Here is a 115,343-nt window from a genome sequence, read left to right on the forward strand (position 1 = left end):
CTCGCGGGTGGGCTGCCACTCGGGAGCCGACTGCCAGACCTCTTTGTGTGCCGATCCGTCGAACGCTTCCTCGGCCTCGGAGAGGTCGAGATTGAACAGCGCCAGATCCTGCGCGAAACGCAGTTTGTGGGCGGCGTTGACGCAGACCGCGTTGTTGATCATGTTGGTTGGCGCGGACCGCTGAATCGAGGTGAACACGTGCAGACCCATGCCGCTCTCGGCGTGCATCCAGGCACCGAGGTTGCGCTCGATGAACTTGAGCCACGCGGAGTTCCAGCCGTCGTAGGCCCGTGCGCGCTTGGCGTTCTGCAGGCACAGATCCACCTGATGCACGACCGCGGAGTTGTTGCGGTAGATCGACTGTTCCCACTCCTCGTTGGGGTCGAGGAACTGATGCCAGTTGCTCGACTGTGCCGAGGTCCATTCCTTCGGGTATCCGCCGGGGCCGTCGCCGAAGCCGTAGATCCAGCCCTGGGTGAGGTGCCGTTCGGGATCCGGCTGGACGTCGACGGTGACGTCCTCGTAGATCGTGGCGCGCTTCTTGGAGGGCTGATAGTAGTTGTACTTACGGCTGCGGCTGCTCGGGAATTCCCGTGCGCCGGCCTCGGCGTCGGTGAATTCGATGGACGGGAAACTGCGTTCCCGGGGTTGCGCTGGTGCGGACATACCTTTCGTTCCTGTCGTTCAGGCTGACTCGACCGCGGTGGTCGTGATCAGGAGTCGAATGCCGGGCTGGTGAACTTGTCGTAGAAGATCTGGTCGTGGGGAACCGAATGCTGTTCCGCCAGTGCGAGAGCTGCATCGACCATGGGTGGGGGACCGCAGAAATACACCTCCGTTCGGGCCAGGTCCGCTTCGTTGTCGTTGACGATGTCGGTGACGTTCCCGCCGATCACGGTGACGCCCTCGGGTGCGTCGTCGGTGCTCTCCGACAGACATGCGGTGAACGAGAAGTCCTCGATCTTCTCACCGAGAGAGGCGATTTCGTCGAGTAGGAAGAGATCGGCGGCGGTTCGGGCTCCGTAATAGAACCGAACCGGACGGTTCAGGCCGGTCTCGCTGATGTGTCTCAGGAGAGACAGTAGCGGTGCCATCCCCGCGCCGCCGCCGATTGCCACGATCGGCAGGACGTGTCCGTTGCGCAGGGTGCACGACCCGTACGGACCGTTGAGCTTGATCTCCTGACCCACCGACAGGCCGTCGGTGAGCATGCCGGCGAACAGTCCACCGGGATACTTCTTGATCAGGAACTCGAGCCGATCCGGAGTGGCCGGGGTGGTGGCGATCGAGAACGACCGCTTGTCCTCGGTGCCCGGGATGTACAGGTCGAAATACTGTCCCGACTTGAACTCCACGGATTCCGGTTCGACGACATCGAGTTTCAGGGACACGATGTCGGGGGTCATCGGTTCGATGGCAGCGACTTTCGTGGTGACATCCTGGATGGGTGCACCGCCGAGGAGCTCGTCTTCGTCGAAGTTGAGGAGCTCGATCTCGCAGTCGCTGTAAGCGTATGTGCGACAGAGGAGTACGTAACCCTCGGCCTCTTCGGCATCATTGCAGGCGAAGGTGGAGTAGTCGTCCATCTGAACGTCGCCTTCGAGCATGTACGACTTGCAGGCCGAACAACGGCCTTCCCGGCAGCCGTGCATGAGGTGGATTCCCTGCCGGAATGCGGCGTCGAGGATGGTTTCGTCCTCGCCGACCTCCATCTCGATGTCGACGGGTTCGAAGCTGATCTTGTGCGTGTCGGCCATGAAGTCTCCTGGGGCGCAAGGCGGTGTGCGGGTGTGGCCGGAACGGCCAGGGCGTATCGAGGGCACGCGTGCGGTGGTGGGCCTCGATACGCCCTGGCCAGGGGCTCCCGGCGTTTCCGGATCAGAGCGTCACGGATCAGACCGTGACGGCCCCGTTCTTGTTGGCCATGTAGGCGGCGATGTGAGCTTCACGCTCGTCATCGCTCATCTCGTTGAGCGCCACGTTGGGGCTGCCGAACGGGATGCCGCGCACATCGTCGAGCGTCCACATCTTCTTGGGGTCGAGATCCAGATGCGGTTGCGGGATCAGGGTCTTGCCGTCATCGCGGACGTAGCCGAGATCGGTGATGATGTCGGCGAGATCCTTGCCGTGATGCAGCGTCTCCCATTCGCGGAAACCGGTGAGGCGACCCATGTTCGGTGTCGGACGACCCTCGTACTCGGGACGGAACGCCACCTTGTCGGTCCAGGCGCAGGTCTCCGAGCAGTAGGTGCGCCACTGGCCGTCGACCTTGTCGGTGACCATGTCCTCGCGGATGAGGCACGGCACCATGCAGGTCCAGCAGCGGTGCGGGTACTGGTAGTCGACGTCCTCGAAGGCGATCGGCTTGTTCTTGCCGGGGTAGGCCAGACGGTTGTAGTTCTCCCACCACTTGCCGAACTTGTTGTACCAGCCGGGGTACTTCTCCTCGAACCACTCGAAGTCGGTGTCGGTCATGGCGTCGATCCGCCAGTAGTTGACCGGCCAGCCGGTGGCGAAGAAGCGGGCGACCTCGTGCACGTAGTGCTTGTCGACGATGCGGTTCCAGGCCTCCTCGACCAGATCGTGCGGGATGGTCAACCCGTACTTCTCCAGCGGCAGGAGGTAACTGCGGTAGTAGTCGTCGTAGATCCACCGACGCCACATCTCGGCGTAGGACTCCCGGTCCTTGCGGCGGTCCTTGGTGCCGTACTCGATGAAGGTACCGATCGCGGCGTCGACGACGCAGTGGTTGTTCCACCATGCGTAGCGCAGATCCCGTTCGAGCAGCGGACGATTGCGCTCGTCGGCCAAGGCCATCAGCAAGATGGAATAGCCGTTGGAGATGTGGCGGGACTCGTCGGACTGCACCGAGTGGAAGACCGTCGGCAGCAGGTAGTCGCCGTTGGCCGCGGCCTCGTCGGGCATCGCCACGAACAGGGTGTTGGTGAAGGCCGTCTCGGCGACCACCGTCAGGTAGATGTTCGCTGCGGTGATGGCGTCACCGGTGATGAATCCCTCGCCGAACTGACGGCCGATCGTGCCGGCGTAGTTGTTGGCGAAGGCCTTCTCGGTGATGTCGAAGCCGGCCGGGTCGATGTAGTTGTTCATGTACAGCTTCTTGAGGTTCATCTGGATCGTCGAATGACGAACCTCGTCGATCATCTGTACCGCGAGACCGTTGTGGATCTCCGGGTTGGGGACGGCGTCGATGGCCATCGGCATCGCGCGGGCCGCCGAGATCTCCGGGAACGGGATGATCGACAAGAACAGCTTCTGCCATTCGAGCCAGCGTTCCTGGACCTGACGGAACATGTTGCCGCGGATCGCGCCATCCATGGCGCCGTAGACGCGGTTGTCCTTCTCCTCTTCCATCGGGAAGTACGACCGCATGATCTGCTTGAGCGGATCCTTTTTTGGTGCCTTCTCGAACGTGTAGTCGGTTCCGAACCGGGTTGCCGGGGTGGCGAAGGTGGGCTCCCACGACAGCTCGGTGATCTTCGCATGGGCCTTGGTCAAGCTCTGCCTGCTCAATGTGCGCCTCCTGTAGAAGAGCCGACGCGGTGTCGGCCTGCGGGCTGAAGCGCTACCGATACAACCGCGTGACGCGTCTCACACCCGTCTCACTGTGAGACTGGCCACATATCCGTTGGCGTGGATCGGCGGTTGTGGTGGGCCGAAACCGGCTGACCAGCGCAGATGTGTGTCGACTTCGCCTTTGTGTGTCCTGCAGGGCACACAAACCCGAAGTCGACACACATCTGCGGAAGATCTGACGTCGGGCGGAACTGCGGCAAGGCGTGCCGCGTCCAACTCGGCATGATGACCTTTCCCACCGATACCCACGGCCTCATCCATCGAGCGTCGGTGATCGCGGTCGGACTGACCGACGAGGATCTCGCCCGAGCGGTGCGCACCAAGCAGATCGTGCGGATCGTCCGCGGGGTCTACGCCGAGGCGGTGCGCCGGGAGCCCGAGGAACTCCACCGACTGACCGCGATCGCAACGGTGCTCACCGGGACCTCCGACGCGCCGTTGAGTCACCAGAGCGCGGCCGCGGTCCACGGCCTCGCCATGCTCGAACCCAACTTCCGTCGCGTCCACCGCACCGCGCCGACGGGCTTTCGGACCACGACGCTGCACTGTCACGTCGGCGAGGTATCCGAGGCGCACACCGTCGTGATCGACGGCGTGTCGGTGACCTCGCTCGAACGGACCGCCGTCGATGTCGCTTGCGGCGCCGACGGTTTCGCGAGGGCACTGGCCGTCTTCGACGCCGCGCTCCGGCGGGGTGCCGATCGTGAGGTGATGGCCATGATGCTGGGCGGTTCTCGTCGCGGGGTCGGGCGGGCCCGGCACGCACTGCGCTTCGCCGACGGAAAAGCCGAGAGCCCGGGGGAGTCGTGGAGTCGCGCCCAACTGATCGAGGCCGGGCTGCGTCCGGCTCGGCTGCAGCACGAGTTCTACGACAAGCACGGCATCTTCGTCGCCCGGACCGATTTCGACTGGGACGGTCTGCTTGTCGGGGAGTTCGACGGCAAGGTCAAGTACCAGAAGCTACTGCGGCCCGGAGAGGACGTCACCGAGGTCGTCCTGCGCGAGAAGGCCCGCGAAGACGCACTCCGTTCGATGGGCATCATGGTGATCCGCTGGGTCTGGGACGCGCCGCGGCACGGTGGTCGCGAAGGTGCGTCACTGGCGGGTCAACCTCGCGCTGATGGCGGCCTGACCTGTCGCGAATGTGTGTCGACTTCGCCTTTGTGTGTCCAGCAGGACACACAAAGGCGAAGTCGACACAGATTTGTGCGGGGTTACTGCGCCTCTGGTCCGTAGGACAGGTGCACGACCCCGTTGTCGAAGACGTCGTGGCCGACGACGCGCAGTCGGGTGTCCCCGAGGTCGTCGAACAGACGCGCGCCGGTTCCCAGGACCACCGGGTAGACGAGCAGATGGAGCTCGTCGACCAATCCGTCGGCCAGCAGTGCCCGCACCAGTTGTCCGCTGCCACTGATGTAGATGCTGCCATCGGTACGCTCTTTGAGATCGGCGACGTTCTGGGCGGAGTACGGGCCGAGTGCCGACGAATTGCGCCACGTCTCTTTCGCCTCGGCATCGGTCAGCGTCGAGGACACGACGTACTTGGGTGTGTCGTTGAAGAACGGCGCGCCGGGATCGTCATCGGCCGTTCGGGTCGACCAGGCCGGGGCGAACATGTCGAAGGTGTTGTGGCCCAGCAGGATCGCTGTCGACGACGACATGATCTCACCCAGGGTGGCACCCATGGCGTCGGTGAACCCGTAGGGCGCGGTGAATGCCGGGTCCTCGAATCGGCCGTCGAGGCTGACGAACTCGTGAACGTGAATCTTTCCCATCGGTGAACTCCTTGTCGGTGCGGCCGACGGGCGATCCGTCGGTGTGCTCGTATCCGTATCGACCGGCAGCACAGCAAAAACTCATCGGCCGGGCGACGCCCCGTTGAGCGCTCGGTACACCGCGGCCTCGAAATCCAGCGCTGCGGTCATTGCCGTCGGGTCCGCGAACGGGAAGAGCTGGGTCCCCCAGGCGCCGGTGATTCCGCTCGATGGATCGATCCAGAAGTACACGTTGGCCAGTCCGGCCCATCCGTAGGAGCCGCTGCGGCGCCCGGTGGGGGCGTCGGCCTCGTTGGTCATCGCGAGAAGGTTCCAGCCCTTCGCGACGCCGGGAAAGAACTCCGCGTTACCGGTGCGCCGCGGATCGACGCCGGGCAGTGCGGTGACCTGCAGATCGCCGAGTTGATCGGCGGTGGCCGCGGCGACCGTCTCCGGTCGCAGGAGTTGCTCGCCGTCCTCGGTGCGCCCACCGCGCAGCCACAGCCGCAGGAACCGAAGGACGTCGGGGATCGTGGAGTAGAGGCCCTGCCCGCCCATGTCGACCGGTGGTGCATCCGGCGCCGTCGGGGCGCGCAGCGCTTTGAGGGAGCCGTCGGGCAGACGTGCGTGCAGTGCGGCGGCGCTGGCCAGTGCGGCACCGTCGCGCGCAAAGGCGGTGTCGGACATGCCCAGTGGTGTCAACAACCGCTGCGTCATCGTGTCACCGAGGCGATCGCCGGTGATGCCCTCGATGACCAGTCCGACCCAGTCGAGATTGGTTCCGTACTCCCAGCGGGTGCCGGGGTCGAACATCAGCGTCGTCCCCAAGGAGTCGACGGTGCCGGCGGCCACGTCGGGCAGATCCTGGGCCCGGGCCACCCGGGTGAACTCCGCGTCGAAGAACGTGTAGGCGAAACCCGCTGTGTGGGTGAGGAGTTGACGTGTGGTCGGGATACTCGCCGGTTCCCGTAGGCGTGGCGTGTCGTCGTCGAATCCGTCGAGCACGGCGAGTTCGGCCAGTCGTGGTTCGTACTCGGCGGCCGGGGCGTCGAGGTCCAGGGTGCCGTCGTCGACGAGTTGCAGCGCGACGGTTGCGGTGAGCGACTTGGTGACCGAGTAGAGGGCGAGTACCGAGTCGGTGGCGATCGGTCCGACCGAACCGAGGTGGACCGTCTGCTCGGCGGTGCTCACCCCGGTGACGACGCCGGGCAGGGCCGAGGTGTCGGTGGAACGCAACCAATCGTCGGCAGCACGGGCGATGCGGTCGGTCGCGGCGTGTGGTGCAGAGTGTGGTGTGGATGTCGCCATGGCGACTACCCTGCCAGGTCGCCGACGAAGCGCTCCAACCGCTCGAGTGCGTCGGTGAGATCGGCGGTCGAGGCCGCATACGACAGCCGGATGTGGTCGTCGGCGGTGGCGACGCCGAAATCCTTGCCCGGGGTGAGCGCGACATGCGCCTCGCGCAGGGCACGATCACAGAACTCCGCCGACCCCAGGGCCGTCGGCGAGACGTCGATGTAGACGTAGAACGCACCGTCCGGCGGGACCGGGACGGGCAGGCCGATGCGCTCGAGACCGTCGAGGACGAGGCGACGACGATTGACGAACTCCCGCCGACGATCCTCCGCGACACCGAGCGACTCCGGGGTGAAACAGCTCAAGGCCGCGTGCTGCGCCGGGGTCGGCGGGCTGACGTAGTAGTTCTGCGCGAGCCGCTCGACGACGTCGACGAGGCCGTCGGGCAGGATCGCCCACCCCAGCCGCCATCCGGTCATGCCGAAGTACTTGGAGAAACTGTTGATGACGACGGTCGACGCCGTTGCGGTCGGGTCGGTGAGCACACTGCGCGGCGGGTGGCCGTCGGCGTCGGGATCGGCGAGGCCCAGGTAGATCTCGTCGACGATGCTCCATCCGCCGCGATCGCCGACCTCGCGACACAGCCGACGCAGGTCGTCGTGGGGGATCGAGGTACCCGTCGGATTCGACGGCGAGGCCACGATCACCCCGCGCGTCATCTCTTGCCACGATCGTGTGACGAGATCCGGTGTCAGTTGGTAATAGGTTTCCGGTGTCGTGGGAATCAACGACACCCGCGCTCCGAAGCTCTCGGCGAACTGCCGATTGCACGGATAGGACGGGTCGCCGATGAGCACGCCGTCGCCGTCGTCGATCAGCGCAGCGCAGGTCAGCAGCAGCGCGGCCGAGGCGCCGGTGGTGACGGCGACCCGACGCGGATCGACCTCGGCGCGAAAGTGCGTCGCGTAGAACCCGGCGATCGCCTCGCGCAGTTCGACGGTGCCGAGGGCCTCGGTGTAGGCCATCAGCCGGCCGTCGGCGGCGTCGCGGGCTGCGGCGAGGAACTGCGGGGGCGGGCCGAAATCCGGTTCGCCGATGTTGAGTCGGATGACCCGGTGCCCGGCTGCCTCCACGGCCGCGGCCTTCTTGGCGAACTCCATCGCGTAGAAGGGTGCCACCCGGTGCGCGCGCCGCGAGATGTGCATGGACACATTCTGCTCACGGCGCGCGCCGGAGGGGTCGGTGGGTGGGCCGTTCAGGTCAACGGTGGGTCAGGACACGGGTCGGTCAGGGAACGTAATTGAACGTGTCGGGATCGGGTCCGCGCCGCTTGTCCTTGTTGAGGCCGTCGACGGCAGCCATGTCCTCGGCGGACAGATCGAAGTCGAAGAGTGCGAAGTTCTCCTCGACGCGTGAGCGCGTCACCGACTTGGGGAAGACGATGTCGCCGCGCTGAATGTGCCAGCGCAACACCACCTGTGCCACCGTGCGGCCCTTCTCCTCGGCGATCTTCTTCAGCACCGGATCATCGAGGACGTCGCCCTGCGCAATCGGCGACCATGCCTCGGTGGCGATGTTGTGTTCGGAATCGAAGGCGCGCAACGGGTTCTGGGTGAGGTAGGGGTGCACCTCGATCTGGTTGGCCGCGGGCACGACCTCGGTCTCGGCGAACAGGCGCTCGAGGTGATGCTTCTGGAAATTGGAGACACCGATCGCGCGGGCCTTGCCGTCGGCGTAGATCTTCTCCATGGCCTTCCAGGTCTCGACGAAATCGCCGACCTCGGGCAGCGGCCAATGGATCAGATACAGGTCGACGTGCTCGACACCGAGCCGTTCCAGGGACTTGTCGGTGGCCTCGAGGGCGTCGTCGAAGGCGTGAAAGCTGTTGTTGAGCTTGGTGGTGATGAAGACCTCGTCGCGCGGTATGCCCGACTTGCGTACTGCCTCACCGACTTCGGCTTCGTTCCCGTACATCTGCGCGGTGTCGATGTGACGATAGCCCACCTCGAGGGCCGAGAGGGTGGCCTCGACGGTGTCCTCGGGCTTGATCTGGAAGACACCGAAACCGAGCTGAGGAATCTCGACGCCATTGTTGAGGGTGATGGAAGGGACTGTCATGAAACACCTTTCACTGTGATGGTGGAGTGTGGACCCGCCGGGTGCGTACGAGGGGAATGCCTCACGGGAGGAGGACGAACTTGCCCCGGGGGTGGCGCCCGGACAGGTCGGCCAACGCGTGACCGGCCCTGTCCAGAGGGTACGTCGCGGCGACCTCGGTCACCAGGGACCCATCGGCGGCCGCGGCGATCAGCGGCTCGATGGCCTCGGCCCGGTGGCGCTTGCTGTCGCTGCTCGATCCGTCGATCAGCACGATGCCGTCCTCGGCGCGACCGAAGGCGGCGATGCTCACGATGCGTGAGCGATCGGCTACCAGTTCCAGCGAGACATCGATCGCCTCATCGGTGCCGACCGTGTCGATGGCGACGGTGACCGTCCCCGGCGCCGCCTCGCGGATGCGCTCGATCAGCCCGTCGCCATAGGTGACCGGGAACGCCCCGAGCCCACGCAGATACTCGTGATTGGTCGGCGCCGCGGTGGCGATGACCGTCGCCCCGGCCTTCACCGCGAGCTGGACGGCGACGACACCCACCGCACCCGCGCCGCCGTGCACCATGACGACATCGCCGTCGGCGACGTGTGCGGTGGCGATGGCATCGGCGGCCGTCACGCCCACCAGCAACAGCCCGGCGGCGCGCTGCACGTCGAGGCTCTCGGGCCGGCGATGGAGCCGGTCGGTGGCGACCACGATGTGGTCGGCGTACGCGCCGGGCACCGGATAGCCGATGACCGGATCGCCGACGGCGAGATCGTCGGTGCCGGGTCCGACGGCCCGAACGGTGCCCGCGAACTCGTTGCCGACCGGTCGCGGCAGGGCGGACTCGTCAGTGCCCATGAAACCCCGGATGATCTTGGCGTCGATCGGGTTCACCCCGATCGCCTCGACCGCCACCACGACCTGCCCCGGATCGGGGACCGGCAACTCGGCCTTGACGACCGCGAGGGCGTCGACCGGGTCGCCGTACCGCACGACAACGACCTGACGGGCGGTCACCGCGGCGGAGTCGATGTCGAGGGTGTTGTCGTTGGGGTCCGGGGTGTTGGTGTTCGGGATATCGGCGTTCGGGGAATCGGCCATGGTCGGTTCAAGGACTCCCGGGCCGCGCGATATTCCGACGGTGACATTCACCTCAGGGACATTGACCTCAGCGTCGGAACCAGGCGCGTTCGTCCCCGTCGAGGGCGCGGGCCAGACGCTGACGTGTCGTCTCCGCGAGCGGCTGCGGCAGATCATCGGGGACAAACCAGGCCACCGCGAGGTTCTCGTCGTCGCCGACGCGTGGTTCGCCGTCGACGTGCCGCGCGAGAAAGCACACGTCGAGATACTGCGTCTGATCCCCGTTCGGATAGGTGATCATCGGTGTCACGTCGATACTCGTCAGACGGTCGACGACCGCGGTGATCCCGGTTTCCTCGGCGATCTCCCGAACGATCGCGTGCGCGGGTTCTTCGCCGGGCTCGAGGACCCCCGAGACCACCGCCCACTCCTCGGTGTCGGCGCGGTGGGTCAGCAACACGCGACCGGAGTCGTCGACGACGACCCCACTGACCCCCGACAGCCACAGCGGGGAGTGCCCCACGTGCCCACGAAGATCACGGATGAAATCGGGAATCGGCATGCTGATGATCTTGCCTTCCGCATCCGCACACCGCCGGACGCGCGGGTGTGCCGCGCCAGCGCCGGTGACCGTGTTCACATTCGCGCTGGTCGAAGGCGCCAGATCGGCGAATCGTACTTGCGTTCGAGTTCTTGTCGGTGGCCGATGCTTCACTGAGCCCATCCCGACGCAGAGGAGGCCACGGTGTTCGACCCACACACCCCCGATTTCGATGCTCCCGACCCCAACACACCCGACCCCAACACACCCGATCTCGTCACGCCCGAAACAGGCGAACCCGATCCGGGCCTGGCCTGGACGGCGATGCGTGATTGGCTCGCCGACTCGGTGGCGGGCATCCCCGCCGGCGGTGTCCTCGACCTCGGTCCCGCCGAGTACGACGACTCCGACGATGCCGCCGACGTGCCGTGCGCACAGATCCTGGTGCTGCGTGACCAAACCTTCATGGTCAGGCTCTCGACGACAGTGATGACCATCCCGGCGGTTGCCGGATACGCGGTACCGCGCGCGATGCTCGACCGCTGGAACTACGAGGATCGGTTCCGTGATTGCACGCACGGATATCTGCTCACCCGCTCACGCGGCTGCGTCGCGGACGTGTGCGTCGCCTGGTTCCGGGATCGCCGTGCGATCAGTGGTCCCGCGGTCCTTGGTTGCCACTACACCACCGGCGATCCCGACCCCCGGGCCCGGGCCGCAGGGCGCGGCTCGGATGGGGGAGACCCCTGATCTTTCCCCCAGAAATCCCGCTGACCAGTGAATTCGGCCGACGAACGGCGCATGGTGGAGTCATGAACACCACAACAGACACCACCACCCACGACGGCAGCGCACGCCGTAACGGCCCGAACTTCTGGAAGGTCCTGGGCATCATCGCGATCGTCCTCATCGCACTGGCGATGCTCGGGCCGATCCTCAAGGGACTGTTCTGGATCGGTTTGATCGGCCTGGCCGTCTACGGCGCGATCATGCTGTTCCGGGCCTCCCGCAGCAAGGGCGGACCCACGTCGTCCGGCTTCTGATCCCGCAGACCGGGAGCCGCGGCGGACCGGCCGCGGCAGACTCGGAGATACAGCGTCGACCTGCGACGATGACCCCACTGCGGTTACTCTCCCCTCATGCCGAGGGTGATCGCCACCATCAGTCTGAAGGGAGGGGTGGGCAAGACGACGGTGACCGCCGGGGTCGCCGAATTCCTGTCCGCCGTGTTCGGCAAACGGGTGCTCCTGATCGATCTGGACGCCCAGACCAGCCTGACGACGGTCATGATCGGGTCCGAGCGCTGGCTCGAACTCAACGATCGGGGCCGAACCCTTGCCACCTTGTTCTCCGACGCCCTCGACGGCACCTCGTATTTCGACCGTGAGGCCGTACTGCAGCGCGAGGTGTCCTCGGTGGCGGAGGTCACCGGGGTGGACCTGCTGCCGGCGTCGCTGGATCTGATCGAGCTCGCCGAGGAGTTGAGTGCGCGGCGGGTACTGGCCGACGACCACGCCGCCGCCGTGGAGATCCTGCGCCGCGCCATCGCACCCGTCGCCGACGACTACGACTTCATCCTCATCGACTGCCCACCCACCATGGGTCCCTTCACCCTCAACGGGCTCGCCTGCGCCGACGGCTTCCTCATCCCGACCATCCCGGATGTGTTGTCCACCTACGCCATTCCGCACGTGCAGCGGCACATCGCCGACTTTGCCGGCGAGATCGGACGCGACATCCGCGAGCTCGGAGTCGTCATCAGCAAGTACCGGCCGTCGTCGGCGCTGCACCAGGACACGGTCAAGCGGCTGCGTCGTGACACCACCATCCAGAACGTGCTGCCCGCCTACATCCACGAAGGCAACGTCGTCGGCGCGGCCGCCGCGTTCGAGCCGTGGCCGACACTGCGCGCCAAATACGGCCATCACGGGCACTACGAGCAGTTCGAGGCACTCACGCGTGCGGTCAAGACCGAGGCGTTGGCCAAACTCCCCTGACCGCAAGCCCTCGCCGGTTCGGCGGACGCATCGATCAGCTCAGCTGGGCCAGCTGGTCGATGAGTTCACGCCGGTTGCCCTGCGCCTCCGAATGGCGTAGCGGCTTGACCCGTTCGACGAGGATCTCATCGGTCGCCTCGGGCAGCAGGCTCAGCACCTCGTCGAGGAATTCCTCGAGCGGCATTGCCCACTCCGCCTGCGCCTGCCCGGGCATGAGGTCGGTCCGTACGGCCGGTGGAACCAGCTCCAGCACGTCGATCCCCTTGGGCGCCAACTGCACTCGCAACGAGTCGGTGAATGAGTGAATCGCCGCCTTGGAGGCGCTGTAGGTCGCGGTGGCGACCATCGGGGTGAAGGCGAGTCCGGAGGACACGGTGATGATGGTGGCGTCGGGACGGTCGGAGAGGAACTCGGTGAACGCGGCGATCAGTCGCAACGGTCCCAGGATGTTGGTTGTCACCACGGCCTCCGCGGTGTCGAGGAAACCGCTTGTGGTCAGGTCTTCCGGGCGCATGATCCCGGCCATCGCGATCAGCACGTTGGTCTCGGGAAAACGTTGCTGCACCTCGGTGCTCACCCGGGTGATGTCGTCGGCGTCGGCGGTGTCGATGCGGACGGTGTGGATGCCGGGGTGGGCCGCGGCGATCTCGTCCAGCAGCGCCGTACGGCGCCCGCCGATGATCACGGTGTTGCCGAGTTCGTGCAGACGCAACGCCAACCCCAGGCCGATGCCGGAGGTCGCGCCGGGGATGAAGACGGTGTTGTCGGTGAGTTTCATGGATGCCACTTCACCATCGGTGTGCCCTGCCCGCCAGGACCTACCCATCCACGGATCGGTGATCCCTGGATAGTGCCGGCCGGCCGGAGTAGGTGTGGACAGATGAGCACCAGCCTCGGAACCACCATCGACCGAGCCGGACTCGCCCAGTTCCTGCGTTCCCGGCGCGATGCGCTGCAACCGGCCGACGTCGGGCTGCCCGCCGGAGTCCGCCGACGCACCCGCGGACTGCGTCGCGAGGAGCTGGCGCAACTGGCCGGGATGTCGACCGACTACTACAGCCGGCTCGAACAGCAGCGCGGCCCGCATCCGTCGGCGCAGATGATCGCCGCGATCGCCCAGGCGCTACACCTGCGGCTCGACGAACGCGACCACCTGTTCCGGCTGGCCGGTCTGAATCCGCCGGATCGGGTGGCGCACGACGATCACGTCGGACCCGGCATGATGCGGATCGTCGACCGGCTCACCGACACCCCGGCGATGGTCGTCAACAGTGCGGGAGAAACGTTGTGGCAGAACGCGTTGTGCGTGGCGCTCATCGGTGACGACAGTGTTCACACCGGGTATCGCCGCAGTATCACCTACCGGTGGTTCACCGATGAGGCAACCCGCGCACGGTTTCCCGAGGCCGATCACGACCATCACGCCCGAGCGCACACCGCGCGCCTGCGGACAGCGGTGACGATGCAGGGCCCGCACTCGCGTGCGGCGCGAGTGGCCGACGAATTACGTTCGCAGAGTCCGCAGTTCGCCGAATTGTGGGACGAGCACGACGTCGGCACCCGACTCGCCGACGACGTCAAGCGCCTCCTGCATCCCGACCTGGGCCTGATCGAGGTGAATTGTCAGACGCTGCTCGACCCGGACCGCGCTCACGCACTGCTGGTGTACACCGCGATACCCGGAAGCGAGAGCCACGAGAAACTCTCGATGCTCTCGGCGGTCATGGTCTGAGGTCATCGGGGTACGACCCCGTGCTCATCGAGATCAGGTGAGGTCGTCGTCGGACAGAGCTGAGGCGAGGGCCACCACGCCCTCGGTCAGATGTGAGCGCATCTGCGGGTCAAGGCGTTCCATGGCCGCACCGAGGATCTGGGCCCTCGCCGAGCGTGCTTGGTTGATGTGTTCGGTGCCCGCGACGGTCGCGACGAGCTGTCGTGCGCGCCCGTCGTCGGGGTCGGGCGCGCGCTCGACGAAGCCCTGCTGTTCCAGGGAGGCGACGATGCGCGACATCGTCGGCATCGTCACCGACTCCCGATCGGCGAGTTCGGACAGGCGCAGCGGACCGTGATTGATGATCGTCCACAGCGCCGAGGCCACACCCGCGCTGAGCACGCCCTGGCCGCCGGTACGCAGTGATCGGGTGATCCGGACCAGGTGGTGATAGAGAACCGCGACGTCGGAGGTGTCGGGCGTGGCGGTGGCCTCGACAGCGGTCGTGGTGTCCGGTGCGGTCGTCGACATCGGAACGCTCCTTTCGGGAGGTACGCCGCCGAATATAGTTTCCTGGTGCTAAGTAAGCGAGCAGTAAAGCCGGGATGCTCCGATGTGTACTTCGGGCGTGCTCGGTTTCACAGCGGGGAATTCTCGCCGTCGACGTGTGCTTACGGTGGAGTAGGGCGGGATGGCGACGAACCGCACCCGACCGCCCAAGACGAATGAGAACCCAACACGAAAACGAGGTGCACTGTGGCACGAGTGATCATCATCGGGGGACACGGGAAGATCGCGCTGCGACTGGCGCGGCTGCTCACCGCACGAGGCGACGCGGTCAGCTCGGTGATCCGCAACCAGGCGCAGAGTGACGACATCATCGCGACCGGCGCCACGCCCGTCGTCGCCGATGTGGAGCACCTCGACACCGAGTCCATCGCCGAGGTGCTCACCGGGCACGACGTCGTCGTGTGGTCGGCAGGTGCCGGTGGCGGCAACCCCGAGCGCACCTTCGCGGTCGACCGCGATGCCGCGATCCGCTCCATCGACGCCGCAGCGGCGGCCGGTGTGCCGCGCTACGTCATGGTCTCCTACTACGGTGCCGGACCCGATCACGGTGTCCCCGAGGATAATTCGTTCTACGCCTATGCCGAGGCCAAGGCTGCGGCCGACGCCCATCTCACGAGCACCGATCTGGCCTGGACGATTCTCGGGCCGAGCCGACTCACCGACGACCCGGGCTCCGGCCGCATCGAGGTCGAGGGATCGGACACCTCCGCCGGGTCCGGAACGTCGGGGAGCACGACATCCAAGAGCGAGGTCAGTCGCGACAACGTCGCCGCGGTCGCCGCGGCGGTGATCGCCGATCCGGCCACCGCGAAGCGGGTCATCGAGTTCAACGACGGCGACGTGCCGATCGAGACGGCGCTGGCCTAGTGCCGGCTCGCGAGATGCACTGACATGAGCGGTGTCGGGCGGGCGCTCGCGGAGATCGTCGGTGAGCGCAACGTGCTCACCGACGACGACGCCATGGCCGGATACCTCGTCGACTGGATGGGCCGCTATAGCGGCATCGCCGATGCGGTGGTCCGGCCGCGCACCGTCGACGAGGTGGCTGCTGTGATGAAAGTGGCTGCAGCTCAGCAGATTCAGGTCTGTATGCAAGGCGGCAACACCGGCCTCGTCGGCGGGTCGGTGCCGCCGGCGACCGCAGATGGGCGCCGACGCATCGTGCTCAGTACGGCGCGGATGACCGATCTCGACGAGGTCGACCCGATCGGACGATGCGTGGGCGCGCAGGCCGGAGCGACGATCGCCGCCATCGATGCGCATGCCGCGGTCCACGGACTGATGTTCCCGGTCGACCTCGCTTCCCGGGACAGCGCCACCGCGGGCGGTGTCGTCGCCACCAACGCCGGTGGCATCCGCATGATCCGGCACGGCAACACCCGAGCGGCGTTACTCGGCATCGAGGCCGTCCGCGCCGACGGCGCCGTCCTGCGACGCTGGTCGCCGCTCGTGAAAGACAATGTGGGATATGACATCCCGGGCTTGCTCGCCGGGAGTGAAGGCACTCTGGCCATCATCACCAGAGTGTTGTTCCGGTTGGTCGGCCCACCGGTCGCGACCGTTGTCGTCGTGGCCGCACTCGAGCGGGTGGCCGACGCGCTCACCCTGATCGGGCGGGCCCGCGAGGCAGGTCTGGCGATCGAGGCCGCCGAGTTCATGACCCGCGAGGGTGTCGACCTCGTTACCGAACACGGCAGCCGACGTCCGGTCTCCACCCCCGCTCCCTACCATCTGCTGCTCGAGGTCTCCGGAGCCGGCGACACCGAGGCCGCCGTCATCGACCTCCTCGACGACGCCGACGGCATCGTCGACGCCGTGCTCGAGCCCGGTCCCGCGCGGGCCCTGTGGGAGATCCGGGAGAGCCACACCGAGGCCATCGCCCGGGCCACCACGACCCCGGTCGTCAAACTCGACGTGTCGTTCCCGATCCGCTCCCTCCCGCATGCCATCGCCGAATTACAGGACCTGCCCGGTCATCTCGACGTCGCCTGCCGCCCCATCCTCTTCGGGCACATCGGTGACGGCAACATCCACGTGAACCTCCTCGATGTCCCGGCCGAGGCAGCCGACACCGTCACCGACGCGGTCTTCGGGATCGTCGCCCGGCTCGACGGCAGCATCAGCGCCGAACACGGGATCGGCCGGGCGAAGACGGCGTGGACCCGACTCGGTCGTTCGCCGACCGATCTGGCCACGATGCGCGCCATCAAGGACGCCCTCGATCCGCAGGGGTTGCTCAATCCCGGGGTGCTCTTCGGCTGAGTCAAGCCGCGCCGCACGGCCACGCCACAGTACGATCACGGTGATCGTGACCCTGGTCGTGCGCAGAACGCGTCCCTACAAGTGGAGCACTTGTGAGTTCCACCCTGACCGACATCACACCCGACGTTCCCGCAGAGGACGACGCCGCACGGCGGCGCCGGCTGCGCACGGTCGTCGCCGCCAGCCTGCTCGGCACCACCATCGAGTGGTACGACTTCTTCCTCTACGCGACCGCCGCGAGCCTGGTGTTCTCCAAGGTCTTCTTTCCCGATCAGAGCAGCTTCGTCGGAACGTTGTTGCCGTTCGCGACCTTTGCCGTCGGCTTCGTCGTGCGCCCGATCGGTGGTGTCGTGTTCGGACACATCGGCGACCGCATCGGCCGCAAACGCACCCTCGCGGTGACGATGGTGCTGATGGGCGCGGCGACGGCACTTATGGGTGTCCTGCCGACCGCCGCTCAGATCGGGTTCCTCGCCCCGGTACTGCTGCTGTGCCTGCGCATCCTGCAGGGGTTCGCCCTCGGCGGCGAATGGGCCGGCGCGGTTCTGCTCGCCGTCGAACACAGCCCGGCGCGGCGTCGTGGTCTGTTCGGGTCGATCCCGCAGATCGGCCTGGCGCTCGGGCTCGCGTTGGGCACCTGTGTCTTCGCGATACTCCAGGTGGCCTTCGACGATCACGACTTCCTGGTCTACGGATGGCGGATCGCGTTCCTGTTGAGCATCGTGCTGGTGGTCATCGGATTCGTGGTGCGGTTGAAGGTCTCGGAGACCCCGGCCTTCCGTGAGGTCGCCAAGCTCGAGCAGAAGTCGAGTGCCCCGCTGCGCGACGTCGTCCTCCCACCCAACACCCGCAACAACGTCCTCGGTCTGCTCGCCCGCTGGGGTGAGGGATCGGCGTTCAACACCTGGGGCGTGTTCGCGATCGCCTACGCGGTCGCGGTCTATCCGGTCTTCGCACTGTTCGGCACCGAGAACCTGGTGTGGTTCACCGTCGGCCTGGTGATCGTCTTCGGTGTGGTCCACGCACTGTTCTACGGCGCCCAGGGCACCTTGTTCGCCTCGCTGTACCGACGCCGGTGCGCTACACCGGACTCTCGGTCGTCTACCAGTTCTCCGGCATCTATGCCTCGGGTCTGACACCGCTGATCCTGACCGCACTCATCGGTGCCGGTGGCGGATCGCCGTGGTGGGCGGCGGGTTACCTGGTGGCCACCGGACTGATCAGCGTGGCCGCGACGGCGGCGATCCGGCAGCGCGACCTGCACCTCTGAGAGTCGGGCGGCTCACAGCGCCGCACGCACGTCGGCGGACTCGACCGGATGCGAGAACATCGGGTAGTCGAAGGAGATCGCGTTGTCGTGTTCGGCGACCGAGGTCGCCGCGGTGCAGTCGGTGAGCGTGATCACCCGGTATCCGTTCTCGTACGCCGAGCGCATCGTCGATTCCACACAACAGTTGGTGAGGAATCCGGCGAGGATCACCGTCTCGATTCCCTTGCTGCGCAAGATGAAATCGATGTTGGTCGAGGCGAAGGTGTCGAGTCCGCGCTTGCCCTCGATGAGAATGTCACCGTCGGCGGGCGCCAACTCGTCGACGATCTGCGCACCCCACGTGCCCTTCACGAAGGCATTGCCGTCGACGACGCCCTTGAGGATCCCGTACGGGTGTCGGGTGAGCTCGCCGTAGCCGGGAGCAAAGGTGATCGGGGCGTGCATGATCGTCACCCCGGCCTCGCGCGCAGTCTGCACCAGCGAGGTGGTGTTGGTGAGCATGCCGGTCTTGTCCATCACCTCGGCGACCGCGTCGTGCAGCACACCGCCGTCGGAGGTGAACTCGTTCTGGAACTCGATGAGGACGAGAGCGGTGGTGGCGGGATCGAGGGTGAGCGTGTCGGCCATGGGGATTCCTCACTCGCGGCGGTAGGGGTGCAGGCGGACCTCACCGAGTGAGCTACGCCACAATTGATTCAAGTCCTCGGCGGCGTCCTCGGCAACCCGAGCGACACGACCCCGACGATGAGACGATGCAGTCGTGACCGATTCGGTAGGGCAACGACTGGCCGAGCTGGCGCGCCGCACCGGTGTGGCAACCAGCTATGTGGGATGGGACTCCGCCGAACACGAGGTGAGTGCGGCGACCCTTCGTGCGGTGCTGGGGGCGATGGGTATCGCCGCCGACACCGACGCGGAGATCGACGCCGCCCTCGCCGACGCCGAGATCGCCGACTGGCGCGCGTTGGTCCCGCCGGTCACCGTGGTCACCGAGGGCGACGCCGCGGTGTTCTGGGTCCATGTGCCCCACGGCAATCCCGTGGACGTGGAGGTCACCACCGAAGCCGGAGACCGGGTGCGCCCGGTACAACTCGACGTGTGGTGGGAACCGCGGCCCGTCGACGGCGTGCTCACCGGACGTGCGAGTTTCGCAGTCCCGGAAGGACTCTCGCCGGGATATCACACGATCTCGGTCACCGACGAGATCAGCGGGAGCACGGCGACGGCGCCGTTGATCGTGACGCCGCGGCGGCTGAGTACCGCCGACGCCCTGCGCGGTGAGCAGCGGTGGGGGACGGCGCTGCAGCTGTATTCGGTGCGCTCCGCGCGGTCGTGGGGAGTCGGCGACTTCGCCGACCTCGCCGAGATCGCGGCCGAGACGGCCAGCACCTACGGCGCCGACTTCGTCCAGGTGAACCCGCTGCACGCCGCGCAGCCGGTGCCGCCGATCGAGAACTCGCCGTATCTGCCGGCGACCCGCCGATTCGTCAATCCCCTCTACATCGCGATCACCGACATCGCGGAATACGTCGACCTGCCCAAGGCCGACCGCAAACGTGTCGACAAACTCGCCAAGGGCTTCGTCGCCGACGACGTCTCGACGAAGAAGATCAAGCGCAACAAGGCCTTCCGGGCGAAGCTGACCGCTCTGGAGCTGGTCCACGCGGTCCCGATGCGGGCGGCGCGGGCCGCGGCGTACCGGCAGTTCCGCCGTCGGGAGGGGGCCGGCCTGCGTGATTTCGCGACGTGGTCCGCGCTGGTCGAGGAGTACGGGCGGGACAGCCCGGCGTGGGCCGACAAACTCGGAGATCCGGCCTTTGTGGAGACCGAGCGCCGCCGGCTGGCCGGACGCATCGAGTTCCACACGTGGCTGCAATGGATCTGCGACGAACAACTCGCCCGCGCCCAGCACGCCGCGCTGGCGGCGGGAATGCGCATCGGCATCATCGCCGACCTCGCCGTCGGAGTGGGGCGCGACAGCGCCGACGTGTGGTCGCTCGGGGAGGTCCTCGCCACCGGTGCGACCGTCGGCGCACCGCCGGACGGCTTCAATCAGCAAGGCCAGAACTGGAATCAGCCACCGTGGCATCCGCGGCGACTCGCCGAGTCGGGATACGCGGACTATCGCGACATGCTGCGCACCGTGCTGCGCCACGCAGGTGGTCTGCGCGTCGACCACATCCTCGGTCTGTTCCGGCTGTGGTGGATTCCCGAGGGACGATCCGCGGCCGAAGGCACCTACGTGCGCTACGACCACGACGCGCTGATCGGGATCCTCGCGCTGGAGGCACAACGTGCCGGTGCGGTGGTCATCGGTGAAGATCTCGGCGTGTTCGAGAAGACGGTGCAGGACACGCTGGCCGCGCGCGGCATTCTCGGCTGCTCGATCCTGTGGTTCGAGCACGGCGAGTACGCGCCGATCCCGCCCGAGGAGTACCGGGAGCTGTGTCTGACCTCGGTCACCACCCACGATCTGCCACCGACGGTCGGCTACCTCGCCGGTGACCACATCACGTTGCGGGCCGAACTCGGATTGCTCACCGAGAGCGAGGACGACGATCGTGCCCGCGAGGAACGCGACCGCGATGCGATCCTCGCGCTGGCGATCGAGCGTGGCCTGTGGTCACCGGACATCCCGCTGACCGATCCGCGGACGATCAACGCTCTCTACCAACTGATCGCGGCGAGTCCGTCGCTGCTGCTGGGGGTGGCGCTGGTGGACGCTGTCGGCGAGCGGCGCATCCAGAACCAGCCCGGCACCGACGGCGATCAGTACCCGAACTGGTGTATCCCCCTCGCCGACGACGAGCTGCGTCCGGTGCTCGTCGAGGACCTGCCGTCGAACGCCCGGTTCGCCTCGCTGGTGGCCGCGCTCGAGGACGCGGGCGTCGGGGGAGGGTCTCGCGAGGACGATTCCCTCTGGTGAAGATTTCCTCGGGTGACGACTTCCTTCGATGATGGTGGTTCCGGAGGTGAGACCTAGGACGTCGCCGAGTCCCGCCCGGCCGATCGGCCCCGGCGCAACGCGACGGCGATGAGGACCATCGCGACCGCACACAGCACCCCGACCCCGATGTCGAAGGCGATCCCGGCGGTCACCAGACCCCAGTGGGCCGCGGCGATGCCCTGCCCGATGATCGGGACCGACAGCGCGATGTAGGCGACGACGAAATAGGTGGACGTCACCTCCGCGCGCCGGTCCGGTGGGCTCGCCGCGACGACCGCCGCCATGCCCTTGCTGAACGAGATGCCTTGCCCGGCACCGGCGATCACCGCACCGACGATCATCAGGGTCAGCGAGGCCGCGGCCAGTGACCAGGCAAGGACGGCCACCCCGACGACGAGCGTCGCGCACCCGGCGATCAGCGCCGTGCCGGTGGGTGCATGGCGCCCGAGGATCTGGATGGTCGCCGACGACGCGAGCAGGACCGCGACGAGCGCCCCGGCCGCGGCATGGTTGTCGATGCCGATCACCTTGGCGAGAAACGACGGCGCCACCGCGGTGAAGGTGCCCAGGACAGCGAACCCGGCGAAGGCCGCGATCGCCGGCCCGGTGAACACCTCGCGCACCTCCGGTGGCACCGACAGCCGTTGCACGCCCAGCCGGGCCCCCGGCCGCAGCCGTGCGGGTTCGGCGACGAACCAGATCGCCACCCCGACCACGGCGAGTGCCGCCAGGTCGACCAGGAAGACGGTGTGCAGGGGCGCGGGGACGTACTGCGCGAGAATGCCCGCCACCAGTGGGCCGAGTCCCAGCCCGCCCATGTTCGCGGCGGTGGCGATCGCCGGAGCGCGTGACTGCCAGGATCGCGGGGCCAATTCGATCACCGCGGCCGTGGCGGTGCCGGTGTAGATACCCGCCGATAGCCCCGAGATGACGCGCCCGGCCAGGAGCTCGGCCAGCCCGCCCGCGGTGACGAAGACGACGGCACTGATCGCGGAGATGACGACGCCTGCCAGCAACAGCGGCCGTCGGCCGATGACGTCGGACCAGCGGCCGAACACGATGAGCGCCGCAATGACCCCGGCGGCGTAGACGGCGAAGATCACCGTCGTGGTCGTGACGCCGAAGCCCAATTCGGCGCCATAGATCGCATAGAGCGGCGTCGGCAGGGTGGTGCCCATCATCACCACGGCGAACGCGGCGACGGCGGCCGCGAACGCCGACCCCGCACCGAGTGTGCGGCGCGTCGAGGGACGCGGATCTCCTCCGCCGGGACCGGGAGTCGGTGTGTGGGAAGCCATGACGCCCCACAGCGTATCCCCGATGACGGGCGCCCACCGGCGTGATGCGCGGTGGCGGTCTGCCCGGAGTATCCACTCGGCGAACCGTGGGTGCACTACCGTCGTGGCATGGCGCCTGTCGATCCCAGAATCCTCGTCACCACGTCCCGGATGCCCTTCGCCGTCGACGAGATCCACAAGCTGGGGGAGACGGGCCGGTTCGTCGTCGCGACCGACACCTTCCGATCGGCGCCCGGCAACCATTCGCGAGGTGCGAGCAAGCACATGGTGGTGCCCGCCCCCACCCAGGAAACCCAGGCCTACGTCGATGCCATCGCGGGGATTCTCGACTCCGAGCGGATCAACTGGCTGCTACCGATGTTCGAGGACGTCTTCTACCTCGCCAGGCATCGAGATCAGCTCGCCGACGGCCGTGACGTCGAGTTGTTCTTCCCCGACTTCGACACCCTGCGCATGGTGCACGACAAGGTCGGCTTCACCGAGCTGTGCGCGCGGCTGGGCCTACCCGTCGCCGAGACGATCACCGCAACGAGCCCGGAGGAACTGCGTGCGGCGACCGGCCGCTGGGATCACTGGTTCGCTCGGGCGGCCTTCGGGCGCGGCGGTCTCGACATCGCCACCAACACCGGCCCGCTCGCCGGCGAGACCGACCTCGACGACATCACGCCCACCCCCGACGACCCCTGGCTGGTCCAGGAATTCCTGGCCGGCGTCGACCGCTGCAGCTGGAGTGTGGTCCACCACGGCGAGGTAGTCCTGCACTCCTGTTATGAACACCCGCTCGCGATCGACAACCGCGGGGGCGTGGTCTTCCGGTCGGTGGATTCGCCGCAGTCGCTGGAGACCGCGCAACGCATTGCGCGTGAACTGAATTGGGACGGGCAACTGAGTTTCGACTACCTGATGACCGACGACGGGGTGCACCACATGGTCGAGTGCAACCCGCGCCCGACCGCCGGGTGCACGCTGGCCACCGCCGAGGAGTTCGACACCGCGCTGTTCGATCCCGGTGAGCTCGTCGTCGTGCCCGAGGGCCGCAAGAAGATGATCCGGGCCGCAGTCATCCGTGACGCCCTCATGCACCCGACTCGTGCCCGTGCGGACTTGCGCGCCTCACGCGGCGCGAAGGGTGTGTACGAGCAGCGCAAAGATCATCTGCCACTGCTGTATTCGGCATTGTCGCTGCAGCATGTGCTGGCGTATCGCAAACAGCTCGGCATCAATCGGGTCAAGGGCGAGACCCTGGTGGCCACCCAGTTCTTCGACGTGCTCTACGACGGGTCGCCGATCCCCTGAGCCCTCCCATGGTGACGTGGGTTACTGTGAAACCTGGTAACAGGTAATGGTCGCGGTGGCCTCCACGGACGCGTGACCTCTCGAAGGGGGACACATGCGAGAGCATCACGAGGTGATCATCGTGGGCGCCGGATTCGGTGGGCTCGGGGCGGCCATCGAATTCCGACGTCTCGGCATCGACGACCTCGCAATCCTCGAACGCGAGGACGACCTCGGTGGCACCTGGCATGTGAACCACTACCCGGGCCTGGCCGTCGACATCGCCTCGGTGACCTACTCGTACTCGTTCGCGCCGAACCCCTACTGGTCGCGATTGTTCGCGCCGGGACCCGAACTCAAACGCTACGCGACGCACGTCGCCGACACCTACGATCTCACACGGCACATGGAATTCGGCGTCAGCGTGGAGTCTGCCGAATGGGATGAGCAGCAACAGTTCTGGGTGGTGCACACCGATGACGGCACGGCACGCACGTGCCGCTATCTGGTGACCGCCACCGGCTTCCTCTCCCAACCCCACATCCCTGACTTCCCGGGGATCGACTCCTTCGAGGGCACGGTCCTGCACACCGCCGACTGGGACGACTCCGCCGACCTCACCGACAAGCGCATCGCGGTGATCGGAACCGGTGCGACCGCGGTGCAATTGATCCCCGAGGCGGCTCGGGTCGCACGCCACCTGACCGTCTTCCAGCGCACTCCCATCTGGGTGGTGCCCAAGCTCGACATGGCGATCCCGAAGCCGGTGCAGCAGTTGTTCGCCCGGGTGCCCCAGGTGCAACGCGCGGCGCGCCTGGTGAACACGGCCGCGCTGGAACTGCTCATGGTGGTCGGTGTGCTGCACTTCCGCCAGGCCAGACTGGGCAACAAGGGTGCCGCGCTGCTGGCACGGGCGCACTTGCGGGCGCAGGTCCCCGACGCGGAGTTGCGTCGGGCGCTGACCCCCGACTACGACTTCGGATGCAAACGACCGACGTTCTCCAACAGCTACTTCCGGTCCTTCGTTCGCGACAATGTCACCCTGGAGACGAATGGGATCGGCCACCTGGAACCCGACGCCATCGTCGCGGGCGACGGTCGGCGCACCGTGATCGACACCCTCGTCCTCGCCACCGGATTCGATCTGTGGGACAGCAACTTTCCCGCCTTCCCGGTCCTCGGGCGCGACGGCGTGGAGCTCGGGCTCTGGTGGCGGACCCGCCGGTTCCAGGCGTACCAGGGGCTGACCATGCCGAAATTCCCGAATCTGTTGTCGCTCAACAGTCCCTACTCCTACAGCGGGTTGTCGTACTTCACCACCATCGAAGGCCAGATGATCCACATCGGGCGGCTCTTCGGTGAGCTGAAACGACGCGGGGCGACGACCTTCGAGGTCGCCGAGCAGGCGAATGCGCAGTTCCTCGACGAGGTCACCGCCAAGCTCGATTCGTCGGTCTTCTACCGCGGCGACTGCGCGAGTTCGCGGAGCTACTACTTCAACCACCAGGGCGAGGCAGCACTGCTGCGCCCCACGTCGACGCTGACCACCCTGCGGGAGATGGGCAGATTCCCGCTCGACGCCTACGAGTACCGGATGGCGCCTACTGTGTGAGCATGCGTGCATGGGCCGTCACCACACCTGCGCCGATCGACCCGGAGTCCGATCGCGACAGTTCGGATCGCCCCGGGCCGCTGCAGCCGGTCGACAAGCCGATCCCCGAACTCGGTGCCGGTGAGCTGCTCGTGCGGATGCGTGCGTGCGGGGTGTGTCGCACCGACCTGCACGTCTGCGAGGGTGATCTGCCGGTCCACCGGGTCGGGGTGACCCCGGGCCACGAGGTGGTCGGCGAGGTCGTCGGACTCGGCGCAGGCGCACAGGGATACGCGGTCGGCGACCGCGTGGGCGTCGCCTGGCTTCACCACACCGACGGAACCTGCGGCTACTGTGTGCGCGGGGCCGAGAACCTCTGCCCGAATTCGACCTACACCGGCTGGGATGTCGACGGTGGCTACGCCGAATTCACCACCGTACCCGCCGATTTCGCCTATCACCTACCCGGCGGCGTCGATGATGTGACCCTTGCCCCGCTGCTGTGCGCCGGCATCATCGGCTATCGCGCGCTGATGCGGGCGTCCCTGCCACCCGGAGGTCGGTTGGGGCTCTACGGATTCGGTGGCAGCGCGCATCTCGCCGCGCAGATCGCCATCGCGCAGGGTGCGCGGGTGCATGTGATGACGCGGGGGGATCAGGCGCGCGAGCTGGCACTGTCGTTGGGTGCGGTCTCCGCGGTCGATGCCTACGACGCCCCGCCCGAACCGCTCGACGCCGCGATCACCTTCGCCCCGGTGGGTGAGCTCGTGCCGGTGGCGATGCGGGCCCTCGACCGCGGCGGGGTGCTCTCCATCGCCGGCATCCACCTCAGCGACATCCCTTCTCTCAACTACGAGCGAGAGCTGTTCTACGAGAAGGAGATCCGCTCGGTGACGGCCAACACCCGGGGCGACGGTGGCGAATTCCTGCGGCTGGTCGAGGAATACGGGATCACCGCCACCACCCACACCTACCCGCTGTCGCGGGCCGACGCGGCCCTCGCCGACCTGAAGGCCGGACGGTTCGACGGCGCGGCGGTACTGGTCCCCGACAACTGACCCATCGGCCGCGGCCTCACACCGGGTTCAGGAGCTCCGGAGAATTGTTGGCCACCCGGTTCACCAGCGGTGACACCTCACGAATCGCGATCGCGGCCGCGACGTCGGCACTCGGTGGTGCGAAGAGCGTATCCGGCGCACGGTGGTCGGGATCGAGCCACGCGTCCCAGTTGTCGTAGGGCATGATCAGCGGCATCCGGTCGTGCACCTCGCGCAGATCGCCGACGGCGTCGGTCGTCAGGATCGAACAGCTCAACAGCGGCGGCGCCGCGTCATCGGTACGGTCGTGCCACACCGACCAGAGGCCGGCCATGAACAACCGGGTCCCGTCGACCGGTGACATGAAGAACGGCACCTTGGTTGGCTTGCCCTTGGAGTCGGGCGGGCCCTTCTTCCACTCGTACCAACCGTCCATCGGGACCAGGCAACGTCGCGACTTCACCGACGCCCGGAACGAACTCTTCTCCCCGGCCGTTTCGGCGCGGGCATTGAACAGCAGCGGTCCCTTGCCGACCTCCTTGGCCCACGCCGGGACGAGCCCCCAGCGCATGGCGCGCACACGCAGTCGCGGGTCGTCGTCGGGATCGTCATGGTCGTGGCGTTTGACGACGGTCATCACCGTCGTGGTCGGCGCGACGTTGTAGTTGGGCCCCGGTGAACCCGGTGTGCCCGCCGCGGCGTCCAGCGGGACCGGCACCTCGTTCACCGCGTCGATCTCGGCAGCGAGTTTCGCCGGGTCTGTGGTCACCGCATATCGTCCGCACATGACGTCATGTCTACCGCAGTGCGCCGGGGCCCGGGCGACAGTGACCGTCAGCCCGCGGCGGCGCAGATGTCGGCGGTCACCGCCGAGGTGATCGCGATCAGATCCGCGGGGGCCACCTCCACCTCGAGCCCCCGGCGTCCGGCGCTGCACCACACGTGCGGCCACCGCAGAACCGACTCGTCGACGACGGTCGGCAGCGTGATGCGCTGGCCGATGGGGGAGACCCCGCCGAGAACGTAGCCGGTGCTCCGGGTGACCGCCTTGGCGTCGGCCATCACCGCGCGCCCGGCGTCCAGCGCGGCGGCCGCTGCCTTCAGCGACAACGAGCGCGGCACCGGCACGACGGCCACCGCGAGACCCGAACGGGTACCGGACAACTCGATGACCAACGTCTTGAGGATCTGCTCGGCAGCCACCCCGAAGGCCGCGCCGAGCACGTCGACGGCCTCGGCGCCGTAGGCGGTGGTTCGCGGGTCGTGGCGGTAGCGGTGCACGCGATGGGGTATCGACTGCGCGGTGAGCGCGGCGACGGCAGGGGTGGCGGCCACACCGATGTCCTCTCGCTGCATGAGTACGGTGGCGTCCACGATGTCGTGGACGCCACCGTCACGGCAAATCGCACCGAGCCGACGTCGCTCGCCGGGGGACGCTCAGGACGTGGCGGCGCTCGCGCTCAGGACTTCGTGGCGCTCGCGCTCAGGATTTGGCGGCGCTCGCGCTCAGGATTTGGCGGCGCTCGCGCCCTGGGCTTTCTCGAGCTGTTCGAGGAGTGCGAAGGACAGGAAGGTCATCGGTCCGTCGTCGGCGAAGTCCGAAGCCACGTTGCCCGCGATCCCGCCCTCGAGGGACAGTTTGCTCAGCAGGTCGAGCTTGAGTTGTCCGCTGCCCTCGGAGAAGTCGAGATCGGCGAGGTCGACCCACACCACGTTGGGTCGGGTGGTGGACTCGTACACGTACCGCTTGTTGGTCAGGTCGAGCACGACCTGCCAGATCGTCTGCGACGCATCCGGCTTGCCGGGGTCGGGGATCCGGAACGGCTGGGCGGCATTGCGTATCACGCTGAACATGCTCGCGATCGATTCGAGCTGGGAACTCGGCTGCGGCAGTCGCTTCGCGTAGTAGGCCGCGCGGGCGAAGCGGTGCTCGGCCTCGGTGTCACCGGGCAGCGGCTGATCGCCACCGAGCCCCTCCCAGCGCGTGAGCAGCGTCAGCTGTTGGTCGTAGGTCGGGGAATTGGTCATCACGTGGTAATCGGCGCTGTGATAGACCTGCGCGCGACCGTCGATGTACTCGATGATCGCCGAGTCGCCCGTGGCGTCGTCCAGCGCGAGGTGGATGGTGGGCGGATTGCCGCCGGTCGGATCGGGCATCTGGATGACCTGCACCGACGTCTCGTCGATCCACGCGACCGCCTCGGCGACGGTGGCGAAATTGTCGAGGAAGTACTGCAGCCAGATCGCCTGACTCAACGCCGGGCGGGACTCGTCGAGTTGTCCGTAGGTCGACTCGGCCAGCCACAGGACGTGTCCGCCGAGGCCCGCCTCGTTGAGTCCGTCGACGGAGATGATGTCGAATGCGGTGGCGATGACGCTGCCGTATTTCGAGGTCCAGGTGAGTTCTCCCTTGACCCCGTCGTCGCGCTGCACTCCCCGGGGTTGCTTCCACAGGTTCGTCATGAGGTCTTTGTGGAAATCCATGTTACGACCGACGACAACCGAGCCGTTGGCATCCGGCCAGATCACGCGAGTGCACATTGTTGGGTCCGCTTTCTCGAGGGCGTGCGCCTGGCGCACGCGTGGTGGTCCTGCTGCAGGGATGAATTATTTTCGGGCGAACGTGAAAAGTGCGCGACCCCGGACTCCGATTATCCCGGTACCGATAGGTCGCCGCGTCGTGTCCGGCTCGATTCTTTGGGTTATGCCGAGAACTGTCGCAGATTCGTCGGCATCATGTCCCAAATCGGGCCATGTCGCACCTCGAATGTGGTGCCCGCGGCGCTCGTGGGCCGACTCCAATCACCCCGGTGACGCCGAATCATGCTGACTGATAGCCGATCTTGTCGTCGTGACCCTAGCGGAGGTCGAGACATCGGATTCGGGACAGATGGGCAACAAATCTGTGTCACAATTCGTGCACCGCCGACACCGATGATCGGCGCGGGCCGAGGTGGCATTCACCAAGATTTCTCCACAATGCGGCGATACCGATGATAGAGTGCTCGCCCCGAGCCCGGCAGAGCCGCATCTCGCGAGGTCGCGAGCGCGGTACCGGGTGCCGCGTTGGTCCGAACGGATGAATCGATGGGCTGCTCGCGAGACGATTGTCGCTCGGATGCGAAGTGGAAGTTTGTTGGCGAATCGACGAACGCTGAGATTAGATGACGTCGTTGGTTTCACGGCCGCGTGCAGAGAATTCGTGCGAAGTGTCGAGATGGTGGATTCTTCGGTCAGCGAACAAAAGCGGGCCGCCACGGACAACAACGTGCGTGTGGGCACGGGAGAAAGGTAGCCGTGACAGAGGCGAGAGCCGACTTCGGACCGGACGACAACGATGCCGACGGAGCACCGACCGAACAGATCCCCGTCGCCGGGACCGGCACACGGACAGACCCGTCCGAGGCCGGTGAAGCGCTGCTGATCGCCGAGGACATCGGGGTCCGGGCATCATGGGGCCACATCTACGGACCCACCACCCTGACCGTTCGGCGGGGCGGTGTCACCGTGCTGGTCGGTTCGGGCGGTCGAGGCCGCACGGCGCTGATGCTGACGCTGGCCGGCCGGATGAAGCCGTCCTCCGGTCATCTCACGGCCTTCGGACGCACCAACAAGGCCCAGCACCTGTTCTCCCGGGCGGCGATCGCCGACATCGACGAGATCGACGACATCGAGCAGACGATCCGGGTCCACGACGTCCTCACCGAAACCATCCGGTGGCATGCGCCCTGGTACAAGTGGGTGCCGCAAGCCGACGCCGACGATCTCGAGAGGATCTGTCGGCCGGTCTTCGGCCCGTACGCGCTACCGACGATGGACGCCTACGTCGAGGAACTGCCCGAGTTGACCGCGGCGCTGTTCCGCATCGCCGTGGCCAACGTCGCCAGGCCGGAGTTGCTGGTGGTGGGCGGAGTCGACCGACTCAATCGGGTCAACAGTTCCCACATGCTGCTGCAGCGGCTGATCGACCTGGGCCGGCACCAGACCGTCGTCACCGCCGACGTCAACGGCGGCTTCTCGGACCTGGGATTCCGCGATGTCATCGAGGTGCACAACCTCATCGACCACGAATTCGTCAAGCTCGACCAAGAAGATCGGATCTAGAGGATGCTCGCCGCTTTCTCGCCTGGCAGCGATTTCAAGCGTTACTACCGGGGGCGGATGCCTCGGCTCGCCCTCATCGTCATCATCCTGATGCCGCTGATGTACGGGGCGCTGTACCTGTGGGCGTTCTGGAATCCGTTCGACGCGGTCAACAGAATCCCGGTCGCCCTGGTCAATTCCGACCAGGGCGCCACCGTGCAGGGTCAACCGCTCAGGGCCGGTGACCAGGTGGTGCAGGGGCTGGTCGACTCCAAACAGCTCGACCTGCACGAGGTTTCGGCGCAGGAAGCGGCCGACGGGGTGGCCGGCGGCAAGTACTATTTCTCGATCACCTTGCCCGAGGACTTCAGCGAGGCCGTCTCGTCGCCCGCGAGCGGCAATGCGCGTTCGGCGCAGCTCGTCTTCACCTACAACGACGCCACCAACTATCTGGCGACGGTGATGGGGCAGGACGCCGCCGAGCAGGTGGTGAACCAGGTGGGCGCCCAGGTCGGCGCCCAGACCTTCGACATCGTTTTGCAGGACGTCACCAAACTCATGCCCAAGCTCGCGCAGGTGCAATCGGGGGTGAACCAGCTCAACACCGGGATGAAACAGGCGAACACCGGGGCGCACGAACTCTCGACCAATCTCGTCACCGCCAAGGACGGCGCGGGACAGCTGGCCGCCGGCCTCGGTGAGCTGAACAGTGCCGTCGACTCGGCGACCACGCCGATCCTCAACGCGCTCAACGGAAGTTCCGGGCTCAGTCCGGCCGAGCTGAGTGCCACCGCGACCCGGCTCGCGGCCAACACCGGTGCGGTGACCACCCAGCTGAACGCGGCCGCACAGACCCAGTCGCAGGCCTACAACGCGCTCGGCGCGGTCATCGGTCAACTCCGCACCAGCCTCGACCCCAATGTCCGTGCACTGGCCGGTTCATTGGCGCCGGTGCAGGACTTCCTCGGGAATCAGGGCCTCGGGCCCACGGCGAGCAATCAGCTCACCCAGGTCCGTGGCGACGCCAACCTTCTCTCGGCGCAACTGTCCGATCCCAACAGCCCGCTGCGCGCCGTGATGGGTCTGCTGCAGAGTGGAACACTCACCAGCGACATCCAGGCGGCGAGGTCGGCGGCGGGTGAGCTGAGCTCGGGTGCCGACCAGTTGAGCAGCGGCCTGGTGCAACTGTCCGACGGTGCCAACCAACTCGCTTCCGGCACAACACAACTCACCGCAGGTACCCAACAGTTGGCGACCGGCGTCGACGAGGGAATCAAGGCCGTACCCCAGTGGTCGCAGGCGCAGAAGGATGCACTCGCGAAGACGCTCGGTCAGCCGGTCGCGTTGAAGGAGATCACCCTCAACGAGGCGTCGACCTTCGGAACGGGATTCACGCCGTTCTTCTTCGGCCTGGCGTTGTTCGTCGGCAGCATCATCGCCTGGATGCTGTTCAAACCCCTGCAGGCCCGCCCGATCGCCCAGGGGCTCAACTCGTTTCGGGTGGTGCTCGCGTCGTATGCCCCGACGTTCTTCGTCGGATTCCTGCAGGCCGCCATCCTCTACCTGGTGGTGGTGTTCGCGGTGGGATTGCGTCCGTCGCACCCGTGGGCGACCTTCGGGTTCATGCTGCTGATGGTCGCGATGTTCCTCGCGATGATCCAGATGTTCAACGCGTTGTTCGGGCTCGCGGTCGGCAGAGTGGTGACGCTGGCCTTCCTCATGGTCATGCTCACCTCGGCGGGCGGCATCTATCCGGTGCCAACCACGACCAAACCCTTCCAGTACATCCACTGGGTCGATCCCATGACCTACACGGTGACGGGCCTGAGACAACTCACCGTCGCCGAGAACGTGGACTACAGATTCTGGGGGTCCCTGGCGGTCATACTCGTGCTGACCGCGGTCTTCCTGGCGGTCTCGACCCTGGCCGCGCGCCGCAACAGGCAGTACACCATGGACCGGCTGTATCCGCCGGTGGAGGTGTAGTCCTTACGAGGCGACGACCCCGACCCCATCATTCGTGCACTCATCACCGCCCATCTCGTCAGTCGGAAGGACATCAGTCATGACCACGCGAAAGCACACCAATGCCCGCGCCACCACCAATCTCAACGATTCGTTGACGGTGAACCCGGTGTTCGTGCGTCCCGGTGAGGCCACCGAGTATCCGAAGTTCGCCATCCCCGAGAGCATGAGTCTGCCCGAGACGGCCTATCAGATCGTTCACGACGAGGCGATGCTCGACGGGAACGCTCGGTTGAATCTGGCGACGTTCGTCTCGACGTGGATGGATGACGAGGCCCGCAGGCTCTATGCGGAAACCTACGACAAGAACATGATCGACAAGGACGAGTACCCGCAGACCGCGGCGATCGAGGATCGGTGTTGGAAGATCATCGCCGATCTCTGGCACGTGCCGGATGTCGACAAGTCGATCGGGACCTCGACGATCGGGTCGTCGGAGGCGGCGATGCTCGGCGGGCTCGCGCTCAAGCGTCACTGGCAGGCCCGGCGCAAGGCGGAGGGGAAGTCGATCGAGAAGCCGAATCTGGTGTTGTCGACGGCGGTGCAGGTGTGCTGGGAGAAGTTCCTCAACTATTTCGAGGTCGAGCCGCGCTGGGTGCCGGTCTCGCAGGAGCACTTCGTGTTCGACGGGCACGAGTTGGAGAAGTACGTCGACGAGAACACCATCGGGGTCGTCGCGATCCTGGGCGTGACCTACAACGGCTTGTACGAACCGGTGCAACAGATCTCGGCGAAGCTCGACGAGATCGAGAAGAACACCGGGCTCGACGTCAAGATCCACGTCGACGGTGCGTCGGGTGCGATGGTGGCGCCGTTCTGTCAGCCGGACCTGGAATGGGATTTCCGGGTCTCGCGGGTGGTGTCGATCAACACCTCGGGACACAAGTACGGGCTGGTGTATCCGGGTCTGGGATGGATCGTGTGGCGTGACACCGAGGCCTTGCCGGAGAGCATGGTCTTCCACTGCAGCTACCTCGGTGGTGACATGCCGACGCTGGCCCTGAACTTCTCACGTCCGGGCGCGCAGGTGTTGTTGCAGTATTACAACTTCCTGCGGCTGGGGCGCGAAGGTTATCGGTTGATCCAGCAGGGATCGATCGACGTGGCCACGTATCTGTCGTCGGCGATCGCCGAGTTGGGGCCGTTCGAGCTGGTCAGCAAGGGTGACACGATTCCGGTCTTCGCGTGGAAACTGAAGGACGGTTACACCGACAAATGGTCGCTGTACGACCTGTCGGATCGGTTGCGGCTCAAGGGATGGCTGGTGCCGGCGTATCCGATGGCCGACGGGTTGGCCGACTGGACCTTGCAGCGGATCGTGGTGCGGGCGGGGTTGAGTCACGATCTGGCGACGGCGTTGGTGACCGATCTGGAGAGTGAGGTCGCGTTCCTGGATCAGCTGGAGTCGCCGATGCCACGCGAGGGAACCGGCTCCCACTTCCATCACTGATGAGCTCCACGTCCGAGAGTGGTTCGGCCGCAGCGACTCCGAGTGCCATGCAGGCGATACTGGTCCCGACCCTGACCAAACAGTGTTGGGGTTTCATGATCGGCTCGGCGCTGTTCGCGCTCGGATCCGCGCCGTGGCTGGGCATCTGGATGGGCGCCGCCAACGCCAACATCTGTTATTTCATCGGCGCGTGGTTCTTCACCGCCGCCGGACTCATCCAGGTGATCAACAGCGGCCCGGTCAGCGTGGCGGTCGACTACGCGCCCGGTCGGATGGTCCGGGCCGAATGGCTCGCCGCCGCCTCGCAATCCCTGGGCACCGTGCTGTTCAACGTCAGCACCACCTCGGCGGTCACCGCCCACACCCTGGCCGCCCAGAAACATCTGGTCTGGTCGCCGGATGCGGGCGGTTCGGTGGCATTCCTCCTGTCGGCGGCGTTCGTCCTCGTGGCGTATTCGCACGGCAACCCGATCTGGAATCCGGGTGACGTCGATTGGTGGGCGGGACAGGTGAACCTGTTGGGCTGCATCGCCTTCGGGGTATCGGCGGTCGGCGCCTACATCACGCCCAACGGTGCCACCGTCGACGACGTGCTCGCCAACACCGGCACCTTCGTGGGAGCGGTCTGCTTCTTCGTCGCCTCGCTGATCGTGCTGCCGGCGTGGCGAGCACGAGGGCCCCGACAGCGAGTTCGGTGATCACGTGAGCCACCAGATCCGCCGGCGGGGTCTACCGACGGATCTGGTTCAGGTGTGGCGTCGACGCATCGGGGCCGACAACCCGGTGGGCAACAATCCGATCAGCTATGTCCGCAGCTCCGGGCGCGAGGGACTGGTCAACCGGACCTCGGGGATACACGTCGCCGCCGATGTCGCCGAGGACTTCGACGAGATCGTCTTCTGGCGTCCGCTGACCGACCTGCACGCCTTCGTGATCTTGCGGACCCCGTGCACCGTGTCGCGGTCGGCGGAGCTCATCGGCGACCACCCCTCGCCCTACCTCGTGGTCACCACGACCGTGCCCGACGGCGGTCGCTTTCTCCAGGGGGACCGGTCCGTCACCGACGATTCGCGCGACAGCGTGCTGATCTTCGACAACGATCAGCCCTACTCGCGCACCTCGCAGCGGATCTCCGACGTCGCCGGGATCGCGGTCCCGGTGCGTCTGCTCGGTAACGAATCGGGTCCGACACGTCGGACGATGTCTCCGGTGCAGTCCGACACGCCGCTGGCGCGGGCGGCGGCCGCGTTCCTCCGTACCTTCGCGTGTGACGTCGCAGCCGGTGGCGCCGATACCGACCCCGGATCCGAGCTCGCCGCGATCGACCTCGTCCGGGCCTTGCTGACGCAGGACCGGTCCGACTCGGAAAGCGGCGGCGACTCGGAAAACATCAGGGCGGCGACGCGCGCGCTCGTCGAGCAGTACTTCCAGGATCCCGAGTTCTGCGCGGAGACCATAGCCCGGTCGCTCCACATGAGCCGCCGTCAGCTATATCGGCACTTCGCCGACAGCGAGGAGACCCCCGCGACGATGATCACCGAGCGACGGCTCGTGCGTGCCCGCGAACTCCTGCTCCGTCGGGTGCACCCGAGCCTGGACATGGTCGCCGCGGCATGCGGATTCGGCTCCGTGTCAACACTTCGCAACCGCTTTCGGGCGCAGTACCGCATGACACCCGCCGAGTTCCGCACTGCCTGGACCGAGCCGGTGGACGTGACGGAGGTCCCGCCGGTGGCCGGTGGCGGACCGGCCGATCGCGGACCGTCGTGACCCGACGCCGGCGGGCCTCTCACGCGTCTGGATAGCCCGCCGACCGCATCACCGCACGCCGGGGTGCGGTGATGCTGCCGGAACAATTGTGGTGTCGGTCCTGTTGAGTGCAGTGGCCGGGGCGGACGCGATGCCATCGACGCGATGGTCGATACGACGCTCGCCCCACGACAGACGAACGAGCCGGACACTTGTGTCGGGCATGCGGGTGAACCAGAACCCGCGCCCGGATACGACGGTGTCGGCGGTTCGACAGCGCAGAAAGGCAGGTGGGTAGGTGAGTGCGGACATGCTGCTCGACCGACGCCGATCGAGTGAACCTCGGACGCCGGTGGCCGACCCGGGCTCGGTAGACTTGATCGACATCATCGGGCCACCGGCAACGGTGTCCACCGGCGTCACCACCGAAGGGATCGCAGTGATCGAACCCGATTCAGACGGCCGCGAGAGCTCCCCGGGGGCCGGTCCGGAAGCGTCGAGCCCCTCAGATGGATCGAGCCCCACGACCGGAGCGTCCGACGGACCGGGTTCGGCGGCCCCGCGGCGCGCGGACCCGGGTGAATCCGCGCAGGACCTCACCGAGCGCTTCGAGCGCGACGCATTGCCGCTGCTCGATCAGATGTACGGCGCAGCGCTGCGGATGACCCGCAACCCCGCCGACGCCGAGGATCTCGTGCAGGAAACCTACGTGAAGGCGTTCTCCGCATTCGCGTCGTTCCGCGAGGGCACCAACCTCAAGGCGTGGCTGTACCGGATTCTGACCAACACCTACATCAACGGCTACCGCAAGAAGCAGCGGCAGCCTGCGCAATACCCGACCGACGAGATCACCGACTGGCAGCTGGCCGCGAACGCCGAGCACACCTCGACGGGTCTGCGGTCGGCGGAGATCGAAGCGCTCGACGCCCTCCCCGACGACGAGATCAAGGCGGCGCTGCAGGCGTTGCCCGAGGACTTCCGGATGGCGGTGTACTACGCCGACGTCGAGGGACTTCCGTACAAGGAGATCGCCGAGATCATGGACACACCCATCGGAACGGTCATGTCGCGCCTGCACCGCGGACGCCGCCAGCTCCGTGAGTTGCTGGCCGACGTTGCCCGCGAGCGCGGGTTCAACCGCTCGGCGACGACGAGCGAGGTGGCCCGATGAGTGAGCAACCACAGGTACCGGCCGACGACGATCCGGAATTCAGCTCGCTGGACTGCTCGGCGGTGATCGCCGACGTCTGGTTGCTGCTGGACAACGAATGCGATCCGGACGCGCGCGCCCGACTCAAGGGGCACCTCGACAACTGCCCGTCGTGTCTTGCGCACTACGGCATCGAGAGTGAACTCAAAGCGCTCATCAACCGCAAATGCGGTGGCGAGCGGGCGCCGGCCGGTCTACGGGACCGGCTGCGGATCGAGATCCGCAGGTCCGTCATCGTCACCGAGACTCGCTACTCCACCGGAGACTAGGTCCCACCGCCAGGGCGATCCGGACGGGCGATTGTCGGATCGGATGCCGCACGTGGGACAATCGCTGAGCACATCTGGATGAAGGAGGCCCGTCATGGGTAAGCGCGGACGCAAGAAGCGCGCACGGAAGAAGAACGCAGCCAACCACGGCAAGCGTCCCAACGCCTGAGCGCGAACGCGAAACGCCCGGCGCGGTGATCGCCGATCGACATGATCGGCTCCCGCCCGGGCTTTTTCGTGTCCGGGCCCTGCTCGGTCTCGGGCGCTTTCGGCCCGGGGGTCGCCCATGCCCTAGATTCATGGGCATGGCTGAGGACGTCGTGGCAGAGATCGTGGCGAGCGTGATGGAGGTGCTGGTTCAGGCGGGTCAGCACGTCGAGGTCGGCGACACCCTGGTGCTCCTGGAGTCGATGAAGATGGAGATCCCGGTGCTCGCCGAGGACGCGGGCACCCTCGCCGAGGTCAAGGTCGCGGTGGGCGACGTCATCCAGGCCGGCGACGTCATCGCCGTCTACGAACGAGCGTGACCGGCCCGGTGCCGGCGTACTGAGGCCCGATCTCCGATGTCCACCCTGGTCGATCTGCTCGCCGAGCACACCACTCTTTCCGACAGTGCCGCCGGCCATCTGCAGCGGCTCGTCGCCGAATGGCAGTTGTTGGCCGACCTGTCGTTCGCCGACTTCGTCCTGTCGGTGCGCACCGACACCGGCGAGATCGTCAACGTCGCCCAATGCCGGCCGAACACCGCCTCGACGGTCTTCCCCAGTGACGAGGTCGGCACCGTGGTCGATCCGGCGGTACATCCGCAGGTGGCACGGGCCTTCGCCGAGGGCCGCATCCTGCGGGACGAGGACCCGACGTGGCTGGGCGCGATGGCCATCCGGCGCGAGACGGTGCCGGTGCGTTACGTCGACCCGTCCGGGGACGAGCGGATCGTCGGGGTGCTGACCCGTGCGGTCGACCTGACCCATCCGCGGCTGCCCTCGCCGCTCGAACTGGCGTACCAGGATTCGGCCAATGACCTGTGCCAGATGGTCGCCGACGGCACATTCCCGCAGTACGAGGGCAATCCGCAGGGGCTGTCGACCCCGCGTGCCGGCGACGGGTTCGTGCGCATCGACGCCCGCGGCATGGTCGTCTACTCCAGTCCCAACGCGCTGTCGGCGTTTCACCGCATGGGCTGGACCTCCGATCTCAGTGGCGCCCGGCTCTCGGAGGTGACCGCGACACTGCTGACCGATCCGTTCGAGTCGCAGGATGCCGCGGTGATGATCGACGCCGCCTGTGGGATCAGCGATCCGCCCGCGGGCCCCTACCGCGACATCGGGATGCGGATGGAAGCCGACGCCCGCAGTGCCACCGTGCTCATCCGCGCTGTTGCCCTGCGTCCCCGCGGCGTCAGCTCCGGGGCGGTGGTCCTGATCCGCGACGTCACCGAGGTCAAACGGCGCGACCTCGCCCTCATCAGCAAGGACGCGACGATCCGGGAGATTCATCACCGCGTCAAGAACAACCTGCAGTCGGTGTCGGCGTTGCTGCGTCTGCAGGCGCGGCGCACCACCAACGACGAGGCGCGCACCGCACTCACCGAGGCGGTACGACGTGTGGCCTCCATCGCGCTCGTCCACGAATTGCTCTCCGGCAGCGTCGATGAAGAGGTCGACCTCGACGAGGCCGTGGACCGTCTCGTGCCCACCCTCGTCGATGTCGCCTCGGGGGAGCAGCCGGTGATGGTGCGCCGCCGCGACCGGCTCGGCGTGCTCGCCTCGGATCTCGCGATGCCGCTGGTGATGGTTCTCACCGAACTCGTCCAGAACGCGATCGAGCACGGATTCGCTCCGTCGCGCACCGATGCGCGCATCGACATCCGGGCCGACCGAGACGTGCGTCGGCTCCGGATTGCGGTGCGCGACAACGGTTCGGGGCTACCCGACGGGTTCGACCTCGCGGCCTCGGATCGCCTGGGGCTGCGGATCGTGCAGACCCTGGTGTCGATCGAGCTCGGCGGCGAGGTGCGCGCCGGGGCGAATCCCGAGGGGCCGGGAGCCGAGGTTGTCCTCGTCGTGCCGCTGCGCCGCGAACCGCGCTGAGGGCCGGGGATCGCGGCGTGGGCGGGCAACAAAAAACCCGGCCGAGGCCGGGTCTCTTGTGGGCCGCCGGACAGTGGCAGCCGTGATCGCTGTTCGCTAGACGCTGCTACGGGTACGGGTGCGTGCGGTGCGCCGCTTGAGTGCCCGACGCTCGTCCTCGCTCATGCCGCCCCAGACGCCTGCATCCTGGCCCGATTCCAGAGCCCACGACAGGCACTCGGCGGTGACCGGGCACCGCGCGCAGACGAGCTTCGCATCAGCGACCTGGGCGATGGCCGGACCGCTGGTTCCCACCGGGAAGAACAGCTCCGGATCCTCGTCGCGACAGATTGCCTTGTGACGCCAGTCCATTCCTTCTCCTTCAGGTGCGCAGGGCACCACTCGATAACCGTTGGTTGGTTCGTGTTGGCTGTAACCGATCGTTCACGCGGAGGCACCGATTGTTTCCGCGCTGTTGCTTGTGAATACTTTCACGAATCCAGCCGAAGTCAATGGTGTTCCGTTAACACGTGGGCAATATCACTGTTGTCGCAATATCACTTCGGCTGACCCCCGATGGCAGGGGGGTCCGTGCGTCAGCTCGAACTCCGATGATCTATCCTACGCTTCGATCACGTGTCGCGTCACGCGTTTTCCCAGGTCGGCTAGCTCTCGATCGTCCGATTGGTTACATCCTCGGGTGACGTGCAACACCAAGCGAACGTGGCAACGGTTCATGTCACAGTGATCGGGCCGCTCTGTCAAGGGTCCCCCGCCGTGCTGCGGCCAGGTGTTGACACGATGACGGTGATGTTGCGTCAGGGATGTTGCGTTCGGTGATGTTGCGTCAGGCCCCCGTCGACGCGGCGGGTGCGACCACGTCGAGCGCGTCGTGGCGGTGATCGAATCGGATGTCGGTGTAGGCCCCGATGTAGTCGCCGTCCATCTGCACGTCCACCGGCTCGGTTGCCGCGAACGAGACCCAGGCCACGTCGTCGTCGCGGAAGAGATGATGGGCTTTGGGATTGCGCTGTGCGAGAAGGCGGGTCGCGAGCGGAAGATTGCGCAGTACGCCGGTCGACGTCGCGGCGAAGACGCCGAGCCGGGTGTCGAATCCGGTTCCCGGATTGATCCGGATCTCGCGGCGGCCGAGGTAGGTCCAGGGGCTGGTGTTGGAGACGAAGGCGAACCGCACGCCGGTCCTCGGGTCGTGACCCGCTGCGGTGACCGTGAAACTGGCTGTGCCACCGGCATTTCGAAGGAAGCTGGCGATGGTGGTCCACAGGTAACGGCCGGGGGTGGCGGGTTTGCCCGCGTGGCGCTTGTCCTCCATCGCGTGCACGATGATCGCGTCCATCCCCATGCCCGCGTTGAACAGGAACCATCGATCGGCCGAGTGGCCCAGCCCGATTCGTCGGTGACTGTCGCGGTCGAGCAGATCGATGATCTGACGCGTCGCCTGCAGCGGATCGGGATCGATACCGAGTGTGCGGGAGAACACATTGGCGCTGCCGCCGGGGATCACGGCCAGGGCGGGCAGGCGGGCCGGCGCGGCGTCGCCGGGCGGGCCGAGTAATCCGTTGACCGTCTCATTGACCGATCCGTCGCCGCCGTGCACGATCACCGCGTCGTAGTTCTCGGCCACCGCGCGCGCACCGAGTTCACCTGCATGTCCGCGGTGGGTGGTGTGCTCGACGTCGACCGGGAAGTGCGCGCTCAGGGTGTTGACGAGAGCGTCGCGGCCCGCGGGGCTGGTCGCGGTGGCGAACGGATTGACGATGAGCATGACGCGCACGACACCCGAGGATATGGGGTCGGCGCCCGGCGCGGTCGGCCGGGCGGGCGCTGTGAGCCCCGTGGCGGATCCGCTTACCCTGGACAGGTGAGCAAACGCAGTGAGCCGGGGGGTGGGCCACGAGGTCGGCGATCCGGCGATGACCAGCCGCGAGTCACCGAACCGGGCGAGTCGGACGCGTCGATGTCCCACCGCGATCCGGCGGACACCGATCGCCCGCCGACCGCCATTCGGGTGGCGGGGGCGCTGACGACCCTCGAGGGAGTGGTGGCCCTGATCATCGCCGTCGTCCTCGTGGTGCGCGGTCTGACCGAGGACCGGCACGACGCGTTCAACGGTATCGGCACCGCGTTGTGGCTCGCGATCATCTTCGGCGGTGTGCTCGCCGGTGGGGTGGCGTTGCTCGTCGGCCGCCGGTGGGGCCGGGCCATCTCGCTGGTCGCGCAGATCCTGCTGCTGCCGGTGTCCTACTACCTGTTCACCAGTCATCAGCCGCTGTTCGCGGTCCCGCTGGCCGTTCTCGCGCTCATCACCTTGGTGGGCTTGTTCACCCCGGCGTCGATCCGCTGGCTGGCCGGGGATCTCGAGCTCGACGAGCCGACGCCTCCACCCGCACGGCGGGCCGAACGCACGACGCGACGTCCACGAGGGCGCAAACAGTAACCTCGCATCGTCGTGGCACCCGGCATCGCCATGGCCCGCGGTGGGCGTCGCGCTGGGGTACGGGTCGGCGCACAGTATTTGCCTGGGTAAACCCTTACAGTGGACCCATGACGCGCTTGCTTGCGGTTGCGAACCAAAAGGGTGGGGTGGCCAAGACCACGACGGTCGCGTCGTTGGGGGCGGCGCTGGCGGACCTGGACTCGTCGGTTCTCGTTGTGGATTTGGATCCGCAAGGGTGCCTTACGTTTTCACTCGGTCACGATCCGGACCAGGTGCAGTCCTCGGTACACGACGTGCTGCTCGGCGACGAGGAGATCGCCGACGTGTTGCTCGACACCGAGGACAACGTCACGCTGCTGCCCGCGACGATCGACCTCGCCGGAGCCGAGGCGCTGTTGCTGATGCGGCCCGGGCGGGAATATGCGTTGAAACGGGCGTTGGCCGAGGTGGCCGAGGATTTCGACGTGATCCTGATCGACTGCCCGCCGTCGCTGGGTGTGCTGACCCTCAACGGGCTCACCGCCGCCGACGAGGTGATCGTGCCCCTGCAGTGCGAGACGCTCGCACACCGGGGCGTCGGGCAACTGATGCGCACCGTCACCGAGGTCCAGCAGATCACCAATCCCGGGCTGACGATGCTCGGCGCGGTGGCCACCCTCTACGACGCGCGCACCACCCACAGCCGCGACGTACTCTCCGACGTCTCCGACCGCTACGGACTGCCCGTCCTCGACCCGCCCATCCCGCGTACGGTGCGCTTCGCCGAGGCGTCGGCCTCCGGGGCGTCGGTGATGCGCGGTCGAAAGAACAAGGGCGCCACCGCATATCGCGAACTCGCGGAGAACCTCTGGAAGTACTGGGACGGCGGCGGCGACGTGCGCACCGCCGACCTCGCCTGATCCGTCACAGGTCATCGAGGCCCGACTCGTCAGGCCCTCGGCCCCGACCGTCAGCCCTTGGGCCCGAACACTTCCAGCTGTGCTCCACGCTGCTCGACGACGAGATCGCCGAGAACACGCAGGATCACCGTCCCGCCGTTCGTCGCGGAGCGTCGCGGCAGGGTGATGGTACGGATGTCGGCGCCGTCGGCGGGATCGCGGACGGTGATCCCCGACGGACTCGGCAGCAACAACTGATCGGCCATCACCTCACCGGGACCGAGTGCGGCCGGGATCTGATAGCGCGGGCGCAGTGACTGCGCGTCGAGGACGACGGTGGCCTCGCCGGTGAAGTAGGTGATCAGCCCCGACGAGAACGTCGCGACACTGTCGGCCGGAGGTCGCGGCGCCCCCTTGACCTCGCTCGACGCGCCCGCGGCGCCGTCGGCGGTGAACAGTCGGATCCTCGGGGTGGCAGGCGTGGGTCCGTTGCCGTTGGTGCCGCCGTCGTAGACCGCGATCCCGGAGGTGCTCATCGCGATCAGCGCCGGCGGGTCGGCCGACGCCCGATCGGTGATGAGTGACGACCCGTACTGGGTGACCTGCTCGTTGCTGTCGAGTAGCGCACCGAGCACCGTCAGCCGGTATCCGGGATCGCCCGCACAGCGTTCGATGACGGCGACCCGATCGCCCGAGATCGCCGACGAATACAGGTGGCAGTCGGTGCGGCCGGGCTGCACGCCGGGCTTGACCGGTGCGGTCACGCGCCCGTATTCGATGCCGCGCACCATATTTGATCCCCACGTCTCCAGACGGCCGGGACCCTGTGCCAGGACGTAGCCGGAGTCGGTGATCAGGTGCAGCGTGTCGTCGGCATCGCTGGTGCGCGCGCCCTTGCGGACACCGGTCGAACCGTCGAGCGCGGTCACCTCCGAGCAGCCACGCGAATTGCGGTACACCGCGAGCACCTCGTTGACGCTGCCGGGCCACGCGGCCGCGGCGGTGCAGAGTGCGGAGTCACGCGAGTATCGCCACAAGACCCGGCCGGAGGAGGGGTCGTGCCCGGCAACCGTCCCGCCATCGGCGGTCACGATGGTCGATGCGGTGATCGCCGGCACGTCGGTGGCCGCGGACTCGGCAGACCACCGGGACGCGAAGGCCTCGGGCACCCCGGTGGCCGGTGTGACCGTCGGGGGAGTCGAACGCGCCGGGACGCTGTCGGTGGTCCGCGCGGGGCTGATCCACCAGACGATCACCCCCGCCACCACGAGCACGATGACGATGAACAGGCTCACCAGGAGGTCGACAAGGGTGCGTCGCTCCGGGCGCACCCGCCGCGCCGGCGGCTTCCGGGATGGGGTCGACGTGCTGATCTCGAATACTCCTCGTCGCGGCTGCGCGTCGGCAGGTCCGGTGGATTCTACTCCGAGGCGCCGCTGTCCGAGGTGGCCGGCGCGTTCTGCCCGCCGCGTCGACGGGCGCCGCCACGCCGGCGACGCCGCTTGCGGGGAGCGTCACCGGTCTCGGTGGCCGACTCCGCGTCGGCCGAGCCCGTACTGTCCGCCGAGCTCCCGGCGGTATCGGCCGTCGTCGTGGGCTCGTCGCCGGTGTTCTGTTCGCCGTCCGTGTCGACCGTCTGGCCGCCACGGGTCCGGCGGCGCGTGCGTGAACTGCGGGCGGGTCGTTCCCGACGCTCGCGTCGCTCGACGCGTTCGCCGTCGCCCTCGGCCGAACTACGTCGGGGGGCGGTGATCCGTCCGGTCGCCGACTCCGGGATGGACAGTTCGCTGAGCAGGTGCTCGGAGGTCGAGTAGGTCTCGGCCGGTTCGGGGACACCGAGTTGGAGCGCCGCGTTGATCAGTTCCCACCGGTGCAACTCGTCCCAGTCGACGAGGGTGACCGCGATCCCGGTGCGTCCGGCGCGGCCGGTCCGGCCGATGCGGTGCACATAGGTCTTGTCGTCCTCGGGGCACTGGTAGTTGATGACGTGGGTGACGTCGTCGATGTCGATGCCGCGCGCGGCGACGTCGGTGGCGACGAGTACGTCGATCTCGCCGGTACGGAACTTCTTCAACGCCTTCTCGCGGGCCACCTGGCCGAGGTCACCGTGGACCGCACCGACGGAGAACCCGCGTTCGGCGAGGTCGTCGGCAACCTTCTGCGCTGTCCGCTTGGTGCGCGTGAAGATCATCGTCGCGCCACGCCCCTCGGCCTGCAGGATGCGTGCGACGAGTTCGGCCTTGTCCAGCGCGTGCGCGCGGTAGACGTACTGTGTGGTCCGCTCGTGGACGGCGGAGTCGTTGGCGTGCTCGGCGCGGATGTGGGTGGGCTGCTTCAAGAACGTGCGCGCGAGGGTGACGATCGGGCCCGGCATCGTCGCCGAGAACAACATGGTCTGCTTCTGGTCGGGCAGCGTGGCCATGATGCGTTCGATGTCGGGCAGGAAGCCCAGATCCAGCATCTCGTCGGCCTCGTCGAGCACCAGGACCGCGACCTTGCCGAGGATGAGGTGTCCCTGCTGGGCGAGGTCGAGCAGACGACCGGGGGTACCGACGACCACGTCGACGCCGGCACGCAGATCCGCGATCTGCGACTCGTACGGGCGTCCACCGTAGATCGAGGTGATCTTCAGCGGCCGCCGGCGAGGCTTCGCGGCGGGCGCGTCGTCGCCCTCGACCGGATCGGCGCTCGGCAGGGTGACGACCAGCTTCTTGGCGGCCACCTCCAGGTCACCGGTCACCTGCAGGCACAACTCGCGGGTCGGCACGATCACCAGCGCGCGCGGGGTGTTGTCCAGGGGTCGCACGCCCGACTGCTCGGGGTGGACCAGACGATGCAGCAGCGGAACGCCGAAACCGAGGGTCTTGCCCATGCCGGTACGGGCCTGACCGATCAGATCGCTACCGCCGAGGGCGAGCGGCAAGGTCAGTTCCTGGATGGCGAAGGTTCGGGTCTTGCCGTCGTCGGCGAGGGCCGACACGATGTGCTCGTCGACGCCGAGGTCGGCGAAGGTCGGCGAGGTGTGCTCCTCATCGACGATGGTCGTCTGGACCTCGTCGGTCTGGAGTTCGGGAGTAGTCATAAGTTGTGCGTGCGCCTTTCATGTGTCGCTCGAGCGCGCACGAAAGGCTCCACGAATCCTGCGAGTGGCACCGGGTCGAGTGGTTCTCGGGACTCCCGGTGGTTCGCGTTCGCCGCGCGACCGCCATGGTCGCGTCGGGCGAGCGGGTGGGCTCGGCAGTGCGCGCGCAATGTCCGGGTGGTCTGCGAGGAGTCGGTGGACTCCGACGGGGATTCCGACGGGCTCCCGAGTGTGAGAACCCCTCGGCGTCGCACGCGCGCAGGGCGCCGGAAGGCTGCCTCCACGTGCATGGACGACCGGCGTTCGCCGACCACACCGTTCACGAGTGTACGTGGTGCTCACCGGCCGCCTGCAGGCGCGACCGTTACCATCGGGGCATGTCGTCGCCCACCGCCTCGCCCGAACCGCTCCCGGCAACCCTCGACGACGAGGAGGACAGGGCCGTCGGCAAGCTCTTCGCGGTGCTTCTCGCCGGCGAGTACGCCGCGTTCTACCGGCTGATCGACGAATCCTCGATGGCCCCCGACATTCCCAGCGGGATCGCGATCGCGCGAATGGCGGCGTCGGAGATCGCGCACTTCGAACTGCTCGCCGAGCAGGTGTCACGCCGCGGACTCGATCCCGCCGAGTCGATCGAGCGCTATCGCGCCGTCTTCGACCAGTACCACCGGGCGACCACCCCACGGACCTGGCTCGAGGCCCTGGTGAAGGCCTACGTCGGCGACGGGCTGGCCGCCGACTTCTACACCGAACTCTCCGAGATGATGCCGCCGGTCGCCCAACAGGTGGTGGCCCAGGTGATGGCCGAAACCGGGAACTCCCAGTTCGCCCGTGAGCAGGTCAAGGCGGCGATCGCCGCCGACCCGGCGTTGCGCTCGCCGTTGACCCTGTGGGGCCGACGACTGCTCGGGGAGGCCGTCACCCACGCCCAGTGGGTACTCGCGGCCGAGGAGGGCGTGACCGACCTGCTGTTCTCGGGGGCCACCTCCCTCAACGGCGTCGCCGACTTCTTCGACTCGATCACCGCACGGCACGCCGAGCGGATGTCCGACATGGGGCTGGGCTGATCGGACTCGAGATCGTGTGCCGGTGAATGTGGCTTTTCGCTGTGAGCGGAGCCGGTGTGGGTCACGGTGATCGCTGGACTAGCCTTGTGCGGCAGGCACTCGGCGTCTCGTCCGTCGGCGTGGACGCACGAGGTTTCCACACAGAAGGGTGGCCATGACCATTGAAGTGAAGATCGGTATCACCGACAGCCCTCGCGAACTGTCGATCCAGTCTCCGCTGGAGAGCGACAAGGCGTTCGCGGCTGTCGAAGCCGTGCTGACCGGCAAGGAGCCGCTGCTCTCGCTCACCGACGAACGCGGTGCCCGCTATCTGGTGCCCGCCGCCAAGATCGCCTACGTCGAGGTCGGCGCCGCGGAGAACCGACGGGTCGGCTTCGGTTCCTGATCGGTTACCCGGTACAACCCGAGAAGAACGCATCGAGCAGATCGGCTCGGTGCGTTCTCTCGTCTCAGCCGGCCGACTACTCGGCGTCGGTGGGCGACTCGGCGGCGGTGTCGGCGGCGGCAAGGGCAGACGCCGCGGCGTCGATCTCGACCTGGCGCGGCACATGGGACAGCCCGCCCCACAGCAAGGCGACGGTGGTGTCCACCGCGGTCTGCTTGTCGATCGGCCGGCGAGCCTCGAGCCAATAGCGGGCGTTGACCTGGCTCGCTCCGACGAGTCCGGCCGCCAGCATGCGCGAGCGGTAGGGGTCGAGTCCGGAATCCTGCATGACCAGCCCGTACACGGCGTCCACACACGCCTCGGTGGCGCCCTCGGTACGCCGGATGACCGCCGGATCCATCACGTCGGAGGCGAAGATCAACCGATATCCGGAATTGTCGGAGTCGATGAAGTCGAAGAACGCCTGCACTGCCGCCCGTACGCGCCGGCGATTGTCGGTGGTGGTGAGCAACGCGTTGTTCACGTCGACGACCAGCTTCTCCGCGTGCGAATCGACCACCGCGATGTAGAGGTCGAGCTTCGACGGGAAGTGTTGGTAGAGGACTGGTTTGCTGACGCCGGCGTGAATTGCGATCTCGTCCATGCCCGCCGAGTGATAGCCGCGCTCGACGAAGATCTCGCTTGCGGCCTCGAGCAACTGCAAGCGCCGTGCACTGCGGGGTAGACGGGTCCCGTTGCGCCCGGAGGAGACATTAGCCGCCGTTGACATGGTTAGAGGGTACTCGGACTCGTGACCCACAAACCGCGTGGATCGCACAAGTGAATTCACAGCCTTCGATGAGGACGTGTGATGTCGCACGTGGTATTGGCCGGTTCTGTGAGAGGGTGTGAACCGTGAGCCGCACAGATGATGCGTCGGGGACGGGGAGCGCGGAGCGCCGGACGGGGCGGCCCCGTGCGCGCGACGCCGATCCGCGGTCACCACACGCCGCCGACCAGGTGCCCGGTGGATCGTTCGCTTCCGGCGGATCGTTTGAGGCAGCCCAGACGCCAACGGGGACAGGCGAGAACCGCACGGACCAGACGCCGCCACGCACCGCCCCGTCTTCGGCAGCCGCGCCTCGGTCTGCGACGACCACCCGTCGGCGTCCGCTCCCGGATCAGCCGCTGCGCGCTCGCTGGGACCCGACCGACGACAACGGCCGGCCACGCTCGGACCGTGACAGCGCGCCACCGCGCAAGAAGCAGAGTGCGATCGGTCGATTCGTGACGACCTACGGGTGGCGTGCCTATGCGATCCCGGTTCTGGTGGTCCTGACCATCGTGCTGCTCGTCTACACGATTCGTGACGACAACACGACCAACGCCAGCGCGCCGGTCGGCCCGGACTCGTCGGCCCGCAACGCCGAGGTCACCAAGGAGACCCGGCCGATCGGTGCACCCACCGGAGAGATCGCGCCCGCGCAACTGCCCGCGGGGGCACTGCCGGGCGGAGGTGGCTTCACCACGGTGGGGCGCAAGACCTTTCGCGTGGTTCCGGGCACGACACCGCAGGTCGGTCGTGGCGGGCAGGTGTACACCTACACCGTCGAGGTCGAGAACGGTCTGATCCCGGCGGAGTACGGAGGAGATCAGGCATTTGCCAAGATGGTCGACGCCACGCTGGCCAACGACAAGAGCTGGATCGGTGACGGCAAGGTGTCGTTCCGGCGGATCGATCGCGGCAACCCGGACCTGCGGTTGTCCCTGACGTCGACGAACACCACGCGCGAACTCTGCGGGTACCAGATCAAACTGGAGACCTCGTGCTTCTATCCGCCACAGGAGCGGGTCACCCTCAACGAGGCCCGCTGGATTCGCGGCGCGCAGTCCTACGAGGGTGACGACGTCGCCTACCGCCAATATCTGGTGAACCACGAGGTCGGTCACGGCATCGGATATGAGCATCACGTCCCGTGCCCGGCCAACGGAGCGCCGGCGCCGATCATGATGCAGCAGTCCTTCGGGGTGTCCAACTCGGAGATCATGGCGCTCGATCCGGACATCCGCGCCAACCCGGCGCTGGTCTGCAAACCCAACCCGTGGCCCTTCCCCGATCGGACGAGCGCCGGCTGAGCCGTTGCACTTGCGGGAATGACGAGGTGCGCCGGGTCGTTGTTCGACTCAGTTCACCCGTCCGACTCGCATACCCGGGAGGCCTGCCGTGTCATCCTTGCCCCCGCTGGTGGAACCAGCGGCCGAACTCTCCAACGACGAGGTCGCGCGCTACAGCAGGCACCTGATCATCCCCGACGTCGGGATGGACGGGCAGAAACGACTCAAGAACGCCAAGGTGCTCGTCATCGGTGCCGGCGGGCTCGGGTCGCCGACGCTGCTCTATCTCGCCGCCGCCGGCGTCGGAACGATCGGCATCGTCGAGTTCGACGTCGTCGACGAGTCCAATCTGCAGCGCCAGGTCATCCACGGCCAGTCCGACGTCGGTCGGCCCAAGGCCGAGAGTGCGCGCGATTCGATCCTCGAGATCAACCCGTTCGTCACCGTCAACATCCACGATCAGCGCCTCGAGCCCGAGGGTGCCATCGAGCTGTTCTCCGGCTACGACCTCATCCTCGACGGCACCGACAACTTCGCGACCCGATATCTGGTGAACGACGCCGCGGTGCTCGCACACAAGCCCTACGTGTGGGGATCGATCTACCGTTTCGAGGGACAGGCCTCGGTGTTCTGGGAGGACGCCCCCGATGGTCGCGGCATCAACTACCGCGATCTCTACCCGCAGGCGCCGCCACCGGGCATGGTGCCCTCGTGCGCCGAGGGCGGGGTGCTCGGCATCCTGTGCGCCTCGATCGGTTCCATCATGGGCACCGAGGCGATCAAGCTGATCTGCGGCATCGGTGAGCCGCTGCTGGGCAGGCTGATGGTGTACGACGCTCTCGACATGACCTACCGCACCATCCGGATTCGCAAGGACCCCGAGGGTGAGAAGATCACCGGTCTGATCGACTACGAGGCGTTCTGCGGTGTCGTCTCCGACGAGGCCGCCCAGGCTGCCGCGGGCTCGACACTGACCGCCGTCGAACTCAAGGAGAAGATCGACGCCGGTGAGAAACTGGCGCTGGTCGACGTGCGCGAGCCGGTCGAGTGGGACATCGTGCACATCGACGGCGCGACCCTGGTGCCCAAGGATCAGATCCTGTCCGGCGCCGCACTGGCCCAGATCCCGCAGGACCGGCCGACGGTGCTGTACTGCAAGACCGGAATCCGGTCGGCGGAGGCGCTCGCCGCGCTCAAGCGAGCCGGATTCGCCGACGCCACGCACCTGCAGGGTGGCATCACCGCATGGGCCAGTCAGGTCGACAAGGAACTGCCGGTCTACTGACTCGGCACCTCGTAGCCGCGTCGCTGCGCGGCTTCGGGGCGCCATCTCGGTAATCTCTGCAGACGTGAATACCGTCGAGCCCCCCGAGCACGTGCTCAATACGTTCGGGCTGACCGCCCACCCGCCCATCGCCATGGGCGAGCGCTGGGTCGGCGGGTGGCGTGTCGGGGAGGTCGTGCTGTCGCTGGTGCCCGACCACGCGCGCGCGGCGTGGTCGGCCTCGGTCCGCGAGAACCTCTACGTCGAGGGTTTGCGAATCGCGCGACCGTTCCGGGCCACCGACGGTCGGTACGTCGTCTCCGGATGGCGTGCGGATACCTACATCGCCGGCGTCCCCGAACCCCGCCACGACGAGGTGGTGTCGGTGGCCGAACGACTGCACGAGGCCATCGCCGGACTCGAGCGACCACGATTCCTGCTCCAGCAGCCTGCGCCGCCCCACACCGACGTCGACGTCTTCGCCGCTGCCGATCGCGCCGCATGGGAGGACACCCCGATGCGCTCGGCGCGTGCCGCCGGAATGGCCGAGCCGACCTCACCGGATGGCCAGGAGAGCATCGAGATCCTCAAAACGCTTGCGACTCTGCGCAAGAACGTCGACCTGCCGAGCCAGGTGGTGCACGGTGACCTGTTCGGCACGGTGCTCTTCGCCGGTGCGGCTGCGCCCGGCATCACCGACATCGTGCCCTACTGGCGGCCGGCGTCGTGGGCGGCGGCGGTAGTGGTCGTGGATTCGCTGGCCTGGGGCGGCGCTGACGACGACCTCGTACAGCGCTGGTCCGACGAGCCGGAGTGGCCACAGATGATGTTGCGCGCCACAATCTTCCGCCTGGCGGTCCACGCCCTGCATCCGCGATCGACCGCCGGTGCGTTACCGGGGCTCAAGCGCGTCGTCGACATCGTCCGGTTGATGGTGTAGTTCGTTCACCGGGGGGCGCGGGCGCCGTCACCTTTCCCACCCAACGGTCGAGGCCTCCCCGCGCGGGAATGCCCCCGCCCTTCCCGCCCCGGCGGCCCTTCCCGCCCGACGGCCCTTCCCATCCCGATGGTCGAGGTGCCGAGGAGCGCCAGCGACGAGCCTCGAGACCCCTTGTGCTGAGCGGCTTCCGGTCCACGGTGGTTCGGTTCCCGCACTGCTGCAAGCGGTCTCGAGGCTCGCCGCACGCGGCTCACACCTCGACCATCGGCGGGGGGCGTTCCCACCCCGGGTTTCGTGCCCGATGGCCGTCTCATCCTGGTGGTCGAGGTGCCGAGGAGCGCTAGCGACGAGCCTCGAGACCTGTTGTGCTGAAGGGTTTCCGGTGCACGGTGGTCCGAATACAGCACCGGTGCAGTTGGTCTCGAGGCTCGCCGCACGCGGCTCGCACCTCGACCATCGGGGGGACCGTTCCCACCCCGGGGTTTCGTGCCCGACGGCCGTTCCCATCCCGGTGGTCGAGGTGCCGAGGAGCGCCAGCGACGAGCCTCGAGACCCCTTGTGTCGAAGGGGTTTCTGGGCCACGGGCACTCGAACACCTCGACCATCGGGTGGGTTGTCTCTATGGAGTTCTCAAACAACAGATGCGGTCCCGGCGATCCCGGGTGCAGGGAATCAGGTTGTGGGGCAGGGTAGGTCAGGCTGCGGTGTCGTCGAGTCGCATGGTGCGTCGGTGGTAGGACGGTACGGGTTGTCGTTTCGGGTCGATGCTGGCGGGTGGGATGAGCCAGGGGTGGCGGTCGAATCCCATGATGATGTCCCATCCGTGGTGGTGGACGTCGTCGTGGCAGCTGGTGCAGAGGAGGCAGCCGTTGTCGAGGTCGGTGGGCCCGCCGTCGCTCCAGTGCTGCACGTGGTGTGCTTGGCAGCGTCCGGCGTGTGTTCCGCATTTGACGCACCCGCGGTCCCGCACGAGTAAGGCTTTGCGTTGGCCGGGGGTGAAGAAGCGTTCCTGGCGTCCGACGTCGAGGGGTACGCCGTCGGTGTTGAGGATGATTTTGGTGATCGTGGTGTCACACGACAGCATTCGCGCGGTGGCTTCGGTGATCGGACCCATGTTCTGCAACTCGCCGCCGACGGCCGGATTGTCGGCTGACCAGGTCCACAACAACCCGTTGGTGGGTTTCGCCGAGAAGGTGGTGTCGGCCAATCCTTGTGCCGCGAGTTCGACGATGGTTTCGAACGCGGCCGCGCAAATTTGTTCGGGCGTGCGGGGATCGGGGGACCCGTCGGGCTGCGGCTTGGGAGCCGACAGGGTTTCCATCAGGGTGCGGGTCTTTTCCCGGCGATGATGTCGAGGTTCGCCGAGATTTCCAGCCGTCCGTCGTCGGTGATGCGGTCGGTGTAGGAGTTGATCGTCTTGTCCTCGGCGGCCGGTAACCCACCAGGCGTCTCCGCGGCCAGTTCGTTACCCAACTGCCGAGCGTAGAGGTTGATTTCGGCGGGGGTGAATCCGGCGAAGTAGTGCGACAGCAGTTTCCGCAGGTATTCACACCGGTGGACGGTGTTGAGGGGTTCGGGGGAGCGGGCGTCGATGTGCGCCAACCCGCGGACGATGGCGTCGGTGTGTTCGGAAGAAATGGACCCGTCCGCAGCATGCGCCAACAACAGATCAATGTCGCTGGTGGCCGAGATCCGCACGTACCGACCTGCGACCGAGGGCGCGAAACCCATGCTGATCAACAACTCCCGAAGTCGGGTGGTTTTGTGATCGGCGACGCCCAGGCGATCCAGTTCGCCGGTGAGGGTGGTGGCGTGATGATCAACCAGGTTCCGCAACAACAGGACTTGTTTCATCGCGCCGAAGGCTTGGGGCCCGGTCATCTCCGGGTTCCATTGCAGGTCGCTGAGTTGGGTGACGATGGTGGCGAAGACTGCTTCGGCGTCAACAGATTCCGCGTCAAGAATGGTAGTGGATTCGATCATGGGCCCCTCCCCAGTGGCTGATCGGTGCGATAGGTCCAGTGTACAGGAAAGTATGTTCGATGCAAGGGGTATTCTCGATCAATTCTGCTTGTGGACAACGTGTTTCGGCGCCAATTTTCTGTCGGTGGGGTGTGGTAGACGGAGCGGTTTTCGCTGTAGTTGATGGATGTGGTTGCGATACCTGTCATCTCGCCGGGTCTCGAGGCCCGGCGCCCGGGGCGCCGTGCACCTCGACCATCGAGGGAGGGGTGCTCGAGCATCGGCGGGGAAGGGATCGCGCACCTCGACCATCGGGAGGAAGTTCCGGCGCGTGGGGCACGGTTTTCCTGGACCATCGGGAAGGGTTCTCTGCCATGGGACAGGAAGGGGTGCTCGACTATCCTTGACCGTGGCTGATCTCACACGAAGAACACACCCGGCAGAAGGGCGTCACTGATGGATCTGCTTGTACCCGGCCTCATCATCCTCGTCGTGGTCATTGGTCTGATCATCAAGATCCGCCGCGACCGGCCGCACCCCGATGGTGAGTACTACAGTTATCCCGGCTGGGCCACCGGAAGTGATTCGGGGTCTGGTGATTCGGGATCCAGCAGCGACTGAGTCGGCCCGGTCTCACAGACCACTGGCGCAGATGTGAGAACAACGTGACGTCGCGGTCACTGCGGTGACAATCGGCGCAATACGCGCTTCGTAGTTTTGGTTCCAACGACCGACGCCGTCGTCGGTGGTCACGGCATCAGCCCACCCGAGACCGATGGGAACCCACATGGCATTCTCGACCCTCCTGCACGACCTGCGCAGAGACCACACGATCACCGACTGGGATCCAGAAGACCGGCACGCCTGGGACGCAGGCAACGCCGCGATCGCCCGCCGCAATCTGCTGTGGTCGGTGATCTGCGAGCACATCGGTTTCTCGATCTGGTCGCTGTTCTCGGTGATGGCCCTGTTCATGGGCCCGCAGTACGGCATCAACGCCGACCAGAAGTTCGTTATCGCGGCGACGGCGACCTTCGTCGGCGCGTGTCTGCGCGTGCCCTACACCCAGGCCACCGCGCGCTTCGGCGGCCGCAACTGGGCGATCTTCTCCGCCGTGGTCCTGCTGATCCCGACCGGTCTGACGATGATGCTGATGATGAACCCCGGAGAGTTCGGTTTCGGCTGGTTCCTCGCGGTGGCCGCGCTCACCGGCTTCGGCGGCGGCAACTTCGCCTCGTCGATGACCAACATCAACGCGTTCTATCCGCAGCGACTCAAGGGCTGGGCGTTGGGACTCAACGCCGGCGGCGGCAACATCGGGGTTCCGGCGGTCCAGCTGATCGGTCTGCTGGTCATCTGGCTGGCAAGTGACAAACCCGAGATCCTGTGCGCGATCTACCTTGTCGCGCTTGCCGTCGCGGGAGTCGGTGCGGCGATCTTCATGGACAACCTCGATCACCAGACCGCCAGCGGGCGGGCGATGATCGATTGTCTCAAGCATTACGACAGCTGGCTGATCTCGGTGCTCTACATCGGTACCTTCGGTTCGTTCATCGGCTTCTCGTTCGCCTTCAGTCAGGTACTCAGCCTCAGCTTCCAGTCGTCGGGTCAGTCTGCCTCGGCCGCATCGCTTTCCGCCGCGCAGATCGCGTGGATCGGTCCGCTGCTCGGCTCGTTGTTCCGACCGCTGGGTGGAAAGTTCGCCGACCGGTTCGGTGGTGGGCGGGTGACCCTGTGGTCCTTCGTCGCGATGGTCGCCTCCTCGGTGATCCTGGTCGTCTCCGGAACCTCCGCCGATTCACATCCCGGCCACCGGATCGAATCCGCGCAACTGGCGGGATTCATCATCGGGTTCATCCTGTTGTTCGCGATCTCGGGCATCGCCAACGGCTCGGTGTACAAGATCATTCCGACCATCTTCGAACACAAGTCGCGGACCCTGCCGGGGATCAGCGGAGGTGCCGCGGTGCTGTGGTCGCGGTCGATGTCGGGCGCTCTCATCGGTATCGCCGGGGCCGTCGGAGCACTCGGTGGCGTGGCGATCAACCTCGTCCTGCGCAGTAGCTACAAGGCCAATCATTCGGCGACGGTGGCATTCTGGATCTTCATGGCCTTCTACGTGGTGGCCGGGGTGATCACCTGGTGGTTCTACGCCCGGCGCGAGGTGGTCCTCGATCCGCACTTCCGCCACACCGGCGACATCGAGGTCGCCGACGCCGGTGGCATCGGCGACACCACACCCGCCACTCCTGTCGCCCCGGCCACCCCGGCGGTGGATGCCCGATGATGCACTCCCGCACAGATTTCCAGCCGAAGTCGAGGACCGTCGTGGTGATCGGCCACGGCATGGTCGGACACCGGTTCGTGCAGTCGCTGCGAGAGCGCGATCACGGGGGGACCTGGCGCGTGGTGGTGATCGCCGAAGAGGCCGACGCCGCATACGACCGGGTGGGATTGTCGTCCTACATCGGTGCGTGGGACCGGTCATCGTTGGCGTTGTCTGGCAACGACTATGCGGGTGACGACGCGGTGCAGCTACACCTGGGGGAGGCGGTCACCGCGATCGACCGGGGCGGGAAACGGGTGATCACCGATCGGGGGGCCGAGATCGGTTATGACGCACTGGTGTTTGCGACCGGCTCATACCCCTTTGTGCCGCCGGTGGCCGGTCACGACCACGACCGGTGTTTCGTCTACCGCACCCTCGACGATCTCGACGGCATCCGGCGCGCCGCAGAGGCCTCGACGCCCGGCGCCGCCGGTGTGGTGGTGGGCGGCGGGTTGCTCGGCCTGGAAGCCGCCAATGCCCTTCGGCTGCTGGGGATGACGCCGCATGTCGTCGAGTTCGCGCCGAGGCTCATGCCGATGCAGGTCGACGCCGGGGGTGCGGCGGTGTTGCAGAACCTGGTCTCCGACCTGGGGTTGCACGTGCACACCGGGGTGGGTACGTCGTCGATCGCCGACGCTCCGGACAGCGAGTCGCTGACGGTGACACTGAGCGATGGGGCGACGATCGACGCCGCCCTGGTCGTCTTCTCCGCCGGTGTGCGTCCTCGCGACGCGGTGGCCCGGGAGGCGGGTCTTCCCGTCGGGGAGCGCGGCGGCGTGCTGGTGGACTCGGCGTGCCGAACCGCCGATCCGGACATCTATGCCGTCGGCGAGGTCGCCGCGGTCGACGGGCGATGCTACGGCCTGGTCGCCCCCGGATACAGCACCGCCGACGTCGTCGCCGACCAACTCCTCGGTGGCAGTGCGACATTCGCCGGTGCCGACATGTCGACCAAGCTGAAGCTGCTCGGCGTCGACGTCGCGAGCTTCGGTGACGCCATGGGGGAGACGGACAATGCGCTGGAGATCGTCTACTCTGACCCGCTCGCCGGCCGCTACGCCAAGATCGTGCTCTCCGACGACGCGCGGACCCTGCTCGGCGGCATCCTGGTCGGCGATGCATCCGCCTATGCCACGCTCAAGCCCATGCTGGGGCGCGAGATCCCGGGAGATCCGGCTGCGCTGATCGTTCCCGCGGCCGGGGAGTCCGGCATCGGTCTCGACGCGCTGCCCGACGACGCGGAGATCTGCTCGTGCAATGGGGTGTCCAAGGGTGTGATCTGTTCGGCGATCGCCGACGGTGCCTGCGACATCGCCGCGGTGAAGGCGTGCACCTCGGCGGGCACCGCCTGTGGCGGTTGCGTACCGAGTATCGCCTCGCTGCTGGCCGCCTCCGGGGTCGAGCTGAGCAAGTCGCTGTGTGAGCACTTCACGCAGTCGCGGTCGGAGTTGTTCGAAGTCGTTGCGGTGACCGGTATCCGGACGTTTTCCGAGCTGATCGCCCGGTACGGGACCGGCTCCGGCTGTGAGGTGTGCAAACCGACGGTCGCCTCCATCCTCGCGTCGACCTCGAGCGATCACATCCTCGACGGCGAGCAGGCCGCGCTGCAGGACACCAACGACCATTTTCTGGCGAACCTGCAGAAGAACGGCAGTTATTCGGTCGTGCCCCGGATGCCCGGCGGTGAGGTCACCGCCGAACAACTGATCGTCATCGGCGAGATCGCCCGCGACTTCGACCTGTACACCAAGATCACCGGTGGCCAGCGGATCGACATGTTCGGCGCCCGGGTCGAACAGTTGCCGCAGATCTGGCGGCGCCTCGTCGACGCGGGAATGGAGTCGGGACACGCCTACGGCAAGAGCCTGCGCACGGTGAAGAGCTGTGTGGGGCAATCCTGGTGCCGATATGGCGTGCAGGATTCGGTCGGGATGGCGGTGTTCCTCGAGAAGCGGTACCGCGGTCTGCGATCGCCGCACAAACTGAAGTTCGGGGTCTCTGGGTGCGCACGAGAATGCGCCGAGGCACGTGGTAAGGACGTCGGGGTGATCGCCACCGAGAACGGCTGGAACCTGTACGTGGCCGGCAATGGTGGACAGAGCCCGAAACACGCCCAACTGCTGGCCGGCGGAGTGGATGACGCGACACTGGTCGCCTACATTGATCGGTACCTGATGTTCTACGTCCGCACCGCCGAGCGGCTCCAGCGCACGGCGCCGTGGCTGGAGGCGCTCGACGGCGGTCTCGATCATCTGCGAGCTGTGGTGTGCGAGGACAGCCTCGGCCTGGCGGCGGAACTGGAGGCCGCGATGGACCGTCACGTCGCCGGATACCGTGACGAGTGGGCCGAGGTGCTCGCCGACGAGGAGAAGTTGTCGCGGTTCGTGTCGTTCGTCAACGCGCCGGACGTGCCCGACCCGACCATCCGGTTCACCGACGGCGAGGTCACCGGCGACCGCAAGGTCCCGGTGCTGCTGGACATGCCGCGGTTCCGGGCGCAGCAGCCGAGGACCGGCCGAACGACCGAACGCGAAGGAGTGGCCACATGACCGCCGACACGGCGACCGGCGCAGGGTCCGCACGCCCAGGGCAGATCGGCGCAGGGCAGATCGGCGCAGGGCAGTGGGTGCGCGCCTGCCCCTTCGATCGGCTCGTTGAGGGACGCGGAGTCGCAGTCCTCGGCCCGCAGGGCAGCCAGGCGGCGCTCTTCCGGGTGCCTGCGGCCGAAACCGACCGCGAGGCGGTGGGTCGCTCGCGGATCTACGCCATCGGCAACATCGATCCGTTCGGCCGTGCCGCGGTGCTCTCCCGTGGGCTGACCGGCGATCACGACGGTGAGCCCACGGTCGCCAGTCCGCTGGGCAAGCAGGTCTTCTCGCTGCGCACCGGGGTATGCCTCGACGACGAGTCGGTGTCGGTGCCCTCGCTGGCGACCCGCGTGGTCGGCGGCGTCGTCGAACTCTGGTTCGGCACCCCCGATCGTCTCGTCGCCCCCGACGGGCTGCGATGAGTTCTGCAGCGACACCGCCGATCTCCGACGATCTGCCGTTGACCGGATTCACCGTCGGGATCACCGCCGCCCGCCGCGCCGACGAGTTCGCGGCGCTCCTCGTGCGCCGCGGCGCCGACGTCGTCATGGCCCCGACCATTCGCATCCTGCCGCTCGTCGACGACACCGAACTCGAACAGGTCACCGAGCGGATCATCGCCGACCCGCCGGACCTGATGGTTGCCACCACCGGGATCGGTTTCCGCGGCTGGGTCGAGGCCGCCGACGGCTGGGGGGACGCCGATCAACTCCTCGGCGCGCTCGGCGAGAGTAGGCTGATCGCCCGCGGTCCCAAGGCCAAGGGCGCGATCCGTGCGGCCGGACTCCGCGAGGAGTGGTCGCCGGAGAGCGAGTCCTCCTCGGAGGTCCTCGACCGTCTGCTCGACGAAGGGGTGGAGGGCAAGCGGATTGCGGTGCAATTGCACGGCGCGACGAGCGAATGGGAGCCACTGCCCGACTTCGGTGCGGTGCTACGCGCCGCGGGCGCCGACGTCCTGGCCGTCCCCGTGTACCGCTGGAACATGCATCCCGACGTCGCGCGGATCGACGCGATGATCGCGTCGGTCGTGCGCGCCGACCTCGACGCGCTCACCTTCACCAGCGCACCCGCGGCGGCGTCGATCCTCACCCGCGCCAAGGAGCTCGGCAAACTGCAGCCGTTCCTCCACGGACTGCGGACCGCGGTACCGGTGTTCTGTGTGGGTTCGGTGACCGCGGGGCCGCTCGAGGCATTGCAGATACCGACCGTGTATCCGCGCCGATTCCGGCTCGGTGCGTTGGCCCGGTTGATCACCGACGAATTGCCCCGACGCAGCCATACTCTGCGGGTTGCCGGACACGACACCGCGATTCGGGGTCAGGCGGTGGTCGTCGACGGGCAGATGCGTGAGTTGTCGGCGACGGGACATCTGTTGCTCAAGATGCTCGCGCAGGTCCCTGGGCGGGTGGTGGGTCGCCAGGAGTTGCTGCGCGGACTGCCCGGCGACAGCGCCGACACCCACGCGGTCGAGGTGGCCGTTGCTCGTCTGCGGGCGGCGCTCGGCGACCCGAAGATGATCCAGACAGTGGTCAAGCGCGGATACCGCCTTGCCGTCGATCTCGAGTACGACGAAGCCGAGGACGAGTCATGATGATCCGCAACGATATTCGTCCTGCCGCGGGTGACCGGTTGGGCGGGGTCCGCCCCGTGCTCGTTGCGCACGGGACCCGCAACCCCCGCGGCGTCGCGGTGATTGCAGAGATCGCCGAGAAGGTCGCTGCGACGGTTGGTCCGACGCGCACCGCCTTCGTCGACGTCCTCGGTCCGACCCCGAGTGAGGTGCTCGGCGGGCTGGATCGCCCCGCGGTCCTGGTCCCTGCCTTCCTGGCATCGGGATACCATGTGCGCCAAGATATCCCGGAACACGTTCGCGCGTCCGGGGTCGGTGATGCCATCGTGACCCGCGCCCTGGGCCCCGATCCTAGGATCGCCGCTGTCCTGCGGCGGCGGTTGATCGAATCCGGGTGGCGACCCGGAGACGCCGTGGTGCTCGCCGCGGCCGGCTCAACCGACGACTCCGCCTGTGCCCAGGTGTATCTCGCCGCGCGTCAGCTCGAGGGGCTGATCGGTGGGCACATCGAGGTCGGCTTTCTCACCACCGCCGCACCGACCGTTGCCGACGCGGTCGCCGCCGCTCGAATCTCCGGTCGCGGCGTCGTCATCGCCGCATACCTGTTGGCCCCCGGCCTCTTTCACGAGCGCCTGCACACCGTGGGTGCCGACCTGGTGGCCGAGCCGCTCGGCGCCGACCCGGCGATCGTCGAACTCATCGTCACCCGGATGCGTGCCGCGGTCAGTCCGTACCGCACCGATGCGGTCCTGCTGCGCTGACCGCGCCCGCCCTCCCGCCGACAGCGCTCTTCCTTTCGCCGACAGCGCCCGTCTCCCCGCCGACAGCGCTCAGTCGAGTATGTCGATCTCCCAACGACATTCGCGCATCAGTACCTTGCCGTCGCGAATCGGCACCCCTTCGTCTCGGAGTCGGTCGAGCTGCCGCTGGGCGAGATGCGGTGCGGGCTTGCCGCTCGCCGAGATGACCCGATGCCACGGCAGGTCCGCGGAGTCGGTGCGCATGATCCACCCGACGATCCGCGGGGAACTCAATCCGGCTGCGGCGGCGAGGTCGCCGTAGGTGCTGACCCGGCCGGACGGGATGGCGGCGACCAGGGTTCGCACCCGCTCGACGTCGTCCTCGGTGACCGCACTCACAGCAGCGAACGTACCAAGCGGGCGGTCAACCCGGGTTCGAGGAAGGGCACCATGTGTTCGCAGTCGGCGTGGTGAACCTGCACCTGTTCGCCGCGTTCGCTCGCGCAGGCCTCGAGGAACGCCGGCCGCACGAACGGCGGGTCGACGCGATCGGCGACGACAACATGGGTGGGTACCCCGCGCGGCGGAAGCGTTGGCGGACGGCTCATCTCGCTCCACGAGGCGGCCGTCATCGGGGCACTGACGCGCCAGCCGACGCGCCCGTTGTCGCGGGCGGTGAGGTGCTCGGCGATCTCGGCCTCGAGGATCTCCGCGGGCACCGCCGCCCAGCCCTCGGAGCGTTTGGCCGCGCGGGCCGCGTCGGCGTCGGGGTAGTCCCAGTTGTCGAGGCCGGCGGTGGCGACCTCGAGTGCGAACTCCGGGTCGAGGCCCTGCGCGGGATCGAGTAGGACCAACCCGCGCACCGCGTCGGGCCGCTGGTTGGCCAGATGGATCGCCAGCGCGCCACCGAAGGAATGGCCGAGGACCACCAACGGCAGCGCCGCCGGATCGATGGTGGTGTCGATGAACTCCGAGAGCGCACGCACATGGTTCTCGATCGCCCACGGCGGACGCCACGGCGAGCGGCCGTGGCCGATGAGGTCGGGTGCGACGACGTGCAGGTCGGCGAGATGGTCGTGGGCCAGCGGAGCCCACCGCATCCCGTGGCCGGTGAGGCCGTGCAGTGCCAGGACCGTCGGGGCGCGCCGGTCGCCGAACTCGACGTGGTGAAGTGCCGTCACGCCGACGATTGTGCCGTATGCGGCGCAGCGCGCAGCCCCGGCCCGGACAGGGCAGACCGGTTCGGGGAGACGGGCCCACCGGCGATTGTCGGTGGGGCGTGCTTGCATGGACCCATGGCCCGTAAGCGTCCCTCGACCACGGCCGCGCCGAGCTCGCCGAATCGGGCCGCCCCCGCCAAGCGGGGGTCGTCGCGGTCGGCGCAGGCACGCCCGCGCTCGGCCGATGGCGCGGCCGGCCGTGGTGGTACCGCTCTGCGCGCACATCTCGTCGGCGCCGACGGCGGGCCCATCGTCACCCGCGAGTGGCCGCCGAGCGTGATGCGGGTCATCGAGGCGCAGACCGCCGAGGGGACCGTCGCCGACCCGTGGCGGCCGTTCCGCGTCCACGGCGGGCCCGGCTCGGGCAAGACGGCGTTGGTGGTCGACGCGGCCGTCGCGCGTCTCACCCGTCCGGGCATCGACCCGGAGTCGGTGCTCGTGCTCACCGCGAACCGTCGCGCCGCGGTGGCGTTGCGGGAGGAGATCACCCGCCGGGTGCTGGCGCAGTCCTCGGACGTACCCGCGCTCGGCGGGGCGCTGCGTGAACCGTTGGTACGCACGGTGCATTCGTTCGCGTTCGCGATACTGAGGCTGCAGGCGCAGGCGCACGGCAACCCGCCCCCGCGGTTGATCACCGGCTCCGAACAAGACGTCGTGTTGCGCGAACTGCTGGCCGGCGACATCGAGGACGGTGCCGAGTACTGGCCCGCCCATCTGCGTCCCGCGCTGGGGACCGATGGGTTCGCGCAGGCGCTGCGCGATCTGATGATGCGTGCCGCCGAACGGGGCGTGGGCCCCGAGGAACTCGCCGAGCTCGGCTCCCGGCACCGGCGTCCCGAGTGGGTCGCCGCGGCGCACGCATACGCGCAGTACGAGCAGAACGTCCTGTTGCGCGGCACGGTCGGATCGCAGACGCCGGGCGCCTCGGCGCCTGCGGTCGACGCCGCGGAACTCGTCGGCTCGGCGTTGTCGGCCTTCGCCACCGACCCCGACCTGCTCGCCGGGCAACGTCGGCGTATCCGGCACCTGATCGTCGACGACGCCCAACACCTCGACCCACAGGCCGCCCACCTGGTGCGGTTGATCGGCACCGGAACGGATTCGACGATCATCGCCGCCGACACCGACCAGTCGATCTTCGGATTCCGCGGCGCCAGTCCGCGGTTCGCCGATTCGCTGGCGGCACCCGGTACCGACCGTGACGTCGTGCTCGACACCGATTTTCGTCATCATCGCCAGATCGCGGTGGTCGGTCGTGCGCTCGCCGCACGGTTGCCCGGCGCGCGCCCGCATCGTTTCCCCGTGGTCCCCGACGCCGACGCACCGCCCGGCGGGGCATCGGTACGGGTGTACAGCTCCGCGGCCAAGGAGGCGACGGCGGTGGCCGATCTCCTGCGGCGTGCGCACCTCTTCGAGGGGGTGGCGTGGTCGCAGATGGCGGTCATCGTGCGGTCGGCGCATCTGACGCTGCCCGCCCTGCGGCGGGCGTTTCGTTCGGCGGGGGTGCCGCTGACCACCCCGACCTCCGATCTGCCGCTGCACCGGCAGCGGTCGGTGGCCGCGCTGATGGTGGTGCTGCGGGCGGTGGCTGCCCGCGAGCGGCCCGAACACCCTGCGGAGCAGCACGTTTACGAGGCTCCGCATGTCAACGAGGCTCCGCATACTGACGAGGCTCCACACACCGATGAGACTCCGCATGCCGAGGATTTCACCGCCGACGACGCGCTGGCACTGTTCACCGGTCCGGTCGGCATGGCCGACCCTGGGGCGATGCGCCGGCTGCGGCGGGGTGTGCGGCGTCGCGACGAGCAGGCGGGGGGCGAGCGCGCCGGCCGCGATTCGCTGTCGTCGCTGCGTCTGGCGCTCCTCGACCCCGAGCTCGGCGCCGAGTACCTGGCAGCGCTGACCGACCACGAGGGCGCACCGCTGGCTCGGGTGCTCGACGTGATCGCCGCCGGCGCCGCCGCCCATCGCGCAGGACGAGGTGTGGAGGAGACGCTGTGGGCGTCCTGGCAGGCCACCGGCCTGGAGCGGCGGTGGGTCTCCTCGGCGATTCGTGGCGGGCCCGGCGGCGAACAGGCCGATCGTGACCTCGACGCGATGATGGCGATGTTCGAGGCGGCCGCGAACTTCTCCGACACCTTGCCCGCCGCGGGCCCGGCCGGGTTCGTGCACTACCTCTCGCAACTGCAGATCCCGCGCGACAGCCGCACCCCGGCCGCCGCAGCCGACTCGGTATCGGTGCTCTCCGCGCACGCCGCCGCCGGCCGCGAGTGGGAGGTCGTCGCCGTCGCCGGAGTTCTCGACGGATTGTGGCCGTCGCTGCGTAGCCGCGGAAGTGTCTTGGGCACAGCCGAATTGGTGGACCTACTCGACGGGATGGATCCCGCGGCGATCGATCGGGTGGCGCGGGGCGCCGGTGCGCTCGCCGACGAGCGTCGACTACTGCTCGTCGCGTGCACCCGCGCACGCCGACGACTACTGGTGACCGCCGTCGAGGACGGAGGAGGGGAGTCGTCGCCGTCGAGGTTCATCGGCGAGATCTCCGACGCGCTGCGGATCGACGCCCGGCGGGGCGGAGTGGACGAGTCCGACGACGCCGAGCAGCCCGACGATCCCGATGTCCTCGACACCGTGGCCGAGGACGAGTTGCCCATCGACCCCGGTGTCGACCGGGTGTTGTCGCTGCCGTCGCTGGTGGCGACGCTGCGTGCGGTCGTGGTGGCCGGCGCCGACGAACCGGACGAACGCACTCGCGCCGCTGCGCAATTGCTTGCTCAACTTGCTGATTCGGATATTCCCGGAGCGCATCCGCGGGACTGGTTCGGGCTGTCGCGGCCGAGTTCCGCCGAGCCGCTGTGGACGCCTGAGGCCGGCCCCGTGGTGCTCTCACCGTCCAACGTCGACCAACTGTCGCGCTGTTCGCTGCGTTGGATGCTCGAGCGTGCCGGAGGCCGCGACGGCGACGGCACCCCGGCCCTGACCGGCTCGCTCGTGCACACGCTGGTGCAGGCCGTCGCCGGGGAGATCGAACCCGCCGAGGTGACGTCGGCGCTGCGCGAGATCTGGGAGCGCGTCGACACCGGGGCGGTCTGGTACTCGGCGCACGAACTCGAGCGTGCTGAGGCGATGCTCACGAATTTCCGTGAGTGGCTTGCTCTTTCCCGCGACGACCTCACCACGGTGGGCGTCGAGGCGGTCATCGACGCCGTCATCCCGCCGGCCGCGGATTCCGGTGCCCCCGACGCCGCACCGGCCGAGGACGGCTCGGCCCTGCCGGTACGACTCCGTGGCCGGGTCGACCGCCTCGAACGCGACGCGCAGGGCCGACCGGTCGTCGTCGACGTCAAGACCGCCAAGTCGGCCATCACCAAGGCCGACACGCTCGACCACGCCCAGCTCGCCGCTTACCAAGTCGCCATCGCGCACGGCGGGGCGCGGGAATTCCCGGGCACCGACGTCGAGCCCGGCGGCGGTCGCCTGGTGTACGTGTCGGCGCCGCACCGTTCGACCGGCGCCACCGAACGCGAACAGCCCGCGCTCACACCGGAATTGCTCGACGAGTGGCGCGCGGTGGTGCGCCGTGCCGCGCGCTCGGGCATCGGCCCGGTCTTCGAGGCGACCCCCAACCCCGGCTGCGCACACTGTGCGTTGGTGACCAGTTGCCCCGCCCAATTGCGTGGCAAGGCGGTCACCGATGACTGACGGCACCACCGGGAGCACCACCACCGAGGCACGGCCCACGCGCCCCCGGGTGTCGGCGACCTCGCTGGCCGCCGCCCTCGGGTTGCCTCCGCCCACTCCGGAACAGGTCGAGGTGATCGAGGCGCCCACCGAGCCGATGCTGGTGGTCGCCGGCGCGGGCGCGGGCAAGACGGAGACGATGGCCTCCCGCGTGGTGTGGTTGGTGGCCAACGGCATCGTCGGGCCCGACGAGATCCTCGGACTCACCTTCACCCGCAAGGCGGCCAGCGAACTCGGCGCCCGCATCCGCAGGCGGCTGTCGATGCTCGCCGGCTCCCCGGCGCTGCTGACTTGGGACCCTGACGGCGCACTCGCCGCACGCCTGCGGGCCGGTGATCCGGAGGTCAGCACCTACCATGCCTATGCCGGGCGACTCATCGCCGATTACGGTCTGCTCCTGCCCGTCGAGCCGCATGCGACGTTGATGTCGGAGACCGAGTTGTGGCAGATGGCCTTCGGGATCGTGTCCTCGTGGACCGGGGAGCTGACCACCACCAAGGTGCCCTCCAGTGTCACCGAGGCGGTCTTGCGGCTGTTCGGTGAGATGTCGGAGCACCTCGTCGATCTCGACACCCTCGCCGCATGGGGCGACGACCTGTACCGGATGGTCGACGATCTGCCCAAGGCACCGCGCCAGCGGGGCGCACCGAACGCCGCGCTGCGCACCGTTCAGCAGGTGATCGACGAGCGCCGGGAACTGTTACCACTCGTGGCGACCCTGATGCGCACCATGCGCGAGCAGGCCGTCCTCGACTTCGGCAGCCAGATGTCCCTGGCGGCCCGACTCGTCGCAGGCAACCCGGAAGTTGTTGCCGCCCAGCGGCAATCATTCCGCGCGGTGCTGCTCGACGAATATCAGGACACCGGTCACTCCCAGCGCGTGCTGCTCTCGGCCCTCTTCGGTGGGCAGGCCTCCGCGGGCAGCGATCCGGTGGCGGTCACCGCCGTCGGCGACCCGATCCAGTCGATCTACGGGTGGCGCGGTGCGTCGGCAGCCAATCTGCCGCGCTTTGCCACCGACTTCCCCCGCGCCGACGGTTCGCCCGCGCACCGGCGTGAACTGTTGACGAGCTGGCGCAACCCGGTGCAGACGCTGCGCCTGGCGAACGAGGCGTCCGAGGAACTGCGGCGTCGTGGTGTGCCGGTGAGCGTTCTGCGTCCGCGGCCGGGCGCCGACGCCGGGACGGTGACGTTCGCGTTGACCGAGACGGTGCTCGATGAACGCGCCTGGCTCGCCGACCAGATCGCGGCCCGCTACCACGACGTCGACGGTTCGGGGCCGCCGACCGTCGCGGTCCTGGTGCGCCGCAACGAGGATTCGGCGCCGATCGCGGCCGAGCTGGAGGCACGCGGCATCCCCGCGGAGGTCGTCGGCATCGGCGGACTGTTGCACGTTCCGGAGATCACCGACGTGGTCGCGACGTTGCGGCTGATGGCCGACCCGATGGCCGGAACCGCGGCGATGCGCCTGTTGACCGGTTCTCGATGGCAGCTCGGTGCGCGCGACCTGGCGGCGCTGTGGCGGCGCGCCACCGAACTGGCCGCCGGTCAGATCGCCACCGGTGGGGTGGTCACCACCCGCGAGGAACTCGACGAGGCGCTCGACGCGGTGCTGCCCACCGAGGTGGTCGACCGCGCCGGGATCGCCGACGCCGTCGTCGATCCCGGCGATCCGGAGGCCTACAGCCCCGACGGCTACGCGCGTATCCGTGCGTTCGGGGCGCAACTGGAGTCGTTGCGGCGCCGGATGGGTCAGCCGCTGCCCGAGCTGGTCGCCGACGTCGAGAACACCATCGGGGTGGCCGTCGAGGCACAGATCCGTGCACGCCGGATGCGCGGCGCGATCACCGGGCGTGAACACCTCGATGCCTTCGCCGACTACGTCACCCGATACGCCGAGCGGCCCGGCGCGAATCTGGCGGGCCTGCTGGCGTTTCTCGATACCGCCGAGACCATCGAGAAGGGGCTCGAGCCCGGGCGGGTGGAGGTCGCCGAGCAGCGCGTGCAGATCCTGACCGTGCATGCCGCGAAGGGACTCGAGTGGGACGTCGTCGCGATTCCCCATCTGTGCCAGGGGATCTTTCCGTCGTCCAAGGGCGAGACCACCTGGATGCGCAGTGCCCGTGAGCTTCCGGGGCCACTGCGTGGCGATCTCGCCGAACCGGAACCCCGGGGCCCCGCGGCCGCGAAGCTCGCGGCGGCGCGACCGGCCGGCGCCGACGAGGGGTTTCCGGTGCTCGATCTGAGTCGGGTGGGCGACCGCAAGGAGCTCGAGGACGCGTTGACCGAACACAAGGAGGCCATCGCCGAACGCCGACTCTCCGAGGACCGGCGGTTGCTCTACGTCGCGATCACCCGAGCCCGTCACGATCTGTTGGTCTCGGCGCATCACTGGTCGGAAACCGGGGAGAAACCCCGGGGTGGGTCGCCGTTCTTCAACGAGTTGCTGGCCATCGTGACCGAGACGGTGGAGAACGGAACCGCCGACGAGGCACGGGGTTTGACCGTCGACGTGCTCGCCGACGACCCGCCCGACGGCGCCGACAACCCGTTGGCCGAGCGGGTCGATGCCCGGATGTGGCCGACGGATCGACTCGGTGCGCGCCGCGACGCGGTGGCCGCCGCGGCCGATCTGGTCCTCGACGAACTGCGGCGGCGGGAGGCGCCGGCGTTGTTCGGGGCACCCACCGATCCGGAGCCCGATCCACAGTCGCCGGTGACCCACGACGCGCCGGTCGATGAGATCGAGGCGTGGCGCGCCGAGGTGGAGGTGCTCCTCGCCGAGCACGAGCGCACCAATCAGGCCGAGGTGGATGTGGCGCTGCCGGCTCATCTGTCGGTCAGCCAACTCGTCGACCTCGACACCGACGAGCGTGAATTCGCACGCAAGCTCCGACGCCCGACGCCGTTCCGTCCCAACCCGATCGCACGGCGCGGCACCGCCTTTCACGCGTGGGTCGAGCGGTGGTTCGGTGCGACCCGACTGCTCGACATCGACGAGTTGCCCGGCGCCGCCGACGAGAGTGCCGCCCCCGACGCCGATCTCGACGCGCTGCGCGAGGCATTTCTGGTCTCGCCGTGGGCGGCCCGCAGCCCCAGCGAGGTGGAGGTGCCCTTCGAGACGGTCATCGGCGACACGGTGATCCGCGGGCGCATCGACGCGATCTTCGCCGAACCCGACGGCTCATGGGTGGTGGTGGACTGGAAGACCGGGGCGGAGCCGAGCGCCGACTCGTCGTCGGTGTTCATCCAGCTCGCGGCCTACCGCATCGCGTGGGCGCAGTTGGCCGGGGTGCCGCTGGAGAAGGTGTCGGCCGCATTCCACTATGTCCGGTCCGGGCGCACCCTCGCGCCGCGAGACCTGCCCGATGCCGCGGCACTCGCCGCTTTGCTGGCCCGATGAGCTAGATTCCACACTGTGACAGCAGCGAGCCCTCCGAGTGCGCGGTGCCGGCGATGAGATCGCGCGGATTCCGGCGCCGGTTTCGGGGCGAGGATCTCTCCGAGGGGCCCGACTACGCCCTGGTCGGGGTCGTTCGCATACCGGAACTCCAGCAGAGCCCGGGCCGTGCCATCGGCAAACGTGTGGTGTTCGCGGTCATCGCACTGTTCTTCACCGCGGTGCTGGTCTACCTCGATCGCGACGGATATCGCGATGTGCAGGAGAACCCGCTGTCGTTTCTCGACGCCCTGTATTACTCGGCGGTGACGCTGTCGACGACCGGTTACGGCGACATCACCCCGCTGACCCCGTCGGCGCGATTGCTCAACCTGCTCATCATCACCCCGTTGCGGGTGCTGTTCCTGATCGTGCTCATCGGCACCACACTCGAGGTGCTCACCGAACGCTCGCGTCAGGCCCTCAAGATCCAGCGCTGGAGGAACAACTTGCGCAATCACTCTGTGGTCATCGGCTACGGCACCAAGGGCCGTACCGCGGTCGACGCGATGATCGGCGACGGCATCAAACCTGCCGACATCGTGATCGTCGACTCCGACCCGACGGTGCTCGAGGCCGCCGAATCCGACGGTCTGGTCACGGTGCGCGGTGACGCCACCAAGTCCGACATCCTGCGGCTCGCCGGCGTGGCGCACGCCGCGAGCATCGTGGTCGCGACCAACCGTGACGACACGGCGGTCCTCGCCACGCTGACCGCCCGGGAACTCAATCCGCGGGCCAAGATCGTCGCGAGCATCCGCGAATCGGAGAACACCCATCTGATGCGCCAGTCGGGCGCCAACTCCGTGGTGGTGTCGTCGGAGACCGCGGGCCGGCTGCTCGGCATCGCCACCATGACGCCGTCGGTGGTGGAGGTGATCGAGGATCTGCTGACCCCCGACGCCGGGTATGCGATCGCCGAGCGCGAGGTCGACCCGACCGAGACCGGCGGCTCCCCGGCACACACCCGTGACATCGTGCTCGGCGTGGTTCGTGGTGGTGTGCTCCACCGGGTCGATGACAGTGAGGTGGAGCAGATCGAAGCCGGCGACCGATTGCTCTACGTGCGGAAGGGACCGGCGGACTGACATGGGCGCCTTCGTTTTCGACCAGCCGCCGCTGCTGTCCCGCGGCACCTTCGACCGCGCCGACGAGATCCGCGATGATCCGTCGCGGATGGCGTCGGGATGGTCCACCGCCAGGGTTCTCCTGATCGATCCGGCCGGGCGCTACCCGGTGACCGAGGAACGCGCGCTGCGTTGGCGCCCGGCGGTCGAGATCGCCGACACCCCGCCGCAGGATGCGGTTTTCCTTGCCCACATCGACGTCGATCTGTGGGCGCTGCGCGTGGAGACCCTCGACGGACGCACCGCCGACGCGCGGCGCGGGGCGGCCCGGCTCTCCGCCGACGAGGCGGGCCTGCTCGCCACCGCCTTGGGAATCCTGAATTGGCATGCGCGAGCACAATTCTCGCCTGTGGACGGCGGTGCGACCCGCCCGGCCCGCGGTGGCTGGGTCCGTCGACACGTCGAGACCGGTGAGGACGAGTTCCCGCGGACCGATCCGGCGATCATCACCGTGGTCCACGATGGCGCCGATCAGATCCTGCTGGGCCGTCAGGCCGTGTGGCCCGCGCGCTGGTATTCCACGTTGGCGGGCTTCGTCGAACCCGGGGAATCGTTGGAGCAGTGCGTGATCCGCGAAGTGCACGAGGAAGTCGGGATCACCGTCACCGATCCGCGGTACCTCGGCAGCCAGCCGTGGCCGTTCCCGCGATCATTGATGCTCGGCTTCGCCGCGGTCGGCGATCCGAGCGAGCCGCTGCGCTTCCTCGACGGCGAGATCGGTGACGCGGTGTGGTTCCACCGGGACGAGGTGCTCGAGGCACTTGCCCGCGGTGACGAATGGCAGCGCGACGATCCCGAACCCGACGCCGACGGCCCGCGGTTGCTGTTGCCCGGGTCGATCTCCATCGCCCACGCACTGATCACGACCTGGGCGCACGCGACGCCCTGAACGCACCGGCGCGAAGCGCGCGGTGGCGAGCATCACCGCGCGCCGCGCGGAACAGCCTGCCGTCCGATGATGTTATGGGTGCCATGAGTGAGGCAACGGCAACCCCGACCGATCAGCTGACCATGTACACCACCAGCTGGTGCGGCTTCTGTGCACGACTCAAGACCGGCTTGCGCAGCGCCGGGATCGAGTGGAACGAGATCGACATCGAGGCCCACCCGGAGGCCGCCGAATTCGTCGGCAGTGTCAACGGCGGCAATCACGTCGTCCCCACCGTGCTCTACGCCGACGGGTCCACCGCCACCAACCCCAGCATCGCCGAGGTGCGGGCCAAACTGGGCGTCTGAGCAACCAGCCCCGCATCCCTGTGGAGCGTCCCACGACGGTGTCGGGGGCGGCTGACATAGTGGAGGGCGTGCCGCAACGTTCCACGCAGAAGGGGGTCGAGATGTCCGCCCGACCGGAGGTCGCAGTCTCTCCGTCGCGCGATCGCGGCATTCTCGACGGACTCGATCCCGAACAGCGTGAGGCGGTGCTCGCCCCGCGTGGGCCGGTGTGCGTGCTCGCCGGTGCGGGCACCGGCAAGACCCGCACCATCACCCGTCGGATCGCGCATCTCATCGACACCGGGCAGGTCAATCCGTCGCAGGTGCTCGCCGTCACCTTCACCGCACGCGCGGCGGGGGAGATGCGTACCCGATTGCGCTCCTTGGGAATCGGTGCGTCCGGTCCGTCGGTATCGGCGCAGACCTTTCACGCCGCGTCGTTGCGGCAACTCCGGTTCTTCTGGCCGCGGGTGTTCGGCAACGCGTCATGGGAATTGCTGGACAACAAGTTCCCGTTGATGGCCCGCGCGGCGCGGCGGTCGGGGCTCGGTACGTCCACCGACACGGTGCGCGATCTGCTCTCGGAGATCGAGTGGGCCAAGGCGTCGGTGATCGGGCCGGAAGGCTATGTCGCCGCGGCGACACGGCTGATGCGCGAGTCTCCCGCGGCGCCGGAGAAGGTGGCCGAGGTCTATGCCGCCTACGAGGACGCCAAGGTGTCGCCGGAGGGGGATCGCCTGCTCGACTTCGACGATCTGCTCATCTACATGACCCAGATGATCGACGTCGATCCCGCCGTGGCCGAGGAGTTCCGCTCGCGATACCGGTGTTTCGTCGTCGACGAGTACCAGGACGTCACGCCCGTGCAGCAGGGCCTGCTCGACGCGTGGCTCGGCGAACGCGACGATCTGACAGTCGTCGGTGACGCCAACCAGACCATCTACACCTTCACCGGAGCCAAGGCCGACTACCTGCTCGACTTTCCCCGGCGTTTCCCGGAGGCGACCATGGTGCGCCTGGTCCGCGACTACCGGTCCACCCCCGAGGTGGTGAGTCTGGCCAATCGGGTGATCGGTGCCGCGCACGGTCGGATCGCCGGTACCCGGCTCGAACTCGTCGGCCAGCGTGCGCGTGGCCCGGCGCCCCGTTTCGTCGACTACCCCGACGAGCCGGCCGAGGCCGCCGCGGTCGCCAAGCGGATCAAGCGGCTCATCAACGATGGTGTGTCGGCGTCGGAGATCGCGATCCTCTACCGCGTCAACGCCCAGTCGGAGAATCACGAACAGGCGTTGACCGAGCAGGGCATTCCGTACCAGGTGCGCGGCGGCGAGGCGTTCTTCACGCGCACCGAGGTGCGGCAGGCGATGCGTCGCCTCGACACCGTCGCCGAACGTGGACTGCGTGAGGACGTCGACGTGACCACCGCGGTAACGGCGGTGCTGCGTGAACTCGGCCTCGACGACACCGAACCCACGGGTGCGCAGGCCAAGGCGCGGTGGCAATCGCTGCGGGCGCTCGCCGAGCTCACCGAGGACATGGTTCATGAAACCCCCGACCTGACGCTGCCCCAACTCGCCGCAGAGCTGCGGACGCGCGCGCAGGCGCGGCACCCACCGACCGTGCAGGGCGTGACACTGTCATCGCTGCACGCGGCCAAGGGACTCGAGTGGGATGCGGTGTTCCTGGTCGGCCTGACCGAGGGATCGTTGCCCATCAGCCAGGCCATCAAGGGCTCTCCCGACGAGGTCGAGGAGGAGCGGCGCCTGTTCTACGTGGGGATCACCCGTGCCCGGGAGCACCTGCAGGTGTCGTGGGCGGCCGCACGCAACGAGGGTGGCCGCTCCCGCCGGCGATCACGGTTCCTGTCCGGCCTGATCCCAGACGATTCGCCGGCGTCGCGGATCGCGCCCGAACGCAAACCCAAACGCGGCCCCACCTGCCGGGTTTGTGGGTCGAAACTGATCGACGCGACGGCGACGCTGCTCGGCAGATGCGAGAGCTGCCCGTCCGATCTCGACGAGGATCTGCTGGTCGCGCTCAAGGAGTGGCGCAGACAACGTGCCAAGGACGACGCGGTTCCGCCCTACGTGGTGTTCTCCGACAAGACCCTGCTCGCCATCGCCGAGCAGCATCCCACCGACGAGCAGGCACTGGTGTCGATCTCGGGGATCGGCGCGAGCAAGCTCGACAAGTACGGACCCGACGTCATCGACATCGTGAAAACCGCAGGTCAAAAATAGGTTGTGCGATCTACGCGTCGGCCCTTAGGCTGGTGAACACATCAGCACGGGGACGGCTGTGTGTCGTGTCGGCACCGGTCACCTGCGTGGCCACACGAGACCAGAAAGGAGCGGATCAGTGAACGCAATCATTCTCGGCGCCGCCGAGTCGACGCAAGCAGCGTCGGCACCGGTGATCGACAGCGGCATCGCCGTCTTCGACAGCGGCATCGCCATGTCCCGTCGGACCGTCGCCCCTCGCTACCGCTCCTGGCTCGACGAATGTGGCCATGCCACCGATCACCGTGGCGGCGCCGTCGCTCTGGCGCAGCCCGTCGGATTTCCGGCTCCCGCGGTAGCGGCAGCACGAGCCGACAAGCGGTTCCCCGTGCAGAACCTCGTATTCAGACGCTGACAGCGTCGGAACGGCGGCCACGGGCGAATCGCGAAAGCGAACCCGTGGCCCTTTTTGGTTGACCTCCCACCCATCTCGTCGATGTGCGGCAGGGCTCCACCAACGGCTCGGGTCGAGAACATCCGAAGAATCCGAATAGAGGTGGAGACAACAATGACGACCGACTGCGTTCTCGAGTCCTGTATGCCCGCCGATCGCTTCGACGCGGTCGGCATCGCGTCCGCCCCGGCTCTCGGGCAGACCGACCTTCCCTGCCAGATGACCGACGCCGACCTCTGGTTCGCCGAGGATCCCCGTGACCTCGAGCGGGCCAAGGCAATGTGTGCCGAATGCCCGTTGCGACAGGCATGCCTGGCCGCGGCCCTCGAGCGGGCCGAGCCGTGGGGGGTGTGGGGCGGCGAGATCTTCGATCGCGGTGTCGTGGTGGCGCGCAAGCGTCCCCGTGGACGCCCGCGCAAGAATGCGGCCTGAACGAAAAACCGGCCGTTCCCGACGAAAGTTCGTCGGGGACGGCCGGTTTCGTTGTCAGGCCAGGCCCGGCACCCACTTCTCCATGATCGCCCGGTAGGGTGCCTCGGCGTCGAGCTGTGCGGCGATGCCGACACATCCGGCGAGCACGCGGAACACCATCACATAGTGCTTGGGGACGTTGAGGTGCCGTGAGGTCTTGTACACCTCGCCGCGTACGTCGGTCGCGTGACCGGCCGCGCGCTGCAACCACTTTCGGGTGAAGTGGAACGACTCGGTGTACAGCGGGTCCACGTACGGACGCAGGTAGGCCTGCAGGTCGGTCGGCGAAACCTTGTCGACCTGGGAGCGCAGGATGAATCCCGCCGCCACCATGTGTTCCTTGAGTTCGTCGTACTCCTTCTCACGGGCGAGACGCAGGATCGGTCCGGTCTCCGGCGGCAAACCGTTCGGGTAGTGGCCGACGGCGCCGAAATCCAGTGCGCCGAAACGTCCGTCGTCGGTGATGAAGAAGTTCCCGGGGTGCGGGTCGCCGTGCAGCAGGCCCACCCGGAACGGGGAGGACACCTCGAAGGTCGACATCAGCGCCGCGGCGCGGTCGCGAGTTGCCTTGTCGCCGTTGGTGATGATCTTCGACAGTGGGGTGCCGTCGAGCCATTCGGAAATGATGACCTTGGGTGAGCTCGCCACCACCTTGGGCACCACGAAGTCCGGATCGCCGTCGAAGGACTTGGCGAACGCGCGCTGGTTGTCGGCCTCGCCGAGGTAGTCGAGCTCGGCCTCGGTGCGGTCGATGAGCTCGTCCATCATCGACTTCACGTCGGTGCCGGGGGAGAGCTTCTGCATCAGCCCCGACATCCGCGACAACGTCTTCAGGTCGGCCTTGAGCGCATGGTCGGCGCCCGGGTATTGGATCTTGACGGCCACGTCACGTCCGTCGGACCACACCGCGCGATGCACCTGACCGATGCTGGCCGCGGCCGCGGGCTCGTCGGAGAACTCCCGGAATCGCGAGCGCCACTTGGTGCCGAGTTGTTGATCGAGTACCCGATGGACCTTCGACGCCGACAGCGGCGGCGCCTCGGCCTGCAACTTGGTCAGGGCCTCACGGAACGGTTCACCGAACTCGTCCGGGATCGCGGCCTCCATGATGGACATGGCCTGGCCGACCTTCATGGCCCCGCCCTTGAGCTCACCGAGAACCGCGAACAGTTGCTCGGCGGATTTCTCCAGCAGCTCCTGGTTGACCTCGTCCTTGTCCCGGCCGGCCATCCGTTTGCCGAACCCGGCAGCGGCGCGCCCGGCCATACCGATGGGCAGCGAGACGAGTTTGGCGTTACGGCGACCTTGCCCCCGCGTGATGTCGGTCATAGCTTCCTTTCCCCTCCTCAGGATAGAGGAACGACGACACGTCGCCCGGGCCGTGCCTCACGTCAGCGTGGCGATCTCGTGGCAACCGCACAGCGGATGCGGCAACCAGGTGGTGCTCTCGATGCGCAGCGGCGCCGGATGCAGGTGCAGGACGCGGTTCACCAGGTGCGGCGGATCGGTCGGCGCCACAGTGCCGTCGGCATCACCGCGCGGGGCGAGGGCGTGGGCGAGATGATCGACCTGCTCGTGGGCGAGCGCGGCGGTGGCGCGGGCGATCGACGCCGAGGCGTGACCGCTCGTCCCGGCGAGTTGCGCGGCGAGCACCGGCCACGCCGGATCGCGGTCGGTACGGTGACGGTCGGCGCAGTTCAGGCAGCTCGACAGGCCCGGCAAGACCAGCGGCCCGAGCAGGCCTATGCCATCCCGCAACCGCACCTGCAGGTGCGGGGTGCCCACGCGCATCAAACGTTCGACCATCCACGGCTCGTGCACGACGTGGTCGGTCAGGACGACCAGGTTGGGCAGTGCGATCGGTGACATCTGCACCGTTCCGGGCGCGGTCGGGGTGGGCCGGCGGACGCTGCGCGTGACGCTGTAACCGGCGTCGGTCAGCGACGCCGACAACAGCGTGCTCAGCGGCCCGGAGCCGTGCACACGAATGCGCAGCGCACCGACCCGTCGCGCGAACGGCGGGCGGAGGGCCTTTCCCGCGGCGACGAGGCGGTCGAGGATCGCGTCGAGTTCGGATCGGGTGAGCCCGGTGTCGACGAGATCGGAGAACACCTCGCCGCGGGTGCGCGGACCGGACAGGGACGCCAACAGGTCGGCCACCGCCCGGCCCGACACCCGTGCGGGCAGTTCGAGCACCAGCGCCGAATGCGGGTCCGCGCCGATGTGCACCCGGTTGCCGGGGCGGATGAGGACCGCCGTTCCGTCCACGAGGACCGGCATGCCCGTCGGTGCTCGGGAGGCGGTCGCCGGCCGGGGCGTCCTTGTATCGAGGGCGGTGGGATCCGGTGTCGCGGCGGCCGCTGTCATGTCGATCACCATGCCACCGGCGGCACCGAGCGCCCACGGCGTTATCCACAGGCGGTGGGCGGCGCCGCCCCGGCTGTCACGACCATCGACGTGATTTCAGGACTTGTCGTCGCCGCCCTCGGACTTGTCGTCGGGATCCTTGGCCTTCTCGTCCCCGGCCTCTGCGGCGAGGGACTTCTCGAGTTCGGCGATCGCCGAATCGATGTCGGAGGTGTCGCCGCCGATCACCCGGTCGATGAAGGCTGCCGGAGCGTCGAGATCGGTGCCGTCGGGCAGCAGGTCGGGGTGCTCCCACACCTTGTCGCGGGTGGCCACGTCGGACGCCTCGAGTAGCGATCGCCACAATGCGGCTGCCTCGCGCAACTTGCGGGGGCGCAGTTCGAGGCCGACGAGGGTGGCGAAGGTCTGCTCGGCCGGACCACCGCTGGCCCGCCGGCGTCGCATCGTCTCGGTCAACGCGGCAGTGCTGGGGATGCGATCGGAGAGTGCTTGGGTGACAACGTTTTCCACCCAACCCTCGATGAGGGCGAGCAGTGTCTCGAGGCGTTCGAGCGCGGCCTTCTGTTCGGGGGTGGTGGTCGGTTCGAACGACGTCGAGGAGCTGATCAGCTCCTCGAGCTTGGACGGATCGGAGAACAACTCGGTGGGATCGATCCCCGCGGTGGCGTCGGTGATGCCGGAGAAGTCGATGCTGATTCCCCGCGCGTACTCCTCCACGGTGGCCAGCAGTCGTTGGCGCAACCACGGCACGTGGGTGAACAGCCGCATGTGCGCTGCCTCGCGCGCGGCGAGGAACACGATGATCTCCTGGGCCGGGAGATCGAGGCCGTCGGCGAAGGTCGCGATCGCCTCGGGCAACAGCACACCGACACCCTCGGGCGCCAGGGGCAACCCGATGTCGGTGGAGGTCAACACCTCCTTGGCCAACTGCCCCAGACCCTGACCGAGCTGCGTGCCGAAGGCCATGCCGCTCATCTGCGTCATCATGCCCATCATCGGTCCGGCGAACTGCGCGGCCTCGGCGGGCAGATTCTGCTCCCACGTCTTGGCCAGTTGCGCGGCAACGGGATTACACAGACCTTTCCAGGTGGGCATCGTCTCGTCGAGCCACTGCACCGGCGTCCATGCGACCGGCTTGCTGATGCCGGCCGGCAGCGTGGTGACGTCGTCGAGCCACACCTCGGCCAGGCGGACCGCATCGGCGACCGCCGAGGTCTCCTTGTCGAGGACGGGCATGAAGTTGCCGATCTGCTGACGCGCGAGGTTGGCGGCGAGCTGGTAATTGACCGGTCCGCCGGCCGACGGGCCGGTCATCGACGACCCCATCCCGCTCAGCATGCTGCCGAGCTGGCTGAACATCTGGCCCAGCGCCGACGGGTCGAGGCCCGCGGACGGGTCGAATCCCTCGCCCCCGAGTGCGAAACCGAAGGGATTCTGGGCGCCGAACGGATTCTGCGCGCCACCGGGGCCGTCGTTGCCGGTAGGGCCGTCGTCCTTGCGGCGGTCGTCCTTGCCGCTGTCGTCACCGGAGGACGAGAAACCGAAGGGCAAATCACTCATGTCTCCACGGTACCGCCAGCGCGACGTCACGACCCCCTCGATGATTTCGCCTTGAGCGTAGTTCGCGCAGGTCGGCTGCGCGGCCGACGCGTCGCGGTCTGCGCGGAGGTCGGATCGGGCCCATGTCCTAGGGTGGTCGGAATGAAGGGGCCTACCTCCCGTCGCATCGTCACCGTGGCCGTGACCGTGCTGATCCTGCTGGGACTCGTCGTCGTGGGGACGACCGTCCAGGTGCCGTTCGTCGCGCTCGGGCCCGGACCCACGGTCAACACCCTGGGCACCATCCAACTCGACAACCGTGAGGTGCCCGTCGTCGACATCAGCGGGGTGCCGACGCAGCACACCGACGGCAACCTGAACTTGACCACGGTGTCGGTGACCGACGGACTGTCGCTGTTCCAGACGATCGGGATGTGGCTGTCGGGAACGTATTCGGTACAACCCCGCGAGACCGTGTTCCCGCCGAACCAGTCCACCGAGCAGACCAATCAGCAGAACGTCGAGGACATGAGCAACTCGGAGAGCACCGCCCAGGCGGCCGCGTTGCGATACCTCGATCGGCCCACTGAGCTCGTGGCCGCGCTCGTCGCCCCGGACGGGCCGGCCTCGTCGGTACTCCGGTCCGGCGACGTGATCGTGAAGGTCGGGGGCACCGCGGTCGCGACCACCGAGGACCTGCAGAAGGCGGTGCGCGCGCACAAGCCGGGCGACGAGATCGCCTTCGAGATCCGACGCGGTGGGGCCGCCCAGACGGTCACCGTCAAGGCCGCCGCGCGACCGGGCGAGCAGAACGTCGCCTACATCGGCGTCACCCCGGAGGTGCGTAACGCCGACCCGAACCTCAAGATCACCTTCAACGTCGGGGACATCGGCGGACCGTCGGCCGGTTTGATGCTGACCCTCGCGGTGATCGATCGCCTCGGCACCGGGCAACTCACCCACGGCAAGTTCATCGCCGGCACCGGCACCATCGCCGACGACGGCGAGGTCGGACCGATCGGCGGCATCACCCACAAGACCCGCGCCGCACGCGATGCCGGGGCGACGGTTTTCCTCGTCCCCGACCAGAACTGTGCCGAGGCCGCCGGTGACGCCCCCGACGGACTGCAACTGGTCAAAGTGGAGTCCCTGGATTCGGCGGTCGACTCACTCGACGCCCTCGCCGCCGGTAAGCCGGTGCCGCACTGCTGATCCGGTGAGCCGGTGATCCACCGCGGCCGACCGGCCCCCTGAGGCCCGCTCCTCGGAGGCCGGGGCGAACCCCGCGGCCTCAGCCGTCGAGTGCCGCGGCGAGCGCGTGCTGGAGATCGGCCGCCATATCGGGATGGGTCCGCAGTTCGCGTGCCTCGTCGGGATCGTCGGGCACCAGTTCGAGCAGGGCCAGGCGCGCACCGCCGCGCAGTGCGCCGACGGCGAGCCGGGCCGCCCGCGCGTCCGGGTGATCACGGGCCGCCGAGCGCAACCGGGGAGCATCCGGTTCGGCGCCGGTGGCGGTGTCGGACAGATCGAGACCGGACCGGGGAGGCAGCACGACGATGTCGAGAACGACCGCCGCCCCCACCACCGGTTCCGGCCACGACGCGGTCGCGAGGAATTCCTCGAGCGCCGCGTACGGCTCGACATCGCCGGTGTCGGTGTCGGTACCGGTGTCAGTGTCGTCGTCGGTGCGCCGGGCGAGCGGCTCCTCGGCGAGCAGACTCAACGCCGAGTCGTCGTCGGGGTCGACGAGTTCGGGGTGCATCCGGGCCAGCACCGGCGTGGGAACCAGCGCGAACACCGCGGGCAGTTGATCGGGTCCGTTCGGGACGAGGAAGTCGAGGGCTTCGCGCAGCGAGCGGCCGAGGTCATCGGGGGAGTAACGGGTCGTGTCGGACATCGCGTCCATCATGCCCGGCCGATCTCCGGCCGTGGCGCCCACACCGCCCGAACCCCGCACCGCCCAGTACAGTGGGTGGCCACGCCGGAGGGACGGCACAACGGTCGCCGGATTCATGTCCGGATTGAGAACTTTGGAGAGTGGGTCAGGTGGGCGTTCGCGGGCCGGCAGGTTTGCCGACACTGTCGCGCAGGAGCAAGATCATCATCGGTGTCGCGGTTGCGTTGCTGATCATCCTGCTGGTCGGGCCGCGCATCGTCGGCCTCGTCACCGACTGGTTGTGGTTCTCCGATCTCGGCTACTCCGAGGTCTTCTCGACGATCCTGTGGACTCGAATCCTGCTGTTCGTGATCACCGCGGTGATCGTCGGCGGCATCGTCTTCGCCGCGATCGCGCTCGCGTACCGGTCGCGTCCGGTGTTCGTGCCCGCGTCCGGGCCCGGCGATCCGCTCGCACGTTATCGCGCCGCGGTGATGGGCCGTATCCGGTGGTTCGCGATCATCCCGCCGGTGCTCATCGGTGTGCTCTCCGGGCTCGTCGCGCAGGGTTCGTGGGCGACGGTCCAGACATTCCTGCACAGCACCGACTTCGGGGTGACCGATCCCCAGTTCGGGATCGACATCAGCTTCTACGCCTTCAAGCTGCCGTTCATCACCTTCGTCCTGAACTTCCTGTTCGTCATCGTCGTCATCGCCTTCGTGGCGAGCCTGATCACCCATTACGTCTTCGGCGGTATCCGTCTCGGCGGCGGCAGCGGATCGCTGACCAACTCGGCCCGCATCCAGCTCGCGGCGCTGGCCGGGATCTTCCTGCTGCTCAAGGCAACTGCTTACTGGTTCGATCGCTACAGTCTGCTGTCCAGTGATCGCAAGCAGGAGATCTTCTCCGGTGCGAGCTACACCGACATCAATGCGGTGCTCCCGTCCAAGCTGATCCTCATGGCGATCGCGATCATCTGCGCCCTCGCCTTCTTCGCCGGTGTCGTGCTCAAGGATCTGCGTATCCCGGCGATCGCCACGGTGCTGATGCTGCTTGCGGCGTTGGTGATGGGTGTCGGGTGGCCGCTGACGATGGAGCAGTTCTCGGTCAAGCCGAATGCGGCGCAGAAGGAAGCCGAGTACATCAGCCGCAACATCGCTGCGACGACCCAGGCGTACGGCATCGTCGCGGGTAAGAACGTGGACTACCAGAACGATTGGGGTGCGACCGCTCCGAGTGCCGAGGCGGTCAACGCCGACGAGGCGACCCTGTCGAACATCCGCATCCTCGACCCCAACGTCATCGCCCCCACGTTCAACCAGCGTCAGTTCCTCAAGAACTTCTACGGCTTCCCCTCCCAGCTGGCCATCGACCGGTACAAGGTCGACGGTCAAGAACGCGACTTCATCGTCGCCGTCCGTGAACTGGACCCGACCAAATACGGTGACCAGCAGCAGAACTGGCTGAACAAGCACACCGTCTACACCCACGGCAACGGCTTCGTCGCCGCTCCGGCCAACCAGGTCGACGAGGCCTCCGGTGATGCGACGTCGGGCAGTGACCGCGGCGGGCTCCCCGTGTTCTATGTCAGCGACCTGCAGACCATCCGTGATCCCAACTACGCCGCGACCGCGCCGATCAAGGTGAGCCAGCCGCGGATCTACTTCGGCGAGTTGATCTCCAACGTCTCGCCCGACTACGCGATCGTTGGCACCTCCGGCGGCTCGCGGGAGTACGACGAGGACAACAAGACCTACACCTATACCGCCGATTCCGGTGTCTCGCTGAGCAATTGGTTCGTGCGGGCGATGTACGCGGTCAAGTACACCGAACGCAACTTCCTGCTCTCCGACGCCATCAACAGCAACTCGCGGATTCTCTACAACCGTGACCCGCGCGACCGGGTCAAGCAGGTCGCGCCGTGGCTGACCGTCGATTCCAAGGCCTATCCGGCAGTGATGGCCGACGGTTCGATCAAGTGGATCGTCGACGGGTACACCACCCTCGACAACTATCCGTATTCGCAGCAGACGTCGTTGCAGGATGCGACGACGGATGCGCAGGAGCTGATCAACAACCAGGCGCAACGCAGCCAGGCCAACACGCAGGTGTCCTATGTGCGCAACTCGGTGAAGGCCACCGTCGACGCCTACACCGGCAAGGTCACCCTGTATCAGTTCGACAAGAACGACCCGGTCCTTAAGACGTGGATGAAGGTGTTCCCGGGGACCGTGCAACCGCGCTCGGAATTCGACAAGAACACCAGCCTGGCCTCGCACGTCCGCTATCCCGAGGATTTGTTCAAGATCCAGCGCGAACTGCTCGCGAAGTATCACGTGACCGATCCGACGGCGTTCTTCCAGAACAACAACTTCTGGTCGGTGCCGCCGGATCCGAGCAACGAGGACAACGCCAACCGGCAGCTCAACCAGCCGCCCTACTACTTCACCGCGCGCAATCCGCGGGGTGGTACCGGCTCGGATTCGCAATTCCAGCTGACGACGGTGTTCACCGGTTTCCGGGAGCGCAACCTCGCGTCCTACATGACGGTGTCCTCGGACCCCGGTTCCTACGGCCAGATCACCATGAAGGTGTTGCCCACCGATCGTCAGTCCGGTGTCGGCCCGCAGCAGGCGCAGGACAACATGAACAACTACGGCGCCGTCCTCGGCGACCGAAAACAGTTGGAGGGCACCACCAAGGTGACCTACGGCAACCTGCTGACGCTTCCCGTCGGCGGGGGCGGAATCCTCTACGTCCAGCCGCTGTACACCCAGACCAACAACGGCGGCGGTATCCCCAAGCTGCACCGTGTGCTGATGTACTACAACGCCGCGGCGGGTAATCCGAAGGTCGGTTACGCGGCCACCGTCGCCGAGGCGCTGGCGCAGGTGGGTATCAGTCCGGAGGATGCGACCGCGCCGCTCAACGGCGAGCCCAGCGGCAATCAGGCCGGCGCCGATCAACCGACCGTGCCGACGCCACAACCGAACCAGCCCTCCACGGGCAACGGTCAAACGGGGAACGGCCAGTCGGGGAACAACCAGCAGCGGGATGCGGCGGTCGCGGCGATCGGCGATGCGCTCACCAAGCTGCGTCAAGCACAGTCCAGCGGCGACTTCACCGCCTACGGTCAGGCGCTCGATCAGCTCAACAAGGCAGTTCAGCAATACGAGTCCCTCGGTGGCGGTAACTGACGTGACGGTCTCGAATGTGGTTGTGGTCACACGGTTTTCCGACCTGCAGGAATCGGGGCGGAGGCGATTTGCATCCGCGCCGAACCACCCTGTAACGTGGTGTTCACCAACGCGGGGTGGAGCAGCTCGGTAGCTCGCTGGGCTCATAACCCAGAGGTCGCAGGTTCAAATCCTGTCCCCGCTACCACGGAGATCCGGCCCCCGATCGCTGATGCGATCGGGGGCCGTTTCGCATCTGCACCCACGCCGTCGAGAGCAGTCGAGTGCGGACCGGTCTTGATACGTTCGGGTCCACACAAACGAGCAAGAGGATGCGATGAGTGCCGTGAGCGAGGGTGTGGTCACCGACGGCGAACTGGTCGCCCGCGCCGCGCGCTGGTGCGCACACGACCCCGACGCGGCCACCCGTGCCGAACTCGGTGCCCTCATCGCCGGCGCGAGGTCGCACGATCCGGACGCTCTCGCGGAGTTGCGGTCGCGGTGTACCGGTCCCCTCGAGTTCGGCACCGCGGGTCTGCGGGCGGCGGTGGGTGCCGGCGAATCCCGCATGAACACCGCCGTCGTCATCCGGGCCACCGCCGGGCTGGCCCGCTACCTGCTCGACGTCGTCGGACCGGACGCCGCCGTCGTCGTGGGTTGTGATGCGCGGCACGGTTCTTCACGATTCCGGACGGCCGCGCTGCAGGTGCTCTCCGGCGCCGGCCTGCGCGCCATCGCCCTGCCCGAGCAGTTGCCGACACCGATCACCGCGTACGCGGTGCGCGCGCTCGGCGCCGACGCCGGGATCATGATCACCGCCTCGCACAATCCGCCCGCCGACAACGGCTACAAGGTGTATCTGGGTGGGCGGGCGACCGACGCCGACGGGGCGGGTGTGCAGATCGTGCCGCCCGCCGACGCCGAGATCGCGTCGCGGATCGCCGGCAGCCTTCCCGCCGACGAGGTACCGCGCACCGACGACCGGATCGTCGACGCCGATCCTGCGCTGGCACACGGTTACATCACCCGCACCGCCGGCCATCGGCATCGTGCCGTGTCGTCGCCGGTCCGGGTGGTCCTGACCGCGATGCACGGCGTCGGCGGGTCGACGGCGATGCGAGTTCTCGAGGCCGCCGGCATCACCGACGTCCACCCTGTGCCCGCGCAGTTCCTGCCGGACCCGGATTTCCCGACCGTGGCGTTTCCGAACCCGGAGGAGCCGGGCGCCATCGATCTCGCGATCGCCCACGCCCGAGAGGTCGACGCCGACGTCGTCATCGCGCTCGATCCCGACGCCGACCGCTGTTCGGTGGCGACGAGCCGGGACGGACTCTGGCGGCAACTGTCCGGCGACGAGATCGGCGCCCTGCTCGGCGAGCAGGCCGCCGCCGACGATTCCCGGCCCGGCGACACCCTGGCGTGTTCGATCGTGTCCAGCAGGCTGCTGGGCCGCATCGCCGCCGCCCATGGTCTGCGGTTCGCGCAGACCCTCACCGGCTTCAAGTGGATCGCGCGCACCCCGGGCCTGCGCTTCGGCTACGAGGAAGCCATCGGATATTGCACCGACCCCGTCGCGGTGCACGACAAGGACGGGATCGCCGCGGCCGTCCGCATGATCACCCTGGTCGAGGATCTCGCGGCGACCGGTGCGGGTCTCGAGGACCAGCTCGATCACCTGGCTCGGGTACACGGGCTCCACAGCACCTCGGCGGTCGGCGTTCGCGTGGCCGATCCGTCGGTCATCGAGGCGGCGATGACGAGGCTGCGGTCGGCCCGCCCCGACCAACTGGCCGGGTCGGCGATCGTCGAGTTCGGCGATCTCGCGCGCGGCGGGAACGACCTCCCGCCCACCGACGCCCTCCTGTTCCGGACCGCTGCCGACGATCGCGTCATCGTGCGGCCGTCGGGTACCGAGCCCAAACTCAAGTGCTATCTCGAGGTGATCATCCCGGCCGACGACGTGCGTGCCGCAGGGGTGCGGGCGGCACGGGCGACGGCGCAGGCGCGCCTGGGTGACCTCGCCACCGAACTCACCTCGCTTCTGGGGCTCTGACCCGCGCGGCGAGGTCGGTGGCCGGCCTGTGGTGGCGCCGCGCCCGCCGCGCATCGGGTACCGAGAGGCACGTTCTCCGTGTCGCATAATCAGACGACATAAACCCTCCGAATAAGCACGGAATATCGACGTCACGTTGTTCCACGGCGAAAAATCTCGGTTTGGTTTACATGTGACAATTATTCATTGATGCTCGCCGAAAAACGCCCGATTCGGTGCCCGGATACAGAGCGCTAATGCCATACGGTGCTATTGTTCGTTTTGTATTCAGCACCACAGGACTACAAGGGGGCTCTATCCGATGGCACGTCGAACCGTTGTTACATTCGTCGATGATCTCGATGGAAAAGAACTGAAGGAAGCCGTCACAATCACCTTCAGCGTCGACAACAAAGCCTATGAATTCGATACGTCGCCAGCGCACGCCAAGCAATTTCGGCAGGATCTCGAACAATATGTGACGGCCTCACGCTCGGCCGGTAGCCGCCGGTCGAAGGCGGCCCGAAGTGCGCGTTCGTCACGCGATCTGAAGGCCGTGCGCGACTGGGCGCGGGCCAACGGTTACGACATCAGTGACCGTGGCCGTATCGCGACCGAGGTCATCGAGGCGTACCAGGCCGCGAACTGAGCGGCCGAAACCGTTCCGACGCCTGATGTGCCCGACGCGTAGTGTCGGGGCATGGCCGGCGACTTTCCGAATACCGACAGGTCCATCCGAGACCACATCACCGAGCTGATCGGGGAGGAGCACGAGTTGCGTGAGCGACTCGGGCGCGGAGATATCAGCAAAGGTGAAGAAAACGCGCGTCTGCGCGCACTCGAGGTGGACCTCGATCAATGCTGGGATCTACTACGGCAACGTCAAGCACGTCGACGGGCCGGTCAGAATCCCGACGACGCGTCGGCCCGTCCAGCCGACGTCGTCGAGAACTATCTGGAGTGATGTCGCGCCCGGGATCGAACCCGGCATCGCTCATGTCGCCGATCCGCATCGTCGACACCAATGCCCGCCGAACCCCACCCGTTCGGACATGCTGACCTGCCCGAACGGGTGGGTTCGTCGCACCGTTCGGCGCGATCTGCCGACCGGCCGGCGCAGGTGTGTCCAACCCCTCGCGTCGGCGTGTGAGGCTGATTACCCTCGAATCGGCAGTGTGGCGGGTCGCCCGACCACTCTGCCGCGACATCGATCGACGTGAGGACGGCAGTGGCCAGCAACAGCGACGCGCGTAGCTTCGGATCCGACAGCTACGACAAGGCATTTCGCGACAGCATCGACGACCGGGAGTCGTTCTGGCTCACCGCCGCCGCCGACATCGAGTGGTCGGTGCCGCCGACGGTGGCCCTCGACGATTCACACGCGCCGATCTATCGCTGGTTTCCCGACGGCACCCTGAACACATGCTTCAACGCACTCGATCGCCACGTGGCCGCCGGTCACGGCGATCGGATGGCGCTCATCTGGGATTCGGCGATGGTCGGGGAGGTGCGGCGCTACACCTACGCCGAACTCCTCGACGAGGTGTCGCGTTTCGCCGGGGTACTCGTCGCGGCAGGCGTCGGGGCCGGTGATCGCGTCGTCATCTACCTGCCGATGATTCCCGAGGCCGCGATCGCGATGCTGGCGTGCGCCCGCATCGGTGCCGTCCACTCGGTGGTCTTCGGCGGATTCGCCGCACCCGAACTCGCCACCCGGATCGACGACGCCGAGCCGGTGGCGATCGTCACCGCGTCCGGGGGTCTCGAACCCGGCCGCGTCGTGGAGTATCTGCCGATGGTGCACAAGGCACTCGAGCTCGCCGCCAAGCCCCCGACCACGGTGATCGTCAAGAACCGCGACGAGGTCCCCGGCTCGGCCGCCGACCACGACGGCTGGCTCGACTGGGACGACGAGATCGCCGACGCCACGCCGACGGCGCCGGTGACGGTCGCGGCCACCGATCCGCTCTACATCCTCTACACCTCGGGGACCACCGGAAAACCCAAGGGCGTCGTCCGCGACAACGGCGGCCACGCCGTCGCACTGGCCTGGTCGATGCCCAACATCTACGACATCCACCCCGGCGACGTCTGGTGGACCGCGTCGGACGTCGGATGGGTCGTCGGCCACTCCTACATCGTCTACGGTCCGCTGCTGATCGGCGCGACGACGATCATGTACGAGGGCAAGCCGGTCGGTACGCCCGACGCCGGTGCCTTCTGGCGCGTCATCTCCGAACACCGTGCCAAGGCGCTGTTCACCGCGCCGACCGCGATCCGCGCCATCCGCAAGGCCGATCCCGACGCCGCGCTGCTCGCCCAGTACGACATCTCCTCGTTGCAGACCCTCTTCGCCGCCGGTGAGCGCCTCGACCCCGACACCTTCGAGTGGGCGGGCCAGATCCTCGGGATCCCGGTCGTCGACCACTGGTGGCAGACCGAGACCGGCTGGGCGATCGCGGCCAATCTCCGTGGGCTCCAACCGATGCCGATCAAGGCCGGCTCGCCGACAGTGCCGGTGCCGGGATATCGCGTCGGCGTCGTCGACGCCGAGGGCGCCGCGGTGGCGCCGGGCACCGAGGGCAACATCGTCATCGAACTCCCGCTGCCGCCGGGAACCCTCGCCGGACTGTGGCAAGACGAAGAGCGTTACCGCAGTTCCTATCTCAAGGCCTTCCCCGGGTACTACCTGACCGGCGACTCCGGGTACGTCGACGCCGACGGCTACGTGTTCGTCCTCGGCCGCTCCGACGATGTCATCAACGTCGCCGGACATCGGTTGTCCACCGGCAGTATCGAGGCGGTCGTCGCCGCACATCCGGCCGTCGCCGAATGCGCGGTCATCGGCATCCACGACGACCTCAAGGGGCAGCGGCCCAGCGGGTACGTGGTGCTCAAGTCGGGAGTGGAGATCGAGCCCGACACCCTGCGCGCCGAGCTGGTTGCCATGGTGCGCAACGAGATCGGGGCCGTAGCCACCTTCCGCGACGTCACCGTGGTACCGGCCCTGCCGAAAACCCGATCGGGCAAGATCCTGCGAAAGACGATGCGCCAGATCGCCGATCACGAGGACTACACGGTGCCCTCCACCATCGAGGACCCGGACGTGTTGGCGGCGTTGGCGCGTCAGCTCGGCGGCTGAGGCCCCCGGGCATTCGGCGTCGGGGTGCGGTGACGCTGGGCTAGGGTGGGCGGGTGGCTCCTGACAGCGCCCGCCCGCCACTGTTCGTCTGGAACTGGCTGCCGGCGGTGGCCGCACTCGTGGCGGGTATCCCGGCGATCGTCGTGACGGCACTGGTCGACGTGGGCGCCGGAGCCGCGCTGGCGGTCGGCATGATCCCGGCGCTGGTCGTGGGAGTCCCGCACGCCCGACGCTCCCGGCTGGTCATCGTGGCGGCCGGACTGGTTCTCGGTATCCCGATCATCGTCGGTTCCGCCGTCGCTCCCTTCCCGGTTCTCGCCGTGGCGGTGATGGCGGCGTTGCCGGTGCTGGCCGTGTGGACGGCGCCGACGCTGCGACGTCCACGACTGTCGATGTTGCTGACGATCACGGCGCCACCGCTGGTCGGGGTGGGGCTGAGCTCCGACGATGTGGCCGTCGGCCTGCGGATCACCGGACTGTTCCTCCTCGGCGGCCTCGCCGCGTTCGTCGTCGCCGTGGTCATCCCGGAACGTCTCGTCCCGGACGGGCCCGGCGGTGGGCCGGGTCCGCGGGTACCGGGGATGCAGTACGGCCTGCTCGTCGGTGTGGTGGGGGCGATCACCGCGGGCATCGGATTCGCCTTCGGCTTCGATCACGTCGGATGGGCTTGCGCGGCAGCACTTCTGGTCATGAGGCCGAATCCGGATCTGCAACTGTGGCGGACCGCCGGACGCTTCGTGTCGGTGGTGACCGGTGGCGCGGTGGCCGTGGTAGTCGCCGACCACGCGCCCGCCTGGCTGATCGCGATCGCGGTCGGGGTGGTGCTCGCCGCGGCGGCGGGCACGCGCGGCAGCCGATGGTACGTTCTGCCGACCTTCACCACCTTTCTGGTCATCCTCATGCTCGGCGCGGCGACCACCGGGACCGCACCCGGACGCTTCGGTGAGCGGGTCGGCGAGACGCTTCTCGGCCTCGCGGTCGCGGCGGTGGTCGGTGTGGGTGTTCCCCTTCTGCGCCGACGCCTGCACCCGGAGTCGACCGACGTCGAGTAGCATCGGCCGCGGGTGATGGATCTCGCCCGGGCCGCGCGGCCCGAACCGCCGACAAGGCTGATGGCTCCTGTTCCGATTGCCGGAAAGGAGTTCTGTCATGGGCGCAGCCCCGCACCCCGAGCCGACCTCGAATCCACAAGCTCCTCGTCCCATCGACCCCGACACCCCGGCTCCACGGCCCTTGCATCTGCAGGTGGGAGCGCTGGCGCTGGTCTTTGTCGGCGGTATTGCCGGTACCGGGATGCGGTACCTGCTCGAGGAGTTGTTCCCGGCCCACGGAACCGGTTGGCCGTGGGCGACATTCGGCATCAACCTCAGCGGTTCCCTCGTCCTGGGCGTGCTGCTCGAGGTACTCGCCGTGGGCGGGCCGGACGAGGGATGGCGACGACGCGTGCGGGTGCTCGTCGGCACCGGTTTCTGCGGTTCGTACACCACCTACAGCTCTTTCGCCCTGGAAACCGCCCAACTCGGACATCATGGCGCGCCCGTCACCGCGGTCGCCTACGCGGCGGTCAGCGTCATCGGCGGAATCCTGTGCGCCTGGGCCGGTATCGCGCTCGCCGGTGCCGCTCTGCGGGGTTGGCGGGGTGAGCTCGCATGACGGTGATCGCGATCCTGCTGGCGGGTGCCCTCGGCGCGGTCGCCCGGTTCGTCGTCGACGGCAGCATCAGACGATGGCGATCGACGACGTTTCCGTGGGCCACCGTCGTCATCAACGTGACCGGGTCGTTGGCGCTGGGAATGCTTGCCGGGCTGGTGATCTCGCACGGGGCGCCGACCGGGTTGCAAGCTGTCGTCGGTACCGGATTCTGCGGCGGATACACCACGTTCAGCACCGCATCGGTGGAGACGATTCGGCTCGCACAGCAGCGGCACGGAATGCTCGCGATGGCCAACGCGGTCGGCTCGGTGATCGCCTCGGTGGCTGCGTGTGCCGCCGGGCTGGCCCTGACGTGGGCGATCTGAGGAGGCCCGATGGGCAACGACGACCGAAACCGGGACTTCGACATCCGGCACGCCGGCAACCGGTATTCCGACAACCGAAGCCCCGAGGGCCGAGGTCGACGAATCGCAGGAATGAAGGAGTACTCATGACCACCATCGACGTGGCGACGCTGTACCGGGACCTGCACCGCCACCCCGAATTGGCCTTCACCGAAACGCGCACGGCCGGTATCGCCGCCGCCCACCTGCGGACCGCGGGATATGTGGTGGCCGAGGGGATCGGCGGCACCGGGGTCGTCGGAGTACTGACCCGCGGTGCGGGCCCGACGGTTCTGCTGCGCGCCGACATGGATGCCCTGCCCGTGCAGGAACAGACCGGACTCGACTACGCCAGCACCGCGGTCGGTGCTCGGCCCGACGGGACGAGCACCCCGTTGATGCACGCCTGCGGTCATGACGTCCACACCAGTTGCCTGATCGGCGCGGCGTACGACCTCGCCGCCGACGACACCTGGCGCGGATGTCTGATGCTGGTGTTCCAACCCGCAGAAGAGATCGGCAGCGGGGCGCGAGCCATGGTCGACGACGACCTCTTCGGCCGGTTCGCCACACCGGATGTGGTTCTGGGACAACACGTCGCGCCGATACCGGCGGGACTGCTCGGTGTGCACGACGGGGTGTCGTTCGCCGCGGCCGACAGCCTGTCGGTGGTGTTGTACGGCGTCGGCGGGCACGGCTCGCGCCCGGAGACGACGATCGACCCGATCGTCATGGCGTCCTCGTTCGTCATGCGCCTACAGACCATCGTGTCGCGCACGCTGGCACCCGCCGAGTCGGCCGTGGTGACGGTCGGATCGCTGCATGCCGGCTCCGCACCGAATATCATCGCCGATCGTGCCGAACTCGCGGTGAGCGTGCGCAGTTTCGATCCGGGCGTTCGCGAAACCGTCCTCGAGCGCATTCGCGTTCTGGCACAGGCGGAGACGATGGCCGCCTGCGGCCGTCGTGACCCGGAGATCCGGATCGTCGAGTCGTTCCCGGCGTTGGTGAACGATCCCGGTGCGTGTGACACCGTGCGTCGGGCGTTCTCGGAGGTGCCCGGGGTGATGGTGGTCGATCCCGGTGTGGTGACCGGCAGCGAGGACGTCGGCGTGTTCGCCCGCGAGGCCGATGCACCGTGTGCGTACTGGCTGTTGGGCGGCGCCGATCCGGCGTTGTTCGCCGGTGCCGGCAGCGTCGAGGAGATCGCGGCGGTGGTCGCCGGGCTGCCGTCCAATCACTCGCCGCAATTCGCACCGGTGATTCAACCGACCCTCTCGCACGGGGTCAGCGCACTCGTCGCCGCGGCCCTCGCATGGCTGTGGCCCACCACCTGACGACCCGGCGTTGACGGGAAGGCCACGGGACAAGAACCCGCGGGGCAGGAAGCCGCTGGACAGGAAAGCACTGGGCAGGTGCGAGGCGATCTGGGAGCATGGCGACATGGAGATCACCACCGAAGAACAGTTGCGCGCGATCGTCGGTCATCCCATCGAGATGGTGGTCAAGAAGGTCAAGTCCGCGCTCGAGCCGGTGCACGTCGAGTGGCTGGCGGCCTCGCCGATGCTGTTCGTGGCGACCTCCGACGAGCAGGGTCGGCTGGACGTCTCACCCAAGGGCGATCCGCCCGGCAAGGTGGTGCGCGTCCTCGACGAGCACACCGTCGCCATCCCCGAACGGCCCGGCAACAAGCGCGTCGACGGATACCTCAACATCCTGCGCAACCCGCACGTGGGAATCATCGCCATCATCCCGGGACGCGGGGACACGTTGCGTGTCAACGGGACCGCACGCATCGTCGACGGCGCCGACGACGACAGCGGCGGCACCTACTTCGATGACCTCGCCGTCAAGGGCCGCCGACCGATCCTGGCGCTGGAGGTCACCGTGGAGGAGGTGTTCTTCCACTGCGCCAAGGCGTTCCTGCGGTCGGACCTGTGGCGGCCGGAGACATGGCATCCCGGCGATCTGCCGAGCACCGCGCAGATGACCAAGAAACTCATGCCCGAACTCGACGAGGCGGCCCTGCAGGAGCGCTACACCGAGAGCAACTACCGGAAGTTGTTGTACTGAAGTTGTTGTACTGGGCGGATTCCCGGGATTCTTCACCGGTATCCGGGAGCACGGGGCGTGCGGTCCGAGCGCGCGGTGCGCAGCAGTGGCAGAGCCCGATAGGGCACGATCTCCGACAGCACGACGATGCTGATGGAGCGCGCGACCGACGGTGACCGGCCGATCTCGAGCAAAGTCGCCTGTAAATCCTTGTGCGAGGCGGCCGCGACCCGGCACAGCACATCACTGGCACCGGTGGTGGCGAACGCCTCGAGCACACCGGGAATCGCCGACAACGCCGCGGTGACGGTACTCAGCTCACCCTGCACCGTTTCGAGCTGGACGAAGCACTGGACGTCGAAACCGGCGGCCGCGACATCGAGATGCGGGTGATATCCGGCGATGATCCCGGCGCCCTCGAGCTTCGCCAGGCGCGACTGCACCGTGGCGCGCGCCACCCGGATCCGCCGCGACGTTTCGAGTACCCCGATCTGAGGGTCCCGATGCAGCGACTCGAGCAACGCGAAATCGATGTCGTCGAGCGCAACTCCATCCATTGCGTGCCCCTTCCAACTGGCCGACATGACCAGTTGCGGCCAGTCTAGGGATCGTCGACCGCTCAGGCGGTGGTTCGCATGAGGTAGCGCCAGGGCGTGATCTCGGTGCTCAGCGGCATCGGCACGACGACCACCGTCGGCACATCGCGCCCCGCGGCGGCGGTGATCGCCGCCTCGAGCTCCTCCGGTGACTCGGCCCGAACCCCGTGTGCGCCATACGCCGTGGCGACGGCGGCGAAATCGGGGTTGTGCAGATCCGCGCCGACGGCGTGGCCGTAGCGGCGGATCTGATCGGCCTTGACGTTGCCGAAGGCCGCGTTGTCGAAGACCACCACCACGACGCCGAGCCGATACTGGACCGCGGTGGCCAGCTCGGCGATCGCGAACTGAAAGCCACCGTCGCCGGTCACCGAGACGACGACGGAATCACGATGGGCCGCCTTGACTCCCAAAGCCGTGGGGAAGCCGTATCCCAGGGTGCTCTGGTGCCCGGTGGTGATGAAGTGGCGGGGTGCGCGGACCGGAAAGCCGAAGCATGCGGCGAAACCCATCTGCGACACCTCGTCGACGAGATATCCGTCGGCGGGTACCGCTCGCCGGATCGCGGCGAGATGATCGGCGTGCGGCTGCAGCCACTCGGTGATCTCGTTGCGCGTCCGGCGTTTGATCGCGGCGAATTCGGTTGTGCGGTCGACTCGTTGCCGCCCGCCGGCATTCAGGCGGGCCACCAGATCGGCGGTCGCGTCCCGGGCGTCGGCGGTGATCGCCACCGTCGGACGCAGCCGGGTGTGAACGGCCGGATCGATGTCGATGACCACTCGGGGAACGTTCACGTCCGGCGTCGGCCAGCGGAACCAGAGCAGTTCGGCGCGGGAACCGACGATGATCACCAGATCGGTGTCGGGCCAGCGGGCAAGGCCGTCGGCACAGGTGAAGCCGTAGGGTGACGAGTCGTCGACGACGCCCTTGCCGCCGCGGAAGGCCACCACCGGCGCGCCGCAGGTCTCGGCCAGTGCCCGTACTAGCGGGCCGGCCTCCCGGGCACCGCCACCGACGAGGATCATCGGCGCGCGTGCGGAGGCGATGAGTGCGGCCGCGGTGTCGATGGCGCGCGGATCGACTGCGGGGCGGGAGATCTCGAGCGGTGCCACGTCGTCGACGCGTGCCGGCCGGGGCAGCACGTCCCACGGCGTGGCGACCGCGCTCGGGCCCGGTCGGCCCTGGAGTGCGGTCCGGATCGATTCCGCCAGAATGGTTGCGGCGTACTCGGGATCGAGCAGCAGGTCGGCGCGTTTGGTGACGCCGCGCAGGGCGGCGAGCTGATCGGGCATCTCGTGGACGTGACCGAAACCCCGGCCCAGGTAGTCCGAAGGGATCTCCCCGGTGAGCGCGAGTACCGGGGTACTGGTACCCATCGCGGTGAGCAGGCCGGCCGAGGCGTTGAGGATTCCGGGCCCGGGCACCACCGAGCACACCCCGAGGCGTCCGGTCGACTGTGCATACCCCAATGCCATGTAGGCGCAGGTCTGCTCGTGGCGCGGCGTTATCAGGTCGATGGTGTCCGAGGCATTGCCGAGCGCCTCGAACAACGCATACGTCTGCACCCCGGGGATGCCGAACACGGTGTCGACGCCGTGCGCGACGAGCCCGTCGACGAGTACCTCCGCAGTGGTGCGCGGGGTGGCGATCGGATGTCGGGTCTCGGCGATCGGGTGGTTGCTCGGTGCGGTGATGGTCATCGGTGGCGTCCTTCCGCTCGAACCCTGATGTGCTGCAGACAGATGTGCTGCAGACAGATGTGCTGCAGACAACGGTGTGTTCGAGGTAACAACGCCACGTGGAGATGGTCAACAGTGGTAGCACCAACTGGCAATCCTGCCCAGATCGAGGCAGTATCACCGTCGCTGATCTATACAACCTGCCCGGTTCGTCCGGGTAGGCTCATCGATGTTGCGCCGACAACGCGAACGACGGATCGTAGAGGTCGGTGGGTGTCCCGGTGATGAGGTCGGCGGCGATCTGGCCGTAGACGGGGGCGAATTTGAAACCGCGCCCGGAGAATGCGGTGAGCAGCAGCATCCCGGTGTCGGCGTCGAGATCCACCAGCGGTAGATCGCCGGGAGTACACAGCTCGTGGTGCATCGAGTACTTCACCGGTTCGGGATTGAGATCGGGAAGGAAGTTCGCCGTCCAACCGCCGATCCGGGAGAGGTCGGCGCGACTGAACTCGGGCACCTCGTCGGGGGAGCCGATGGCGGGCCAGAGGGGCTCGGTCGCGACCTTGATGCTGTACGAGTCGTGGCTGGGGGTGCCGTAGAGGTGTACACCGTCCTCGTCGCGGATGAAGACCGGGAAGCGCTCCGGGGTGAACATCTGGGGGTGGCGCGGCATGAACCAGGTCAGCGACAGCGGGATGATCGAGAGGAATCCCTTGAGATCCGGGCGCAGGCGGGTCGTCCACGATCCGGTCGCCACGACGACCTTGTCGCAGGCGATCGTGCCGTGATCGGTGATGATCTGCAGGCGCCCGCCCGCCTCGTCGAAGTCGATCACCTCGGTGTTCGTGAGTACCTGCGCACCATGGGATTTCGCGGTCTCGACGGCAGCCATCACGCTCGCTTCCGGATACAGGCTGCCGGCGCGGTGATCGAGGACGCCGACGGTGTGGTCGTCGACGCGGTGTTGCGGGTAGCGCGAGCGCAGCGCGGCAGCGTCGAGGATCTCGTGCGGGAGATCGAACTGTTCGGCCGACGCGGTCGACTTGAGCAGGCCGCCGGAGCCCGCGTCGCCGATCTGCAGGGCACCGCACTCGTCGTAGAGGTGCCGGCCCGAGTCGTGCTCCAACTCGAACCACAGCTCACGCGCGCGGGCGAGCATCGGGACAAAGCGCGGCCCCTCGTGCACGGCCGATCGGAACAGGCGTGAATCACCGGCATACGAGCCGCGGGCGTGCCCGATCCCGAATTGTTCGACGCCGATGGTGCGTACGCCTCGTTTGGCCAACTGCCACAGCGCCATTGATCCGGCCGAACCCAGGCCGATGACGACGACGTCGGTCTCCATGATGTGAATGTCCTTCGGGTAGAGGGTGACTCAGGCCAGAGCCGGTGAGTCCCAGAGGTTGAGGATGGTGCCGATGCCCTTGGCGACGGCGTTGCGATAGATGACGGTGCCCCACGCCACGTCCTCGACGGGCATGCCGCCCACGGAGAACACCACGATCTCGTCGTCGGAGCGGCGCCCGACGGCGTCGCCCGCGGCGACGGCACCGAGATCGACGAGATCGTCGGCGGGCATCGCGCCGTCATGGATCATGTCCATGAACTTGCATCCGATGATCGGGATCGTGTGGTGCGACGGGTGTCCGGTCTCCTCGGACCACGCCTCGTAGAGGCGCACGTTGTCGACCACCTTGCGGACATCGGGTGTCTGCATGCCGGCGTCGATGTTGCAGGGGGCGGGCATGCTCAGGAATGCCCCCGGTTTCACGTCCTCACGGCGGATCGTGGGATAGGTGGCGGGATCGCCGGTGACCCCCGTCGTGCAGAAGGTGACGATGTCGGAATCCCGGACGGCCTCGCCGAGCGTCTCGACCTCGAGAATCGTGGTGATCTGCGGGAATACGTCGCGCACCCACGCGGTGAAGGCGTCGATACTGCTCCGGCTGCGGCCCTTGATCTTGAGGGTGTCGATCATCGGGCACGTGGCGACGAACGCCGACAACGACGTGCGGGCCATCACCCCGGGGCCGACGATGCCGACCACCCGCGAGTCCGGGCGCGCCAGGTGGCGCGCGCCGACCCCGGGGACCGCGCCGGTCCGGTACGCCGACAACAGGTTCGCCGACATCAGTGCCAGCGGCGCGCCGGTGTCGGTGTCGTTGAGCATGAACATCAGGATCGAGCGCGGTAGTCCCTTGTCGCGGTTGGCGACATTGGAGCCGTACCACTTCATGCCGCTGGTGCCGAAGCTGCCGCCGAGGTAGGCGGGCATCGCCATGAACCGGCGGTCGGCGGTGTTGGCGGGCATACCCTCGAACGGCGACTCGTCGGGGAAGGTGATCATCGCGCCGTGTGAGTCGCTGTTGGGTCCGGCCATGCGGTAATCGCCCTTGTGTAGCAACACGAAGGTCTCCTCCATGGCGTCGACGCAGGCGCGCATGTCGGTGACCCCGGCGGCGATCATGTCGGGTTCGGAGAGATAGCGGAAGTCGATCCGGGTGGTCATCGGGCGGTCCTCGGTGGTGATCTGGTGCAGGGCAGTGGGTTTCGGCACGATCGGTGTTGTTGCTGTCGTGGCCGTGATTGCTGTCTCACTCACGGTGACGTCCCATCTCGGCGTAGAGCTGCGGTGAGCGTGAGCGGAGTACCAGGGAGGCACCCGCCCCGAGTACCGCGGCGACGAGCAGCAGGGCCGGGAGCAGCCAGACGAGGATTCCGCCCGAACTGATGAGCAGCCCGAAGTTGGCGATCGCATACCACAGGATCGCGATCAGGGCGATACCGGCCACCAGCGGAGCGACCAAGGTGCGCAACAGGTTTCGTTCGAGGTCGCGGTGGCGCAGGAAGAAGGCGACCACGGCGAACGACGACGCGGCCATCAAGGCGATCACCCCGAGCGTGCCGAGGTTGGTCAGCCAGGTGAACAGCGCCAGCACCGGGTCCTGGCCGGCGAGGGCGAAGATCGCGACCACGATCACCGCGACGGTGCTCTGGGCCACCGACCCGACGTGCGGGCTCTGATGGGTGCGGTGGGTGCGACCGGCCTGCTCGGGCAGCAGTCCCTCGCGTCCGAGGGCGTAGGTGTAGCGGGCGACGGCGTTGTGGAAGGCCAGCACCGCGGCGAACACGCTGGTGATGAACAGTAGTCGCATGATGGTGGTGAACCAGGAGCCGATGTAGGAGTTCGAGAGATCGAACAGGAAGGTCGTCGGGTCGGCGAGTTTCGCGATGTAGTCGGGGATGTTGCCCACGCCCGCGCCGTTGACCATCAGGAAGGTGACGGCGGTGTAGACCACGCCGATGGTGATCACGGCGAGGAACGTCGCGCGCGGCACCGTGCGCTTGGGGTCCTTGGCTTCTTCGCTGTAGATGGCGGTGGCCTCGAATCCGACGAAGGATGCGAAGCAGAACAGCAGGGCGATCGGTAGTGAGCCGGAGGTGAGGGCGCTCGGCGTCAGCGGGGTGACGCTCAGCGACGTCGTCCCGAAATCGCCGCCCTTGACCGCGACGACGATCGCCAGCACGATCACCACCAGGAATTCCGCGGCCACCAGCACCGAGAGGACCTTCACCGACAGATCGATCTGGCGATAGCCGAGGACCGCGACGATGGCGATGCCGATCAGGACGAACACCCACCAGTCGATGGACACCCCGAATTCGTCGCTGACGAATCCGGTGACCGCGGCGCCGAACAGACCCCACAGGCCGATCTGCATCGCGTTGTAACTGAGCAGCGCGAGATAGGCTGCTGCCCCACCGAATTGCTGGCGCAGGCCGCGGGTCACGTAGGCGTAGAACGCGCCGGTGCTGGTGTGGTGGCGGGCCATGGTGGTGTAGCCGACGGCGAAGACGAGCAGGGTGAGTACGGCGACGATGTAGGCGCCGGGCACGCCGGGGCCGTTGCCCAGCAGCATGGCCACGGGCGCACCGCCGGCCATCGCGGTCAGCGGTGCCGCGGCGGAGATCACGAAGAACGTGACCCCGAAGACGCCGAGGCTGCCGCGCCGGAGTTGATGTTGTTCTCGGGTGGATGTGGTGGAGGTCGCGGCGGGGCTCGGCGCCGGGTGCTCGGTGGTCATGGGAACTCCAGGGAGATCGGGGTGGGAGGGATCGAAAGGTCAGCCGTGGCAGGGGGAGTCGTCGGTGGCGGCGCTGTGTGAGGTGTCGCAGGAGGATGAGGTGTCGCAGGAGGCGCTCGAGGCGGGGACGTCGAGGGTGGGGTTGCGGTCGAAGAAGCCGACCGGTTTGAGGGTGAAGCCGGTGTAGTCGACGGGCATGATGGGCCAGTCCTCCGGGCGCGGATAATGCGTGAGGCCGAAGGTGTGCCACACGACAATGTCGGTGTTCTCGACGCTGCGATCACCGTGCACGAAGGCGGGTAGGCCCGAGCCCCCGGGGTGCTGGTTCACCAGATCGCCTGCGGCATAGAGCTCGTCGGCGTCGAAGGGTGTCACCCACAGATGTTTGGTGGCAAATGCGGCGCGACGGGCGATCGACGATCCGTCGTCGGCCAGCAGGGTCTGGCGGCCCTCCGGGATCAGCGCATAGGCGACCGGATGGCCGAGCCGGTTCGTCACCCCGGGGTTGGTGACGTGCCAGACCCGGCCGACGGTGTTGTCGGCGTCGCGCTGAGCCTCGGATTCGGTGTGCAGCAACGTCTTCGACAGGGTGAAGGCGTTGCCGTGCGGATTGCCGTCTCCCATCGGGACCCGGACGCTCTGCAGTTCCTCGACACTGTTGGCATCGCCGTCGACCATCATGTCGAGCCGGGCGCTGAACAGGTGCTGGTGATACGGAGCGCCGAGTCCGGGGGCGATCTGCGAGGAGTACGGGTACTCGTCGCCGGGGTAGGCGGAGGTGAACACGATTCCCGTTGCCTTGACCTCGAATTGGATGGTCCCGTCGAGGTAGAGGTACCAGAAGAAGCCGTAGTCGTAGTTGCCGATGGTGGTGAAGAACGAGATCACCAGACGCCGTTGTCTGCGGGTCTCGTGCGAGCCGGCCCACAGGTCGGTGTGCTTCCAGAGGATGCCGTTATCCTCCTCGTGCATGCACACTGCGTTGCGCAGCGTGTGTGGGGCGCCGCTCTCGTCGGCGATGACCGCATCGAAGTAAGTGATGTCGCCGACGCAGTCACAGCCGAGTTCGAGGGCATTGGCGTAACGCCCGACGAGATATTCGCCGGTGTCGAAGTAGTTCTGCCACGAACGCACCGGCGACGGATCGCCGTAGGGCACCACCATCTCCGCGATCGACGCGCGGTGGATGATCGGCCGCACCTGGCCGCCGTCGGTGAAGCCGATCTGATGCAGGACGAGACCTTCGCGGGCGTCGAAACCGACTCGCAGACTCCACTTCTCCCACTCGACCAGATTGCCGGTCACGGTGAAGCTCGGCCCCTGCGGCTGGGTGATGGCGATGGGCTTCTGCGTGGTGCGCAGCGGGCCGGTGACCTCGGGATCGGCGAAGTTGCCGGACTCCTGCGGGATCGGCACCACGCCCAGGTCGAGGATCTGCAGGACCTCTCGTGCCGTGACGTCGACGAAGGCGACGAGTCCGTCGATCGGATGTGCCCACGGGTGGTCGGTGGGTTCGGGCTGCCAGAAGGCCAGTCCGCGCAGGATGCGGCGCCCCTCCTCGCCCGGATAGTCGAAGACGCCCGCCGAGAGGGGCGCGACGCGGACCTGCGCCACATCGAGGTCGCGGGCGGCGAGTGCCGCCAGCCATCGCTCGTCTGTGGCGAGGACCTCCTCGACGAGACCGAACTCCTCGTCGAGCACGGGCACCTGTCCATCCACGGCGGTGTCGAGTACGCGGTGCGACACCACCTCTCGGTCGGTGACGTCGACGACGGCGTCGAGGGATTCGGACGTGGTGGGGTCGAGCAGCAGCGCCCGGAAGCGTCGGTGCGCCGACGCGGACGCGTCGCGATGGAGCTGTGCCTTCGCGGGTTCGACGAGCCCGACGTAGGCGAAGCGGCTCGTATCGGTGACGAGTCCGGCCGCCCTCAGGATCGCGGTGACGTCGTCGATCTCCGCGGCGGTGGGCATGGACAGGGGATGGTCCACGGTGTCAGGACTGACGGCCATCGGTGTCTCCGTTCAAGATGGTGTGCCGCAACCGGAATCGTTTTTCCTACGGTTGTAGGAAATAGTAGGCACGACTTGTTTCCGGTGTGTGCGTTTCGTGTTACGTACCCTGTAACGGGCGTGGATCCGGCGCAGGATGCGCGAACGAGGCGGACGGTGGTGAGACCACCAGGAGGTGAGGGCGGACGTGCCCAAGGTGGTCGATCACGACGAGCGGCGCCGGGAGATCATCGCCGTGGTGTGGCGGTTGATCGCGACCCGGGGGATCAGCGCGGTGAGCATGCGCATGATCGCCGAGGAGGCCGGCTACGCGAACGGGGTGCTGGGCTATTACTTCGCGAACAAGGACGAGGTGATCCGGCGGGCCTACGAGCACGTCTCGCTGGCCACCAACGATCGCGTGGCAAGGCGGATGGGCGACGCGCGGGGTCTCGACGCGCTGCGCATCCTGTGCGGCGAGATCATGCCCCGCACCGAAGAAGCCCTGCTCGAGGCGCGGATCGCCACGACGCTGTGGGAGCACGCCATGTACGACCCGGTGATGAAGCAGGTCAACGCCGAGTCGTGGCAGATGTGGCGCACGCAGATGGTCGGGTTTCTCGACCAGGCGGTGTCCGACGGCGAACTGACGTCGGCGGACACCGCATTGGCCGCCGACACCCTGCTGACCCTGTTGATGGGGATGCAGGTGATGGCCGTGCTCACACCCGAGTCGTTGCCGCCCGCCCGGCAGGACGAGATGTTCGAGCGATGGCTCGAGGAGTTGCGCACTGCTGGGTAGGCGGCGGACATGTCAGGCGAACGGGTCGGTGCCTGCACTGAGCGGGCAGGCGGTATCGGTGTCGGCGAGGGTGGTCACACCGACTCCTTGGCACGAGCGGATGTGCCGGCGGACAGCAGGTTGCGGGCGAAAAACCCTGCGAGCTCGGCTCGGGCGGAGAGCGGGAGCACGTGCGCCACATACTGATCCGGGCGCACCACCACGACCGCGCCACGGCGGTCGATGCCGCGTTCGGCGAAGATGTCGACGTGCGGGTCGGTCGCGTAGACCTTCTCGTAGTCGGTGATCTGGAACGGACCCACCTTGGGCAGGAAGATCTTCGGCACCGCGTTGAGGTCGACGCGGGTGTGGTCGTGCTGGTAGATCACCTTGACGTCGAACACCGAGTCGAGGTCGGTGCCGGCGGGGGTATGACGCACCACCGGTGACTCCGGATCGGTGGCCAGCCAGGTGGCCCAGTCGTCGAGAGCCGAGACATCGGGTGCGGCGTTGTTCATGCCGGCGGACGAATCGGCGGCGAATGCGTAGATCCGCCAACGTCCGTCGGCACGGTGATGATGGCCCAGCTGGACCGGATTGGCATCGCCGACGCGGACCACGGGCGCGGACTTGAACCGTTTGCCGATCGGGAAGCCGGTCGCCAGATCCTGGTGGGTGGCATCGGCGACGATCATCGACGGCGCGTACTGCGTCATGAAGCCGGCCGGGAATTCGGCGGTCTTGACGTAGAAGTCCTCCAGCTCCGACGGTGAGTCGAACTCCTCGGGACGTTTGGCCATCATCGACGACCATTCGCGATCGAAGTCGATCAGGTTCTGCGCGATCACCTGCCGCTCGGCCGAATACGTGCTCAGCAGTTCCTCCGGCGCACGGCCGGAGAGCACGTGACCGAGCTTCCAGCCGATGTTGAAGCCGTCTTGCATCGAGACGTTCATGCCCTGTCCCGCCTTGGCGCTGTGGGTGTGGCACGCATCGCCGGTGATGAACACCCGCGGGGTGCGGGTGCCGGCCTGCTCGATGTCGACGTCGTCGAACCGATCGGTGACCCGGTGACCGACCTCGTAGACACTGTGCCAGGCAACGTTTTTCACGTCGAGGGTGTAGGGATGCAGGATCTCGTTGGCCTGCCGGATGATCTCGGTGATGCTCGTCGTGCGGATCCGGCCGTTGTCGTCGGCGGGGACCTCGCCGAGATCGACGTACATGCGGAACAGGAAACCGCCCTCGCGAGGGATGTGCAGGATGGACCCGCCGGAGCCGGACTGGATCGCGCACTTGGTACGGATGTCGGGGAAGTCGGTGTCGGCCAGCACGTCCATCACACCCCAGGCGTGAAAGGCCTTGTCGCCGTGTGGTGTGCAGCCGATCGCGTCACGCACGCGACTGTGCGCGCCGTCGGAACCGACGACGTACTTCGCGCGCACCGTGCGCGTCTGGCCGTCCTGTTCGCCCGCGGTGTGGCGCAGGGTCACCGTCACCGGGTACTGCTCACCCTGGGCGATCTCGAGGCCGACGAACTCGTAACCGAAGTCCGGCGTCATCCGGGTCGGCGCGTTGGCCATCGACTCGGCGAAGTAGTCCAGGACTCGGGCCTGATTGACGATCAGGTGTGGGAACTCCGAGATGCCGGCCGCATCGTCGGGGGTGCGCGCGGCGCGCACGATTCGTGACGGATCGTTGGGATCGGGCTTCCAGAACGCCATCTCGGTGATCCGGTAGGCCTCGGCGATGATCGATTCGGCGAAACCGAACGCCTGGAAGGTCTCCACGCTGCGCGCCTGGATGCCGTCGGCCTGCCCGATCGCCAGTCGTCCCGGCCTGCGCTCGACGATGCGGGTGGTGACGTCGGGGAACTGGGCGAGTTGCGCGGCGGTGATCATGCCGGCGGGGCCGGTGCCGACGATGAGCACGTCGACTTCGTCGGGGAGTTCGTCGGGCCGGTCGAGGCCGGTCCCCGCGGCGGGTTGGACCCGCGGGTCGGTGGACACGTAGCCGTGGTGATGGAACTGCATTGTCTAGGCCCTCGCCATTCCTCGGATGGGACTGATGGATTGTTGTGCTTCGTGGTCGGGGCCGAGCGGGATGCCGGTGCGGTCCCGAAGCGTCAGTGTGGCAACAAGACTGATGGCGGCCATGACCGCGAGGTAGATGACGATCGAGGTCGTGGTGCCGGTGGCGCGCATGAGTGCCGCGGCGATCGTCGGCGCGAAGGCACCACCGATGATGGCGCCGATGGCGTAGGAGATCGAGACGCCGGAGAACCGGATCGACGCCGGGAAGAGCTCGGCGTAGAGGGCGGCCTGGGGGCCGTAGGTGAAGCCGAGGCCGACGGTGAGCAGGGCCAGGCCGCAGAACATCAGCCACACGTTGCCAGTGTCGACGAGCGGGAACAGCGGGAGCAGCGCCGCCAGCAGCAGGACCCAGCCGATCAGGTAGGTGGAGCGGCGGCCGATGCGATCACTGACGCGAGCGCCGATCAGGGTGAACAGCAGCCAGGTGGCCGCCGACCCGGCGACCGCGAGGAGCGCCGGACCGCGCGACAGGCCGACCGGACCGTCGGGATCGGTGGCATAACTCTGCAGGTATCCGCCGGTGGTCATGTACCCGACGGCGCTGTTGCCGGCGAAGACGAGTGCGGCGACGAGCACCAGCCCGGCGTGCTTGCGGAACAGCTCGACGATCGGTGTCTTGGTCTCCTCGCGGCGTTCGGCGATTTCGAGGAACACCGGACTCTCCTCGACGCGGCAGCGGATGAAATGACCGATGAGGATCAGGACGAACGACAGCAGGAACGGGATGCGCCACCCCCACGTCTCGAAGGAGTCGCCGGGGGCGAGGACGGCCATCAGGGCCATCACGCCGGAGGCCAGCAGCATGCCCAGTGGCACCCCGACCTGCGGGGAGGCGCCGAAGACACCGCGTTTGCGGTCCGGGGCGTGCTCGACGGCCATCAACACCGCGCCGCCCCATTCGCCGCCGGCCGAGATGCCCTGCAGGATGCGCAGGGTGATCAGCAGGATCGGTGCCGCGATGCCGATGGCGGCGTAGGTGGGCAGAAGCCCGACCAGGGTGGTTGCCACGCCCATCAGGGCCAGGGTCACCATCAGGACCACGCGCCGGCCGTAGCGGTCACCGTAGTGTCCGGCCAGGAATGCGCCGAGGGGGCGGAACAGGAAGCTGATGCCGACCGTCAGGAACGACAGGATGGTCGCGACCCCGGGGCCTGCGGGCTTGAAGAACAGTTCGCCGAAGACGAGGCCCGCGGCCACCGCGTAGACGAAGAAGTCGTACCACTCGACGGTGGTGCCGACGACGGTGGCGAAAACCACTCGGCGACGGTCCTTTTCGGTCACCACCACAGTCGGTGATGCAGTTCGGGGAGGGGCGTTCATCGGGGCTCCTTCTCTGGCATTCCCGGTGTTCGGTGAGATGCCCGGTGCGGCAGTCGGTGCGGCGAGGGCCAGGGGGGTCGCCCGCGCGGGGCGTCCTGGTGGCCGGGGCCACGGTCTCGAGTCGCTGCGATCTGGATCACTTGCGCTCTGTGTCTCAGACCATATACGATCTCGTATATCGCTCGCAAGATACGTTTTCATATACGATCTGGACGACGGAGAGGACATCCGTGACGACCGACCAGCATCAGCCCGCGAACCGGGACGGTTCCCCAGTATCGGGTTCTGCAGCATCGGTGGCCGTACCCGCCATCGGCACACCCGGCAAGATCATCGCCGTTCATCTCAGTTACACCTCGCGTGCGCAGCAGCGCGGGCGACGACCGGCACAGCCGTCGTACTTCTTCAAGCCCTCGAGTTCGGTGGCGGCGACCGGCGGTACCGTCGAGCGGCCGCTCGGCACCGAGTTGCTCGCCTTCGAGGGGGAGGTGGCGCTGGTCATCGGAAACCCGGCCCGCCGGGTCGGTCTCGCGCAGGCGTGGGATCACGTCGCCGCCGTCACCGCCGCCAACGACCTCGGACTCTACGACCTGCGGGCGGCCGACAAGGGCTCCAACGTCCGGTCCAAGGGTGGCGACGGATTCACCCCGCTCGGCCCGGACCTCATCGACGCCCGCGCGGTGGACCCGAACGCGATCCGCATTCGTACCTGGGTGAACGGTCGCTTGGCGCAAGAGGATTCGACGGCGGGAATGCTCTTCTCGCCGGCACAGATCGTCGCCGATCTCTCGCAGCATTTCACCCTCGAACGCGGCGATGTGATCCTCACCGGAACCCCGGCCGGCTCCTCGGTCATCGGTCCCGGAGATGTCGTCGAGGTCGAGGTCGACGTCCCCGGCGGCCCGACCTCCGGGCGGCTCGTCACGACGGTGGTCCAGGGCGACAACGGTTTCGACGCCGACCTCGGGTCGCTGCCGGCCGTCGACGACACCCAGCGCGCCGAGGCGTGGGGCTCGGCGCAGGCGGCCGGACTACCGGCACCCGCCGGGCCGGTCCTCACCGACGAGTTGCGCGAGAAACTGACACGCGTGCCGGTCGCCGGTCTGTCCGGACAACTCCGCAAGCGCGGCCTCGACAACGTCTCCATCGACGGCGTGCGCGCGCAGACCCGAGGAACCACGATCGTCGGCACCGCCAAGACCCTGCGCTTCGTGCCCAACCGTGAGGACCTCTTCGACTCCCACGGCGGCGGATACAACGCGCAGAAGCGGACCTTCGACGCCGTCGGCCCGGGTGAGGTGATCGTCATCGAGGCGCGCGGTGAGACCGGATCGGGCACGCTCGGTGACATCCTGGCGATCCGCGCGAAAACCCTTGGCGCCGAGGGCATCGTTACCGACGGCGGGGTACGCGACTACGCGGCGGTCGCCGAGATCGGTCTACCGGTGTTCACCGCCGGACCGCATCCGGCGGTCCTCGGCCGCAAGCATGTGCCCTGGGATCACGACCTGACCATCGCGTGCGGCGGTGCCACGGTCCAACCCGGCGACATCATCGTCGGTGACGACGACGGCGTGATCGTCATCCCGCCGGCCATCGCCGCCGAGGTCGCCGACGCCGCGCTCGCCCAGGAGGAGCAGGACGCCTGGGTGGCCGAGCAGGTCGCGGCCGGACATCCGGTCGACGGATTGTTCCCGCCCAACGCGCAGTGGAAAGCCCGCTATCTCGAATGGAAGGCGAATCGATGAGTGAGCAACCCGGCCAGACGAATCCGAGCCGCAGCAAGTCGCAGATCGCCTACCACTGGATCAAGGAGCGCATCGCTCGTCAGGAGTACACACCCGGCTATCGGCTGGTGTTGAGCACCATCGCCAAGAGCCTGGACATGAGCGTGGTGCCGGTGCGCGAGGCGATCCGACAACTCGAGGCCGAGGGTCTGGTCACCTTCGAGACCAACGTCGGCGCTCAGGTGTCGATGGTCGACGACTCGCAGTACCGCGAGAGCATGCAGGCGTTGTCGATCCTGGAGGGTGCGGCCACCGCGCTGGCCGCCCGTCGGCTCAGCGAGGACGATCTGCGCAAGGCGCGAGACATCAACGAGCGCATGATCGAATCGCTTGGTCACTTCGATCCGGGTCTGTTCACCGCGCTGAACCAGGAGTTCCACGCGACCCTGTTCTCCAAGTGCACCAACCCGCGGATGGTCACCCTCGTCGAAGCCGAATGGGCCCGACTCGGGCACCTGCGCGCCTCGACATTCTCCTTCGTGCCCGGCCGGGCGCAGGAGTCGGTCCGCGAACACGAGAACATCGTGCGGCTCATCGAGATCGGTGCTCCGCTCGGCGAGATCGAGAAGGTCGCGCGGCGGCACCGCGCGGCCACCCTCGACGCCTACCTGGTTCACGAACACCCCGACGAAACCCTTGGCCTGCCGGCCTTCTAGTTCTTCGACGGTCCGTAACCGGACCCCGATCCCGACCCCCCGAAACGGAGAAACCATGACGAACACGGTGAGCTCACCGGTGACCGGTCACGTCCCGGCCGATCTGCCCACGCGCATCCAGCATTACATCGGCGGAGCGTTCGTCGACTCGGTCGACGGCGACACCTTCGACGTCCTCGACCCGGTGTCGAACGAGACCTACGTGCAGGCAGCTGCCGGCAAGAAGGCCGACATCGATCTGGCCGTGGCCGCCGCACGTGCCGCCTTCACCGACGGCCCGTGGCCGACGATGCTGCCGCGCGAACGTGCGCGGGTCCTGCACCGGATCGCCGACATCGTCGAATCCCGTGATGCGCGGCTGGCCGAACTGGAGTCCTTCGATTCCGGGCTGCCGATCACCCAGGCCCTCGGCCAGGCACGCCGCGCCGCGGAGAACTTCCGGTTCTTCGCCGACCTGATCGTCGCCCAGTCCGACGACACCTACAAGGTGCCGGGTAGGCAGATCAACTACGTCAATCGCAAGCCGATCGGCGTCGCGGGTCTGATCACCCCGTGGAACACCCCGTTCATGCTCGAGTCGTGGAAGCTCGGTCCGGCGCTGGCCACCGGAAACACCGTGGTGCTCAAGCCTGCCGAGTTCACCCCGCTCTCGGCGTCGTTGTGGGCCGGCATCTTCGAGGAGGCAGGCCTGCCGCAGGGCGTGTTCAACCTCGTCAACGGATTGGGTGAGGACGCCGGCGATGCGCTGGTGAAACACCCTGAGGTGCCGTTGATCTCGTTCACCGGCGAAAGCCGCACCGGGCAGCTCATCTTCGGCAACGCGGCGCCGTACCTCAAGGGGCTGTCGATGGAACTCGGCGGCAAGAGCCCGGCGGTGGTCTTCGCCGACGCCGACCTCGACGCCGCGATCGACGCCACCATCTTCGGTGTGTTCTCCCTCAACGGTGAGCGCTGCACCGCGGGCAGCCGCATCCTCGTCGAGCGCTCGGTCTATGACGAGTTCGTGGAACGGTATGCGGCACAGGCCAAACGGGTCGTCGTCGGATATCCGCACGAGAAGACGACCGAGGTCGGTGCGCTCGTGCACCCCGAGCACTACGAGAAGGTGATGAGCTACGTCGAACTCGGCAAGTCCGAGGGACGACTCGTCGCCGGTGGTGGTCGGCCGGAGGGCTTCGACACCGGTAACTTCGTGGCCCCCACCGTGTTCGCCGATGTCGCCCCCGATGCGCGGATCTTCCAGGAGGAGATCTTCGGTCCGGTCGTCGCGATCACTCCGTTCGACTCCGACGAGGAAGCTCTCGCGCTGGCCAACGGTGTGAAATACGGTCTGGCCGCCTACATCTGGACCAATGACCTCAAGCGGGCCCACAACTTCTCGCAGGCCGTGGAGGCGGGCATGGTGTGGCTCAACTCGAACAACGTCCGCGATCTGCGCACCCCGTTCGGTGGTGTCAAGGCCTCCGGCCTCGGCCACGAGGGTGGCTACCGCTCGATCGACTTCTACACCGATCAGCAGGCCGTGCACATCACCCTCGGCAAGGTCCACAACCCGACCTTCGGCAAGCAGTAATCCCCACCGCACCAGAATCTTTCGTTCCCGACCCCTCGATCCGCCAACCCCCTCTCGACCCAGGCAAGGACGCCACCCATGACCGCTCGCGAAGAGATGACCCTGACCTCGTCGGGCTACTACGTCTCGCAGGAAGCCCCCATCCGCTCCGGCAATCCCGTCTCCACCCCGCAGTCCGCGCCGCCGGACATCCTGCGGTGCGCCTACATGGAGATCGTCGTCACCGACCTGGCCGCATCGCGTCAGTTCTATGTCGACATCCTCGGGCTCTATGTCACCGAGGAGGACGACGAGGCGATCTACCTGCGCTCCACCGAGGAGTTCATCCACCACAACCTCGTGCTGCGCAAGGGTCCGGTGGCCGCGGTGGCCGTCTTCTCCTACCGGGTACGCAGCCCCGAAGACCTCGACAAGGCGGTCGCGTTCTACACCGAGATCGGTTGCCGCGTGGAACGTCGGGCGCAGGGATTCGTCAAGGGCATCGGCGACTCGGTGCGCGTGGAGGACCCGCTCGGCTTCCCGTACGAGTTCTTCTACCAGACCGATCACGTCGAGCGGATGTCGTGGCGCTACGACCTGCACTGCCCGGGCGAGCTGGTGCGTCTGGACCACTTCAACCAGGTCACCCCCGACGTGCCGCGCGCGGTCCGCCACTACCAGGATCTGGGCTTCCGGGTCACCGAGGACATCCAGGACGACAAGGGCACCGTGTACGCCGCGTGGATGCGGCGCAAGCCGACGGTGCACGACACCGCCGCCACCGGTGGTGACGGACCGCGGATGCATCACGTCGCCTTCGCCACCCATGAGAAGCACAACATCCTGGCGATCTGCGACAAGCTCGGCGGCTTGCGCCGCTCCGACGCGATCGAACGCGGTCCCGGCCGTCACGGTGTGTCGAATGCGTTCTACCTCTACCTGCGCGACCCGGACGGTCACCGGGTGGAGATCTACACCCAGGACTACTACACCGGCGACCCCGACAACCCCGTCGTCACCTGGGATGTCCACGACAACCAGCGCCGCGACTTCTGGGGCAACCCGGTGGTGCCGAGCTGGTACACCGACGCCTCGTTGGTGCTCGACCTCGACGGCAACCCCCAGCCGGTGCTCGCCCGCACCGACGACTCCGAGATGGCGGTGACCATCGGCGCCGACGGCTTCTCCTACACCCGCAAGGATGACGAGGGACAGATGCCCGAGTGGAAGCAGGGCGAGTACAAGCTTGGTGCACAGCTCTGATGCTGTCCGCCCAGACGATCACCGAGATCGCCGACGAACTCGCTGCCGCAGAACGGGATCGGACGACGATCCCGCTACTGACCGCACGCCACCCGGAGATGACCGTCGAGGATTCCTATGCGGTGCAGAACGAGTGGCGCCGGCGCGGGATCGCCGCCGGGCGTCGTCCGGTGGGACGCAAGATCGGCCTGACGAGCAAGGTGATGCAGGTCGCCACCGGCATCACCGAACCCGACTACGGTGCGATCTTCGACGACATGGTGTTCGAGAACGGCTCGGTGATGGACCACGGCCGGTTCTCCAACGTCCGTATCGAGGTGGAGTTGGCATTCGTGCTCGGGTCGGCGCTCGACGGCCCGAACGCGACGATCTTCGACGTGCTCCGGGCCACCGAATACGTGGTGCCGGCATTGGAGATCCTCAGTTCCCGCATCGAGATGGCGGGCCGCACCATCGTCGACACCATCAGTGACAACGCCGCCATGGGCGGTATGGTCTACGGCGGAAACCCCATGAAGCCGAACGAGATCGACCTGCGGTGGGTGTCGGCGCTGCTGTATCGCAACGAGACCATCGAGGAATCCGGGGTGGCCGCCGCCGTGCTCAACCACCCGGCCACCGGCGTGGCGTGGCTGGCCGACAAGCTTGCCGCACATGGGGATCGGCTGGAGGCGGGGGAGATCGTGCTCGCCGGCTCGTTCACCCGTCCGATGTGGGTGCATGCCGGCGACACGGTGCTCGCCGACTACGGCCGGATGGGGACGGTGTCGTGCCGATTCAGCTGAGCCCGACCATGCGCGAGGCGCTCGACGCCGCCGATCGTGCGCTCTATGGCGGCTGGATCACCACCGGCTCACCGGTGGCCGCCGAGATCATGGCTGGTTCCGGCCTCGACTGGCTGCTGATCGACATGGAACACGCTCCCAACGGCCTCGAATCGGTTCTCGCACAGCTGTATGCGGTGTCGGGATATCGGTGTACACCGATGGTGCGGGTACCCGTGGGCGACGCCGTCGTCATCAAACAGGTTCTCGATCTCGGAGCGCAGAACATCCTGGTGCCGATGGTCTCCGACGCCGGGCAGGCTCGACAGATCGCCGCCGCCGCACAGTATCCGCCGCTCGGTCGGCGCGGTGTCGGCAGTGCCCTGGCACGGTCGGCCCGGTGGAATCGGGTGCCCAACTACCTCGCCGACGGCGCCGATCACGTGTCGGTGTTCGTGCAGATCGAGAGCATCGAGGCCGTCGAGCACGCCCGAGCGATCGCCGAGACACCGGGTATCGACGGTGTGTTCGTCGGTCCGAGCGATCTCGCGGCGTCGATGGGTCTGCTCGGCGCGCAAACCCATCCCGATGTCGTCGCCGCCGTGCACACGGCGTTCGACGGTGTGCATGCCGCCGGAAAACCGTTCGGTGTCAACGCCTTCGTCGCCGACCAGGCCCGCGCCTACGTTGCCGCGGGCGCGACGTTCGTGCTCGTCGGCGCCGACGCCGCGCTGCTGGCCCGAGGGTCGGAGGCGTTGGCCGCCGACTTCATCGGCACCGGCGACAGGAAACCCAGCAGCTATTGAACCCCGACATCAATTGATCGCCAGCAGCCATTGAACCCCGACAGTCATTGATCCCCAGAGCTTCTGACACATCCCCGACGAAAGAAGACACCGATGTCCTTCACCACTCGCACCGCCGTTCTCCGTGAGGCGCCCGGGCGCTACGAGACCGTCACCCTCGACCTCGACGAGCCACGCCAGAACGAGGTGACCGTGAAGATGGTCGCGGCCGGTCTGTGCCACTCCGACGACCACGCCGCTACCGGCGACATCCCGGTCGGCATCTATCCGTTCGCCGGCGGACACGAAGGGGCGGGCATCATCTCGGCCGTCGGCCCGAACACTCCGGGTTTCGAGGTCGGCGATCACGTCGTGTTCTCGTTCTTGCCGGCGTGTGGGAAGTGCGAATTCTGTGCTCGCGGACTGTCGAATCTGTGCGACCTCGGCGCGACCCTGCTCTCCGGTGATCGCGCGGAGGATCCGGGGAGTTTCCGGATGCAGCTCGACGGCGCCCCGGTGGGGCAGCAGTGCGGTATCTCCACCTTCAGCGAGTACACCACCGCGTCGGTCGCCTCGGTGGTCAAGGTGGACAAGGACCTTCCGCTCAAACAGGCGGCATTGCTCAGCTGTGGTGTGCCGACGGGTTGGGGATCGGCGGTCAACTCCGCTCGGGTGCAGCCCGGTGACACCGTCATCGTGGTCGGCATCGGCGGGATCGGTGCCAACGCATTGCAGGGTGCGGCGCACGCCGGGGCCACCAGCGTCGTGGCCGTGGATCCGGTCGCGGCCAAGGAGGACAAGGCAAAACTGTTCGGCGCCACGCACTTCTACACCACGTTGGCCGAGGCCACCGAGTATGCCCGTTCGGTGACCAACGGGCAGGGCGCCGACTCGACGATCATCACCATCGGCGTGGTGTCCGGAGATGATGTGGCGCAGGCGCTGGACTCGATCCGCAAGGCGGGCACCGTGGTTCTCACCGGTCTGGGCAACATCACCGTGGCGGGTGCACCCATTCTGCTCGGTGATCTCACCCTCATGCAGAAGCGGTTGCAGGGCTCGCTGTTCGGCGAGTCCAATCCGCGTCGCGACATCCCCAATCTCGCGCGTATGTACCGGGCGGGTCAGCTCAAACTCGACGAGCTGATCACCCGCGAGTACACGCTCGACGAGGTCGCGCTGGCGTACGAGGACATGCACGCCGGCCGCAACATCCGCGGAGTGGTCGTCTTCGACGACTGAGTGTCACAGCCTTCGACGACTGAGTGTCAACAGATTTCGATCAGGAAAGAGAATCACCATGAGCACCACCTATGACAGCTTGCTGCTTTCCGTCACCGATCCCGCAGGTCGCGAGATCCTCGATCCCGCAACCGGTGAGGTCGTCGGTGCGGTCGCCTTCGGTTCCGTCGCCGATCTCGATGCCGCCGTGTCCCGTGCCCGGGCCGCACAACCGGCATGGGCGGCGCGCGCCGACGACGAGCGGAAGGCGTTGCTACTCAAGGCCGCCGACGCCATCGAGGAGGCCGCCGAACCCCTCGCCGAACTCCTCTCGCGCGAACAGGGCAAACCGCTGAACGGTCCCAACGCGCGCTTCGAGGTCGGTGCCTGCTCGGCGTGGCTGCGGGCTACCGCGGCCACCGCACTGCCCGGCGAGACCGTCGTCGACGACGAGGAGACCCACGCCGAATTGCGCTACCGCCCGGTGGGGGTCGTCGGTGCGATCGGTCCGTGGAACTGGCCGATGATGATCACCATCTGGCAGGTCGCCCCGGCCCTGCGGATGGGCAACACCGCCGTCGTCAAACCCTCGGAGTACACGCCGCTGTCGGTGCTCGCCCTGATCGAGGTCCTCAACGGCGTCCTGCCCGCCGACGTGCTCATCCCGGTCGTCGGCGAGGGTGAGGTCGGGGCCCGGCTGTCGTCTCATCCCGACATCGACAAGGTGATGTTCACCGGTTCGACCCGTACCGGTCAGGCGATCATCAGGAGTTCGGCCGACACCATCAAGCGCCTGACCCTCGAACTCGGCGGCAACGACGCGGGTATCGTGCTGCCCGACGTCGACGCGAAAGCCATTGCGCAGGACCTGTTCTGGGGATGCTTCATCAACACCGGGCAGACGTGCGCGGCGCTCAAGCGGCTCTACGTGCACGCCGACGTCTACGACGACGTGTGTGCTGCGCTCGTCGAGGTCGCCGGGCAGATGCCGATGGGCCGCGGGCTTGACGAGAACAACGTGCTGGGTCCGCTGCAGAACCGCGCGCAGTTCGACATCGTCGCCCGGCTCGTCGAGGCAGCCAAGGAGTCCGGCGCCAAGGTGCTCACCGGCGGTGACCCCGACACCGACGCCCCCGGCCACTTCTACCCGCTGACCCTGGTCGCCGACATCGACAACGACAATCCGCTGGTGACCGAGGAGCAGTTCGGTCCGGCGCTGCCGATCATCCGCTACACCGACGTCGACGAGGTCGTCGCACTGGCCAACGGCCTCGACGTCGGGCTGGGCGCCTCGGTGTGGAGTGGTGATGCCGGCGCCGCGCGAGCGATCGCGGGTCGTCTGGAGGCCGGCACCGTGTGGATCAACGCGCACGGAGGCGTGCACCCGATGATTCCGTTCGGCGGTGTCAAGCAGTCCGGGTACGGATTGGAGTTCGGCGTCGAGGGTCTCAAGGGTGTCTCGGTGCCGCAGGTGATCAACGGCTGAGCGGCGAGCGCCGCCGCATCACCCGGCGGGTGGCCGGGGCGGTGGGGGACCGAAGCGCAGCAGCGGGTTGTCGGGATCGGGATAGTTGATCTCGCAATAGGTGATCAGCGGTGAGTGCAGGACCAGTCCGGTGGCCGTCGGACATCGGTGGATGTCGGCCACTCCGGTGATCTGCCGTGTCACCAGCCAGGAGACGAGACCGTCGCAGGGTTGCGGCGACACCAGGGGGCCACGATCCTCGCCGGCGTCGTAACAGCTGCCGACGTGCAGGTTCGGTGCCAGACAGATCGGGGCGTAACCGTAGGAGGTGTCGTGGAACAGGAACCGTCCGTGCACCGAGACCGAGCGCATCTCGTAGCGTGCGAATCCGCTGACATCTTTCCCGGGGTCTGGGCAGGTCATCTGGGCCTGGCCGATCACCGGGACCGCCGGTCGGACCGCCACGACGTAGGTGGCCGCGGGGGTTGAACAGTGCACCGCGGTGTGTCTGCCGTAGCCGCCACCGGGGTGCAGCAGCGACATCTCCGGTCGGTCATGGGTGCCGACGCAGTCGCCGACCCCGACGTCGTCCCAGCCGACACCGTCACCGCGTGTCTGCAGCCACGCGTAACCGGCCAGCGCGGCCGTGACGAACACCAGCGTCAGCG

Annotated in this window: 97 protein-coding genes, 1 tRNA gene, 3 pseudogenes and 1 riboswitch (2 of these 102 cut by a window edge); of the genes and pseudogenes, 64 read left to right on the forward strand and 37 right to left on the reverse strand. The window is 67.5% G+C overall.

What is annotated here, in order from left to right:
- From QNM97_RS05580 to QNM97_RS05590, 3 genes are all read right to left on the reverse strand, one after another.
- Positions 1-666, reverse strand: partial view of an aromatic/alkene monooxygenase hydroxylase subunit beta gene (locus QNM97_RS05580; protein WP_283821935.1) — the 5' portion only. The gene continues 441 nt to the left of window position 1, outside the view; only the first 666 of its 1,107 coding nucleotides appear in the window; the start codon lies at positions 664-666; its stop codon lies off the left edge, out of view.
- A gap of 47 nt (positions 667-713) precedes the next feature.
- A complete protein-coding gene (locus tag QNM97_RS05585) occupies positions 714-1,757 on the reverse strand; it encodes a 2Fe-2S iron-sulfur cluster-binding protein (RefSeq protein ID WP_283821936.1) in 1,044 nt (347 codons plus the stop codon).
- A 136-nt stretch (positions 1,758-1,893) separates the two neighbouring features.
- A complete protein-coding gene (locus tag QNM97_RS05590; RefSeq protein WP_014360863.1) occupies positions 1,894-3,531 on the reverse strand; it encodes an aromatic/alkene/methane monooxygenase hydroxylase/oxygenase subunit alpha in 1,638 nt (545 codons plus the stop codon).
- Positions 3,532-3,816: 285 nt separating this feature from the next.
- Between QNM97_RS05590 and QNM97_RS05595 the strand changes: the two are divergent.
- A pseudogene (locus tag QNM97_RS05595) lies at positions 3,817-4,726 on the forward strand (type IV toxin-antitoxin system AbiEi family antitoxin domain-containing protein).
- An 82-nt stretch (positions 4,727-4,808) separates the two neighbouring features.
- Here the strand turns inward: QNM97_RS05595 and QNM97_RS05600 are convergent.
- From QNM97_RS05600 to QNM97_RS05625, 6 genes are all read right to left on the reverse strand, one after another.
- Entirely contained in the window at positions 4,809-5,369 is a 561-nt protein-coding gene (locus QNM97_RS05600) for a dihydrofolate reductase family protein (protein WP_283821937.1), read from the reverse strand.
- A gap of 81 nt (positions 5,370-5,450) precedes the next feature.
- The gene (locus tag QNM97_RS05605; RefSeq protein WP_283821938.1) at positions 5,451-6,656 is read right to left on the reverse strand and encodes a serine hydrolase domain-containing protein; all 1,206 of its coding nucleotides are present in this window, start codon (positions 6,654-6,656) and stop codon (positions 5,451-5,453) included.
- A gap of 5 nt (positions 6,657-6,661) precedes the next feature.
- Entirely contained in the window at positions 6,662-7,849 is a 1,188-nt protein-coding gene (locus tag QNM97_RS05610; protein ID WP_283821939.1) for an aminotransferase class I/II-fold pyridoxal phosphate-dependent enzyme, read from the reverse strand.
- A gap of 82 nt (positions 7,850-7,931) precedes the next feature.
- Positions 7,932-8,762, reverse strand: a complete 831-nt coding sequence (locus QNM97_RS05615) for an aldo/keto reductase (RefSeq protein WP_283821940.1) — start codon at positions 8,760-8,762, stop codon at positions 7,932-7,934.
- 61 nt (positions 8,763-8,823) lie between these two features.
- Positions 8,824-9,840 carry an NADP-dependent oxidoreductase gene (locus tag QNM97_RS05620; RefSeq protein ID WP_283821941.1) on the reverse strand — a complete coding sequence of 339 codons (1,017 nt, stop codon included), beginning with the start codon at positions 9,838-9,840 and terminating at the stop codon, positions 8,824-8,826.
- Positions 9,841-9,907: 67 nt separating this feature from the next.
- The gene (locus QNM97_RS05625; RefSeq protein ID WP_208792052.1) at positions 9,908-10,381 is read right to left on the reverse strand and encodes an NUDIX hydrolase; all 474 of its coding nucleotides are present in this window, start codon (positions 10,379-10,381) and stop codon (positions 9,908-9,910) included.
- Positions 10,382-10,564: 183 nt separating this feature from the next.
- On the opposite strand from QNM97_RS05625, the gene QNM97_RS05630 reads away from it, so the two are divergent.
- From QNM97_RS05630 to QNM97_RS05640, 3 genes are all read left to right on the forward strand, one after another.
- Complete coding sequence (locus tag QNM97_RS05630; RefSeq protein ID WP_283821942.1) at positions 10,565-11,110, forward strand: hypothetical protein; 546 nt, start codon at positions 10,565-10,567, stop codon at positions 11,108-11,110.
- Between the two features lie 62 nt (positions 11,111-11,172).
- Positions 11,173-11,403 carry a hypothetical protein gene (locus QNM97_RS05635; RefSeq protein WP_283821943.1) on the forward strand — a complete coding sequence of 77 codons (231 nt, stop codon included), beginning with the start codon at positions 11,173-11,175 and terminating at the stop codon, positions 11,401-11,403.
- 96 nt (positions 11,404-11,499) lie between these two features.
- Complete coding sequence (locus QNM97_RS05640) at positions 11,500-12,357, forward strand: ParA family protein (protein ID WP_283821944.1); 858 nt, start codon at positions 11,500-11,502, stop codon at positions 12,355-12,357.
- A 34-nt stretch (positions 12,358-12,391) separates the two neighbouring features.
- On the opposite strand, the gene QNM97_RS05645 is transcribed toward QNM97_RS05640, so the two are convergent.
- Positions 12,392-13,135 carry an SDR family oxidoreductase gene (locus QNM97_RS05645; RefSeq protein WP_283821945.1) on the reverse strand — a complete coding sequence of 248 codons (744 nt, stop codon included), beginning with the start codon at positions 13,133-13,135 and terminating at the stop codon, positions 12,392-12,394.
- Positions 13,136-13,237: 102 nt separating this feature from the next.
- Between QNM97_RS05645 and QNM97_RS05650 the strand changes: the two genes are divergently transcribed.
- A complete protein-coding gene (locus tag QNM97_RS05650) occupies positions 13,238-14,089 on the forward strand; it encodes a helix-turn-helix transcriptional regulator (protein WP_283821946.1) in 852 nt (283 codons plus the stop codon).
- Between the two features lie 33 nt (positions 14,090-14,122).
- Here the strand turns inward: QNM97_RS05650 and QNM97_RS05655 are convergent, their stop codons facing one another.
- Complete coding sequence (locus QNM97_RS05655) at positions 14,123-14,599, reverse strand: MarR family winged helix-turn-helix transcriptional regulator (RefSeq protein WP_208792046.1); 477 nt, start codon at positions 14,597-14,599, stop codon at positions 14,123-14,125.
- A 225-nt stretch (positions 14,600-14,824) separates the two neighbouring features.
- On the opposite strand from QNM97_RS05655, the gene QNM97_RS05660 reads away from it, so the two are divergent.
- The 3 genes and pseudogenes from QNM97_RS05660 (at position 14,825) to QNM97_RS05670 (ending at position 18,170) form a co-directional block, all read left to right on the forward strand.
- The gene (locus QNM97_RS05660; protein WP_283821947.1) at positions 14,825-15,505 is read left to right on the forward strand and encodes an NAD(P)H-binding protein; all 681 of its coding nucleotides are present in this window, start codon (positions 14,825-14,827) and stop codon (positions 15,503-15,505) included.
- A 24-nt stretch (positions 15,506-15,529) separates the two neighbouring features.
- On the forward strand, positions 15,530-16,900 hold the full coding sequence (locus QNM97_RS05665) for an FAD-binding oxidoreductase (RefSeq protein WP_283821948.1): 1,371 nt from the start codon (positions 15,530-15,532) through the stop codon (positions 16,898-16,900).
- Positions 16,901-16,992: 92 nt separating this feature from the next.
- Positions 16,993-18,170, forward strand: a pseudogene (locus tag QNM97_RS05670) (MFS transporter).
- A 12-nt stretch (positions 18,171-18,182) separates the two neighbouring features.
- Here the strand turns inward: QNM97_RS05670 and QNM97_RS05675 are convergent.
- Positions 18,183-18,797, reverse strand: a complete 615-nt coding sequence (locus QNM97_RS05675; RefSeq protein WP_283821949.1) for a cysteine hydrolase family protein — start codon at positions 18,795-18,797, stop codon at positions 18,183-18,185.
- A 133-nt stretch (positions 18,798-18,930) separates the two neighbouring features.
- Between QNM97_RS05675 and malQ the strand changes: the two genes are divergently transcribed.
- On the forward strand, positions 18,931-21,096 hold the full coding sequence (gene malQ / locus QNM97_RS05680; protein ID WP_283821950.1) for a 4-alpha-glucanotransferase: 2,166 nt from the start codon (positions 18,931-18,933) through the stop codon (positions 21,094-21,096).
- Positions 21,097-21,149: 53 nt separating this feature from the next.
- Here malQ and QNM97_RS05685 read toward each other — a convergent pair whose 3' ends face one another.
- Positions 21,150-22,415, reverse strand: coding sequence for an MFS transporter (locus QNM97_RS05685; RefSeq protein ID WP_283821951.1), 1,266 nt, complete (start codon positions 22,413-22,415; stop codon positions 21,150-21,152).
- 108 nt (positions 22,416-22,523) lie between these two features.
- Between QNM97_RS05685 and QNM97_RS05690 the strand changes: the two genes are divergently transcribed.
- The 3 genes from QNM97_RS05690 (at position 22,524) to QNM97_RS05700 (ending at position 26,339) form a co-directional block, all read left to right on the forward strand.
- Positions 22,524-23,711 carry an ATP-grasp domain-containing protein gene (locus tag QNM97_RS05690; protein WP_283821952.1) on the forward strand — a complete coding sequence of 396 codons (1,188 nt, stop codon included), beginning with the start codon at positions 22,524-22,526 and terminating at the stop codon, positions 23,709-23,711.
- A 94-nt stretch (positions 23,712-23,805) separates the two neighbouring features.
- Positions 23,806-25,302: a flavin-containing monooxygenase gene (locus QNM97_RS05695; protein WP_283821953.1), complete on the forward strand. Its 1,497-nt coding sequence runs from the start codon at positions 23,806-23,808 to the stop codon at positions 25,300-25,302.
- A 2-nt stretch (positions 25,303-25,304) separates the two neighbouring features.
- Positions 25,305-26,339: a zinc-binding alcohol dehydrogenase family protein gene (locus QNM97_RS05700; RefSeq protein WP_283821954.1), complete on the forward strand. Its 1,035-nt coding sequence runs from the start codon at positions 25,305-25,307 to the stop codon at positions 26,337-26,339.
- A 16-nt stretch (positions 26,340-26,355) separates the two neighbouring features.
- Here the strand turns inward: QNM97_RS05700 and QNM97_RS05705 are convergent, their stop codons facing one another.
- The 3 genes from QNM97_RS05705 to QNM97_RS05715 form a co-directional block, all read right to left on the reverse strand.
- A complete protein-coding gene (locus QNM97_RS05705; RefSeq protein WP_014360842.1) occupies positions 26,356-27,105 on the reverse strand; it encodes an SOS response-associated peptidase in 750 nt (249 codons plus the stop codon).
- 47 nt (positions 27,106-27,152) lie between these two features.
- The gene (locus tag QNM97_RS05710; protein ID WP_208796264.1) at positions 27,153-27,653 is read right to left on the reverse strand and encodes an aminoacyl-tRNA deacylase; all 501 of its coding nucleotides are present in this window, start codon (positions 27,651-27,653) and stop codon (positions 27,153-27,155) included.
- A 171-nt stretch (positions 27,654-27,824) separates the two neighbouring features.
- A complete protein-coding gene (locus tag QNM97_RS05715; protein ID WP_283821955.1) occupies positions 27,825-28,859 on the reverse strand; it encodes a linear amide C-N hydrolase in 1,035 nt (344 codons plus the stop codon).
- An 822-nt stretch (positions 28,860-29,681) separates the two neighbouring features.
- On the opposite strand from QNM97_RS05715, the gene QNM97_RS05720 reads away from it, so the two are divergent.
- From QNM97_RS05720 to QNM97_RS05760, 10 genes are all read left to right on the forward strand, one after another.
- Entirely contained in the window at positions 29,682-30,422 is a 741-nt protein-coding gene (locus tag QNM97_RS05720) for an ATP-binding cassette domain-containing protein (protein WP_502875045.1), read from the forward strand.
- A gap of 3 nt (positions 30,423-30,425) precedes the next feature.
- Entirely contained in the window at positions 30,426-32,387 is a 1,962-nt protein-coding gene (locus QNM97_RS05725) for a YhgE/Pip domain-containing protein (RefSeq protein WP_283821956.1), read from the forward strand.
- A 79-nt stretch (positions 32,388-32,466) separates the two neighbouring features.
- Entirely contained in the window at positions 32,467-33,876 is a 1,410-nt protein-coding gene (gene gad / locus QNM97_RS05730) for a glutamate decarboxylase (protein ID WP_283821957.1), read from the forward strand.
- Positions 33,876-34,574 (forward strand): hypothetical protein, encoded by a 699-nt coding sequence (locus QNM97_RS05735; protein ID WP_283821958.1) that lies wholly within the window; start codon positions 33,876-33,878, stop codon positions 34,572-34,574. Before gad ends, QNM97_RS05735 begins: the two co-directional genes overlap by 1 nt.
- Positions 34,575-34,578: 4 nt before the next feature.
- On the forward strand, positions 34,579-35,646 hold the full coding sequence (locus QNM97_RS05740) for an AraC family transcriptional regulator (RefSeq protein WP_283821959.1): 1,068 nt from the start codon (positions 34,579-34,581) through the stop codon (positions 35,644-35,646).
- 277 nt (positions 35,647-35,923) lie between these two features.
- Entirely contained in the window at positions 35,924-36,796 is an 873-nt protein-coding gene (locus QNM97_RS05745; protein ID WP_502874993.1) for a sigma-70 family RNA polymerase sigma factor, read from the forward strand.
- Positions 36,793-37,104, forward strand: a complete 312-nt coding sequence (rsrA, locus tag QNM97_RS05750; protein ID WP_208792032.1) for a mycothiol system anti-sigma-R factor — start codon at positions 36,793-36,795, stop codon at positions 37,102-37,104. The genes QNM97_RS05745 and rsrA overlap by 4 nt, the downstream gene beginning before the upstream one ends.
- A 94-nt stretch (positions 37,105-37,198) precedes the next feature.
- Positions 37,199-37,273, forward strand: a complete 75-nt coding sequence (locus QNM97_RS26610) for a 50S ribosomal protein bL37 (protein ID WP_369758845.1) — start codon at positions 37,199-37,201, stop codon at positions 37,271-37,273.
- 136 nt (positions 37,274-37,409) lie between these two features.
- Entirely contained in the window at positions 37,410-37,631 is a 222-nt protein-coding gene (locus tag QNM97_RS05755; protein ID WP_208792031.1) for a biotin/lipoyl-binding carrier protein, read from the forward strand.
- A 36-nt stretch (positions 37,632-37,667) separates the two neighbouring features.
- Complete coding sequence (locus QNM97_RS05760) at positions 37,668-39,194, forward strand: sensor histidine kinase (RefSeq protein WP_208792030.1); 1,527 nt, start codon at positions 37,668-37,670, stop codon at positions 39,192-39,194.
- 96 nt (positions 39,195-39,290) lie between these two features.
- Here QNM97_RS05760 and QNM97_RS05765 read toward each other — a convergent pair whose 3' ends face one another.
- Together QNM97_RS05765 and QNM97_RS05770 are read right to left on the reverse strand one after the other, a co-directional pair.
- A complete protein-coding gene (locus tag QNM97_RS05765; protein WP_006330074.1) occupies positions 39,291-39,545 on the reverse strand; it encodes a WhiB family transcriptional regulator in 255 nt (84 codons plus the stop codon).
- Between the two features lie 475 nt (positions 39,546-40,020).
- Complete coding sequence (locus QNM97_RS05770) at positions 40,021-40,968, reverse strand: diacylglycerol/lipid kinase family protein (RefSeq protein ID WP_208792029.1); 948 nt, start codon at positions 40,966-40,968, stop codon at positions 40,021-40,023.
- A gap of 87 nt (positions 40,969-41,055) precedes the next feature.
- Here QNM97_RS05770 and QNM97_RS05775 point away from each other — a divergent pair, with 87 nt between their 5' ends.
- Entirely contained in the window at positions 41,056-41,631 is a 576-nt protein-coding gene (locus QNM97_RS05775) for a hypothetical protein (RefSeq protein ID WP_349632350.1), read from the forward strand.
- 107 nt (positions 41,632-41,738) lie between these two features.
- A complete protein-coding gene (locus QNM97_RS05780; RefSeq protein WP_006368657.1) occupies positions 41,739-42,530 on the forward strand; it encodes a ParA family protein in 792 nt (263 codons plus the stop codon).
- A gap of 50 nt (positions 42,531-42,580) precedes the next feature.
- Here the strand turns inward: QNM97_RS05780 and QNM97_RS05785 are convergent, their stop codons facing one another.
- Both QNM97_RS05785 and QNM97_RS05790 read right to left on the reverse strand, forming a co-directional pair.
- Positions 42,581-43,804, reverse strand: a complete 1,224-nt coding sequence (locus QNM97_RS05785) for an Rv3212 family protein (protein ID WP_283821960.1) — start codon at positions 43,802-43,804, stop codon at positions 42,581-42,583.
- 125 nt (positions 43,805-43,929) lie between these two features.
- Positions 43,930-45,591 carry a DEAD/DEAH box helicase gene (locus QNM97_RS05790; protein WP_283821961.1) on the reverse strand — a complete coding sequence of 554 codons (1,662 nt, stop codon included), beginning with the start codon at positions 45,589-45,591 and terminating at the stop codon, positions 43,930-43,932.
- A gap of 377 nt (positions 45,592-45,968) precedes the next feature.
- On the opposite strand from QNM97_RS05790, the gene QNM97_RS05795 reads away from it, so the two are divergent.
- Positions 45,969-46,658, forward strand: coding sequence for a ferritin-like fold-containing protein (locus QNM97_RS05795; protein ID WP_208792026.1), 690 nt, complete (start codon positions 45,969-45,971; stop codon positions 46,656-46,658).
- Between the two features lie 154 nt (positions 46,659-46,812).
- The gene (locus tag QNM97_RS05800; protein WP_123929171.1) at positions 46,813-47,043 is read left to right on the forward strand and encodes a DUF3107 domain-containing protein; all 231 of its coding nucleotides are present in this window, start codon (positions 46,813-46,815) and stop codon (positions 47,041-47,043) included.
- Positions 47,044-47,119: 76 nt separating this feature from the next.
- Here QNM97_RS05800 and fasR read toward each other — a convergent pair whose 3' ends face one another.
- Positions 47,120-47,812 carry an HTH-type transcriptional activator FasR gene (fasR, locus tag QNM97_RS05805; protein WP_208792025.1) on the reverse strand — a complete coding sequence of 231 codons (693 nt, stop codon included), beginning with the start codon at positions 47,810-47,812 and terminating at the stop codon, positions 47,120-47,122.
- A 398-nt stretch (positions 47,813-48,210) separates the two neighbouring features.
- On the opposite strand from fasR, the gene QNM97_RS05810 reads away from it, so the two are divergent.
- The 3 genes from QNM97_RS05810 (at position 48,211) to QNM97_RS05820 (ending at position 51,341) form a co-directional block, all read left to right on the forward strand.
- A complete protein-coding gene (locus tag QNM97_RS05810) occupies positions 48,211-49,158 on the forward strand; it encodes a DUF3152 domain-containing protein (RefSeq protein ID WP_283823108.1) in 948 nt (315 codons plus the stop codon).
- Between the two features lie 88 nt (positions 49,159-49,246).
- Complete coding sequence (gene moeZ / locus QNM97_RS05815; RefSeq protein ID WP_244332254.1) at positions 49,247-50,422, forward strand: adenylyltransferase/sulfurtransferase MoeZ; 1,176 nt, start codon at positions 49,247-49,249, stop codon at positions 50,420-50,422.
- A 64-nt stretch (positions 50,423-50,486) separates the two neighbouring features.
- Positions 50,487-51,341: a TIGR02569 family protein gene (locus tag QNM97_RS05820; protein ID WP_208792024.1), complete on the forward strand. Its 855-nt coding sequence runs from the start codon at positions 50,487-50,489 to the stop codon at positions 51,339-51,341.
- Positions 51,342-52,035: 694 nt separating this feature from the next.
- Here QNM97_RS05820 and QNM97_RS05825 read toward each other — a convergent pair.
- Positions 52,036-53,324 (reverse strand): annotated as a pseudogene (locus QNM97_RS05825) (HNH endonuclease).
- Positions 53,325-53,759: 435 nt separating this feature from the next.
- On the opposite strand from QNM97_RS05825, the gene QNM97_RS05830 reads away from it, so the two are divergent.
- From QNM97_RS05830 to QNM97_RS05855, 6 genes are all read left to right on the forward strand, one after another.
- Positions 53,760-53,924, forward strand: coding sequence for a hypothetical protein (locus tag QNM97_RS05830; protein ID WP_283821962.1), 165 nt, complete (start codon positions 53,760-53,762; stop codon positions 53,922-53,924).
- Positions 53,925-54,090: 166 nt separating this feature from the next.
- A complete protein-coding gene (locus QNM97_RS05835; protein WP_283821963.1) occupies positions 54,091-55,590 on the forward strand; it encodes a nitrate/nitrite transporter in 1,500 nt (499 codons plus the stop codon).
- The gene (nirB, locus tag QNM97_RS05840) at positions 55,587-58,181 is read left to right on the forward strand and encodes a nitrite reductase large subunit NirB (protein WP_283821964.1); all 2,595 of its coding nucleotides are present in this window, start codon (positions 55,587-55,589) and stop codon (positions 58,179-58,181) included. Before QNM97_RS05835 ends, nirB begins: the two co-directional genes overlap by 4 nt.
- Positions 58,178-58,642 carry a nitrite reductase small subunit NirD gene (gene nirD / locus QNM97_RS05845; RefSeq protein ID WP_283821965.1) on the forward strand — a complete coding sequence of 155 codons (465 nt, stop codon included), beginning with the start codon at positions 58,178-58,180 and terminating at the stop codon, positions 58,640-58,642. Before nirB ends, nirD begins: the two co-directional genes overlap by 4 nt.
- Positions 58,639-59,811 (forward strand): uroporphyrinogen-III synthase, encoded by a 1,173-nt coding sequence (locus QNM97_RS05850; protein WP_283821966.1) that lies wholly within the window; start codon positions 58,639-58,641, stop codon positions 59,809-59,811. Before nirD ends, QNM97_RS05850 begins: the two co-directional genes overlap by 4 nt.
- Positions 59,808-60,551: a sirohydrochlorin chelatase gene (locus QNM97_RS05855; RefSeq protein ID WP_283821967.1), complete on the forward strand. Its 744-nt coding sequence runs from the start codon at positions 59,808-59,810 to the stop codon at positions 60,549-60,551. Before QNM97_RS05850 ends, QNM97_RS05855 begins: the two co-directional genes overlap by 4 nt.
- A 69-nt stretch (positions 60,552-60,620) precedes the next feature.
- Here the strand turns inward: QNM97_RS05855 and QNM97_RS05860 are convergent, their stop codons facing one another.
- Together QNM97_RS05860 and QNM97_RS05865 are read right to left on the reverse strand one after the other, a co-directional pair.
- Positions 60,621-60,929 (reverse strand): MGMT family protein, encoded by a 309-nt coding sequence (locus QNM97_RS05860; protein WP_283821968.1) that lies wholly within the window; start codon positions 60,927-60,929, stop codon positions 60,621-60,623.
- Complete coding sequence (locus QNM97_RS05865) at positions 60,926-61,711, reverse strand: alpha/beta fold hydrolase (protein WP_283821969.1); 786 nt, start codon at positions 61,709-61,711, stop codon at positions 60,926-60,928. Before QNM97_RS05865 ends, QNM97_RS05860 begins: the two co-directional genes overlap by 4 nt.
- A gap of 114 nt (positions 61,712-61,825) precedes the next feature.
- On the opposite strand from QNM97_RS05865, the gene QNM97_RS05870 reads away from it, so the two are divergent.
- The 8 genes from QNM97_RS05870 to QNM97_RS05905 all read left to right on the forward strand — a co-directional run bounded on the left by QNM97_RS05870 (position 61,826) and on the right by QNM97_RS05905 (position 74,380).
- Positions 61,826-65,455 carry an ATP-dependent helicase gene (locus tag QNM97_RS05870; protein ID WP_283821970.1) on the forward strand — a complete coding sequence of 1,210 codons (3,630 nt, stop codon included), beginning with the start codon at positions 61,826-61,828 and terminating at the stop codon, positions 65,453-65,455.
- Positions 65,448-68,897, forward strand: coding sequence for an ATP-dependent helicase (locus QNM97_RS05875; RefSeq protein WP_283821971.1), 3,450 nt, complete (start codon positions 65,448-65,450; stop codon positions 68,895-68,897). The genes QNM97_RS05870 and QNM97_RS05875 overlap by 8 nt, the downstream gene beginning before the upstream one ends.
- Before the next feature lie 53 nt (positions 68,898-68,950).
- On the forward strand, positions 68,951-70,021 hold the full coding sequence (locus QNM97_RS05880; RefSeq protein WP_208792014.1) for a potassium channel family protein: 1,071 nt from the start codon (positions 68,951-68,953) through the stop codon (positions 70,019-70,021).
- A gap of 1 nt (position 70,022) precedes the next feature.
- Entirely contained in the window at positions 70,023-70,949 is a 927-nt protein-coding gene (nudC, locus tag QNM97_RS05885; RefSeq protein ID WP_208792013.1) for an NAD(+) diphosphatase, read from the forward strand.
- A 74-nt stretch (positions 70,950-71,023) separates the two neighbouring features.
- Positions 71,024-71,296, forward strand: coding sequence for a mycoredoxin (locus QNM97_RS05890; RefSeq protein ID WP_006372925.1), 273 nt, complete (start codon positions 71,024-71,026; stop codon positions 71,294-71,296).
- Between the two features lie 101 nt (positions 71,297-71,397).
- Positions 71,398-73,515, forward strand: coding sequence for an ATP-dependent DNA helicase UvrD2 (locus QNM97_RS05895; RefSeq protein ID WP_283821972.1), 2,118 nt, complete (start codon positions 71,398-71,400; stop codon positions 73,513-73,515).
- Positions 73,516-73,633: 118 nt separating this feature from the next.
- Positions 73,634-73,909 carry a hypothetical protein gene (locus QNM97_RS05900; RefSeq protein ID WP_208792012.1) on the forward strand — a complete coding sequence of 92 codons (276 nt, stop codon included), beginning with the start codon at positions 73,634-73,636 and terminating at the stop codon, positions 73,907-73,909.
- Positions 73,910-74,062: 153 nt separating this feature from the next.
- Positions 74,063-74,380, forward strand: a complete 318-nt coding sequence (locus QNM97_RS05905; protein WP_283821973.1) for a WhiB family transcriptional regulator — start codon at positions 74,063-74,065, stop codon at positions 74,378-74,380.
- A gap of 54 nt (positions 74,381-74,434) precedes the next feature.
- Here the strand turns inward: QNM97_RS05905 and QNM97_RS05910 are convergent, their stop codons facing one another.
- The 3 genes from QNM97_RS05910 to QNM97_RS05920 form a co-directional block, all read right to left on the reverse strand.
- Positions 74,435-75,748, reverse strand: coding sequence for an ABC1 kinase family protein (locus QNM97_RS05910; RefSeq protein ID WP_283821974.1), 1,314 nt, complete (start codon positions 75,746-75,748; stop codon positions 74,435-74,437).
- 57 nt (positions 75,749-75,805) lie between these two features.
- Entirely contained in the window at positions 75,806-76,786 is a 981-nt protein-coding gene (locus tag QNM97_RS05915) for a hypothetical protein (protein ID WP_283821975.1), read from the reverse strand.
- Between the two features lie 96 nt (positions 76,787-76,882).
- Positions 76,883-78,346, reverse strand: coding sequence for a zinc-dependent metalloprotease (locus QNM97_RS05920; RefSeq protein ID WP_283821976.1), 1,464 nt, complete (start codon positions 78,344-78,346; stop codon positions 76,883-76,885).
- A gap of 141 nt (positions 78,347-78,487) precedes the next feature.
- Between QNM97_RS05920 and QNM97_RS05925 the strand changes: the two genes are divergently transcribed.
- Positions 78,488-79,537: a YlbL family protein gene (locus tag QNM97_RS05925; RefSeq protein ID WP_283821977.1), complete on the forward strand. Its 1,050-nt coding sequence runs from the start codon at positions 78,488-78,490 to the stop codon at positions 79,535-79,537.
- A gap of 79 nt (positions 79,538-79,616) precedes the next feature.
- Here QNM97_RS05925 and QNM97_RS05930 read toward each other — a convergent pair whose 3' ends face one another.
- Positions 79,617-80,222, reverse strand: coding sequence for a PPA1309 family protein (locus QNM97_RS05930; RefSeq protein ID WP_283821978.1), 606 nt, complete (start codon positions 80,220-80,222; stop codon positions 79,617-79,619).
- Between the two features lie 149 nt (positions 80,223-80,371).
- Between QNM97_RS05930 and QNM97_RS05935 the strand changes: the two genes are divergently transcribed.
- The 11 genes from QNM97_RS05935 to QNM97_RS05985 all read left to right on the forward strand — a co-directional run bounded on the left by QNM97_RS05935 (position 80,372) and on the right by QNM97_RS05985 (position 92,660).
- Positions 80,372-83,398 (forward strand): UPF0182 family protein, encoded by a 3,027-nt coding sequence (locus QNM97_RS05935; protein WP_283821979.1) that lies wholly within the window; start codon positions 80,372-80,374, stop codon positions 83,396-83,398.
- A gap of 110 nt (positions 83,399-83,508) precedes the next feature.
- A tRNA-Met gene (locus tag QNM97_RS05940) sits at positions 83,509-83,585 on the forward strand.
- Between the two features lie 129 nt (positions 83,586-83,714).
- Positions 83,715-85,430 carry a phospho-sugar mutase gene (locus QNM97_RS05945; RefSeq protein WP_283821980.1) on the forward strand — a complete coding sequence of 572 codons (1,716 nt, stop codon included), beginning with the start codon at positions 83,715-83,717 and terminating at the stop codon, positions 85,428-85,430.
- A 301-nt stretch (positions 85,431-85,731) separates the two neighbouring features.
- Complete coding sequence (locus QNM97_RS05950) at positions 85,732-86,058, forward strand: histone-like nucleoid-structuring protein Lsr2 (RefSeq protein WP_283821981.1); 327 nt, start codon at positions 85,732-85,734, stop codon at positions 86,056-86,058.
- Between the two features lie 51 nt (positions 86,059-86,109).
- Positions 86,110-86,373: a DUF2630 family protein gene (locus QNM97_RS05955; RefSeq protein ID WP_283821982.1), complete on the forward strand. Its 264-nt coding sequence runs from the start codon at positions 86,110-86,112 to the stop codon at positions 86,371-86,373.
- Positions 86,374-86,637: 264 nt separating this feature from the next.
- Positions 86,638-88,551 carry a propionyl-CoA synthetase gene (locus QNM97_RS05960; RefSeq protein ID WP_283821983.1) on the forward strand — a complete coding sequence of 638 codons (1,914 nt, stop codon included), beginning with the start codon at positions 86,638-86,640 and terminating at the stop codon, positions 88,549-88,551.
- Between the two features lie 53 nt (positions 88,552-88,604).
- Positions 88,605-89,603 (forward strand): FUSC family protein, encoded by a 999-nt coding sequence (locus tag QNM97_RS05965; RefSeq protein WP_283821984.1) that lies wholly within the window; start codon positions 88,605-88,607, stop codon positions 89,601-89,603.
- Positions 89,604-89,605: 2 nt separating this feature from the next.
- Positions 89,606-89,680, forward strand: a riboswitch (Fluoride riboswitch).
- A 20-nt stretch (positions 89,681-89,700) separates the two neighbouring features.
- Positions 89,701-90,204, forward strand: a complete 504-nt coding sequence (gene crcB / locus QNM97_RS05970) for a fluoride efflux transporter CrcB (protein WP_283821985.1) — start codon at positions 89,701-89,703, stop codon at positions 90,202-90,204.
- A complete protein-coding gene (locus tag QNM97_RS05975; protein WP_283821986.1) occupies positions 90,201-90,569 on the forward strand; it encodes a fluoride efflux transporter FluC in 369 nt (122 codons plus the stop codon). The genes crcB and QNM97_RS05975 overlap by 4 nt, the downstream gene beginning before the upstream one ends.
- 125 nt (positions 90,570-90,694) lie before the next feature.
- Positions 90,695-91,924 carry an amidohydrolase gene (locus QNM97_RS05980; protein WP_283821987.1) on the forward strand — a complete coding sequence of 410 codons (1,230 nt, stop codon included), beginning with the start codon at positions 90,695-90,697 and terminating at the stop codon, positions 91,922-91,924.
- 106 nt (positions 91,925-92,030) lie between these two features.
- Entirely contained in the window at positions 92,031-92,660 is a 630-nt protein-coding gene (locus tag QNM97_RS05985) for a pyridoxamine 5'-phosphate oxidase family protein (RefSeq protein ID WP_283821988.1), read from the forward strand.
- Positions 92,661-92,692: 32 nt separating this feature from the next.
- On the opposite strand, the gene QNM97_RS05990 is transcribed toward QNM97_RS05985, so the two are convergent.
- The 6 genes from QNM97_RS05990 to QNM97_RS06015 form a co-directional block, all read right to left on the reverse strand.
- On the reverse strand, positions 92,693-93,196 hold the full coding sequence (locus QNM97_RS05990; protein ID WP_283821989.1) for an Lrp/AsnC family transcriptional regulator: 504 nt from the start codon (positions 93,194-93,196) through the stop codon (positions 92,693-92,695).
- Between the two features lie 62 nt (positions 93,197-93,258).
- Positions 93,259-94,935: a thiamine pyrophosphate-dependent enzyme gene (locus QNM97_RS05995; RefSeq protein WP_283821990.1), complete on the reverse strand. Its 1,677-nt coding sequence runs from the start codon at positions 94,933-94,935 to the stop codon at positions 93,259-93,261.
- Positions 94,936-95,137: 202 nt separating this feature from the next.
- Positions 95,138-96,259, reverse strand: coding sequence for an N-methyl-L-tryptophan oxidase (solA, locus tag QNM97_RS06000; RefSeq protein WP_283821991.1), 1,122 nt, complete (start codon positions 96,257-96,259; stop codon positions 95,138-95,140).
- A gap of 30 nt (positions 96,260-96,289) precedes the next feature.
- Positions 96,290-97,423 carry an ornithine cyclodeaminase family protein gene (locus QNM97_RS06005; protein ID WP_283823109.1) on the reverse strand — a complete coding sequence of 378 codons (1,134 nt, stop codon included), beginning with the start codon at positions 97,421-97,423 and terminating at the stop codon, positions 96,290-96,292.
- Between the two features lie 85 nt (positions 97,424-97,508).
- Positions 97,509-98,999 carry an APC family permease gene (locus QNM97_RS06010; protein ID WP_283821992.1) on the reverse strand — a complete coding sequence of 497 codons (1,491 nt, stop codon included), beginning with the start codon at positions 98,997-98,999 and terminating at the stop codon, positions 97,509-97,511.
- 39 nt (positions 99,000-99,038) lie between these two features.
- Entirely contained in the window at positions 99,039-101,009 is a 1,971-nt protein-coding gene (locus QNM97_RS06015; protein ID WP_283821993.1) for a primary-amine oxidase, read from the reverse strand.
- Positions 101,010-101,196: 187 nt separating this feature from the next.
- Between QNM97_RS06015 and QNM97_RS06020 the strand changes: the two genes are divergently transcribed.
- The gene (locus QNM97_RS06020) at positions 101,197-101,790 is read left to right on the forward strand and encodes a TetR/AcrR family transcriptional regulator (RefSeq protein ID WP_283821994.1); all 594 of its coding nucleotides are present in this window, start codon (positions 101,197-101,199) and stop codon (positions 101,788-101,790) included.
- 74 nt (positions 101,791-101,864) lie between these two features.
- Here QNM97_RS06020 and QNM97_RS06025 read toward each other — a convergent pair whose 3' ends face one another.
- Together QNM97_RS06025 and QNM97_RS06030 are read right to left on the reverse strand one after the other, a co-directional pair.
- A complete protein-coding gene (locus QNM97_RS06025) occupies positions 101,865-103,802 on the reverse strand; it encodes an FAD-binding monooxygenase (RefSeq protein ID WP_283821995.1) in 1,938 nt (645 codons plus the stop codon).
- A 3-nt stretch (positions 103,803-103,805) separates the two neighbouring features.
- On the reverse strand, positions 103,806-105,119 hold the full coding sequence (locus QNM97_RS06030) for an MFS transporter (protein WP_283823110.1): 1,314 nt from the start codon (positions 105,117-105,119) through the stop codon (positions 103,806-103,808).
- A 359-nt stretch (positions 105,120-105,478) separates the two neighbouring features.
- Here QNM97_RS06030 and QNM97_RS06035 point away from each other — a divergent pair, with 359 nt between their 5' ends.
- The 8 genes from QNM97_RS06035 to QNM97_RS06070 all read left to right on the forward strand — a co-directional run bounded on the left by QNM97_RS06035 (position 105,479) and on the right by QNM97_RS06070 (position 114,696).
- Positions 105,479-106,930, forward strand: a complete 1,452-nt coding sequence (locus tag QNM97_RS06035) for a fumarylacetoacetate hydrolase family protein (RefSeq protein ID WP_502875046.1) — start codon at positions 105,479-105,481, stop codon at positions 106,928-106,930.
- A complete protein-coding gene (locus tag QNM97_RS06040) occupies positions 106,927-107,625 on the forward strand; it encodes a GntR family transcriptional regulator (RefSeq protein ID WP_208791994.1) in 699 nt (232 codons plus the stop codon). Before QNM97_RS06035 ends, QNM97_RS06040 begins: the two co-directional genes overlap by 4 nt.
- A 55-nt stretch (positions 107,626-107,680) precedes the next feature.
- Positions 107,681-109,198, forward strand: coding sequence for a 5-carboxymethyl-2-hydroxymuconate semialdehyde dehydrogenase (hpaE, locus tag QNM97_RS06045; protein WP_014360777.1), 1,518 nt, complete (start codon positions 107,681-107,683; stop codon positions 109,196-109,198).
- Positions 109,199-109,276: 78 nt separating this feature from the next.
- A complete protein-coding gene (gene hpaD, locus QNM97_RS06050; protein WP_283821998.1) occupies positions 109,277-110,440 on the forward strand; it encodes a 3,4-dihydroxyphenylacetate 2,3-dioxygenase in 1,164 nt (387 codons plus the stop codon).
- Positions 110,440-111,225 carry a 2-oxo-hept-4-ene-1,7-dioate hydratase gene (hpaH, locus tag QNM97_RS06055; protein ID WP_283821999.1) on the forward strand — a complete coding sequence of 262 codons (786 nt, stop codon included), beginning with the start codon at positions 110,440-110,442 and terminating at the stop codon, positions 111,223-111,225. The genes hpaD and hpaH overlap by 1 nt, the downstream gene beginning before the upstream one ends.
- A complete protein-coding gene (locus QNM97_RS06060) occupies positions 111,210-112,010 on the forward strand; it encodes an HpcH/HpaI aldolase family protein (RefSeq protein ID WP_502874994.1) in 801 nt (266 codons plus the stop codon). Before hpaH ends, QNM97_RS06060 begins: the two co-directional genes overlap by 16 nt.
- A gap of 93 nt (positions 112,011-112,103) precedes the next feature.
- A complete protein-coding gene (locus tag QNM97_RS06065) occupies positions 112,104-113,231 on the forward strand; it encodes an NDMA-dependent alcohol dehydrogenase (protein ID WP_079930512.1) in 1,128 nt (375 codons plus the stop codon).
- A 58-nt stretch (positions 113,232-113,289) separates the two neighbouring features.
- Positions 113,290-114,696, forward strand: coding sequence for an aldehyde dehydrogenase family protein (locus QNM97_RS06070; RefSeq protein ID WP_283822000.1), 1,407 nt, complete (start codon positions 113,290-113,292; stop codon positions 114,694-114,696).
- Between the two features lie 18 nt (positions 114,697-114,714).
- Here the strand turns inward: QNM97_RS06070 and QNM97_RS06075 are convergent, their stop codons facing one another.
- Positions 114,715-115,343, reverse strand: partial view of a hypothetical protein gene (locus tag QNM97_RS06075; protein WP_283822001.1) — the 3' portion only. 115 nt of this gene lie beyond the right edge of the window; 629 of the gene's 744 nt are visible here — the last part of the coding sequence; its start codon lies off the right edge, out of view; it ends in the stop codon at positions 114,715-114,717.

It is taken from the genome of Gordonia sp. L191, from assembly GCF_030077625.1.
GTDB classification, from domain to species: Bacteria; Actinomycetota; Actinomycetes; order Mycobacteriales; family Mycobacteriaceae; genus Gordonia; species Gordonia polyisoprenivorans_A.

Bases quoted from the DNA above. Each gene is read 5' to 3' on its own strand.
- QNM97_RS05585 (WP_283821936.1), bottom strand. From the start codon at position 1,757: ATGGCCGACACGCACAAGATCAGCTTCGAACCCGTCGACATCGAGATG.
- QNM97_RS05600 (WP_283821937.1), bottom strand. From the start codon at position 5,369: ATGGGAAAGATTCACGTTCACGAGTTCGTCAGCCTCGACGGCCGATTC.
- QNM97_RS05605 (WP_283821938.1), bottom strand. From the start codon at position 6,656: ATGGCGACATCCACACCACACTCTGCACCACACGCCGCGACCGACCGC.
- QNM97_RS05610 (WP_283821939.1), bottom strand. From the start codon at position 7,849: ATGCACATCTCGCGGCGCGCGCACCGGGTGGCACCCTTCTACGCGATG.
- QNM97_RS05615 (WP_283821940.1), bottom strand. From the start codon at position 8,762: ATGACAGTCCCTTCCATCACCCTCAACAATGGCGTCGAGATTCCTCAG.
- QNM97_RS05620 (WP_283821941.1), bottom strand. From the start codon at position 9,840: ATGGCCGATTCCCCGAACGCCGATATCCCGAACACCAACACCCCGGAC.
- QNM97_RS05625 (WP_208792052.1), bottom strand. From the start codon at position 10,381: ATGCCGATTCCCGATTTCATCCGTGATCTTCGTGGGCACGTGGGGCAC.
- QNM97_RS05635 (WP_283821943.1), top strand. From the start codon at position 11,173: ATGAACACCACAACAGACACCACCACCCACGACGGCAGCGCACGCCGT.
- QNM97_RS05640 (WP_283821944.1), top strand. From the start codon at position 11,500: ATGCCGAGGGTGATCGCCACCATCAGTCTGAAGGGAGGGGTGGGCAAG.
- QNM97_RS05645 (WP_283821945.1), bottom strand. From the start codon at position 13,135: ATGAAACTCACCGACAACACCGTCTTCATCCCCGGCGCGACCTCCGGC.
- QNM97_RS05650 (WP_283821946.1), top strand. From the start codon at position 13,238: ATGAGCACCAGCCTCGGAACCACCATCGACCGAGCCGGACTCGCCCAG.
- QNM97_RS05655 (WP_208792046.1), bottom strand. From the start codon at position 14,599: ATGTCGACGACCGCACCGGACACCACGACCGCTGTCGAGGCCACCGCC.
- QNM97_RS05665 (WP_283821948.1), top strand. From the start codon at position 15,530: ATGAGCGGTGTCGGGCGGGCGCTCGCGGAGATCGTCGGTGAGCGCAAC.
- QNM97_RS05675 (WP_283821949.1), bottom strand. From the start codon at position 18,797: ATGGCCGACACGCTCACCCTCGATCCCGCCACCACCGCTCTCGTCCTC.
- QNM97_RS05685 (WP_283821951.1), bottom strand. From the start codon at position 22,415: ATGGCTTCCCACACACCGACTCCCGGTCCCGGCGGAGGAGATCCGCGT.
- QNM97_RS05690 (WP_283821952.1), top strand. From the start codon at position 22,524: ATGGCGCCTGTCGATCCCAGAATCCTCGTCACCACGTCCCGGATGCCC.
- QNM97_RS05695 (WP_283821953.1), top strand. From the start codon at position 23,806: ATGCGAGAGCATCACGAGGTGATCATCGTGGGCGCCGGATTCGGTGGG.
- QNM97_RS05700 (WP_283821954.1), top strand. From the start codon at position 25,305: ATGCGTGCATGGGCCGTCACCACACCTGCGCCGATCGACCCGGAGTCC.
- QNM97_RS05705 (WP_014360842.1), bottom strand. From the start codon at position 27,105: ATGTGCGGACGATATGCGGTGACCACAGACCCGGCGAAACTCGCTGCC.
- QNM97_RS05715 (WP_283821955.1), bottom strand. From the start codon at position 28,859: ATGTGCACTCGCGTGATCTGGCCGGATGCCAACGGCTCGGTTGTCGTC.
- QNM97_RS05725 (WP_283821956.1), top strand. From the start codon at position 30,426: ATGCTCGCCGCTTTCTCGCCTGGCAGCGATTTCAAGCGTTACTACCGG.
- gad (WP_283821957.1), top strand. From the start codon at position 32,467: ATGACCACGCGAAAGCACACCAATGCCCGCGCCACCACCAATCTCAAC.
- QNM97_RS05735 (WP_283821958.1), top strand. From the start codon at position 33,876: ATGAGCTCCACGTCCGAGAGTGGTTCGGCCGCAGCGACTCCGAGTGCC.
- rsrA (WP_208792032.1), top strand. From the start codon at position 36,793: ATGAGTGAGCAACCACAGGTACCGGCCGACGACGATCCGGAATTCAGC.
- QNM97_RS05755 (WP_208792031.1), top strand. From the start codon at position 37,410: ATGGCTGAGGACGTCGTGGCAGAGATCGTGGCGAGCGTGATGGAGGTG.
- QNM97_RS05760 (WP_208792030.1), top strand. From the start codon at position 37,668: ATGTCCACCCTGGTCGATCTGCTCGCCGAGCACACCACTCTTTCCGAC.
- QNM97_RS05765 (WP_006330074.1), bottom strand. From the start codon at position 39,545: ATGGACTGGCGTCACAAGGCAATCTGTCGCGACGAGGATCCGGAGCTG.
- QNM97_RS05780 (WP_006368657.1), top strand. From the start codon at position 41,739: ATGACGCGCTTGCTTGCGGTTGCGAACCAAAAGGGTGGGGTGGCCAAG.
- QNM97_RS05790 (WP_283821961.1), bottom strand. From the start codon at position 45,591: ATGACTACTCCCGAACTCCAGACCGACGAGGTCCAGACGACCATCGTC.
- QNM97_RS05795 (WP_208792026.1), top strand. From the start codon at position 45,969: ATGTCGTCGCCCACCGCCTCGCCCGAACCGCTCCCGGCAACCCTCGAC.
- QNM97_RS05800 (WP_123929171.1), top strand. From the start codon at position 46,813: ATGACCATTGAAGTGAAGATCGGTATCACCGACAGCCCTCGCGAACTG.
- fasR (WP_208792025.1), bottom strand. From the start codon at position 47,812: ATGTCAACGGCGGCTAATGTCTCCTCCGGGCGCAACGGGACCCGTCTA.
- QNM97_RS05830 (WP_283821962.1), top strand. From the start codon at position 53,760: ATGGATCTGCTTGTACCCGGCCTCATCATCCTCGTCGTGGTCATTGGT.
- QNM97_RS05835 (WP_283821963.1), top strand. From the start codon at position 54,091: ATGGCATTCTCGACCCTCCTGCACGACCTGCGCAGAGACCACACGATC.
- nirB (WP_283821964.1), top strand. From the start codon at position 55,587: ATGATGCACTCCCGCACAGATTTCCAGCCGAAGTCGAGGACCGTCGTG.
- nirD (WP_283821965.1), top strand. From the start codon at position 58,178: ATGACCGCCGACACGGCGACCGGCGCAGGGTCCGCACGCCCAGGGCAG.
- QNM97_RS05850 (WP_283821966.1), top strand. From the start codon at position 58,639: ATGAGTTCTGCAGCGACACCGCCGATCTCCGACGATCTGCCGTTGACC.
- QNM97_RS05855 (WP_283821967.1), top strand. From the start codon at position 59,808: ATGATGATCCGCAACGATATTCGTCCTGCCGCGGGTGACCGGTTGGGC.
- QNM97_RS05870 (WP_283821970.1), top strand. From the start codon at position 61,826: ATGGCCCGTAAGCGTCCCTCGACCACGGCCGCGCCGAGCTCGCCGAAT.
- QNM97_RS05875 (WP_283821971.1), top strand. From the start codon at position 65,448: ATGACTGACGGCACCACCGGGAGCACCACCACCGAGGCACGGCCCACG.
- QNM97_RS05880 (WP_208792014.1), top strand. From the start codon at position 68,951: ATGAGATCGCGCGGATTCCGGCGCCGGTTTCGGGGCGAGGATCTCTCC.
- nudC (WP_208792013.1), top strand. From the start codon at position 70,023: ATGGGCGCCTTCGTTTTCGACCAGCCGCCGCTGCTGTCCCGCGGCACC.
- QNM97_RS05890 (WP_006372925.1), top strand. From the start codon at position 71,024: ATGGGTGCCATGAGTGAGGCAACGGCAACCCCGACCGATCAGCTGACC.
- QNM97_RS05895 (WP_283821972.1), top strand. From the start codon at position 71,398: ATGTCCGCCCGACCGGAGGTCGCAGTCTCTCCGTCGCGCGATCGCGGC.
- QNM97_RS05905 (WP_283821973.1), top strand. From the start codon at position 74,063: ATGACGACCGACTGCGTTCTCGAGTCCTGTATGCCCGCCGATCGCTTC.
- QNM97_RS05910 (WP_283821974.1), bottom strand. From the start codon at position 75,748: ATGACCGACATCACGCGGGGGCAAGGTCGCCGTAACGCCAAACTCGTC.
- QNM97_RS05915 (WP_283821975.1), bottom strand. From the start codon at position 76,786: ATGACAGCGGCCGCCGCGACACCGGATCCCACCGCCCTCGATACAAGG.
- QNM97_RS05920 (WP_283821976.1), bottom strand. From the start codon at position 78,346: ATGAGTGATTTGCCCTTCGGTTTCTCGTCCTCCGGTGACGACAGCGGC.
- QNM97_RS05925 (WP_283821977.1), top strand. From the start codon at position 78,488: ATGAAGGGGCCTACCTCCCGTCGCATCGTCACCGTGGCCGTGACCGTG.
- QNM97_RS05930 (WP_283821978.1), bottom strand. From the start codon at position 80,222: ATGTCCGACACGACCCGTTACTCCCCCGATGACCTCGGCCGCTCGCTG.
- QNM97_RS05945 (WP_283821980.1), top strand. From the start codon at position 83,715: ATGAGTGCCGTGAGCGAGGGTGTGGTCACCGACGGCGAACTGGTCGCC.
- QNM97_RS05950 (WP_283821981.1), top strand. From the start codon at position 85,732: ATGGCACGTCGAACCGTTGTTACATTCGTCGATGATCTCGATGGAAAA.
- QNM97_RS05955 (WP_283821982.1), top strand. From the start codon at position 86,110: ATGGCCGGCGACTTTCCGAATACCGACAGGTCCATCCGAGACCACATC.
- crcB (WP_283821985.1), top strand. From the start codon at position 89,701: ATGGGCGCAGCCCCGCACCCCGAGCCGACCTCGAATCCACAAGCTCCT.
- QNM97_RS05975 (WP_283821986.1), top strand. From the start codon at position 90,201: ATGACGGTGATCGCGATCCTGCTGGCGGGTGCCCTCGGCGCGGTCGCC.
- QNM97_RS05980 (WP_283821987.1), top strand. From the start codon at position 90,695: ATGACCACCATCGACGTGGCGACGCTGTACCGGGACCTGCACCGCCAC.
- QNM97_RS05985 (WP_283821988.1), top strand. From the start codon at position 92,031: ATGGAGATCACCACCGAAGAACAGTTGCGCGCGATCGTCGGTCATCCC.
- QNM97_RS05990 (WP_283821989.1), bottom strand. From the start codon at position 93,196: ATGGATGGAGTTGCGCTCGACGACATCGATTTCGCGTTGCTCGAGTCG.
- QNM97_RS05995 (WP_283821990.1), bottom strand. From the start codon at position 94,935: ATGACCATCACCGCACCGAGCAACCACCCGATCGCCGAGACCCGACAT.
- solA (WP_283821991.1), bottom strand. From the start codon at position 96,259: ATGGAGACCGACGTCGTCGTCATCGGCCTGGGTTCGGCCGGATCAATG.
- QNM97_RS06005 (WP_283823109.1), bottom strand. From the start codon at position 97,423: ATGACCACCCGGATCGACTTCCGCTATCTCTCCGAACCCGACATGATC.
- QNM97_RS06010 (WP_283821992.1), bottom strand. From the start codon at position 98,999: ATGACCACCGAGCACCCGGCGCCGAGCCCCGCCGCGACCTCCACCACA.
- QNM97_RS06015 (WP_283821993.1), bottom strand. From the start codon at position 101,009: ATGGCCGTCAGTCCTGACACCGTGGACCATCCCCTGTCCATGCCCACC.
- QNM97_RS06025 (WP_283821995.1), bottom strand. From the start codon at position 103,802: ATGCAGTTCCATCACCACGGCTACGTGTCCACCGACCCGCGGGTCCAA.
- QNM97_RS06040 (WP_208791994.1), top strand. From the start codon at position 106,927: ATGAGTGAGCAACCCGGCCAGACGAATCCGAGCCGCAGCAAGTCGCAG.
- hpaE (WP_014360777.1), top strand. From the start codon at position 107,681: ATGACGAACACGGTGAGCTCACCGGTGACCGGTCACGTCCCGGCCGAT.
- hpaD (WP_283821998.1), top strand. From the start codon at position 109,277: ATGACCGCTCGCGAAGAGATGACCCTGACCTCGTCGGGCTACTACGTC.
- hpaH (WP_283821999.1), top strand. From the start codon at position 110,440: ATGCTGTCCGCCCAGACGATCACCGAGATCGCCGACGAACTCGCTGCC.
- QNM97_RS06065 (WP_079930512.1), top strand. From the start codon at position 112,104: ATGTCCTTCACCACTCGCACCGCCGTTCTCCGTGAGGCGCCCGGGCGC.
- QNM97_RS06070 (WP_283822000.1), top strand. From the start codon at position 113,290: ATGAGCACCACCTATGACAGCTTGCTGCTTTCCGTCACCGATCCCGCA.